Here is a 115,343-nt window from a genome sequence, read left to right as displayed (position 1 = left end):
GAGGACAGATTTTTTTTTGCCTCTTCCAGTACGACGCGTGCAGCGGCCGTCTTTCCTACCCCCGGCGGACCATAAATAATTACGTGCTGCGGATTCGCACTACAGAGCGCCGCCTTGAGCGCACGCAGTCCGTCCTTCTGACCGACGATATCCTGTAATGTCGCCGGCCGGGTGCGTTCAGCCAAAGGCTTGGTAAGTGAAATGGAACGCAGTTTGCGCAGCTTATCCAGCTCTTTCCGGGACTCCCGGTCCACCGCACTACGATTCGTTTTCTGGCCCCGCAGGAGATTCCAGAAATACAGACCGATGACAATCCCGAAAAACATTTGTACCAACAACAAAATCATAGTCAAGTCCATTGTATACCCTCCGTTTCTCATCTCAGCAATTTAGAAAAGTGCTGCTCTATGAAAGACAGTATTTCCTTTTCCGCGATAGCTAAACGGCGGTCTTTCAAAAGATCAGAGGGAAAATGCAAAAACACCGTGAAGAACCATTCTGTAGCAGAACGATTCTCCACGGCGATAAGATCATGGCTCTACACCTTTTCGGCTGTATGACGTTCCTCGCGCCCAGGGATTTTGCCTGTCTCTTCATAAGCTTTGACGATGGCATCAATTTCTTTTTTCAACTCATCAACCATATCAGCCTCGGGGACTTTACGGATCATTTGACCATAACGGAACAACAACCCTTCTCCGCGTGCTCCGGCAATGCCGATATCCGCTTCCTTCGCTTCACCCGGACCATTGACTGCGCAGCCCAGTACGGATACTTTAATCGGAACCTTGAGCTTTGCAATATAGTCCTCTACCTCGTTGGCAATAGAGAACAGATCAATGTCCAGACGGCCACAGGTCGGACAGGAAATTAATGTAGCCGCGTTGGTGATCAGTCCAAACGTTTTGAGCAGTTCGCGTGCAACCTTCACTTCTTCCACCGGATCGGCACTGAGTGAAATACGCATTGTGGAACCAATGCCTGCCGACAGCAAGGCCCCCATCCCCGCCGCACTTTTAACCGTTCCGGTGAAGAGCGTACCCGCTTCGGTGATGCCCAGATGGAGTGGATACTTGATAATCTCTGCTGCTTTCATATAAGCGGCAATCGCCATCGGAACGTCGGACGCTTTCAGAGACACGATAATATCGTGAAAATCAAGCTCCTCCAGAATACTGATATGGTACAGCGCACTTTCTACCATTGCTTCTGGCGTAGGATAACCGTACTTATCCAGCAAATGCTGCTCCAGTGATCCGGCATTGACACCGATCCGAATCGGTACCCCTTTTTCCTTACACGCTTTAACCACAGCTTCCACTTTTTCACGTCGTCCAATATTGCCTGGATTAATACGTACCTTGTCAATTCCATTTTCAATCGCCAGTAGCGCCAGCTTGTAATTAAAATGAATATCCGCTACAAGCGGAATATGAATCCGTTTTTTAATTTCCTTAATAGCCGCGGCCGCTTCCTCATTGTTGACAGTAACCCGCACGATTTGACATCCGGCTTCCTCCAAACGGAGAATTTCGGCTACAGTCGCTTCCACATCTGCTGTTTTGGTTGTACACATACTTTGGATGATGACTTCATTGCTGCCGCCAATTGTCAGATTCCCGACTTTAACGGGACGTGTGTCTTGTCGTAAGAACATGTACTTTTCTCTCCCATTAACACCAAACCTCCACCCCTTAAAACCTCATGCGGTTTAATGAAGTGGAGATTCGGGTTCTCATGTTGTAGAGATCGCGAAGTATCAATCCTTAGGCGCTCTCTTCTTGTTTTTTATCCTTATCTGTACCACCGAGTTCCGGTGCGATTTTGTCTTTTACTACCTGTTCGTTAATAACGCAAGTCGTCACATCCTCGCGGGAAGGAACTTCATACATGACGTCGAGCATAATCCCTTCGATGATCGCACGAAGACCACGGGCACCCGTGTTACGCTTGATCGCCTCACGAGCAATGGCTTCCAGAGCATCCTGCTTAAACTCCAGTTGCACATTATCCAGTTCCAGCAACTTCTGGTATTGCTTGGTTAACGCATTTTTCGGTTCAGACAAAATGCGAACCAATGTTTTCTCATCAAGCGGCTCCAGCGTAGAAATGACTGGCAAACGCCCAACAAATTCCGGAATCAACCCGAATTTCAAAAGATCCTCAGGCAATACCATGGAAGTATATTCGCCTGGCTTCAGGTCCTTTTGTTCACTCGTGGCATTAAAGCCGATGACCTTTTTACCGATACGACGTTTGATCATTTGCTCCAGACCATCAAAGGCGCCACCGCAAATAAACAGGATATTGGTAGTATCAATTTGAATAAACTCTTGATGCGGATGCTTGCGACCGCCTTGAGGAGGTACAGAAGCAACCGTGCCTTCCAAAATTTTAAGCAGCGCCTGTTGTACACCTTCACCTGATACATCACGTGTAATGGACGGGTTTTCGGATTTACGGGCTACTTTATCAATTTCGTCAATATATATGATGCCGCGCTCAGCTTTTTCCACATCATAATCGGCAGCTTGAATCAATTTCAGCAAAATGTTTTCAACGTCTTCACCCACATATCCGGCTTCCGTGAGGGAAGTGGCGTCTGCGATTGCAAAAGGAACGTTCAAAATTTTAGCCATGGTTTGCGCAAGCAACGTTTTACCTGAACCTGTAGGTCCAAGCATCAGAATGTTACTTTTTTGCAGCTCTACATCATCAATTTTATTTTGCGTATTAATACGTTTGTAATGGTTATAAACCGCTACGGACAACGACTTTTTCGCTTGATCCTGACCAATTACATATTGGTCCAAGATTTCGCGGATTTGCATCGGTTTTGGAATGTCTTTCAGGTCTATTTCTTCCTCATGACCCAATTCCTCTTCTACAATTTCCGTGCACAGCTCGATGCACTCGTCACATATATACACACCCGGTCCGGCAACAAGCTTGCGGACCTGATCTTGAGATTTGCCGCAGAAAGAACATTTCAATTGTCCTTTTTCATCATTAAATTTAAACATAGAGCCACCCCTTTACAGATTAATCGGTTTAGACAGCACCTGGTCAATGATACCGTATGCTTTTGCCTCTTCCGCTTCCATGAAGAAATCCCGGTCAGTATCACGTTCGATTTTCTCGAGGGGCTGACCTGTACGCTCTACATAGATTTGATTCAGCTTGGCACGTGTTTTAATAATCCAGTCGGCATGAATCAGCATATCAGAGGCTTGGCCCTGAATACCGCCGAGCGGCTGATGGATCATAACTTCACTATTGGTAAGCGCATATCTCTTGCCCGGTGCACCCGCTGTGAGCAGCAAAGAGCCCATACTTGCAGCCATGCCTACACAGATCGTTGATACGTCCGGCTTAATAAATTGCATTGTATCATATATACCCATGCCTGCAGTTACAGAACCACCAGGCGAGTTAATGTACAAATTAATATCCTTCTCCGGATCTTCCGCAGCAAGGAACAGTAACTGTGCAATGACGAGATTGGCGACATCGTCATCAATCGGGCCACTTAAGAAAATGATGCGATCCTTAAGCAAGCGCGAGTAAATATCGTAAGATCGTTCTCCTCGATTCGTTTGTTCCACAACCATAGGGACGAGACTCATCACGACCAACCTCTTTTCCTTAATTAAAATGAACACCTGTATTCATCCGCTTCCTTAATTCCTATTAAAAGGAAAGCAGCGAGCATGAAACGGGGAACACCTTACAAAATATTTTAACATGTTCAAAGTCTCGTGTCATATAAGCATCTGCTCATCTAGCCATGCAGCTGTTTGCAATAAACTCTGTCGAGACCTTCTCATATTTAACCATGTTTCGTATGTATGTGCAAATATACTGTACGGGCTTATGTAAAACAAGAAAACACCACTCACAGCGCCTTCCTGAAACGACCAGAAATTGGGTGGTCTTAGGTAAAAATAAGACACGTAACTTTCACTACGTGCCTTATCTATATCTAATTACTACGTTGTAGCCTGTTACAGCATACCCCGTATATTTTTCACCTAAATTACTCAGCAGCTGGCGCTTCAACTTCTTTGCTGTTTTCAACCAGCAAAGCAATCGTTTTGCGCAGCGAAATTTCTTCTTTCAGGTTTGCTAACGAGCCGTTGCTTTCCAGAATGCTGCGGATTTCTTCAACAGAACGTTTGTAAGCATCTGCCATGTTTTGCAGTTCTTCACTGATTTCCGCTTCAGAAACTTCGATATTTTCTGCTTTGGCCACTTGCTCCAGCACGAGGTTGTTACGTACGCGCTTCTCGGCATCAGCTTTCATTTGCCCTTCCAGGTCTTCCTTGCTTTGACCGGAGAAGCCGAGGAACATTTCAAGGTTCATGCCTTGGCTGCGCAGACGGTTGTCGAAATCGCGAACCATGTTTTGCACTTCGCTCTTGACCATAGCTTCAGGAATGTCGATTGTTGCGTTCTCAGCAACCTTCTCCACTACAGCACCCTCACGGGCTGCTTTAGCTTCATTTTCCTTCCGCTCCAGCAATTGCTTCTTCAAATCTTCCTTGAATTCAGCCAGTGTGTCAAATTCACTTACATCTTTAGCAAATTCATCGTCCAGTTCAGGAAGAACTTTGCGTTTCAGCTCATGAACCTTCACTTTAAATACAGCTTGTTTGCCAGCCAGGTCAGCAGAATGGTAGTTCTCAGGGAACGTTACTTCAACGTCCTTGGAATCGCCAGTGTGCAGACCAATCACTTGGTCTTCAAAGCCTGGAATGAACGTGTTGGAGCCCAGCTCCAGAGAATACTTCTCAGCTTGTCCGCCTTCGAACTGTACGCCGTCAACGGAACCATCGAAATCGATGATAGCGGTGTCGCCGGATTGAGCTGCATCTTCATCAACGACAACCAATTCAGCATGGCGTTGTTGCAGACGCTCCAGCTCTTGAGTCAATTCTTCGTCGCTTACTTCAATTTTGCTTGCAGGCACTTCTACGCCTTTGTACTCGCCCAAAGTTACTTCTGGTTTAACTGTAACTTTTGCTTTGAATTTAAAGGCTTCGCCTTTGGCAAATTGTTCAATTTCAACATCCGGGCTGTCAACCGGAAAGATGTCTGTTTGCTCTACGGCTTGGCCGTAAGCTTCTGGCAGCAAGAAGTCAATTGCATCCTGATACAGACTTTCAATACCGTAGCGTTTTTCAAAAATAGGGCGTGGTACTTTGCCTTTACGGAATCCTGGTACGCTTACTTGTTTTACTACTTTATTAAAAGCTTTGTCGAGTGCAGCGGCTACACGATCCGCGTCAACCTCAACTTCAAGAACCCCGAGGTTCTTCTCTATTTTCTCCCAAGTTGCTTTCATTTTATGCTTTCCCCTCCAACAAAATCTTCACTTAGTTTTCATTAAAATCAACGCACACAAAATAACCATTATAGTATATCTAACATTACTGTCTTTTTCAAGAGCAGCCCTTTGGATGCATTGCAGGTAAACGTTTCCGGCCACTAAGGAGTATTCATACCCGCAGCGACAAATAGTCGCATCGACCGATACGCCTGCTCAAAACGAAAGCGCAACGCATCTGTGATACCGTATATAGCACGTGTTTCTTCCTCATTATGGCTTCCTTTCAAACTTTCCGAAACCGTCTGATGAAGGGCTGCCGCCCATATATCCAGCATTCCGTCCTCTTCCGCCAGCATCGATCTGTAATCATTCGTACCGTACACAGCCATTACAAACTGCGACCACAGCTCCTGTGCAAAATAGAAAAGCGTAGGCTCATGCACCTCGGTCTGATCAGCTACCCGTTCCAAAATACGCGTAATCGGTTCAGGAAATTCACCCGGCTGAAGCGGAACGGTTTCAATATCGATCTCTGCTTTTTCGTCCCCCCGCCTGATTTGAATCGTCCCTTCCATTCCACGTCGCCGCAATGTCTGCAAAATACGGAACTGGAGGAGAGGATGGATTTCCCGTTCCTTTATCCAGCGAAGTAGAGCATCGTCGATTTCCGGCAGCTCCAGATAGGACAACTGCTCAAGCGCTAAAATTGTCTGTTCAGATAGCGGTCCTTCCATAGCCATCTGCAGCAACTTGCTCCCATAGCCGGCATCCTGCTCCTGCTTAAAGCGTGCATGGCGGCGAGCCAACTCAACTTCACCAACCTCGTCTTCTTCCACATCGCCCGTTACTGACCCGCTGTCAACATACTGTGGGAATGCAGCTTCCAGCCACTGTAATAGAGCATTCCATTCATCGTATTGTTTCTGCTCCTGTCCCTGACACCGAATTAAAAAGCGCAGCATCGCCATCGCATCTCCGTAACGTTCGTTCTCAAGCATCACAGTAAGTTGAATTTGATAATAGTCCAGTGTCTTCGGAAACAATACAATATTATTTTCTTTTGTTGTCACCTTGGAGTCCTTTATTAAAGGCACCCCCTCTCCTCCGTAAGCTAAAGTATTTGTAGATTATAAGAGAAACAGCAGCCGAAGTCCAACCACTCGTCTTCCACATATTCACCTGTATTCTAACATACCCTTTTATAAGGCAAAAAAAACTGCGTATACTTTGAACTTATACTGCATAAATTCAAAACAACCAAATAATTCAGGAAATAATACTTGAATCCTTCGAGCCCATGTGATATATTAATATTCGCCTTGATTTTATGTCCCAGTAGCTCAGCTGGATAGAGCAACGGCCTTCTAAGCCGTCGGTCGGGGGTTCGAATCCCTCCTGGGACGTCACAAGCTTCCTACCATTATGTGGGAAGCTTTTTTTCGTAGACAAAACTTCCTATTCTTAGGAAGTTTTTTTCATTCCTACACCTATTTTAATGTAGAAAAGCTATTTTCACACTGCTGGTTTAGCGCTTGCAGGAGGCAGTCTTTTATATGCGGAGACGCGGGTTTCCGGCAACTGCTCTTTAAAAAAAACACAGAGATTGCTATCATCTATCATGTTGCCTAAATAAACATTTCATTTAATAAGCTTACCTCAACAGAGAATATATTTATCATCCCCCTCGAACGTGATGAGTAATAAGGAGATCAACAATGAAATTAATATCTTGGAATGTTAATGGCTTGAGAGCCTGTGTGAACAAAGGATTTTATGCTTATATAAAAGAGACGGGTGCCGATATTTTTTGTGTTCAGGAAACCAAGTTGCAAGAGGGGCAAATTTCCATGGACAATATGGAGGAATACACTCAGTACTGGAATTATGCCGAGAAAAAAGGATATTCCGGCACGGCGATCTTCACCAGAATCAAGCCGCTTTCTGTGCATTATGGCCTTGAAGAGAACAAGGAGCCTGAAGGCAGAACGATTACGCTGGAATTCGAGACATTTTATCTGGTTAATGTATATACTCCGAATACCAAACGGGATTTGTCCCGATTGCCATACAGACTGGAATGGGAAGACCGTTTCCGTCACTATTTGCAACAACTGGATATAATAAAGCCTGTCATTGTTTGCGGGGACTTAAACGTGGCTCATCAGGAGATTGATTTAAAAAATGCAAAAGCCAACCATGGCAATGCCGGATTTACGCCTGAGGAACGGGAGCGAATGTCGCAGCTGCTCGCCGCCGGATTTACGGACACTTTCAGATACTTTTATCCTGACCGGACGGATGTTTATTCCTGGTGGTCCTACATGCCGAAGGTGAGAGAACGGAACATCGGCTGGCGGATCGACTACTTCCTCGTCTCGGACAGACTTCGCCCGCTATTAATAGATGCAGGCATAGATTGCGATATTATGGGCAGCGACCATTGCCCTGTTATACTGGAAATACAGAACATTTCAGCATAGCTCCCCCCCTGACACAAAGACTTATAAAGACTGAAAAAAGCCGTCATGCCCGGTTGTTACAGCATGACGGCATACATGATCATGATAAATAGGATTCCCCCTCCCTGTTTAAAACCCGTTATTCGCCATCACCTGCTTGAACCACAGCGCACTTTGTTTTGGGGTACGTTCCTGTGTTTTGTAGTTGACATGTACAATACCGAAACGTTTGCTATAGCCCCAGGCCCATTCAAAGTTATCAAGGAAAGACCAGACAAAATAGCCCTCAAGTCGTCCTCCCTCCCCGATAAAGCGGTGACATGCCTTTAAATGCTCCTCAATGTAACGCTGGCGCCCGGTGTCTTCAATCTCCCCATTCACCAGTTCGTCCTTCATCGCTGCTCCGTTTTCCGTAATCAGAATAGGTAAGCCCTTGGTAAAATCCTTCTCAATCCGGGTCAGCAGTTTATAAAAGGATTCGGGATGAATTTCCCACCCCATATCCGTTACCGGCTTCTCGATTCGAACCTGCTCCATCTGCAGCAGCGAATCATCTGTCGTGGCTCGAATGACACTGCGGGCATAATAGTTAATGCCCAAAAAATCCCCCGGCTGCTGAATCAGCTCCATATCTCCGGGTCGTACAAAATCCAGTCCGTTCAGGTATTCCCCATACCATTCAACCATATCCTCCGGATATTTTCCGTTAAATAGCGGCTCGGCAAACCAGCGATTAATAAAGCCATCCCGCCGGGCAGCAGCAACTACGTCCTCAGGCCGTTCAGAAGCTGCGTCCACATGCTCCATGTTCAGTGTAAGACCAATGTTACCCGTTAGTCCCTTTTCCTTGTGTAAATGAATAGCTGTACCATGACACAACAAAATGTGATGGGCAGCGATAAAGGCTTCCCTCCAGTTCTGATGACCAGGGGCATGCTCCCCTGTGCCATAACCCAAAATGGAAGCGCAATAAGGCTCATTTATTGTATTCCACCAGTTTATACGCTGTCCGAAGCGATCCATCAATACAGAGGCATATGTTTTAAAATGCTGAACAATATCACGCTGCGTCCAGCCGCCCTCATTCTCGATCCACTGCGGCAAATCCCAATGATACAGCGTCAGCATCGGAATTAGTCCGGCGGCCTCAATTTCATCCAGCAGACGTTCATAGAAGAGCAATCCTTGCTCGTTAATCACGCCCGGTGCGGGAATAACGCGCGGCCAGGCCACGGAAAAACGGTAATGTATAAAGCCAAGCTGCTTCATGAGCAGCACATCTTCCTTATAGCGGTGAAAATGGTCACAAGCTGCATCTCCGCAGTCACCGCCGTTCACCTTCCCTGGTTCTTGGCAGAACGTATCCCAAATGGATGGCGTTCTCCCTCCTTCTGCCACACCACCTTCTATTTGATAAGAAGAGGTTGAGGTTCCCCACATAAACCCAGCGGGAAATAAAAAGGCAGTATCACTCATATTCGGTATCTCCTTTCAGGAATCAAGACTTCACAGCTCCAGCCATCGCACCGCCCACAATAAAGCGCTGGAGGAAAATATACAAAATAACCAGTGGTAATGTAACAATCAGGATACCGCAAGCGAGCAGCGGCCAGTTGTTCATGTATTGTCCGTAGAAGGAGAACAATCCCTTGGTCACCGGCTGAAACGCGGGATCAGACAAATAAATGGTAGGACCTATAATGTCGTTCCACACCCCAATGGCTGTCAAAATGATACCTGTCGCCAGCACTGGCTTCATCAGCGGCACAAGAATCGTAAACAAATAGCGTGTATATCCACACCCGTCCATCGCCGCCGCTTCATCCAGTTCCCGTGAGACAGACTTGATATATCCCACAAACATCAGAAAAGCAATGCCGGTCCCTGTTGTTTTCAGCAAAATAAAACCAAGCTGCGTATTGTAAAGCCCCAGACTATTAATCAGAGCAAATTGCGGAATCAGCGGGTTCGGAAGATACATGGAGATGAGAAAGAACATATAAAAGAACGTGCTGAACCTAACGTATCCCCTTGCCAGCGGGAAAGCTGCAAATACGGATAGCAGCAATGTAAACAGTGTAGATGCTCCCGTATACAAAATGCTGTTCCACATGTACTGGGAGAAATTCCCTTTTTCCCAGGCGTCCATGAAATTCTCCAAGCGCAGGCCCTTGGCTATAGCCACAGGATCTATCAGATACTCACTCTGTGTCTTCATGGATACATTAAAGAGGTAGAAAAGCGGAAATAAATACAGGGAAAGCATGAGCAGTACGATGAAGTAGCTCAATATTCTGGTTCGCTTGGTACCGCCCATTACATTTCCACCTCTCTTCTTCGCAAGTAATAGAGGGCAATCATCGACACCATAAATACGAACAGGAACTGAATCATGGCTACTGCGGAAGCAAGACCATAATCCGACGTACCGGAGCCGAAAGCCGTTGCGTACACATCAAACGCAAGTGTCGTCGTGTTGAATTTGCCCCCTGTCAGCACATAAATAATGTCAAAGGTTTGCAATGCTCCGATAATGGACAGGAGCATATTGACTGTAAAGGACGGTGCTATCATCGGAAAGGTAATATTTTTGAACGCTTTCCATCCGGAAGCGCCGTCCATATAGCCCGCTTCATACAAATCACTAGGAATGGATTGGAGTCCGGCTAAAAAAATAGTCATTGAGTAGCCCATGTACATCCAAATTTGCACAAAAATAATCAATTCAAATGCGATATCATAGTCTCCAAAAAAATTGGAGCGGGTTCCAAAAAAACTCATCATGGTTTGCGCAGGGCCGCCAAGCGGGTTGGCAATCAGCTGCCAGATCAGACCGGATACCGTGACCCCAAGCACCACCGGCAAGAAAAATACAGCGCGGTAAAACACATCACCTTTGAGCTTTTTATTAATAATGACAGCCATGAACAACCCCACTGCATTTTGAATCAGAACTACGGCTACGGCAAAATATAAGGAACGACCAATAGAAGCGATACGGTCTCCGGAGTCGGATGAGGTAAAAAAGGTCGTATAATTCTCGAGTCCGACAAAATTCCATACCTGTCCCGGAACCCCTGTAGCATCCGTAAAGGAGAACAGTACGGTTATCATAGAAGGGCCAAAGCCAAAAAACAAATAGAGCAGAACTGGAATACTGAGCAAAAGATACGGCATTAACCGGGCCGCACCCTTTCCGAAAGGATACATGGGTCTCACACCCTTTACATTATTTATGGAAGCATTGATTTATTTAGGGGCCGCCGCATCCCAGTCTGCCTGGGATTTTTTCGCAAGCTCCAAAGGCGTTTTTAACGGTCCGGCAGGGGCCAGAAATTCCGCATGCACGCTTGCATCCTTAATGTACTGTCCTACATTCTTGCGATTGATAAACAGCTGATCCCAAGACAACTTGAAGTTTTCAAGTGAAGGCTGGATTTCAATGATAAAGTCACTCTTGATCTTCACATCAGGCTGTGTAGGCAAAAATCCGGCGGCATTCACAAAATCCGTGTAGTTCTCCTTCTCGGAGAGCATCTCGAGCCACTTGAGCGCATAAGCCTTGTTTGGCGACTTTTCCAATACCATCCATGTCATATCATACTTGCCTGCAAGGTCCTTATTTTTGGCCGGATCATTACTGCCCGGAATCGGAAAATAACCAAATTTCATCTGTGGATTGGCTGTCTGGATCGTAGTAGCATCCCACGTACCATCTGCAATCATGGCTACACGCCCCGTCGCAAACAAACTTGGCAAGGTTCCATAATCAATCCCCATAAATCCGCCGATGGCATTATTCATCAGGATTTGCGATTTTTCCAGCACTTCAAGCTGGACGGGATCTGTCAACTTTGTCTTGCCTGTCCACAGCCCTTTGATATATTCCAGCTGATCATCATGGATGGAGGCCTGAAGCCCTTGAACAGCAAGGTTAATAGGCCATACATCCTTGCCGCCAAAGCCGATTGGTTCTACGCCATTATCCTTGAGCACCTTCATCGCACGCACCAGTTCGTCCCATGTCGTGGGCACAGCAAGATTATATTTTTCGAAAATCTCCTTGTTGTAAAACAGACCTGTCAGTGCCACCTTCCCCATATTTACACCGTATACCTTGTCCTTATAGGTCATGGCATTTTTGACATCTGCAGGATTGTAGTTTTTTATAAAAGCCTGATCTGACAGATCGGCTATTAGTCCTCCATCAATCCATTGCTTCCACATCGGGTCAGCTGCTCCCTTGGACCATTCCTGCGGAGCGCCTACAAAGCTGAATTTTAGAGGAATAATGTCTGCATCCCCGGTTGTACCGGCATTCATGCGGGTTTGCATCAGTTGATCATAAGTGGAGTCTGCAGGAACAGTCGTATATTCTACCTGAACCTCCGGATATTTCTCTTCAAACTTTTTATTGAATTCCTTTATATAGTTATTAATATTTTCTTGCTGCCAATGAATAATCTTTAAAGTGACCTTTTTATTTCCGTCCTGTATAGCTCCGTCACCATTGCCGCAAGCAGCCAGCATCAAAATTAAAGCGGTTACAAAAAATAAAGAAAAACTCTTTTTCAGCATTGCAGAATCCCCCATCTCATCTTAGAATAAATACATTTGCCTCCTGCGAACACATAACACGAAAGCAGTTTCGTTATTTTCAAATACCATTATGTAACAAATGATCTGCATTTGTAAATAGAGATTTGTGAATTATCAAAAAAACGCGAAACATAGTTGAAATGAGGTTTTCATTCCATAATATATGGAAATTAATTTTTAAATCATCCAGTTGACTCTCCTCTATAAGTTAGCATAGAATACGAGTAATTATTACATTTTGTATGTACAGCTCATATATCTAAAGCGGTTTAGTTTGGAGGATTTCATGAATATCAAAACAATAGCTAGCATGGCAGGCGTATCGGTGGCAACCGTTTCGAAAATTATAAACAATTACACGGATATCAGCGAGGAAACCCGGCAGCGTGTGCTTAAAATTATGGAGGAAACAGGGTATAGACCCTCCTCTTCGGCTAAAACGCTTGCTACCAAAAAATCAAATCTGGTAGGTGTTATATTCGCCGGTAAGTTGAATGTCGATTTCGGCCATCCATTTTTTGTAGATATCATTAATGTCTTCAAAAAACAGATTGGCTTGCTCGGTTATGATCTGCTGTTTTTTTCGAATGAGAAATTCCTGGATACTGGTGAGGACTATTTGGCTCGCTCAAAATATTTCTCGGTGGACGGGTGCATTATTATTGCCGGAGATGAAGTGGAAAAAAGCGTTTTTGATCTCGATGCCAGTCCCATTCCCTGCATCGGTGTCGATATTGAACTAACAGGAGTCAATTCCTGCTATATTATGTCTGACAATCAGAAAATTTCCACGAAGGTTGTTGAGCATTTTTACATGAATGGCTACCGTGATATCGGTTTTATAGGCATTGAACGTCCATCCCTGGTTATTAAAGAGAGAGAAGAAGCCTTTATCACATCACTAAAACGGTTTAGCCTTGAGGTCAGACCTGAATGGTTTGTGTATGGCAAGGATTATGCAGCAGAAGATGGATACCAGATCGCCAAGGCGTGGATAGAGCAAGGAAATTTGCCGAAGGCTGTTTTTGCGGCTACCGATCTGCTCGCCTTTGGTGCGATGCGCGCTTTCAAGGAAAGCGGCTTGCAGGTTCCCGAGGATGTTGCTGTGGTGGGGTGCGATGATATAGAAGCCTGTCGTTATACCGACCCTCCTCTGACCACAGTAAAGCAGGACACACAAAAAATAGGCCGTCTAGCCGCAATGGTGCTGTTCGACCTGATGAAGAAACAGATGGAGACCAAATGTATTAAGATAGAACCGGAACTGGTCATCCGCAGTTCCTGCGGAGCCCGGCAAAATTGGAACCATATGCTGATCAAAGGTCAGCACACACCTTAAAGCCTCTCAGCGATTACAACTGATCGGCTATCCTTTGACCCGCCAGATGGACATTGCTTTCAAAGTGTCCATCTGGCGGATCAGGGCAACTGCCATCAGGCTATGATTTGTAGGCCATGGCCGCGTTCACAGCCCTTTTCCAGCCTTGATACAGGCTGTCTCGTGTTGCCGTATCCATAGCAGGGACAAATGTGCGTTCCGCCCTTACACGCTGGCGCAGCTCATCCATACTGTTCCAGTATCCCGTAGCCAACCCGGCCAGACATGCGGCCCCCAGTGCCGTCGTTTCATGGATAACAGGCCGTTCCACCGTAGCATCCAAAATATCGCTTTGGAATTGCATCAGGAAATTGTTCAGCACAGCTCCTCCATCTACCCGCAACATTTTCACTGTGATACCGGAATCAATCTCCATCGCTGTAAGCACATCCTTGGTCTGATAAGCGAGTGACTCCAATGTGGCACGGATAAAATGCTCCTTGGTGGTTCCCCGGGTCAGGCCGAACATCGCTCCACGCACTTCACTATCCCAGTAGGGACTTCCCAGGCCAACAAAAGCAGGCACAAGATACACACCTTCTGTAGAGGAGACACGGACTGCATAGGGCTCGCTATCCTTTGCTTCACGGAACATGCGCAGACCGTCGCGCAGCCATTGAATTGCAGAGCCTGCGACAAACACACTCCCCTCCAGTGCATATTGCACTTTGCCTTCCTTCAGCCCCCATGCGATGGTCGTAATGAGGCCATGCTTGGATTCCACAGGTTCATCCCCCGTATTCATCAGCATGAAGCAGCCTGTGCCGTAAGTGTTTTTAATCATCCCTTTTTCATAGCAGGCCTGCCCAAACAAAGCTGCCTGCTGATCACCCGCTGCACCAGCAATCGGTATATTTTGCCCAAAGAAATGATAATCCACCGTGTGCGCATATACCTCAGAGGAAGGTCTGACCTCAGGCAGCATGATTTTGGGCACACCGAGAATATCCAGCAGCTCTTCGTCCCACTTGAGTTCGTAAATGTTAAACATCAGCGTTCGGGCCGCATTGGAGTAGTCTGTCACATGTGCCTTTCCGCCGGACAGCTTCCAGATCAGCCACGAATCAATCGTGCCGAATAACAAGTCGCCACGTTCTGCCTTTTCTCTCGCCCCCTCCACATGATCCAGAATCCACTTCACTTTGGTGCCGGAAAAATACGGATCGATCAATAGCCCTGTTTTGCTGTGAAACAGTTCTTCATAGCCCTGCTCCTTCAATTCCTCACAGATATCCGAGGTTTGGCGCGACTGCCATACGAGCACATTGTACACAGGCAATCCCGTATTTTTATCCCAAACAGCTACCGATTCCCGCTGGTTGGTAATACCGATGGCGGCAACCTGGCTTGCCTTTACACCCGATTCGGACAGACAGGATGCGATGACGCCCAGAATGGAACTCCAGATTTCATTGGCATTCTGCTCCACCCAGCCGGGCTGGGGAAAATATTGCGGAAATTCCCGTTGAGCGGAATACACCACATCTCCTTCTTTATTGAACAGAATCGCTCTTGAGCTTGTCGTGCCTTGGTCCAGTGACAAAATATATTTTTCCATCGTTCATCTCTCCTCTGTAAATCAATCCATTTTATACGGTTAGTTTGTCGGTGATAGAGCTTTTGTAACTACGACTGAAACGGAAAGCAAGCAGTAGTACGATCACAATAATGCCGAGCAAAATCCAGAAAGCCGGGCTCACCTGCCCTTTAAACACAGCCTGGTAAAATAGCCCTCCGAAAGATCCTCCCAATAACGGACCTGCAATGGGTACCCAGGCATATTTCCACCCGGATGCTCCCTTGCCGGGAATCGGCAGTACATAATGGACAAGACGCGGGCCCAAATCCCTCGCCGGATTAATGGCATAGCCCGTCGTCCCGCCAAGGGATAAACCGATGCTGACGACCAGAAAACCGACAATTAACGGATGAAGGCCCTCTGTAAATGTATTGGCACCAAGCGACTGTAGGGCAAGAACAAAGATAAACGTGCCTATCATTTCACTAAGCACGTTGGCGAACGGATAATCAATAGCTGGACCCGTGGCAAATACACTGAGTTTGGTGGCTGCGTCCTCCGTCTTTTTCCAATGGGGCCAATAATGCAACACCACAATCACGGCACCTGCCATGGCACCAAGAAGCTGAGCCGCTATATAGCCGGGAACGTCTTGCCATGGAAAAACACCCTGAAATGCCAACGCCAGCGTCACCGCCGGATTCAAATGGGCTCCGCTGATTGGACCTGCCGCATACACTGCGACCGCAACCGCAAGCCCCCATCCCATTCCGATGACAATCCAGCCGGAAGCGTGGGCAAATGATTTTTTCAGGGATACCCCTGCACACACCCCGCTACCCAGAACAATCAGAATCATCGTCCCTATAAACTCGGCTGCGTATGGCGACATACAACCTACCTCCTCAATAGATCACCCGATTTTTAATCGCATTCATCGCGCGCAAAAAAAGAAAAGCCATTACAAACCGCTCCCGTGTTGTGGTATGGGATGTCTGCGTGGCTCTCCTGTCTCCGTCACGATTATTAACTTAAATTTGATATTATATAAGTATGTAAGCGTTGTCAACTACAAATTTAAAATGTTCCAGATATCGAAATAATCGTTGACTATGTCAGATTTCCCCCTTTATGATGTAAAAAAATGGGTAGTAAAATTCAGACATATGCGGATATGTTGTTCCCAAACCGATGATGAAGGGAAGAAGGTCATGCTGAAATTACTGCAAAAAATCGGAAAATCGTTAATGCTTCCGGTAGCGACACTACCCGCGGCGGGGATTTTGCAAGGGCTGGCTCTGATCAACTATGAGACGGATATTCCGCTTGGCCCTGCGGTAGGCGGTTTTTTGAATCATTATGTCACTCCTTTTTTGAACCAAGGCGCAGGCGCCATCTTCGGCAACCTGGCGTTAATCTTTGCCATCGGTGTTGCGATCGGCCTGGCAGGGGATGCGGTGGCCGCACTATCCGCAGTCATCGCCTATATGGTGCTGATCCGGATTTTGGCGGCAGTACCGGGCATTTTTGCATATATTCCCGATGACGTTAAGCTGGATATGGGGGTGCTGGGCGGCATTTTTATCGGCGGTTGGTCTGCTTATCTATTCAAAAAATATCACAATATCCAGCTTCCGGATTGGCTTGGCTTCTTTTCCGGCAAACGTTTTGTCCCTATGATTACTGCCTTCACCACCATAATTTGGGCCGTTCTGCTCGGTATGATCTGGAGTCCGGTACAGGATATGATTGCGGCCTTCGGCAACTGGATTGTCGGTTTTGGCGGCATTGGCTCGATGGTGTTCATGATTGCCAATCGGCTGCTGATCCCGCTCGGTCTGCATCATGTACTGAACTCTATCGCTTGGTTCCAGATTGGTGATTATACGAATGCAGCGGGCGAGGTTGTACATGGTGATCTGACCCGTTTCTTTGCAGGCGATAAATCGGCGGGTCTGTTCATGTCCGGCTTCTTTCCTATTATGATGTTCGCGCTTCCGGCAGCCGCCCTTGCATTCATCCATACAGCCCAACCTGAAAAACGCAAAGCGGTTGCTTCTATTTTCATCGGTTCTGCGCTTGCATCGTTTCTAACGGGAATTACCGAGCCGCTCGAATTTTCCTTTATGTTCATTGCACCGTTGCTTTATGGCATTCATGCACTGCTTACAGGTCTGAGCGGCCTGATCATGTATCTTCTGGATGTCAAACTTGGCTTTTCTTTTTCAGCCGGACTCATTGACTATTTGGTCAACATGAAGCTGTCCACCCACCCGCTGCGAATGATTGCCGCCGGTCTGGCTTTTGCCGTCATATATTATTTCCTGTTCCGGTTTATCATTGTCAAATTCAATCTCAAAACACCCGGACGCGAAGATGACGCAGAAAACAGCCTCCTCTCAGATACTAGCCAATCCATATCTATTGAAAAGCCAGCAGCGCTATCTGACAGTCAAGAGAACGATGCAGCAAAAATACTTGCCCATCTGGGCGGTTCGGACAATATCCAAAGCATCGATGCATGTATTACACGGCTGCGGCTGGTTGTCAAAGACGACAAAGCGGTTAACGATCAAGCTCTCAAGCAGCTCGGAGCTTCGGGGATTATCAGGCTTGGTAACGGTGTGCTGCAGGTGATATTTGGTACACGGTCTGAAATTCTGAAAGATGAAATGCAGCGGTTGATGTAAGTAAGTTCAGGTCCACAAAAAGGGTATCTCTTCAATCATCGAGATACCCTTTTGGATTGCCGTCCATCTGCTAACAACTTAGATACGCTTACATTATATTGTTATATATATGATGTTACTCACCCCTTTGGGGTTCAGGAATGCAGCTTCCCGCTGATTCGCTCCTGTCCGCGTACTCCGACGGGAATACAGCCATCCGCTGACGGTTCATCCCGGCGAACGGCCAAAAAGGGAGTGTCCTCGCAAGCCTGTGATGGCTCAGGGCACTCCCTTTTGGAATTTATAAATGAACCGTTTGTCCTTTTTCTTCTACCTGGATCGCCGCGCCTACATTGGCACCTGTAAAGATATCCTTGTTCTTGTTGGAATACAGAGAGTTCATATAGATTCGAGTTTCTGCAACGACAATGCCTGACAAACCAAGCAGCGCAATCAGGTTTGGAAAGGCCATCATCGCGTTAAAAATATCTGCGAGCAGCCAGATTGCATCCAGTTTAATGAACGCCCCGCCGGCAACCAGTGCGATGAACAAATAACGATATGGCTTAATCCACTTGACGCCAAGCAAATATTCAACACATCGTTCCCCGTAGTAGTTCCAGCCAAGCATGGTCGTGAACGCAAACATAATCAGAATGATCGTAAGCAATTCTGCGCCTAGCGGAAATGCGCTGGAAAATGCCTGCTGAGTCATTAGACCCGCATCGGTAGGTCCACTCCACACACCGCTCACCAGCAGCGTCAGCCCGGTCATCACACATATAACCATCGTATCAATGAACACGCCTGTCATGGAAATCAGCCCTTGCTCCGCAGGCCATTTGGTTTTGGCGGCTGCGGCAGCAATCGGTGCGCTACCCAGACCTGCCTCATTGGCAAAAATACCTCTGGCTACCCCGCTGCGCATCGCCAGCATAATCGTAGCCCCGGCAAAGCCGCCCGTCGCAGACGTAGTTGAAAACGCTGAATGCAGCACAAGTGCAATGGCGGCCGGAAGTTGATCCGCGAACCGGATCAGTACGATGATACAGATCAGTACGTATAAGCCTGTTTTGAAGGGAACGACCTTCGTTGATACCTTGGCAATGCTTTTGAGTCCTCCAATGGTGACCAGTGCTGTAAGGGTAGCAATAATCAACGCCGTTACAATCGGCGGAACACCAAAGCTGTTCTCGGTCGAGGACACAATGGCCTTGACCTGCGGAAACGTTCCGATTCCGAACAGCGCTACCAGCATCCCCGAAAAGGCAAACAGCATGGCCAGCGGCTTAAAGCGGCGCCCCAGACCATTTTCAATATAATACATCGGGCCACCGGAAAATTGTCCATTCCGGTCCTTCACGCGATATTTTACGGCAAGCACGCCTTCTGCATATTTTGTTGCCATCCCGAAAAAGGCGGCCACGACCATCCAGAACAAGGCGCCCGGTCCGCCCAGCTTAATGGCTGTCGCCACGCCGACAATGCTGCCTGTGCCGACTGTAGCTGCCAACGCCGTACTCAGGGCCGCAAAGCTGCTTACATCTCCGCTGCCTTCATTGGGGGCCTTGCCGATCAGCTTGATCGCCAAAGGCAGGTGCAATACCTGCAGCAATTTTAAACGTATGGTCAGCCACAATCCCGTTCCCATAACGAGAATGATCAGAGGCGCCCCCCACATCCAACTGCTAATCGTTTCCAATACATGAACCAAATTCATCTCAACCCGCTCCTCCAGCATATTCAAAAACAAAAAAGAGTCAAATCCGCTGATTCGACTCCTGGAGAGGTTAAAGGCACGAAAAAATAAAACCCTTTTGCGCAGGTTGCAGGCCGCTACATAGCTTAAAATAGCTTTAAAAAAATAGGGCATCCCCTGTCATAGGTTATTCGCGTCTCTGTCCTTTTGCCTGAGAGTTTAAGCAGATGTTCTCTGCGGTGCACCTTCGGCGCCCAATTAAGGGTCTCTCCAGAGTTCTGTCCGTTTACGGTCCTGCTTGTTGCTGTACCAGCCAAGCACCTGAGAGTTTTGCCCCTTCGGTCGGAACGTTCGTTCCATCTCCCGCAAACATCAACCAGACATATGAAATTGTTTTTTATTATACAGAAAAATTTCAGATTATTACAAGTGAAAAATTTGTGAAGCCCTCTGGGGTGCAATCACCGGCCTACAAATCAAAGCGGGCAGGGCAGAGCGCATCCTTACGGTGTTCTCTGTCCTGCCCGTCCAAGGCGATATCAAGTCAATCAACCATTACAGTTCTTCACCATTGGTTGCAATTACATTTTTGTACCAGTTAAAGGAGTCTTTTTTGGGAGCATTTGAGCGTGCCATTACCGTCATCATCCAGATCAACATAAATAAATCCGTAGCGCTTGGACATCTCGAAAGTCGACATGCTTACAAGGTCGATAGGCCCCCAGCTCGTGTAACCGATCAGGTCAACACCATCGGCAATGGCTTCCTTCATTTGGGCAATATGCTGGGGCAGGTAATCAATGCGATAGGTATCATGCACAGAACCGTCTTCTTCCACCTAATCATATGCCCCCAGGCCATTTTCCACGATGAATAGCAGCTTTTGATAGCGGTCATAAAACGTATTCTTGCCTTTGGCACAATCCTCTGATGTTGCTTTTGCGACATGATCCATTTTTTCTTACATAATGAGACAAGTGTTACAGCTAAAATTGGAAATATCATTTATACTAATCGTTATATTGTAAAAAAAGGAGGATTTCTGTGAAAAAAGCATATATCGCCGGATTAAGTGTCATTGTATTGCTTCTTATTGCCATTGCGATTTCTGCTGTATTCAAATTTCAGGGCCTGGAGCAAGTGATTCAACAGAAAGACAAAGAGATTCAAGCGAGCAAAAGCAATTATCCCGAAATCTATGATTATTTAAATGCGGTTACCATGGATGGTTTTAAGAAACTGATCCAACAGGATCAAAGTGTGTTCGTCTATGTCGGCAGACCTAGCTGTGGTGACTGCAACCGCTTTGAGCCGAAATTTAACAAGATGATCGAAGAATACAATCTGGGCTCGAAAATTACATTTTTGAATGTTCATAAAATTCATCAGGACAAGCTCCAATGGAATAAATTCAAAGCGGATTACAACGTTAAATACACCCCTACTATTGCGGAATTCAGACAGGGCAAGATGGTTGATAAAATAGAATGGACACCTGAAAAGGAACTCAGTACGGATGCTGTAAAAGAGTGGCTGATTTCCAAGAAGCTTATTCAATAAGCCTCGTACTTCGTATTCACATTATACGAACAGGCTGTTTATACGAAAAAAAGGTATTCACGCTTTTAACGCCTGAATACCTTTTCTTGATATATACAAATCAGCTGCTTAAAAAAATAGTTCTTCCCTCTTCCCAACTCCCTACTGTTGGTCTATTTATAAATATCTGGGTCCCGATTTGGAAGCTACATGCGCGTCGACCGGATTGGGGAACTCATATCGGCTGATATCTGTTTCCGATACGATATGTCCGATTTGCGACTCGATGAATTCCAAATCCCCTTCTACTGCCCCTATAGAATGCTTTGTACCAGGTTCTACCACGATGACCTCACCGGGGCTGACCTTCTGTGTCACGTCATTAATACAGACACTGCCGGTTCCTGAGACGATGGTCCAAACTTCTTTACGGAACTGGTGCTCATGATAGCTGATAAATCTGCCAGCCGAAATGACGACACGTTTGGTAACCGTCTGTAATCCATCTGCCGCTTGCTGGTGGGATAATACCGTTTGTTTCCCCCAGAAGCGCTCTTCAAAACGCGGGCCGATTTCAATTTCCGCTACCATTTCTTTAATGCCTGTCGAAGATTGTCGATCCGTTACGAGTACACCATCCGGTCCGGCAACGACGATAATGCCCGGAACATTCCAGATGCTGACCGGAATCTCCAGTTCATTGATAATATGCGAGTCGTGTGAAGCTTCTGAAATATAGCCGGGTCCGCTTAGCTCCGAGCTCATTTCCCGTACGAGCGAGTCCCAGGTTCCCAGATCCCTCCACTCTCCATGGTAAGGAAGCACAGAGAGCTTACGTGTATGCTCGACAACCGCAATATCGAAGCTCGTTTTAGACATGTCTGCATAATTTGTCGAAAGTGATTCATACTGCGGCGGGAAGCCTTTTTGCTCTAGTATGTCCAACAAAAAACCAAGTCTGAAAGCGAACACCCCGCAATTCCATAAAGCTCCTTCGCGAATTAGCGCTTCCGAACGGATGAGATCCGGCTTTTCAACAAATGAGCTCACCCTATAAAATGACTGATCAGGCGAAGGGGATGACGAAGGCACGATATATCCATATTTATCTGAAGGCTCAGTCGGAGCAACGCCCATCAGTGCGATATCGCTTCCTGATTGCTCTAAAATAGTAGGAAGTCTGCGCAGATGCTCAAAAAATTCATCTCCCGCATATCCGTCCACTGGCATGACTCCTACAATCTCGTCGCGTGAGGCACCTGCAACGTCATGCAAGTAAGCCGCAGCCAGAGAAATGGCTGGAAAGGTATCACGCTGGGCAGGCTCCTCTATGACCACCACATCCTCCCCAATTTGTCCTCGAATCAGCTCAGCCTGAGTTCCACTCGTAGAAAAATAGGCCTTATCAGCCAAATTTGCTTCTTCTAGTTGCCGCCAAATCCGTTGCAGCATGCTTTCGGGACGTTCATCATGACGCAATATAGAAAGAAACTGCTTGGGACGGTTCACATTGGATAAAGGCCATAACCGTTTACCCGAACCTCCGGACAATAAAATCATTCGCAAAGATGTAACCTTCTTCCTCTAAATTGTTAATTTTCTATTATACAAGACTATTTATTTTCCGTATTTTTGCCGAATACATAAGTATATAATATTTCGGCAAATGCATGTTTACGCAATGTAAATGCATGTTTACGTAATACAAATACAATTTTGTTCCCATAGGAGATGTCAGTTATGTCTATAAAAATACTCATCATCGAAGACCAAAAAAGTTTGGCAGATATGATCGCTCTTCATCTTAAGGAGGAAGGTTATCATACTGAACTTATCCATGATTCTAAACTAGCAATTTCTACACTTATGCGTTTCAAGCCGGATATCATTGTGACCGATCTGATGTTTTCCGGAAGAGCCGAATTTGCACTGATCAGCCAAATCCGTCAATTTTCTATGGTTCCTATGCTGATTATCTCTAATAACAATGTGCTGAATATCAGAATAAGGGCTCTGGATGACGGAGCGGACGACTTTTTATGTAAGCCCTTCAGCCTGAGAGAGTTGAATGCCCGTATCAAAGCCTTGCTGCGCCGCAGCGGCAGAAGCATCCCGACTGAGTCGCAAATCATCACCCAAAAGCGTAAAAAGGTAAGAGTTTGGGTGAATGATTACCGTCATAGCCTGCTGGTCGATGACCGGGAAATTGAAGTTACTCAAATCGAATTTTCCATTATAAAAGAGATGTCCTGTAATCCAGGGAAAGTCTTTACCCGAAGCGAGCTGATGGATCGGATCAAAGGTAGGGATGGTGCTTATCTGGATCGTACCATCGACGTACATATTTCCAGCCTTCGCAAAAAAATAGAACGTGACCCTAAAAATCCTCAACATATTCGTACCGTCTGGGGCAGAGGCTACAAATACGAGATTTAGCCATCTCATAGCTACAAGATTGCACGAGCAGCTTGCTTCTTATGAAAGGTTTCGCTTTTTCCAGCGCTGGTAGGGAAGAAAACAAGCTGCTCCGCCCAGTAACCCGATAATGAACAGGAGCCAGCCAAAACGGTAGGCGGAAGCCAGAATAACGACAACTTCCCCGTTTCCGTTGCCACTCGTAATAAATCCAGTAGTCACACCATTCACAGACAGACGAGCACGCTGATTCTCATCTCCCAGCCTAAACTCCCATAGCGGGTTTGGTGACTCTGTCTCACGAATCAGCACCTGTTGGCGTGTCGGGTTATATAGTGTAAAGCTGCGCTCCATGGAATTTCTACGAGTAGCCTGAATGTTCCCTGAAGCATATGGAGCTACAAAAAAGGTCTCCATATCCGTGCCCTCAAACAATGTAAATTGATCTACCGTAATCATCGCTTGATAAGGAATGATAGAGTAATTCTTCATTTGAAATAACCCCGATTGCTTCTTATCCGCATGTGCCAGAATCTGAAACTGCAAAAAGGTGGCTCCTGCCGGAGCCTTTACAATCTGATCATAATGATTCCATTGTTCCTTGTCTCTTTCCTCCACCTCGTCAATATAGGAAGTTTTGATAATTTGCGAGGCTTTATTCAAGAAAATGACCTTCATATGCCGGCTTCCAACTTGCTCTGACCGTGCATCCAGCTGCACAGCATACTCTTGCAGTGGCTCAGCCTTCATTTTCCGGGACGCATAAATGTTCCAGTCACAGGAATAGCTTGGGGCGTAACGGATAGACAGCTCCTTCCCTGTTAATGTCAGGTTCGTCTGACCGGGGCGGATATCTGCCACACAGCCTACATTGGTGCTTAATGATTCTCTCGCGTCTTCTACAGGCATAGCCGTCACTTCCTGCCCCGCCATTCGGTGAATATCTGCAAAATTACTCAAGGATGGCACCTGACTATCGAGTATAAGGGTTAAACGGTACTTTCCCTTGGACAAAAACAGATTTTTAAATTCGACTCGTCCATATTCGTTCAGCACACCGGGAACATAAATGATTTGCTTGGAGAAACCATCCGGATTCGGCGCCGTTTCAATGACCTGGTTTTCCGATGAAGAGGTGGCGGGCAAGCGCTTATACTGCTCATCTGTGCGAATCGTTCTGATCAGCACTTCTCCTGTCGCTTTATTCACCCACTTCATCGTTAGTGACCCATGATATCCTGAGGGTAAATTGGCCAGAATAGCTGTGGAGTAAGTGCCTGTTTTGACGACCTCCACATCTCTGCTTAATGTGCCCTTCTGATAGCTGATTCCCCGCCCCATACTAAGCCGCGGGAAGGCCCGTTCCGTCTGAACATTTCCTTGGAGTTTAAAATCGTTTTCTGCCTCCAGGGTAAAAAAGAGCTTGCCCCGCTTCAGCGCCTGCTCTACCGGAAAAGATAGCTCGTCTAGCTGATCTGCAGGTACAATGGCAAATTGATTGACTGCATTAAAGCCCTCCAAGTTATTAACCGTGACCGAAGAGTCTCCTTTGGGGAAGACATGCTCTCCCAGATCAACCCATTGGAATTGGTTCAAGCCTTCATCACGGGTCACAATATCAACTTTTCTATCCGGCAGTGTGACCTGCAATTTCCCGCCCGCCTTATTCATAAACACTCTGGCATACACACGCGAGGTTTGCGGCTGGTCCAATTTTTTATGCATGGTAAAGGCGTTGGGCTTGCTGTATTTTCCCAAATCGCGCATCTGGATATCATGAATCCACCAGTAGTTTTTTTGCTGTGGACGCTGCAGGGTTAACAAATCCATTCGCATCCAGTAGCTGCCGGGCGGCGACACATATTCTCCGTAAAATTTTACACTGTCAAAATTGTATTCCTCCGAAGGCGCTACGACATAGCTAACCCCCAGCTCACGCATTTGCTTGTCATAAAATCTCATTTTTACATGCATTTTGTTCGTCCCGCGACCAGATACCGTGATTTGGAACTGGTACGGATTATTCTCCTTGGCTTCCAGCAAACCGGATCTGGCGACCTGCCATATATTACTCGGATCTCCCTTCATAATCTCGCCGTGCAGCGTCGGCACATCATTCAATCCCTCACGCGGATTAGCCTGTACACTGAACAACTGTGGATTGTCGGGCTTAAAAAAGGTTTCGCTTCGCAGCATAGAGTCAAAATCCAGGACTGTTTTCCCTTCAATGCTGCTCATCTGATAAGGGGCCACATCCAGCTTCTTGCTGGCAAAGGTGACAGCAATCCCCGCATCCATTTCCATATCGAACGGAAAGTTCCGTATATTTTGGGAGGATAAATACCACAGCCATTCGCTAGTCGAAGCAAAGGTTTTGGACCATTTCAAAAACGCATTGCCATCCTCAATCGCGTCAAAAGGCTTCAGGTAATCCTCAGCCGGAAGCTGAGACAACAATAAATCATTAAAGGAGGCGGCTTCCACATAATCCCCTTTGTTGACTGTCTGAATGGTGTTTAGCTCCGGCTTTAACGCACTGAACAATACCCCGAAACGGGTAAAATCAAAGCCCGGCAGATGGCTGTAGCTCTCCAATCTACCAAACCCGTAGGGTGTCACGATTTTACTCGTAAGGATATTCATATAGGGTGGTGCCTGATCTAGATTAAATATGGAAAAAATCCCGTTTTTGTAGGCACGCTTCAATCCGCTCTGAGCTTCCAATTGCGATAGGTGAAAATCCTGACGCTTCTCCTGCCCTACGTATTCATCATGGTAGACCAGCTGGTTGATTCCGAAGGCAGAAAACAGCTTGTTCAATCGGGAGCTTAGTCCATTGTCCATGATATACTCCAGAAAGTTCATATAGTATGTAATCCCTGGATCATTCCCCTCATGGTGGAAAATGGTGTTTTTGGGAGAAGAGTATACCTGGAAATCTCCGGTTGCCTTCTCGTTTGCGGTTTTCCCTTTATTCCACTTCGGCGTGGCTACTCCGTTATAGCTTTGAATCATATTATCGGCAATCGGGAAGTACAATGCCTTGCTGTCATAACGATCCGGGTCAGTCAGCTTTTCAGCCATGAGGCTGTAATCTTTTGGGACTTGAACCGGCTTGTAATACCCTTCAATGAACTGGGTACGTAAGGGAGCAAAATACACACCGAGACACAAAACGACAATGACCACCGCCAGTCTTTTATACAGGCGCTGCAACGGCGATGATCCGAACCATTCTATAAACTGAATCACACCAAAGGTGAGCAGCACCCCAAAGTTAAGCGCAAGCAGACCAATAAATTTGTTGGGATCACGAAAAACCGAGCCAATCACTGGGGTCTTCGTCACCAGAATGACAAACCACTTGGCAATGGACGGAAACGTCGTTCCGGTAGCTGCGACTACAAACAGCAGCGTAAGCAGCGAAAAGATTAAAATAATCGGATTTTTATGTGAACGTGTCACCATCGCATAGCTGATCAATAACAGCAAAAATCCCCCGCCTGCATAAAACATGAAAGGCAAAGAGGAAAAGGAAAACATAGGCCACCAATAGCTTAATAAATAAACGACATTATGCAAGCTGCTGTTACGGCTGAACAGAGACAACGTATCCACGACGTTGATATTGTGCTGGGACGCCTCAGCGCCCATCAGCATGCTGCCGACATACAGAGATAGCCAATAAAAACTGAGTAGGCCAAAAAAAACGCCGAAAATAATGCCTTTGCGCACAACATTGACGTATATCGCCTGTACATAATCGCGGCCGGCTTTACGGTGTGTCCAGGTCAGCTTGATCAATAGCAGCATGGCGAACAAGCCCAAATAAATCAGGCCGAAGAAAAAATAGTGAATCGCGGCCGCGCTAACAGTGAACACCGCAGCCAGCAGGAACAGGTCGATCCAGTTCCGCTGATACAGCTTGTGAGGATTGTAGTCTTTAATTTGTTGAATTTGAAACTTGGGATCCACCGCACTGAAAAAGAATCGCAGCATTAACGGGAACAAACTGTATCCACAGAGCAAATAAATATGCTGGATGCGAAAAATAACCCACGGATTCAGCGCATAGAACAACGAGCCGGCCATAATGGCAAAAATCCGGGTTTTCGTAAAGCGCGGTGAATAATACACACTGACCAGCCGCTTGGCAAAGGCATACATTGAAAATGCCGAAGTAAATAACAGACCGGTGATAAAAGATTTCAGCAAAACCGGCCCGCTTTCGCCAAATAACAATGAAAGCCCATAAAACGGCAAAATATACAGAATGCGTGGTGCATTGAACAAGGTCGAGGTAGACCAACGTTCGTTCCATACACCCGTTATTTCCTCCAGATATCGATGAGAGGTGGCTCCAAAGGCAATATCGCTAAACACAATTTGTCCTGGCCCATAGATGGGTGCAAGATATGCAACGATCGCAATCAGCATCAACACTATTGCCGCCATATCATAGCGATAGCGAAATATCCATTTTTTCATGCTTGGCCCCCTCTCTTGAATTTCTCGTTGATCTCTGTCGGCCATGATCTTTGAAATTATCTTCTTAAGCTAACGATCGCCTGCAAGCCCTGATCCGTATTGCGCAGCTTTAGACGACCGCCGATCGTCTTCAGGTATTCATCCATATGGTACAGGCTGAACGTGTGCTCCTGCGAGCTTTGGGAATAATCTGGCTGGAAATAGCTCCAACGCTTTTTATCATCAATTCCACCGCCCGTATCCTCAATGATAATCAGAATTTCCCCCTCTTCCAGGCGTGAACTCACCTTGAGAACTTGGGACTGCCGCTTGGATCTTATACCTGTCCGGCTTCGCTCCTTATTTTCCACCTGGTCTTCGCCTTTGTTCATCGCCTGTACTGCATTTTCCAGCAGTCCCTGAATCGTTTTGTACAGCATCTGCGCTTGTGCTGCAATCGATGGAACAGGCTCTTGGCGCAAAATCACTTGAATGTTCTTCATGTTTAGCGAACGGTTCGCCCATTTTAGCGATTCGGACAATACTTCATTCATGTCTGTGAACCTAATTCCGCTATTATCATGCATCATCTCTTCCAGTATATCTCGCAAGGTACGCACGCCTGTCAGCAGCTCCCCCAGTGACGATTCCTGTCTGAGACGGCCCTGGATGAAATTTTCATTTAACTCCCGAAAATACTCCAGTTCCTTATGGGATGCCCCTTTGCCTTGGCTGGAGGAAGCCTCAAAGCAGTTTGCCAGATCATGATAGAAGCCCAGCAGCTTCAAATCATCTCCGCCTGTCAGACGAGCAGTCTGCTCTTGCAGCTCCTGCAGCCGTTGTTCAACCGTCTGCATTAACGGTAAATAATAGGTATCCTGCTGCTGCCGCAAATCCTCATCCCGCCGTCTGTCGCGAATCTGGTTATTTACGAGGGTATCCTTCACAATCCGTCTGCGGAACTGTACGAACATGACCCACAGCATGATTAATACCAGAGCCATAACCGTCCACAACTGTTTGCGAAAAGAACTGATCCGCTGAGCAATCTCCTGACTGACATCCTCAACTGATATATAAAGCGCCTCTTCCCCAATGCGGCTGAAGCCGATACCGTACCTCTCTCCATTATCCTCGATAACACCCGTATTGCCCTCCAGCATCTTGCGGGTGATGTTCGTGATATCCGTTCGATTGATATCGGATGTATTACGGGAAGCCACGACCTTAAATTGATTATTATAAAATAAAACCTCATGCTGGTTAACTGGTTTACTTTTAATGATTTCACTAAGCATATCAGCGTCAACCGTACGCACCATAAAGCCGCCCGTTTGTGCCCCTTGAATCCTGCATACGATAAACTGGGCCGGCTTATGATCCTCCGTCACAGACGGGCTAACGGCGCAGCCGTTTTGCAGCCATTTGATCTGCTGTACCGCGCTTTTCATCTGACGATTATTCCGTCCGGCAAGCACGCGATACTGTTCATCCAGCACATAAAAGGACCCGGTATCACGCTTAAACTCCTCGGGGAACTGGCGTTTCCCCTCGTTTAGCATATCTCTGCCCAGACTGGACGATAGCTCCTTCAGTTCAGCCTGCCATACGCCATAACGCTCGGTGATACTCGCAGATAGTTCCTGTACCTCATGCTGAAGCTGCTCGTTCTGAATTTCCGTCAACTGACTGCTGAATTGCCGCATGACAAACCACTGGAGTACGGCAGCCAAAAAAACAGTCACACACAGAACGACCAGGTACAGGATTACCTTTTGCCAACCCGGTTTCAACAAAGCCCATTGCTTCATGCTTCCCTGTCCTCTCCATTCTGTTCAAAACGGCTCAAAATAGCTTGCATCAGGCATTCCAACTCGTAGCTGATCAGCGGTAGCCGTGCACACAGCAGCCGGGGAGTCCGGCGCTGAAGTGCGGCAAACCTTGCAGCCGTTTCCGGTGTCCCGTCCGTCAGCAAAATCAATTCGCATGTTTTTGCAATATATAAGCGATCCAGTTCTTCTTCACTGAATTCACGCAGATCAACGATGTAAATATCATGACGATCATCCATGTGCTGAAGTGTCCGGGAGACGGTCAGGGTCACACTCGTATGCCGGGCAGCATGATACTGATGGAGCAGCCGCATGCCTTTTTCCCAGAGCGCATGTTCAACTGAATCGAATCGTTCACAAAAGATACGCAACGCCCGTTCTGTATTGACATCTTTCAAAAATGCCAAAACGCTGATATTATACATGTAGTTCCTCATTTCTTACTTCATGATTGGAGTTGCGCATTCCTTATGACACCCCAAAACATTCTATTTGTGGACGATAGTCCGATGGTTTTGTCCCTACTCGAGCGGACACTAGCGAAAGAAACATTCACCCTACATACCGCTCACACACCTAAGGAAGCCTTGCAGGTGCTGAAACAGCACCCGATAGATGTAGTGGTATCCGATCTGCTCATGCCAGGCCTGGATGGGCTTACGCTCCTTCGTATGATTAAGAAGGACTATCCGTATATCGTACGGATCATTTTGTCAGGCCATCTGCATACGCAATCCATTTTAGCGGCGATTAATCAAGTTGGCGTATTCCGCTTTTTGACGAAACCGCTGGAGCTGGATAACGACACGCTGAAAAAAACACTGTACGAGGCGCTGGATCAGGCTCAGCTCAATCGAAGCAGCCTGTATGCGGACCAGGACCTGGCTTCCAACTTGTCGGCCTTTATAGACAGCATTCTGAATGCTCCGTACCGACCTTATGTGCTGCTCAATGATCAGCATATCGTAACGGCTGTACATGCTGCGCTGGCTGAACTGTATCCTGTGGGCAGCTCACTTGGTGATCCTGACCATAAAGGCATTCAGTTAACCATGCATTCACTGTTTATACCGTATGACGAGTCGGAATCTTCCGATCCCGACTTGTACACAGTAGACACGCTGACTGTAGGACATTCATCTCTACGCCTTATCCGCCTTAGCGAGATCGCCTGAGTGACGGTTGCCGCCTTTTAACACGGCGGCAACACCAATCACAGTTAGACAGATATACATCCACAGCATGCCCGCCGTCAACAACGGGTGACGAATATACCTCTTTACATTCCCCCATGTATACAGCACCGGACGGAAGAAGTACCAGCGCTCCAGCGCCTTTCGCAATCCCCCCTCTTCCGATGACATCGTACGATCCATCACCGAAAAATAATAGGCTTTTTTACGCAATACATCCTGCAGATATACCTGTTTTTCGTCATGATATACCCGTGTAAATACCGCCCGGCGAATGACTCCGCCAGCCTCTATATAGCGCAAAGTCGGCTGTATTTCTTCGAAGGCAATTTGCTCTGCATTAAAGCCGCCTGTCGATTCGTAAGCGCCCATACGCCAGAAGCGTGCCGCTTCAATAGAGCGTTTTCCCAAGCTTTCACCTGCGTTATTAATCACATTTCGCTCGAAGACTTTCACTTTGGAAAAGAAATTGTCCGCTTCCGAGTACGCTTCCTCAGGAATAACCAGGGCTCCGATATCCTGATGATCGTCGAAAAAGTCGATGCTCTGTTGAATCAAATGCTCGGCCAGGATCATATCGGAATCCAATACAAGTATGTATTCGGCACCCAGCTGCTGCGCTTCCTCGACCGCCTTTACTCTCGCGACTCCCCGCTCCCCATGCGGAAGCTCCAATATCGTAACAGGTACTGAACTCCCTGCTGACAGTGTACGAATCACCTCCACCGTCCGGTCATCCGAACCATCATCAGCAATTACGATATGCAAATCCTTGTAATTCTGTCCCATACAGCTTCGCAAGCATGGCTCTATTGTCCGTTCATTGTTGTACGTGGAGAAGAGAATGACCACTTTGTCCACTCTGTTCCGCCTCCTCTATCCAATTTTCCAACAGCTTCTCAAATACGGCCGCCGTATGGTCAAAATGAAATCTCAACGCATACTGATACGCCCGCTCACGAATGGCCATGTAGTCTTCTCCGCCCTTCGCTGCTCTTTCCATTTGTTCAGATAAACCCCGGATATCGCCGTGAAAGCACAGATACCCGCTTTTCCCGAAATCCGTTGCATCTACCAACCCGGGTGAATTGCTGACAATGCTGGGAGTCCCGACAGCCGCCGCTTCCGTAATCGTCAGCCCCCAGCCTTCACGCAGGGATGGAAATACAAGCGCATGGGCCCGGCTCATCAGTTCCAGCTTGTGCTCTGCTGAGACGAACCCGAAAAAGGTAATATCCGCTTGCGATTGCCCTTGCTCATCCGGCTCTCCGTAAGTCAAGCCATACCGCTTCATAATCGGCACCAATTGTTCTGCCACATAAGTTTTATCGGTTTTTCCGACGATCCACAATACAGCCTGCGGAAATTTTTTCTTGAGCCGCCCAAAGGCTTCAACGACCAGATCAATCCCTTTATATTTTACAAAGCGCCCGGCGTACATAAAGGTCGGACTTGGCTCCTTCGGTAAAAATTGCTCACGCGGCCAGTGGTCAAACTCAATTCCCTCAGGTAAAAGATGCACGCAATCTGGGTGAAACCCCAGCTTAAGTAAATCATACCGGGTAGATGGGGAAACGGTAAGTGTACGATCCTTGCGGGCCAGCTTAAGCATCAGCGGCTCCATATGAAATCCGATCACATTTAGCGGGAATTTGGCATTTTCAAACCATATTTCCCTTGTCAGCTGATGTATAAAAAAGATACGCTTGGATGACTCTACCCAAAAACGGGTAAAGAACTGGTGCGTATTCGCCTGATTAATGACATAATCTATCTGGTTTCGATGACGGCGATAATAGCGCATGGCATAGTAAATGACGCTGAATATATTCCCTTTTCGGATATACGTAATGCCGTCTATCGTTTCCTGTTCCGGCAATCCCTCAAATTGGGGCGAAAAATGAATAAACTGAAAACGGCCTTGCTGTGAGCGCTTGAGCATTTCATGAGTGAAAACTTCTGCTCCTCCGCTTTTAGGTGAACAAATGTCACGCCAGGATAACAATAGAACTATGATTTTACCGTCCTGTTCACGTATTGTACTCATGGAGTGAATCCCCCTTTATCTTTATTTTAAATAAATAGATATAAGCATCTGCCACAAAGTAGAGAGACATGGCTCCGTACACCACAAGCTCGGACAGCAAAAAATCGGAAGGCTTATTGTGAACCATATGAAAGGCTGTCAGTAAAGTGGCCGCCCCTGCCAATAAGCTGATCATCGATTTGCGTCTGCCTACCAATACATGCATATGGACAAAGAACAGCACGATCGAGAACAGCCAGTACACCCATCCCCCCAATGGTATAAACACTTCAGCCGATTGATAGGAAGATCCGAATAATACGGGAATAGATGATGGGAACACAAAGGTCGTACCTACATATACACAGATAGCTGCCACGGCCATTAATCCGCCATAAATGGCGATCAGCTTGCCCAAGGCTTGACGGTCATGACCATTCGCACCGAGCTTTGGAATAAAAGCAGCAATCAAGCTGTACGAAACGTAATAGACCAATTGGCTGTACTTTAGCGCAATAGCATAGCTGCTGGCCTGTTCCGGGAAATAATGCTGCACATACAGCATGTCAATGGAGATACAAAACAAAATAAATAGATTCGTTATGAGGCTATTCGTAAAATCCTGCCCTAGTGATTTCCATAAACCAGAAGGTAAACGTTCTCCGCTGTTGCTGAATAAAGACAGGCCCCGGGCCGAAACGATCCAGCCGTGAAGCAGTGACAGCAGCATCCCCCCACAGCTCGCAAGCAGCAGCGCTTCCAGCTTTAGCCCCATTGCAGTCAGAGCAAAAAACAGGCCCAGCTTCCCTAAAACTTCAATATAGTAGTTCACATTGAGGGCCAGCATGCGCTCCCTGCCCTGCAAATCTCCACGGCAAGAGCTTACGAGAACATGCAGCCCTACCAAGCTGTACAGCATGAACAGAGGGCCCGATCCGACGCCTAATAATGAGCGCAGCAGTGGATGACAAACGGCCAGGATGGCTATGGAAAGCACGGTGAGCAGCAAAGGGGCTTTTAGCAAAAGAGAACCAAGCCGTAAACTGCGCAACGGCAGCTTGGGGTCTTCCTTGGAAATCAGCTTGGCGGTTAATAGCTGAATGGATAAGCCCACAACGGACAACAGTGCAAAGAGGGCCAGCAACGCATTGGCCTGACCATAGGCTTGTCCGGTAAGATACCAGCTCGCTGCGATGTGGAAGAAAAAATTAAATCCGTTCAGTAGCACATTAAATAAGGGAAACATCAACGGGCGCAATCGATTATTCATGTTGTTACCTCACCCGCCGATCCAACCGCCAAATATCAATGATGGAACGTAAAAAACGAAGCGAATCTTTCCATACATGGATGTGCGATCCATCCCGGTCAATACACTTGACGGGTAATTGCAGTACACGAAGCTGGAGCCGCTTGGCGATAAACATCATTTCCAGATCCAGTGCCAGTCCAAGCTGCTCCTTCAAATGCGGAAACATCCGCTTTACGGCCACAGAGCTCATAACTTTAAGCCCTGTCTGGGAATCCACCACGCCTGCTGGCAGAAACGGGCGGGAAATCATGCGTTTGCCAAAGCTGACTACAGAGCGTAATAAAGAACGATTTTCGGCTGTCATATCCTTGGTTCCGATCACGACATCGTAGTAACCCTGACGAACAACATTGATCATTCGGGCGATATCCTCAATAAAAAAGGAGTCGTCCGCATCCACAAAGACGTAGTAATCTGCTCCGATGGTTCGCATCCCTTCCAGATATGTTCCAGCCTTGCGGGTATTGCGGCCCAATTCCCGGGTTTGAAGCAACGGGCTAAGATTCTGACTAATCCGGTTAACGGATAAATCCGTTGCCGACTTCAGTGCTCGAATCAAATTATGGGTGCCATCGTGACTGCCATCATCAATGAGATAAATGGAGCCTTCTACGATATGGCTGCGAATGAAAGCTTGCAGGCGCTCGGCAAATGCTTTGACATGAACAAAACGCTGCTCCTCGTTGTATATAGACAGGATGAAGGCAACATGCTGCGCTTTGCTTGAATACTCGGGGTAAAGCAGGCTTTGGATCTCAGATAGCATTTCCTCATTGTTACTGGATTGCCAAAATAGCAGACGCAAACGGCCTATTCCGGTAATCTGCACCATATGCTGATCACTGAATGGAACCGTTACATCCGTCACCACCAACAGCGGCATTTGTGGAAATCGGCTGCGAATCTGGTTGGCGATCCGCACGGCCTCTTCCGGCTGCCTATAATCGATCAGACAACAGCATGCGTTCTCATAAATCGAAGCTGCCTCAGGGCTCCTGCACAGTACATATTCGTAAAAACAAATCACATGGGGATAATCAATAGCCCTGGTATTATCGCTAAAAATGGCTATAGGTCCCTGCACACAAAACCTCTCCTTTTTCTCCGTATAGTTCTATTTTGTTGAAAAGGAATTAAAAATGTTTGCTTGGAGGTGTGAAGTTCGCCTTCTAATACTTCATATTTTCTTAACAAAATAACTGAGATGACGTGATACATAAGAAAATAAGAAAAAAATAAGTAATTTTTATATTTGTCAAAAAAAGAGCATTTAGGCCTAATTCATTCGAACCAAAAAATTTAAAATTCTACATATTTCGCATATATAGGATTAGTTCTTAACAATTAAAAACGACAGGGAATATGGTCATTTTATCATAGATAATCAGACGAATAAAATAGATTTGCAGGTCCATACTATGGGCAACATGTCATATTCCGTGATGAATAAATCATCAATATGAGGAGAAAGAAGGTCATTTCTATGGAAGCATTTTATGTCAATCGCGATGGATCGATATCCACTCCACTACGGGGAAAGGATGTGTTAGCGAGCCCCCTCTTGAACAAGGGTGTCGCTTTTACAGAAGAGGAACGCAAGGAACTGGGGTTGGAAGGAATCTTGCCTCCAACCGTCCTTTCACTGGAAAAACAGAGCGTACGAGCGTATCAGCAATTTCTGGCACAACCCACCATGCTGCGCAAAAATGCTATGCTTAACGACCTTCACAATCGAAATGTCGTACTCTACTATCGCCTGCTGACCGACCATTTGAGTGAAATGCTGCCTGTAGTCTACACGCCTACGGTCGGAACCGCCATTCAGGAATATAGTCATGAATACAACCGCCCTGGAGGCGTATATTTGTCGATAAATAACCCGAACGGCATTGGACAAGCATTCCATAATTGCGGTTTGAGCGGTGAAGATGTGGATTTGATCGTGGTCACGGATTCCGAAAGTATTTTGGGCATCGGTGACTGGGGTGTTGGCGGCATTAACATTGCGATCGGCAAGCTTGCCGTCTATACGGCTGCGGCAGGTATTCATCCCGGACGGGTACTGCCGATTGTACTGGATGTGGGTACAGATAATGAAAAGCTGCTGGATGATCCGCTGTATATCGGAAACCGGCATAAGCGGGTTCGCGGTCAAGCCTATAACCAGTTTATAGATACGTTTATCAGCAAAACGCTAACACAATTTCCGAAGGCCCTATTGCATTGGGAAGATCTGGGCAGCGTGAACGCACGCCATATCATTGGGAAATATGGTCAAAGCATTCTTACCTTTAACGATGATATTCAAGGCACTGGAGCGGTAACACTGGCTGCCATTCTTTCGGCAGTAGGTATCACCAAGCTTCCGCTGCGTGAGCAAAAAATACTTATCTTTGGCCCGGGAACAGCGGGAATCGGCAACGCTGATCAAATCCGAAGCGCTATAATCGGGGATGGCCTTTCCGAGGAAGATTCATTCAAGCCATTTTGGGCCTTTGATTATCGCGGGCTATTAACGGACGATATGGAAGACGTACTTGATTATCAGAAGCCGTATGTACGTAAAAAAGAGGAAGTCAGCTCATGGGCCCGCTCTGATGACGGCAAAATACCGCTGCTTGAGGTCATCCGGCAGGTGAAGCCTACCATATTGATCGGAACTTCCGGTGTTGGGGGCGCCTTTTCCGAAGAGATTATCAGGGAAATGGCGAAGCATGTAGAACGTCCGGTCATTATGCCCATGTCCAATCCTACCAACCTTGCAGAAGCAATACCTGAGGATTTGATACGGTGGACCGATGGCCAAGCATTGATCGCTACCGGAAGCCCTTTTGAGCCCGTCAATTATAACGGTACAAAATTTGAAATTGGGCAGGCGAACAATGCCTTTGTTTTTCCAGGACTGGGACTTGGCTCCATTGTGGTCAAAGCCAAAAGGTTCACCCCTGCCATGTTTACAGCCGCGGCAGATGCCGTTGCCAATGGTGTAGATTCGAATGCGCCTGGCGGTGCGCTGCTCCCCCCTATCCGAAAGCTGCGTGATGTTTCGTACGCTGTTGCGGTTGCCGTAGCAAAGGCTGCAATTCAAGATCAAGTGGCTCAAGCACACCTTTCAAATGTTGAACAAGCCATTCGGGATGCGATGTGGCAGCCGGAATACACAAAGGTCAAAGCTGTGGAAAATGTAATCCATCACCCTCACTAATGCTTCATGTAGAGAAATTGGAAACTTGTTCAAACAGCAGAATACTGTCAGTTCAAGCAAGGAGGAGTGAGCTATGAGTGTCGGACATATCCTTTACATTCTGGTGCCGATTTTTTTCGTTATTATTTTAGGATGGCTAGCAGGACATTACAAAAGCTTCGATGCCTCTTCTTCGAAGGCTCTAAATGCGCTCGTTACCAAATTTGCGCTGCCTGCCCATCTGTTCATCGGCATTACGACAACGGACAGGAAAGCCCTTATCGAGCAGTGGCCGTTTTTGCTGGCTCTGTTCCTTGGCATTGCCGGCTTTTATGCGGTTCTCCTTCTGCTGTCCCGCTTTGCGGGGAAGCAGTCGCTGAAGGATGCCTCCATGTTTGCTTTGAACTCGGCACAGCCGACCTTTGCTTTTATGGGCATTCCTGTGCTCGGAGCCATCTACGGCTCCTCGGCTGTAGCTATTCCCATTGCACTTACCGGAATCGTAGTCAACGCCGTCCTTGATCCGGCGGCCACCATTATAGCCAGCGTAGCCAGCCGGAATTCAGGCAGGGAACGAAACGTGCACTTCGGAAGACTTATCTGGAATTCTATTTTACACGGTTTAAAGGAACCCTTGGCGCTAGTGCCGCTGATCGGTGTGGTTTTGACCTTGTCCGGCTTCCATTCACCGGATTTGCTGAACAAATCCCTGAATCAAATCGGTGACATTACATCCGGGGCCGCGCTATTCGCAGTCGGTGTGACCATTGGCGTACGCAGCATTAGCTTTAGTGTTAGCGCCTTTGCCATCTCACTGTTAAAAACGATCGTGCAGCCTTTATTAATGCTGCTGATCGCCTATTTGTGCGGCCTTTCGTCTGCCGATACTGTTAAGGCGATCCTGCTCGTCTCCTTCCCATGCTCAGCAGTTGCTGCGATGATCGCTACCCGTTTTGAAAGTCTGGAATCGGAAACAGCTTCCTCCTTTGTCATCAGTGCTGTCATCTCGCTCGTTACACTCCCTGTGCTGATTTCTATATTGATCTAGAGGTCTCTCTATTTAGATATGGATCTGCCGCAAAATTTTTGTATGCATATAGAAATAACGGTTTGACATAACGAATGAACGTATGTACAGTAATAGTCAAAAGAATAGAAAGTCCACTAGGGGAGCCGCTTATGGCTGAGACAAGAACGTATCTTGGACCCTTTGAACCTGATCTAGTTCGTACTAGCGTAGGAAAGTGGAGCCTTCGTATATAAGGCCATTCGCATTTTTTGCGCGCTCTTAGCCTATGATGAAGCCGCTCCGTTTTCGGGGCGGCTTTTTTAGCGTTGTTCCGGAACTGCATTCTTACGGGACTTTCTGCTCTTCAGATTGGAACTCTATTATATAAGGGAGGAATATCATTATGAGTACATGGGAAAAGGATTGTTCGGAGCTTCTGACAAAGGTACACAACAGCAACCCCCTCGTTCACAATATGACCAATGTGGTAGTCACCAACTTTACCGCCAACGGCCTGTATGCGCTGGGTGCTTCGCCAGTGATGGCTTATGCACCCGAGGAGGTCGCGGACATGGCCAAAGTAGCAGGTGCCGTCGTATTAAATATCGGTACCCTGAACCGTGAGCTGGTGGAGGCCATGATCATTGCCGGACAATCGGCGAATGCACATGGCGTACCCGTCCTGCTAGACCCGGTTGGTGCGGGAGCGACTCGCTTTAGAACCGAGTCGGCACTGCGCATTCTGAGCGAAGTCAACATCTCAATGGTGCGGGGCAATGCGGCCGAAATCGCTCACCTTATCGGAGAAACCCGTCAAATTAAAGGTGTAGATGGCGGTGATCGCAGCCATAGTTCTAAGAGCAGCAATGTTGATCTGGCAGTTCGGGCTGCGCGGACGCTGTATACCATCGTTGTTATTACTGGCAAAGAGGATGTCATCACCGATGGGTCCAACATCCGGACGGTTTGTGGCGGGGACGCATTGCTTACGAAGGTAACCGGGGCAGGCTGCCTACTGACTTCTGTGTTAGGCGCCTTTGCCGCCGTCGAGCCAAACCTGCTGCTTGCCGGGACAGCAGGCTTGGGATTTTACAGTGCAGCGGCTTCCAGGGCGGCTGCACGTACAGCAGCGCTAGGGCCTGGCAGCTTCCAGATAGCTTTCCTCGATGAGCTCGCCAAGCTGCATACTGGCTCACTGGAAGGACATGTATCTGTTCGTGAAGCCAGAGCAGGGGCAGCAGGCGGTGCACGATGACGTCGATTCGTATCCCCAGAGCGCTGACGATTGCCGGCTCGGACAGCGGGGGCGGGGCGGGAATCCAGGCTGACCTCAAAACCTTTCAGGAGCTTGGCGTATACGGTATGTCGGCAATTACAGCCATTACCGTTCAGAATACGCTGGGAGTGCATGGAGTATATCCACTGCCACAAGAAGCGACAGCGCAGCAGGTTGAGGCCGTAGGCTCGGACCTTGGCGTGGATGCCTTGAAAACCGGCATGCTGTTTCATGCAGGCATTATCCGGCTTGTGTCCGAACAAATCCGGAAGTTCGGCTGGGAGAAGGTAGTCGTTGATCCGGTGATGATCGCTAAGGGCGGTGCAGAGCTGTTGCAGCCGGACGCGGTACAGGCCCTGAAAGACGACCTGTTCCCCTTGGCCTTGATCGTGACACCGAATATCCCGGAAGCGGAAGCCCTAACAGGGATAAGTATTCGTACGATGGAGGATCGCCGCGAGGCTGCAAGGCATATTAACAGTCTGGGCCCGAAATTCGTTGTGATCAAGGGGGGGCACGATGAGGAGAGCGTGAGCAGCGGACAGATCATTGACCTGCTCTTTGACGGAGCCGCCTTTACAGATCTGGGCAGCAAGCGGGTGCAGACTATTCATACCCACGGAACAGGATGTACCTTCTCGGCAGCGATTACCGCGGAGTTAGCAAAAGGGATGTCTGTACCAGAGGCTATCTCGAATGGTAAAGCCTTTATCCAGGCGGCAATTGAGGAATCTTTGCAGTTGGGACAGGGACATGGCCCGACCAATCATTGGGCCTACCGCCGCCGTCAGGAGATGCTTCTATGAGCAGCAGCATGTTGCCTGACGTGGTGCGCCGTCATCTACAGATGTACCTGGTGCTTGGAAGCGCGAATTGCCTTGCGGAACCAGGCTGGGTCGTGCAGGAGGCTCTGGCTGGCGGCGCGACCATGATCCAGTTCCGGGAAAAGGGCCGTGACGCGTTAACAGGCGCGCCCAGGATTGAGCTGGCACGTCGTCTGCAAGACCAATGCCGCCGCGCTGGTGTTCCCTTCATCGTGAATGACGATGTGGAACTGGCTCTTGAGCTTGACGCCGATGGCGTTCACATCGGCCAGGATGACGAATCGGCCGCTTCTGTCCGCGCGCGGATCGGAAACCGGATGCTCGGCGTCTCGGCCCATACCATTGAGGAGGCCCGCTGCGCCATCCTGCAAGGTGCAGACTACCTCGGCGTAGGGCCCATCTATCCGACCATCTCCAAAGATGATGCCCATGCCGTGCAGGGTTCGGCGATATTGCATGAGATGCGCAAAGCGGGTATCCATGTGCCAATCGTTGGAATCGGCGGCATTACGAAGGACCGTGTAGAGGAAGTGATTCATGCGGGCGCAGATGGTATAGCGGTGATTTCAGCCGTGACACGGGCAGAGCGGATTCGAGCTGCGGTCGAGGAACTAAAGAAGAAGGTTATTTTAAGCATCTAACGTCCGGGAGTGTCGTAAAAACGATAAAATGGCTACTGGGAATGCCTCTTGTATCTGTGTTCAAACGAATCGTTGCTCCAGTCGCTGGTTGTCTCCAGATTCTATGTATTTTCCTTCGTGGTTTCATAAAATCAATATAAAAATAGGCTGTCGAAACTTCCTCGACAGCCTGAAAATCCAGCTGGGTGTAAAGCTGATTTTACTACTTGATTTTCTGCGGGCGTATCCAAAACATAATTGGAATCAAAAGAAGAGAAAGGAAACTGCCTGCATAGGCTAGCGTAGCATAACTGGAATTTGCAACTACCATGCCAGATAACGCTCCTCCAGATGCGCCTGCTAATGCAATCAATACATCCACAACTCCTTGCACTTTGGCCTGATTAGATGTTTTGGTTGAATCTACAATCAGAGCAGTTCCACTAATTAGTCCAAAATTCCAGCCCAGCCCCAAGAGAGAAAGAGCAACAATTAGCATAACCATCGATTCAGAGGGCGCAAGAGCAGCTATAACTCCTGCAACTAACAATGTTAAGCCAGAAGCCGCCGCCATTACAATCCGCCCTACTTTATCTACCAGAATACCTGTAATTAGAGATGGCAGATACATAAAACCAATATGAAAACCGATAACCACTCCAACTTCACTCAATCCATGTCCATGATGTGCCATATGTATGGGAGTCATCGTCATAATCGCTACCATGACAATTTGAGTCAATATCATAACTAAAGCACCGAGCGTAATTCCTCCACGTCCACCATTAGTTGCTGTATTGGCTAAAGAAGATTTTGCTTCTGTATCTACCTTATGTGCAATAGCATATGCAACCAGCAGAGGATCAGGATGAAGAAACAACAATAGAACAATTCCTGCAAAAAGATAAGCAACTGCTGATAAAAGAAAGGGTCCTGCTAAACTAGGAACTCCGATCGACAGGGCGAATCTGCCAGTTGCCTCTACTAAATTCGGCCCCGCTACTGCTCCAATTGTGGTAAAAACCATAGCCAGACTTGCAGCAGTGGCTCTCTGTTTAAAGTCCGCCAGGTCTGTACCTGCGTAACGAGCCTGTAGATTGGTAGCCGCTCCCGCTCCGTAGATAAGAAGTGAAATTAAAAGTAAGATAATGCTATTGGCAATAGCTGCCCCAACAACGCCGATCGCCCCTATTCCTCCTGCAATAAAGCCCAGTCCTAACCCCATTCTTCTACCCAATCTTTGGGAGAATCGACCAACAAGTAAAGCGGCTACTGCTGATCCTAGTGTAAATAAAGCTGTAGGAACGCCACTGAACTTATCGGTACCCAGCATATCCCGTGCTAATAATGCCCCGACTGTTACTCCAGCCGCAAGACCGGCACCACCGAAAATTTGCGAAATAATTACCGTAATGATTGTACGGTGATATAACTTTCTTTGCTTTTCAGGAGAATCCACGTATGTTTGTATAAGATCCTGCTGCTTTCTTGAAATATTAGTTATATTCATAAAATGAATTATCCTTTCAAGGTCCTCGGCCGGCTGATTTATAAGGCTCAATTGATGTGATAGCTTGTATAAACCTTTGTTACTACTAAAGTAGGAGGTATAACAAAATAACATGATGAATAACATGCGCCAAAGCGTGTGCCATCATCGCATATTGTAATCCCAGCTTCCGATACAGCCAACCAAAAACCATCCCAAAAATGCCGTTGAGCAGGAAGCAGCGAATTAGAATAAAGGTGTTCAGACCACCAAACGTCGCAATCGTTGCCGGAATATGCCCTGCTGCAAACAAAAGTGCTGATACAATGTTGGCAACTACAAATACCCATACTGGGATATTCTCTTTTTCTTTGCTGCGGGCAAACAGCTTCCAAAAGATAAAAGCAGCCAATGACATGAAAAATAATCTCATCATAATTTCTTCTATTACTCCACCGTAAATAACCGAGACGGCCAGATAGATTGGCGAATAGCTATCCTTCGTATAACTTGCCGCAACTTCGGGAATTACTTTGGCAAAAAAGAAATAATCCGATAATAAAAGCAGACCAACTATAATGCTAATAAATAAAGTAATCAGAGTACTTCTTTTTGTAAAAGTCAGCTTTTTCAGTAGGTTTACCTTATCGGCTAAAATATAACCTAAAAATCCCATAATACCAGTATATAAAATGCCCGTCTGAATACCTGAGACCATAATGTATACTTCTTTGGACATCTGGGATAGGATCTGGTTAATCATTTCTTCATCCAGCGTGGCGATGTTATGCATTCCTATCAGTACTCCACCAATAATACCAATTGGTAGCATACAAAGTGAAAATTTCAATGCACTTTTATAAATGTTTTTCATTTTCGTTCATCCCCAATTTGAATTTTAAGGTTCCAACGTTACTCTTATATCTCGGCAGTTTCGCCAAAGCAGCAAATGCAGGATTTTCTACAATACCTTGTACCATGCTTGCTTTGACAGTCTCTTCATTTCGAACGGTCTTTGATCCTAGCTTGAATTCCTTGAGCCAGTCGTCAATGACATCAAAATAAGAGTCACCATGCAAGTCATATAGAGAAAAATCTAAAGTACAAATAGACATACTAATCTGCATGACTTCATTGGCCTCTTTCACGTTTCCCATCATTAGATACGCCTGTGCTACCATATTTTTTATGATCCTACTGCACTCTGTAATCACTTCATCAAAGGGCTTTTCAGTAAAATCAGAGACAAGTCTGTGATACAACATTTTATATCTTCCTCTGTCATTTGAGGCGCATATCCTATTAATTCATCGTTGCTGATATTAAAATATGCCGCCAATTGAGGAAGAAAGGTAATATCCGGATAGCTCTGTCCTGTTTCCCATTTTGAAACAGACGCTTTTGTAACACCGATATATGCTGCCAGCTCATCCTGCGTAATCCCTTTTCTCTGCGCTTTACAATAAGTGTTTTAGCAATATTGATTTCTTTCATTTCATCACCTCCGTTATAATTATACGGATTATGGCCACACAAACTATGGATTTAAAGTTTATTTTTGTTGATAAAATCAACCACAGAGAAACTTAGAACAATAATTTTCTTATTCAGGATTTTGTGGAATTTGATCCCAATTGCTCCAAAGTGCAATATATAGACAAACTAGACCATTTCGATCTATATATTGTTTATTGGAAGTCGCTTATTGGATTTTTGCAAAATCCTCAATAATGGGTACAATTCAGCGTATTACTAACTATGATAAGAAGAAGTATCTTGTTACCCAAAAAAAATGACATAAGATAAGCCCTCAAATAAGGCCCTCCAATGTCATTGATCCAGAATCTTTTACTAAGCATGATCTGATACTTTTGCTACCTCTCAGCAGCATGAGCAATGCCTTGATAACGATGAGCAAGGGCTCTGTGACAATACTCTTGTTCGGCAAACTGAAAAAACAACACTGGATTGTTCGCATTAGCCATTTTCATCCGTTCAAAATGCTCCGCCTTTACAAAATTTTGACCAGCAAGTTGATTAGGATCATTAGACATGTACATATCACGGTAAAAAACGGTATTGTGCAAAATATACACTCCCTGTCTTGTTTTGATGTGTAGACAATAATACTTTATGATAAACACCCAGTTATGTTCACATGATGAGAGCCCAAAGTTGGCGGGCCCTATAGGAGTCGTCCGCAAGGTGCAGATTATCTCGGCGTGGGGCCCATCTATCCGACCATCTCCAAGGATGATGCCCATGTCGTGCAGGGTCCGGCGATATTGCATGAGAGTGAAATTCTCTGGCTCTCTCAGAGTACGAAAATACAGCGCAGCGAATCATGGTGCTGTTCTATGCAAAATACCGATGATGAGCAAAATAGAATGGGTAAGCGATGCGTAAGCGGGGAATGCAGCGACTTTGGTGTTTTTTGTCCTCACTGATCCGACTTCAAGACCACTCGTTCCGTGAGCCGTGACGATAGCGAGCGTCAGGAATATAGAGTGCCTTAGCCGGGGAGCTTTCCACCGCTCATCAAAAAGGGGTACTCCTGGATTCCTCCAGAAACACCCTTGATAAAAATGACCTTTCCCAAGGCGAATTACCTTGTTTTGCAAAGTATGTTTATTTTATGAAATTACCTCATCGATATTGTATAATAATTGTAAATACAGTGAGAGGAGAAAACAATGCTAAAGAATCCAATTTTTATTATTTTGATAATTTTCTTGGCTACCTTAACGGTTCGAATTGTATATAACAATCCGCCCCACTATATTTATGATTGGTTGATGGGTGTATACGCCATCCGTTTGATTGGTCGAACGATGTACGAAAAATACCAGAATAATCATAGGACAAGTATTATAACTGATACGATTGTAGAGCTGATTATGCTTATGATCTCATTCGGAATTATCCTATTTCTATTTATGTCACAAGAAACATGGTGGCATAAGTCATTGTTTCTAATAGCAGAATCCTATTTCCTCATTTACAGCGGCATAATTTTTAAAGAGATCAGAAAAAAAGGACGAAATTGATCCGCCCTTTTCTTTATGTTTACTGCTTAGGCTACATCATAGGAGACTGTCGTATAGTAAGTGTAGTATCCCATTGTCGGGCCTTCATGCCATTCCATCCAAATTGTCGATACTACTTTGAAGCGGGTGAAATGTCTAGGATTATTGACAAGATTTTTCAACAAGCCTACAAAATTCTGTTTCAGTATAGATTCTAATATCGTTAAGAAGGGTTACACCAGATACAATTGTAGTAACTGCCCCCCCACATTTATTTGATATCAGTCTTCAATTCGGAGCAGTACCAGCGAACGTGACACCACCCGCAAAGTAGTTCCCATAATTCCCCACATATTTGCATTTCATGACAGCTACGTGGTTCAAATGCGCCTTAGAAACCACGTTGAACCAGAATAACGAGTGCAAAGCAGAACTATGGTTCCGATACCAACAAAAACCTTAACTTTTCACTGGTTTACTTTACGGGCTGTGACAGCTTCGCTGGTACTACCCCATAAATGCTAATTTTTTGTATCGTTTGATAAAGATTCGTTCAAGCTGCGACGTGACCTTGAGATACAAAACAGAAAGCCTCGAATCGAAAAGATTGGATCATATGTTTATTGATGCATGAAAAATTTGTATTGGTGTAGTATAGTTGAACAAATGGAAAAAGAAGGTGATACCAATGAGTTTTGCTCTTGTATTATTTATTGCAGCTGTGATTCAATTTGTTCTGGATAAAATTTTCAGCAAAACAGATGAGAAGATATCAGACACGGATGGTTTTATCCCATACAGGTGGTTCATTGTGATTGGGGGTATTGTGGTAATTTTGTCAGTTCTTTTTGTTAAAGAACCTTATAAATATGTTTGGATTGGCGTATTACTTATTCTAGTGTTCGGTGTTCGATCTATCTTCCAATGGAAATATATTCGAAGTTCACAAAAACATATTATTTCACTATTAATGATGGCTATATCTGTAGTTGGTACAATTGTTTACGTTTTAATTTAACAAAAAAACCGCACAATTAGTGCGTTTTTTTTGTTGTACTACTATTATGATTAAGAAGCGTAAATCCAAGTTCCATCGAGCCGTTGCATGCGGTAAATAGAACCAGCTTGAGTGATGTAACGTGTTGTACCTCCAGCGTTGGAGTACTCTACAAAAGCAGCTTCAAATTCAATACGTTTGTATTTGTTGGTGTTCACATTAAACCAGCTAGCGTGTCGCGAAGTCCCGTTCAGGCCAGCGGTGATAGAGTTGAGGAAATAGTTAGTCGCTAGTGAGCCAGCTATAAGAGCACCCAATCCCAATGCTACACCAGCAGCAGTTCTTGTAGCAAAGGCAAGAGCAAATATGGTACTCAATTCACCAGCGATGTCACTGAGATTTTTTCTAATCCAGTTTTCGCTTTCTTTCCGTTTAACGGCATCCACGGTAACTTGTTGTGCTCGAACCATTAGGTTAAGTTCGTCCCCCTCATAGAGCAACAGCGCAGCAGCATGTCGACCCTGTGCAAATAATTGTTCTGCCGCGTCAAATAGCTTCGGGGAATACAGCAGGTTGTCCATAATATGTCCAACTATGCGCTGAATCGCTGCCAGCTTATCCAATTCCGCACAGCGGAACAATACCGGTTCAATTCTCCGCCAATCCGAGGAACTCTCGATGATGTAATGTTCTATGTATCGTTCGTAAAAATAACCCTCTGGTAATCCCATTGCCAGTGTGATTCGGTCCAACTGATGGACAGCAACAGGACGATGCTTGGCAAACCAATTATTTAACGTTCTCTGATGAACACCTGAATGCTCTGCAAATTGTGGCAGCGTTACATCATTTCGTTGCAAATAATCCTCCAGTTCCGCTAAAATCGTAGGTGTATGCCCCAAGTCATAACCACCTTTCATACAAAAAATCCGAAATTTGTAATCTTAGCTTAATTTTCCTCCAAATATTAACATGCGTCAATAGAAAAAAGCATAACCAGGATATTAAGTGGTCGCTCGCTCAACTAATTTGAATTCCAAAGGATGTAATGCTTCATGAAGACCCTCAAGGGCATTCCGAATCATGATGAACGCATTTTCCGCCTGCTTGTCAATCGGGTAATGAATGGTCGTTAAATCAAGCAAATGCGAAATTTCGGTGTTATCAAAACCCACCACTGCAACATCACTTGGTACCGAAACACCGAGCCTGCGTGCTTCGGTCAACAGCCCTGCAGCCAAATAATCGGTAGAACAAGCGAAGGCATCCGGCTTGTTGGGTTGTTCTCCCCACCAGTGAGCAATTTGTTCACCCGCTTCTATTGAATTTAAGTCATAAAAATGCGGAAAGGCTTCAGCGTCCAGATCATATTTTTTGCAAAAATCATGATAGGCCCGGATGCGCTCCTTCGTATTCAGTCCCCTCATACTCCCGTACACATTCACAATGCTGCGATATCCTCGCTCATACAGATGCTCCAGCGCAAGCATGTACCCCTGATACTGATCCATAAATACGGACGGTATGGTCTCGATGTTCACCCGCTGCCACGTCACAATCGGGCCATATTTGGTATAGTGCTCAATCACACTCCACTCATTGACACGAATCATGCAAACCAAAGCATCCAATTGCTTTCTTCGCAGCATTTCCAATGCCTCAAGCTCCCGTTCCTTCTCCCCATTCGTAATAAACAGCGCTATATTAAAGCCATGCTCCTGAGCATACATAGTGAATCCACGTACAAATACACTCAAAGAATCATTAAAAGAAATGGCAATAACTCCAATGAGCTTCGTCATGCCTGTTTTTAAAGAAATTGCATTTAAATTAGGCACGTAATCGAGCCGATCTATGACCTCTTGTACTCGCTGTCTTGTTGTTTCACTTACATATGGGTGCTTGTTAATGACACGGGACACCGTAGCCGAGGATACGCCCGCGAGCTTTGCAATCTCATGAATATTTGCCATATTTCTCACCTCGTTCTTTCTATTTTAACATGTTCGCGTTTAGCATGTTTGTGGTCCCGTCCTCTAATTGTCATCTTCCTCAAATAAGTTTTTTAAAAGCCCTTGACCTGTAATGCATTACAGGGATTACAGTGAAATTGAGCTTAAGAAAGCGGTTTAAAAAAAACATACTCAGGAGGCACTAACCATGAAAAAAGGCATAAAGATTGCAACCATTGGCGGAGGCTCCAGCTATACACCAGAATTAGTAGAAGGCTTTATCAAACGCTATGCAGAGCTTCCCATTCGGGAATTGTGGCTGGTAGACATTGAAGCAGGACGCGAAAAGCTGGAGATCGTAGGGGCTATGGCCAAACGGATGGTAAAGGCGGCAGGTATTGATTGTGAGGTTCATTTAACGCTGGATCGCCGGGAAGCCTTGAAGGATGCCGATTTTGTAACGACACAGTTTCGGGTAGGCTTGCTCGATGCGCGGATTAAAGATGAAAGTATTCCGTTAAAGCACGGTATGATCGGTCAGGAAACCAATGGAGCTGGAGGGATGTTCAAAGCCTTCCGCACGATCCCCGTTATTCTTAGTATCGTTGAGGATATGAAAGAACTGTGTCCGAATGCGTGGCTGATTAATTTCACCAATCCGGCAGGTATGGTCACTGAAGCAGTGCTGCGTTATGGCCAATGGGACAAAGTCATCGGTTTATGTAATGTTCCGATTGGCGCCATCAAAAGTGCAGCAGCTGTGCTGGACAAACCGGAAGAAGAGCTGTTCTTTAAATTTGCGGGAATTAACCACCTTCACTGGCATAAAGTATATGACAAAACCGGGGCTGAATTAACGGAGCAAGTCATTGAAGGATTGTACGCGCCCGGTGCAAAACCGGAGAAGGTCGTTGAAAATATCAAGAACATGCGCTTCCTGTATGACCAGGTTCGTCAATTGAAAATGCTGCCTTGTCCTTACCATCGGTATTATTACATGACCGATAACATGCTGAAGGAAGAATTAGAGGAAGCCAAAAACGAAGGAACTCGGGGCCAAGTCGTGAAACGTCTGGAAGAAAGTCTATTCGAGCTGTATAAAGATCCGAATCTGGACTACAAGCCGGAGGAATTGTCCAAACGCGGCGGTGCGCATTACAGCGATGCAGCCTGTGAAATTATTAATTCGATCTATAACAATAAAGGCACGCTGATGGTAGTGAGCACACAGAATAACGGAGCGATTGATGACGTCCCTTATGATAGTGCAATCGAAATGACCAGCGTGATTCGTGCGCATGGTGCGGAACCTGTAAACTTCGGTAAATTCCCGCCTGCGCAACGCGGCTTGCTACAAGTCATGAAGGCAATGGAAGAGCTGACGATTGAAGCTGCGGTAACCGGCGACTACGCAACTGCACTGCAGGCCTTTACCCTGAATCCGCTCGTTCCAAGCGGTGACATTGCCCAAACGGTGCTGGATGAATTGCTGGAAGCACATAAGGAGCATTTGCCGCAGTTCTTTGCCCATAAGGCGAAGGCGATGGTGTAAATTTATAAAACCATCTCCATGCTGGATGTATTCAAAACGGCCGTTTCCTCCGCTTTGGATGAATTTCGGCCGTTTTTTTGTAATCCAAGCTAAACTATATCTCTGTGAGGGATACTCTCCCTGCGGTTGAGACTGCGAAGTGTATGCTAACGATGCTTATGCTCCGACGTCCCCCCTAAGGGGATTCTCATCCCATTGGAACACAAAAAAGCTTCCTAAACAAATAGGAAGCTTTTTCTACACGTCCCAGGAGGGATTCGAACCCCCGACCGACGGCTTAGAAGGCCGTTGCTCTATCCAGCTGAGCTACTGGGACAAAATGCTGTTCAATTAAACCTTATGTAGTCAGTGCATTAATTATTATACCATATTTCGGTTAACTGTCAAAAGTATTTTTTCATCATATCAGGAAACATACTATGAAAGGAATCATTTGGACGTCAACGGGGTATTATGTACAAAAGAGCATGCTATACAAGGAGGGGTTGATTCGTGAAGGGGCTATTGTCGTCACTTTGTTATTTCAGCATTTTCTTTGCACCTTTTTTGCTGCCGATCATCGTGTTGATTGCAGTACGAGACGAATATGTACAGGGACATGCCAAAAAAGCCATTTTATCGCACCTTTTCCCCATTATTGCGGCGATTCCGCTGTTTTATTTTATTGCAACAGCTAATCATGCGGGTTCTGTTGTCGGGTTTGTACTTCTATTCGTAGTGGTCTATCTCGGGGTTTTTGTCTATAACATTTACAAAGGGATTATGACCCTGCGTGAAGCTGCATAACACAAAAAAGCCTTCCGCTTCCGCATGGGTATGCCGGAAGCGGAGGCTTCTTTGGGATTACGGAAACATGAACCTGATCCTTTGCGCTTATTTATTGCCAAAGCGTCTGGGATTTCTGCGCACTTCATGTCTTACATTTCGATCCAGTACTTCTTCTGCAAACTCATTGTTATGAATATAACTGCTGCCTTTATTTTTTTTGAACTTCGCTTTGTTGTCTATGATGTTCTCCTCCTTTCACGCTGATCCTGCGATGGTGCCGGAACCCAAATCAACAGAAGCCGGGGAATAGCGCACCAGATTCTCATACCCCGAACTCCTTGGCAAACTCGGTTTCGAGCTGCCCGTAGGAGAGCAATTCCTGTTTGAACTTTTCCCGCTCTTCACCAGCAGTAATGTGTGTAGAGTCGGTAAAAGCCTTGTCTGTCACTTCCTCAAATGCGGAATGCAGATTATTGTCGTACCAATCCAGCTCCAAATCGGCGTCATTGCGGATAATCCGTACCACCTCATAATCATTCGGACCGCCCTGTTGCTGGGTCGGTGTGATATAGACCAGCAATTCCGGGTCGTCGGCCGCGCCGGGCCGCACCTCCACCTCTGCGCAGCGGACGCCGTCAATCTCAGTAAAACGACGTATTTTGGCGTCCTTGATGTAGTACATTGGTCTCCCTCCTTCTTTGCGAGTAGACGGGTTACCCCAACTATAGTTTTCGGAGCGGACAGACATTTTATGCTTCTTTTCGGCATATATACTGTTGAACTGGAGAATTAGCTTTCAATTCATTCCAACACTGGATGAACACGACAAAGAGAGGATGAACAGACATGTGCGGAATTACAGGTTTCATACAGTGGAACGGAGACTTAATGCACCAATCGGGACTGCTGTTAAATATGATCCAGACGCTCTCCAATCGCGGGCCTGATGCTACAGGTACCTGGATATCCAACCCGTGTGCCTTCGGACACCGAAGATTGAGCGTAATGGACCCGGAAAATGGTGCCCAGCCTATGATTCGGCAGCTTGAGGATATCACCTATACGATTGTATATAACGGGGAAATATATAATGCGCCTGAGCTGAAAAAAGAACTTCAGCAGCGCGGACATTTTTTCCGTACACAATGCGATACCGAAGTACTGCTCGAATCCTATATTGAATGGGGTCCAGATTGTGTGGACCGGTTAAACGGCATCTTTGCGTTTGCCGTCTGGGATAGCGGACGGCAGCAGGTATTTCTGGCGCGGGATCGCCTCGGCGTAAAGCCGCTATTTTATAGCCATACCGAGGATGTATTCGTATTTGGCTCAGAGCCCAAAGCGCTGCTCCAGCACCCTGCTGTAGAGGCAGCCGTTGACGCCGAGGGATTGGCTGAAATTTTTATCATCGGTCCTGCACGTACCCCTGGACATGGCGTCTATTCGTCCATGAAGGAGCTGCGTCCCGGACATACGTTGACCTACAGCCGCGACGGCATGCGTATTCAGGCCTACTGGAAGCTGGAGAGTATTGCGCATGAGGATGACACGAAACAAACAGCACACAAGGTGCGCGAGCTGTTGATGGATACGGTGGAGCGACAGCTCATTTCGGACGTTCCGGTGTGCACCTTGCTGTCGGGCGGTCTCGATTCAAGCGCACTGTCCGCATTAGCTGTCGATTATTACAAGCGCACCGGGCAGGGACAAGTTCATACGTATTCGGTCGATTATGTAGATAACGACAAGCATTTTAAAGCCCATGCGTTCCAGCCCGGAGCCGATGCTCCCTGGATTCAACGAATGGTGGATGAATTAGGCACCAACCATCACTGGATCGAATTTGATACTCCCGAGGTTGTAGCTGCTCTAAATAACTCCACAATCACACGCGATCTGCCCGGAATGGCAGATGTGGATTCGTCACTGTATCTTTTTTGCCGGGAGATTAAAAAAGGGGCTACGGTTGCCATTTCCGGCGAGGCGGCCGACGAAGTTTTTGGCGGATATCCGTGGTTCCACCGTGAGGATATGCTGAACTCAGGCACATTCCCGTGGGCGGTCGCTCCCGATATGAGAGCAGGTCTGCTGTCTCCCGAAGTACGGGATTGGATCAAGCCGCTGGAGTATCTGAACGACCGCTATTCAGAAGCCATAGGAGAAGTGCCGAAGCTGTCCGGGGAAACAGGCAAAGCTGCGCAAATGCGTGTAATGTCCTATTTGAACATCACCCGTTTTATGCCTACACTGCTGGATCGCAAGGATCGGATGAGTATGGGGGCCGGACTCGAAGTACGGGTGCCGTATTGCGATCATCGGCTGGTGCAATATGTATGGAACATTCCGTGGAGCATCAAGACCACAGGCGGACGTGAAAAAGGCATTTTACGAAAAGCTCTGGAGGGTGTGCTGCCAGATGATGTGCTGTACCGTAAAAAGAGCCCTTATCCCAAAACGCATAACCCGTCCTATCTGGCCGCTGTGAAAAAACAGGCGCTAGAGCTGCTGAATGATTCCTCTTCCCCGCTGCTTAAGCTGATTGATGCACAAAAGGTGCGTGATATCGCGGCCTCTCCGGAAGCCTCCACAAATCTCCCCTGGTTTGGCCAACTCATGTCGGGCCCCCAATTGTTTGCGTACCTGACTCAGGTCGATAACTGGCTGCGTACTTACAAAGTAGCAATTCGCTAAAATAAATCAACAGCGAATGTAGATCATAAATTACAAATCGGATCACCAAATATCAGAACCGTTTGAAAAAATCAGCGCCCTCTCCCTAGTGAAATACCGGGGAGAGGGCGGCGTATATTCTAATGTTTTTTGACTGTCTACTTGATAGAGCTATAACCTATTACGGATAGCCATTATCGTTATTTAAGCAGGAATTATTCCTGCCTCGGAATCAAACCTGCGGATTTCCCAGCGTGGCCGCCAAATGACGCAGGGCCTTGCCCCGATGGCTGATTGTCTGCTTCTGCTCCAGCGTCAGCTCAGCCATCGTCTTCTCATACTCAGGCAAATAAAACAACGGGTCATAACCAAATCCGCCGCTGCCTGCGACTTCCGTTGTTATCCAGCCATCCACCGAACCCGTCGATTCCAGCGTCTCCCCAGTCTGCGGATTATACAGAATCAAGGTGCACACGAATTGAGCCGGGCTTAGCAAAGGCTGTTCCGTATCATCTCCCAGCTGCTTCGATTCCAGTACATCAAGCAGCTTGATATTGTTTTCGTGATCGCTAGCACCTTCTCCGGCATAACGGGCCGAGTATACTCCCGGCGCTCCGTCCAACAAGTCCACGCACAGGCCGGAATCATCGGCCAGTACAGGCAATCCCAGCGCATCTCCGACCGCTTTGGCCTTTTTCAGCGCATTCTCGGCAAAGGTATTGCCGTCCTCAAAGACATCAGGGATATCGGGGTAATCGTACATGCTTTTGACTTCCTTGCCCAGCGGAGCAAACGCATGCGCAAACTCCCGTACCTTTCCTTTATTTTTCGTAGCGACAATGACAACTGGACCGTCCAGCCGCATCAGACTTCCGCTCCCATTCGTCTGGCTCCGATCTTGTCAGCGATCGGCCCGAGCACTTCTTTTTGACGCTCGATCATTTGCAGAATTCCTTGTTCACCCAAGCCAAGGAGCTGATCCAGTTCCTTGCGGTCAAATGGGCTTTCTTCCCCCGTACCTTGAAGCTCGACATATTTGCCGCTGCCGGTCATCACGAGGTTCATGTCCACTTTCGCCTTGGAATCCTCTTCATAATTCAGATCCAGCAGCGCTTTATCACCAACCACGCCTACACTGACAGATGCCAAAAAATCCGTAATCGGAAAAACAGGCAGCTTGTGCTGAATGGCAATTTTATTAACCGCAATCGCCAACGCTACGAAAGAACCGGTAATTGAGGTTGTGCGTGTTCCACCGTCTGCCTGAATAACATCGCAGTCCAGCGTAATAGTCCGTTCACCAAGCGCCTGTAAATTGACAACCGAACGCAATGCTCTGCCAATCAGACGCTGAATCTCCATCGTACGGCCTGTCAACTTGCCACGCGCTGCTTCACGCTGATTACGGCTATGAGTCGCCCGCGGAAGCATGGAGTACTCTGCGGTCACCCAGCCCTTTCCTTGTCCTTTCATGAAGGGGGGAACACGTTCCTCCACTGTAGCCGTGCAGATAACTTTCGTCTCGCCAACCTCAATAAAAACAGAGCCCTCCGCATATTTGTTTACTCCTGCTGTCAATGTGATCGGGCGCAGCTCATCACCGTTTCGTCCGTTAGATCTACTCATGCTTTTTCCTCCTACGTCGTATGCAACCTGTTCTTATATGTTTATTTTACCAAAGTGTACAGTCAAAAGCACCCCAAGGACGTATTTTTGCCATTAAAGAGGAATCTCGTTAATATGCTGTGGCTTGGCTACAGGCTCTCCATAATTCTGGTTATTTTGTCCAATAACACTTTTTTCACCATTTAATTCAATCCGGATTTTGGCTTTGGCCGCATCCTCCGAATTATCTGCTGCTGTCAGTACGACCGATTCCAGAAATTCGGCAGGTATGGCTTCGCCCTTGGCGAACATATCATCCGAGAGTGATACCGTAATTACGTTATCTTTGGAGCGTTCAATCGATTTCAGCGCTGTCTCCCCAGTCATCACTTCCTGTAATCCATCCTTGGTTTGCGGCCCTTCAATCAATTGATGCAGCGCAGCCTGGACACGATCTTTTTCCGGATTGACCAGCCGGGTGACAGGCACATAATATTGAACTCCGGCAGGAGAAGACGATGAGAAATATACCGTGACCGGGCTGGAATTCAGCGGTGTCACGCCATGACCGATCTCCATATTAATGCCTACTGCGCGTGTCAACGGATGATCCAGCGGCGTGCCTCCCACAGGCATTTGGTTCAGCTTTTTGCCGTCAACCCAAATCTGTACGCTCTTGATTTCGGGACGGTCGGTCAGGGTCCAGGTCAGGCTTTCCATTAATTTGCGTTCATCCTCCGGTTTATAGCTGCCAAAGGATTGGTTGAATTCGACGACAGCCAGCTTGTTGTTCTTATCCACTGTCACATTCTTCACGTCCGTCCCTTGGGGCAATATGCCTTTGAAACCCTCTGGCAATAATCCGGAATACGACCCGCCCACAACCAGTGTTTCCAGCGCTGACTTGGCATCTGCCTGTACATCGCCTGTAGCAATCGGCAAAGATACCGGGGCTAGCAAACCGTTATGATCCTGTAAAAAAACAGCTCTCAGCTGTCCGGTAGTCACAGGCGCTTTCCCGCTTACAGCCTTGATCATGGACTGCTCGATCGTGGACGGCGGGGGATCAATCGATGCGGCCTCATTGCCGAAAAGACTGCATCCGCACAACAACAGGGGCAGCGACAGCAGTCCTGCTGCAGAGGTCATTCGCCATGGGTGCTTTAAATTCATAAGTGGAGTTCCTCCCTAACAATTTTGTACAGATTGTACTAATATGTATACGAGCCTCACGTAAAAAATAACTACTTTTTCAGCAGACTGGACACACTGGTCATTATCACAGCAAAAATCAGGATCAATACCAAGGAGGGGAACCACAACTTTATGGACAAGAAAAAAGCACCTTATAGCTTAAATAGTAAAAAGGTAGCTGATGCCACCCGTGAATGGCTGCACAAACGTGGTGTAAGCATGACTGAAATCGCAGAGCTGGTCATGTTATTACAGCAAAAGTATTATCCGAACCTAACGATGGAAGAATGCATTGAAAATGTGGATAAGGTGCTGATGAAGCGTGAGGTGCAAAATGCAGTGCTCACCGGTATCCAATTGGATATTCTCGCCGAACAGGGCGCTCTTCTTCCCCCATTGCAGGATATGATTGAACATGATGAGGGCCTATATGGAGTGGATGAAATTTTGGCCTTCTCCATTGTGAATGTGTACGGCAGCATCGGATTTACCAATTATGGTTATGTGGATAAACTCAAACCAGGTGTGCTGGAACGCTTGAATGATAAAAGCCTCGGACCGATCCACACATTTCTGGACGATATTGTGGGCGCTATCGCAGCTTCGGCCAGCAGCCGTATCGCCCATCGCAAGCAGGCAGAGCGAGAGCAGGAGCTTGGGGAAGAAAGCGCGCCGAATACGACACGCTAGAAAACAACAGAGATGTATGCAGCGGGAGGGCATAGACAAATGTCACCTGTTTGTGATGGAGCATAATGAAGGAGGACAGCGCTTCTGGTCGGCCAACGGCTGGGAAAAGCGGGATAGAATTTTACTATATTCCAGAGAGCTGGGGTGGCGGGCGCTTATTTGCGTAGGCAAAAATGCCAGGTTTGATGCCATTTGGCAGCGATCAGACCTGGCATTTGAAATGCGGCTAACGTATGACGATTACTTACAGTCGGGCAGTCCGATTACTTTTGCGGACGAAGCGTACGCTCTACAATTCCCAATGTGGCTTGGCGGGAAAAAAATCTGGAAACCTGGGCAACCCAATAGTTTTGGCGACCGGATATAAGGTGACTTCTTCCCTTTTCAAATGCTTTCAGCGCGTTCTGTACCACTTTTTGTGGGGTTTCTCTAGAGCCCACGGAAGCTTCACTGGAGCCCACAACATCAAAAAATGCGGTTTCAGTGGCCCCCGGGCAAAGGGAAAGCACTTTTAGCCCTCGTTTTCGATTTTCGGCCCAAAGCGCTTCGCTAAAGGAAAGCACGAATGCTTTGGTTGCTCCATATACGGCCATATACGGATCGGGCTGAAATGCGGCTGTGGAAGAGACGTTGATAATTCCCCCATCCCGGTTGCGCAATAAATCAGGCATAAAAGCATGTGTAATATCTACTAATGCCGTGACATTGAGCATAATTTCCTCATGCTGCCGTTCTCCTGAAACCTGTTCAAAGTACCCATAGGTAGCAAAACCTGCATTGTTGATTAAAAGATCTACCTTCAGCTGGTGGTTTTGAACCTCCTGATGCAATGCCTGTGGCGCTCCTGCGGCGGAAAGATCAAGTGCAATCACGGTTGTCCTTACGTTGTATTGGGCGGAAAGCTCTTTGGCCAGCGCCTTTAATTTCGGTTCATTGCGTGCCACCAAAATAAGGTTGCATTTCTTGGCCGCAAGCGAATAGGCGAATGCCTCGCCAATACCGGATGAAGCCCCTGTGATCAGGGCCGTTTTTTTTGCATACATAAACATGATGATGACCTCCATAGTATCATTGTTTTATTTTAGAAACATCGTTACCAATACTGTATAATGAACTGAAGCCATCCCCGAGACGACCTCAGTACATTTCCTATTTTGGACCATTACAATTCTCAGATCATTACAATAGAAATGCCTTATTTACACGCAGCTAGTGTCTGCTTCAGTGTAAATGCATAAGTCTCTTGGGCCATCGCTGCATCCGAAAAATGACCCGCAAATTGAAGATGTATCACTCCATGCAGCGCTGACCACAGCATACGGACGACCAGCAGCGGGTCCCGCTCCTTCAATTGGCCCTGCTCCATAGCGCGCATGACGGTGTGCTGTAATCGGGACAGGGCTGTTGTTGTACCTGCCAGGCTCTGTTCATCCGGCTTGAAATCAGATAATTCCCCGCCAAACATCATTTTGTAATAGGCCGAATGGACCTGTGCAAATTCCCAGTACGCCCAGCCCAGAGCTTCCAGGTCAGCAAGTATGTTTTCGGTGACAGGTACTTGCTGAAAGGTTTGCGCCAGCAGCCGGCATCCATCCAAATACATTTCATTGGCCAGACCATCCTTGCTGCCAAAAATACTGTAAATTATCTTGGTTGAACAGCTTAATTTCTGCGCAATCCGCCGCACAGTCACGGCCTCGGGTCCCTCCTCTGCAAGAAGGATGCATGCGGTGTCAATAACATTTTTACGAAGCAATTGCTGCTGCTGAAGCTTCACTTCCGAATAGGTTTTATAGGGCTGCGACGACTCGGACATGATTCCATACACTTCCTTTAACTTATTTGAAGATTACTGTTGCTATTTTTAAAGATTATTGCTGCTATATAGAGAGAGGATTTTCGGAAACAATGTTTTCGTCAAGAATCATAGTATTCGAACCCAGGTTATTTGTCAAATAAAAAAGAACGCAAATCAGCATGTCTACTTACCGGGTTCGACCTGAATACTTGAGCATAAAGCTGTATTTCGCTTCACGATCAATAGGCTATGCCTACCCGTACACCTATATATTCGCGGCTCTCCCATTGCCGATAGGTAAAATCAGCCGTATCAGCGGTGGTAATTTGTGAGCCGCCTTCGGGCAACACGTTTTTTTCCACACGATAGATGCCTGTCCGTTCGCCATCTGGCAGATAGGTTGGACAGACAATCGTCCAATCCAGCACCGAATCACGCAGCAATTCGTACACCCGCCGATGCTCCTCTGCCGCACGGGTACTGCGTCGCCGGGTCTCGGAGGACTCATACCGATACAAGCCCGGTTCGATGCGGCTCTGCAAAATCCCTGCTGTCCCCACCGTAATAAGCCGGGCAACGGACCGCTCTTGCATGAGGCGGATCAGCAGGGCCATATTCACGGATAAGGTCGTCGTCCCATCCGTATTCAGCGCGCTGATCACAGCCGCCACACCGCCTTCAAGCGCTCGCGTAACATCCTCGGGACGGGTAGCATCCCCTCGTACTATCTGGAGCTGTCGCCCATATTTTAATACGTATTCCTCCAGCTTGCCCGGTGAGCGGACAAGGACCGTAACGGTATGACCATCCGCCAATGCATACTCCAATATATAACGTCCTACGCGGCCAGTCGCTCCTAGCAGCAACAGATTCATAGAAGCCTCTTTCCCGGCATACATGCCACTCATTTTGCTTGATTCGATAATGATTCCCGGTGAAGAGAGCAAAAGCGCGTAACAGGGTCCGACTCGCTCATCCTGACCCGATCACGGCGCACCAGCTCCACCAGATGAGCCAGTGTCTCCGACATGGCGAATCGCAGTTGGTGAATACCCAGCTTGTTGCTGAACACGGCTGTGCACAGCTGATAGGCGGTGCTCCCCTCGGGCTGGATCAACTGTTGGAATTGATCCAGCCGTTCTTCATGATGCGCCAGCAACGCTTGCGTCCGTTCATGAAAATCTCCAAACGGATGGCGATGCCCCGGGTACGCCCAGGATACCTCCAGCTCTCCCAGGCGCTGCAAGCCGTCTATATAAGAATGCAAGGGCTGGGTATCACTTCCCGGCAGCAGGCTTATATTCGGTGAAATCTGCGGCAAAACTGCATCACCGCACAGGATAACGCCGCTATTCGGCTCGTATAAGGACACATGCCCGGCTGCATGTCCTCCTGTCTGAATAGGCAGCCAGCTATGTCCACCCAGTTCCAGACAGGCTTCCCCTCCAACAGGAATAACGGTAATTTCAGGCTGCGGGTTCACTTGCGAATAGGCCTGCCGCATATGTGCTTCCAAGTCGGGCACCTGCTCCCGAGGGAAACCATGCCGGACAAAAAAGCCGGGAAGCCTGTGCTCCATAGCACCCATTGACTCTTGAGCGCCCCACATCATCATCGCTTCCTGGTGACTGCGAGCTGACATATGTACGCATGCCTGACTTTGCTGCTGCATCCAGCCTACCAGCCCGTAATGATCCGGGTGGTGATGAGTCACCACAATGTCCGAGACATCTCCAAAGGACATTCTCAGCTGCTGAAAGACATGCGCCCATTCTGCCTCTGTGTCCTGGTTGCGCGGACCAGGGTCTACAATCGTAAAACCATCCTGTCCCTTGAGCACGTAGCTGTTCACCCAGCGCAGCGGAAAGGACATGGATATTTTGACCTGAAAGCCTCCGTCTATCCACTCACAGGGTGTTAATTCTGGCATCTTCATGGCTCCCCTCCGCCTTCTTCGTCTCAAGCTCGCACGCCAACAAAGATCATCCGGGGCGAAGCATCCTCGATATATTGATCTTCATTATAGCTTCCGTGCAGCTGTTCTACAGACAATCCGGCTTGCTCCAGCAAGGTGCGGAACTTTTCATACGGGTAGAGCTTTACACGCTCGTGATACACACGTGCCGATTCCTCTCCTGCGGCAGTCGTATCCGGACCAGCGGCGGCTCTGGCCGTAACTGCCGATGCGGATGAGCGAATCGCGATCTGTTTTTTCACGAATCCATCTTCAATAACCCGATGCTCTTCAATCCAATTCCCGTCATCCTCGCGTGACGAATGCGGCACCAGATGTGCGGCTACATAGGCAGGGTTCAAATAATCTATGATAAAACGCCCCCCCGGCTTCAACAGCCGATGAATCTCCTTTAATACGCTAAGCTGCTCTTCATCCTGCTCAAAATAGCCAAAGGAGGTAAACAGATTCACTACTGCATCAAAGCGTTCATCCAGCGGCACCGCTCGCATATCCCCTTGATGCCAGCTTACCCGTCCTTCGGAATCGGCAGCACGTGCCTCTCTCAACAGCACATCGGACAGATCCACTCCCGTCACCTTATAGCCCGCATCGGCGAGCGCAAGGGAATGCCGTCCCATACCGCAGCATAAATCCAATACGCTGGAGCCTTGCGGCAATTTGACCCAGGAGATCATTTTCTGCACTTCCTGATAAGCTCCCTGAAAGTCGCGATGCTTGTATACCAATAAATAATCTTCCCCAAAGCTTTGCTCATACCATTCTCCCATATCGTTTCTCCTCCATGAACTCATTTCGCACTATTAAGTATTATATTAGCTTTTTCAAACTGGAAACTCAAAAACATTACGAATAAGGAACATGTTACAATCATCGTAGGATCAGGCTTAAACATTCATAGGAACTTCATGCCGTCATCCCATTTTATCATTAAAATGAATCAAGGGAACGCCTTTTGAGCGTATTCAAATTAGGAAGGGAGCAGCTAAGCTATGATGCAAATTGGACTAACCGGTTGGGGCGATCACGATGACCTGTACCCGCTCGGCACCAAAGCTAATCAAAAATTAAGCGTCTATGGAAGCCATTTTCCGGTGGTGGAGATGGATAGTTCTTTTTATGCAGTGCAGCCCACGGATCGCATGGCACGCTGGGCGGCCGAAACGCCTGACTCCTTTTCGTTTCTCGTCAAGGCTTATCAAGGCATGACCGGACATACACGCGGCAAACAGCCTTATTTTAAAACGATCGACGCCATGTATGAAGCATTGCATGCGTCCATACAGCCTCTTCGCGAAGCGGGCAAGCTCAAAGCGGTGCTATTTCAGTACCCTCCCTGGTTCGATTGTACACGCGAGAATGTCGCCGTACTGCGAGGCACGAAAAAAAGGATGGGAGAGGTCCCATCCGTACTTGAATTCAGACATCAAAGCTGGTTTACGCCCCATTTCCGCAAACAAACACTGGCATTCATGCGCGAGGAAGGCTGGATACACAGCGTATGTGATGAACCGCAGGCAGGGCCGGGCTCTGTGCCCATTGTACCGCAGGCTACAGACAGCAGTCTGACGATCGTGCGTCTCCACGGGCGAAATGCATCCGGCTGGAATCAAAGCGCTGCGCCCAATTGGCGGGAGGTTCGTTATTTGTATCGGTACAACGAGCAGGAATTGACCGAATGGCGAAACCGCTTGCTGGAGTTGGAGCAGCAAAGCCGGGAGATTTGTGTTATTTTCAACAATAATTCGGGAGGAGATGCCGCCGCTAACGCCAAACAGCTGATGACGATGCTCGGCATGGACCCCAAGCCTTTTCCGCCCCGCCAACCGCCTGAGGAGAACGAAGGACCGGAACAGCTTGAATTATTTTAAAGGAGGAGCTGTGGAAGCCAGATCAGGGAAAGCCTCTCTCAGCTTGCGCTCGTTAGCCAGCAAATGCAGGCCGTCAGGCAAATAACGCAACGCGTCCGGTTATGCTCATACGAAGCAGCCAGCTTGTCCAGATGGGCATATCAATGACTAAGCGCACATGGGGCAGCCAGGTGTAGCATGGCAGCAGAACAGGCCTTACATCCCAATCATGCTGCTGTTGCTCCAGTGCTTTTAATATTGTCATGCTCGACAAAGCAATTGATGGATCAAAAACATATTTGTGAAAAATTACTTAAAAATAGACTTTGAGATTTTCTGCCATCCCTTTTACAATATTACAGAAAAACAATTAAGTTTATATACTCCAAGGAGGATATTGAAAATGGCGTATAACAAAAGGCTGAAGACATATCCACTTGCAAAAGCAAAGTACATAAAGGTTCATGGTCGACATGGTCAAAAATGTCCGTGTTGGTCAAGGATGTCCAGCCTATGAGTTAGCATTACCTCGGGCGAAGGAACGATTGGAGCAAAAGAGGAAACAGACTGGATTCCCATGTTTGTTCACGGCACTCCATAATTATACAGCCATCACAGCCACAGCACTGAATGCGGATTATCGGGTGTTGTCACAAAGTGGATGGGGTGTCCTGACGAGTTGGGGTAATAATCCGCATGGGAATATACCGGCATATTATGAGCAGGTAGGCGGAATGCTCACCGGAAAGAGAGATGAAGCATTAGGAGCACTCTCCGATCATGATTTTACCTCATGGCGGCCGGATGTGGTCGTGGTGAATCTGGGGACTAATGACGGGGGAGCCTTCTATTCTCCTGCATGGACGGACCCAACAAGCGGGAAAGTGTACAAGCAGCGCTTGGGATGCCGGCAATCTACCGGGCAGTAGACACCTACAAGAAAAGAACGAAGGATCGGCATGTGTCCGTGTTCCAACTGCCCAATACGACGGAAGAAACGATAGGTTAAGCATGTGTTTCATTAGTTCCTAAGCCCCCCAATACTCCTTTGGCGCGATAGACGATCTCTCCCAGACCGTAGTCGGCACCACGCACAATTTCAACTGCATATGTATCACCAGCTTCGCCAATCAGCCCAATTGAACCACTACTCCATCCCTCCAGATTGCAAGATACTTCATGTTATGCAAAAAATAGTTTATGACATTAGCAGATTAACAATCATCTATCCATTCAATTTTAAAAAAAAGATATTAAATACGTATGATTTAAATATTAGAAATAAATACGCTTGTAGAAAGCAGGGGGTTTGATGAAACAACTGAAACATCTGAAAAATTTGACATTACGCAAAAAACTGACAGCAGCGTTCCTGCTGGTCATGCTCGTACCTAGTGTTATTGTCAGTTTGTTTTCCTTCCAAGCAGCATATAACCAAACGGAGCGTCAATTACTAGACAGTGCGACTACTAGCGTTACCGCATCCGATCGTGCAATTACCCAAACCATTCAAGCCAAAATCGCGGATATTGAATATTATTCTACTACGATAACCGTTAGTGATAGCAGTACAGAAGCAGATGAAGACATTCTCAAAAGGTTACAAGTGTATTTGAAAATGCATGCGGAAGCTACCGACATGTTTGTAGGAACTCCTGAAGGAAAGCTCATCATTGGCAAAGCCAGCAGGTTTACAAACGATCCTCGTGAGCGCCCTTGGTACAAGCAAGCGATGGAAAAGCCTGGACAGACTGTAGTCAGTCCTGTCGAACTCAATTCGAGCAAGGTGCCCGTTGTCTATATTTCACGTACACTTCCCGCTAATAGCGGTGTTCTAGGCCTCTCCCTTAATTTGGGTAATTTAAGAGAAATTACTGATTTAAAAATTGGGGAAAATGGTTATATCATGTTACTTGATAGTACCAAACGTATCGTTACCCACCCGACAGAAATCAGCGGAAGTACGAAAATGGGTGAAATGCTGCCACATCTGTTTGCTTCCAAGGAAGGCAGCTTTGATTATGATCTGAATGGCGTAACCAAAAAACTGATTTTCAAAACCAATGCGTTGACAGGCTGGAAAATTGCCGGAACGATGGACCAAGCGGAAACGAGCGCCTCCGCCCAACCGATACTCATTAGGACAATCGTTGTGCTGGTGATTTCAGCGATCATCATTGGTATGCTGGCCTTGTGGATGATCAACAGTATACTCAAGCCGATTCAAAGATTGCGTAATTCCATGAATGCAATCAGCCAAGGGAATCTTTCCATCGATGTTGCGACTTCAAGCAAGGATGAAATCGGAGATCTATCAAGGTATTTTCAACAAATGGTGGATAACCTGCGCAACATGATCCGGGAAATTCAAGCGATGACAGGCAATCTGTCTGTCTCCTCGCAGGAGCTTGCCGCAGGTGCGGAACAAACGACCCGTGCCATTGAGCACGTGACTGTTGCAATTCAGGATGTGGCTGCAGGCAGTGAACGCCAAGTGGGCAGCGCTAAAGCTAATCAGGAACGAGTTGGCAGTATGTCCGCTGACATTACGGCTATGACTGCCACCATGGCTGAAATGTCCACTTATTCTGCACAGGCCATTGAGGCATCGGATACAGGCAGTGAGCATATCGGCAATAGTGTCGTTTCCATTGACGGCATTCGCACAACGGTGGAAGAGCTTGATACGATTATCAGTGCTTTGAGTGACCGTTCCGGGCGGATCGGAACGATTGTCACCGTCATTACGGAAATCGCCAGTCAGACCAATCTGCTTGCGCTGAACGCTTCCATTGAAGCCGCACGCGCAGGGGATCACGGCAAAGGATTTGCTGTCGTAGCGACCGAGGTGCGCAAGCTGGCTGAAAACTCAGCTTATTCTGCACAGCAAATTCGTGAACAAATTCAAGGAATCCAAAGCGGTGTATCTGAGGCTCTGATCGCTATGGAGTCCGCTAAAGAACGCGTCAATGAAGGTATCAATTCCATTGACCTGTCCGGCCGCTCCTTTGCTCGTATCCGTAGAGCCGTTGCTAAATCGGCGAAGCAGCTTGATAACGTTGCTGCTTCTACCGCCGGGGTCGCAGAAGGAACCAGCACCGTCGTTAGCAGCATGGAGGAGATTACACGCATCGCTGAGGAGGCGGCCTCCCATACGGAGACCGTGTCCGCTGCCGCAGAGGAACAGCTCGCCTCGATGGAAGAGATCGGTTCGTCCGCTGCAGATTTGACCCGTCTGGCCGAACAGCTTCAAGATTTGCTGCACCAATTCCAACTGGATGAAACAAAATAACCGTTTCTACCGATATATACTGAGAAAGAGTTTTTACCTAGAAGGAGGGTTGGAACATGGATTTCGCAGCATTATCGACAGGTATGAGTCAGGCCAGCTTGGCTCAAGCCGCGAGTATAAAGGTTGCTGCTCTGGCCAAGGATCAAGCCAATGAGCAAGGGCAAGCACTGATACAGATGATGGAAAAAAGCGTACAGCCTCATCTCGGTGGTCAACTGGACATTCGAGTGTAAATGCATCAACTTCTTGATTAAAGCGATTCTGCTCAAGTCTGGACAGACTTGGGCAGAATCGCTTTTTTGATCTGCCATTTTTCGTTCAATGCAAAACGTAGTAAACTGGACATATCGCCCACGACCTCGGTTCGAGGATACAGCAAAATTCGCACGATTACCAGTACAAAGGAGGATACAACTTTATGAGTTATTCCGCTTATTTTGAACAAGCCAGAGAGCAGCAACTGAATGAGCTGAAGGAATGGTTGTCCATTCCGAGTATTTCCGCATTATCGGAGCATAAAAAGGACATTCATCAGGCTGCCGAATGGCTGGCTGCCAAACTGACTGCTGCCGGTCTGGAAAACGTCGAAATAATCCCGACCAAAGGCCACCCGCTCGTGTACGCTGATCATTTGCATGAGCCTGGTAAACCAACCATCCTCGTATACGGCCATTACGATGTACAGCCCGTTGATCCGCTTCACCTGTGGGAGACTCCTCCGTTTGAACCTTCTATCCGTGATGGAAAATTGTATGCGCGTGGAGCGACAGACGACAAGGGTCAGGTGTTCCTGCACATGAAAGCGGTTGAGGCCATTTTGAAGCAAGAGGGCAAGCTGCCGCTGAACATCAAATTCTGCATTGAAGGCGAAGAAGAGGTGTCCAGCCCGAACCTGCTTGAGTTTTTGCAAACCGGGGCTGAGCGTCTGACTGCCGACGCTGTACTAGTATCCGATACCTCCCTGATCGAAAAAGGGAAGCCTGCCATTTGCACAGGCCTGCGCGGACTGTGCTCACTGGAGGTTGCTGTTCACACGGCCAATACAGACCTGCATTCCGGCTCTTTTGGCGGGGGCGTGCCAAATGCTCTGCATGCCATGGTGTCCTTGCTGGCAACCCTGCATGACGATAAAGGCCGCGTGAGCGTCCCAGGATTTTACGATGATGTTGTGCCGCTATCAGAAGAGATGAGAACAGAATTTCTTAAACAGGGCTTCAGTGAAAGCAAGCTGCAGCAGGAGCTTGCGCTTGATTCTCTGTATGGCGAGGAAGGTTACAGCTTCGTCGAGCGCGTCGGAGCGCGTCCGACACTGGAGCTGAACGGCGTGTACGGCGGATTCCAGGGTGAAGGCACGAAAACGGTCATTCCGAAGGAAGCTCATGCGAAAATTACATGCCGCCTGGTGGCGAATCAGAATCCACAGGACATTCTGAACAAGATCGAGCGCCATTTGCGCGCCCATGTTCAGCCAGGGGCTAGGCTGGAAATCCAGCAGGGCGAGAAAGCAAATGCCTTTAACATTGACCCGTCACACGCATTTTTGCAAGCGGCAGCGGATGCTTTTGAGAAAGTGTACGGTGTGCGTGCCCTGTTTACCAAAGATGGCGGCTCCATTCCAATCGTCGAAACCTTTTCTCGTGTCCTAGCTGCTCCGGTTGTCTTGATGGGCTTTGGCTTGCCGGATGAAAACCTGCATGCACCAAACGAGCATTTTAATTTGGAGAATTTCGACAAAGGCTTGTTAACCATTGTAGAGTTCTTGAAATCGGTATAAGCATACCCATTTTTATCCATATGCCACAATAGAGAGGGCGAAAACCCTTTCTATTTTTTTGAGGGAGTGCTGCACCATATGATTATCCAATTCATTCGTTTATGCGTATGGTGGAAAGTAAAGCCTCCTATGTAGTAATCAACATTGCTACGATCTATCCAGACACGGGTATGTTCATTTATCCCCCCGGGCCTACAAGACCAAATATGATAAACAATTGTTAACCTCCAGAAGAAAGATGTGCAATAGCGGATTTTTCGAGCCCTTAAATGAAGCCATTAGCAGCCATCTGATGGAATTTATGAAGCCCTTATCCGGCCGCAAAATACATTGTTATTTGCTGGATGCGGGTTGCGAGGAAGGCTCTCATCTGAGCCACATTCAGGAAATGCTAACCCGGAGAGGAGTCAGTGAGCTTACTGGCGTAGGGATGGATGTCTCTCTGGTACGTTGCCGATCTGGCTCATTGTCCTTTTGCAAGTCAACAATTTGACGGTATACTCAAAATTTTATCTCCCTCCAATTATGCTGAATTTACAAGGGTGCTCACAGAGGAGGGCTGCATCCTGAAGGTCATCCCAGAGCAATGTTTAATTCATATGACCCCCTTAACGTGGGGAGCTGCGGAAGCAGATTGGCTTCGAGTGAAGGTTCCCGATCCCTCGTGAAGCGGCTGTCCGGCTAAAGCAGCGTTTGCTCGCAGATCGGGTAACGGGTTTATTCTGCAACCAATCAGCTTTAGCACCTACAGCATTCGAATGATTTCCTTGAATGAAATCCACCTTCCTTAATAAAAAAACAACCGGCTTATACGCCAGTTGTTTCCCGTTCCACAAAATATTTATTCGTCATATAATGAGCCTTGCCTCTAGAAGTGTCAACCAATCCCTTTTTGTTATCGAGAAAGACAATCTCCCGACATTTTGTGCAGTACCACTTGGTCCGCTTAATCGGGGATTCTGTTACATACGATGTGCCACATTTGCAGTCTACTTTAATCAAGGTTTCTGTTGATTTGTAAGCCTGGGACAGCTCTCTTAAGCTTGTATCCGGCTGTTGAATCGGGATAATGACCTCCTGATAGCTTGAAGATTGATTATGGACTTTAAAATCGGCCACCAGTTCCGCGTGCAGTCCAAAGTACTCTTTGCCAATCTCGGTTACAAATTTTTTGCCAATTCTGTAACACTCAAGCCATTCCTGTATCTGTTGATTAGACAAAGGCACTGTGCCCTTGATACCGCTGTTTAATGTGTAGGTCATGATGTATAAAGTATCATCTTGTCTATGTCCGTACATGAGAAGCCTCCTTATAATACACTTGATAATGTACTACAAAGCGCAAAAAACATCAATTTTATTATTTGGCAAATGACTATAGCTGAATTTATAAAGTTCATGGATCGGGAAATACAGCACAAGGCAACTGACAATACTCAGCTGCTCTATCTTTCCACATAGTACTTGTTTGTCATATACCACGCTCTGCCTCTTTCCGTATCCACCTGCCCCTTCTTGCGATCCAGAAATACAATGTTATTACATTCCCTGCAGGACCACTTGGTTCTTTTGTGCGGTGACTCCTCTATATAGGAAGCTCCACATTTACACTCTACCTGAATTAACGTTTTGTATTGATTGTATGCATCTACCAGCGGGTCTACATCTACAGCCTTGCGTTCCATTGCAGGCTGTATTATGGAGATGTGCTCTCTCTGCTCCGAGTATTGATTATGTACCTTAAAATCTGCTACCAACTCAGGGTTTAAACCAAAATACTGTTTACCCACCACCGTTACAAACTTGCTGCCAATTTGATACGCTTTGATCCACTCCTGCACCTGCTTACTGGAAAGGTAGACCGTTCCCTTTATACCGCTGTTGAGCGTATAGGTCATCGAATGTTGGTTGGGTGTCATAGGCCTTCTTTTTACCTCCTGTATAGAATATGCACAGGTAGCTCCAGGGAAAAGCTTCTTCCTGCTACCTGAGCATGAGCTTTTCTATCTTATGTAATATTCAAAAACTAATCCGTCTTCTATGCTATCGATATCCTGGATACTGATTTTGCAGGGGCTATATTTGTAAGCTGCATTTATATTCCCAGCCTATCACCAGATGCATTTCTACTCTTGTATAAATTTGTGGTACAGCCTTCAGTAGTGATTATTCGCGTGTGAGCCGTCGCATGGCCTTGTGGTAGTTTCTTCCTTTCTTATATAGTACAACACCTACGCACAAATTCCTACATATTTAGACGGTTTAAGCGTATTATTTTTCTACGTCTCCTTGAAATGTAAATATCTTTATTCTAAATATCGGGGCGCTTGGTCAACACGAGCTGCAAATAATAATTTAAAGCCATAACCCGTTAATTCCTTGCCCCCTTCATCCGAGTCGTTTTGTCTTGGTGGAGGCGATAAAAAGCAAGCTCTAGCAACCAATTGCGCTTAATTGGAGGACATAGCGGTTATTCAGGAGTATGATAATCCGCAAGAAGCCTGGAACAGGTATAAGTATTTACACAGATTACATCCAATGCGTGAATTATACGTATTTCATACCAGCCGAACGAATGTAGAGGTTGTTGAAGAATTCTTTTCAGGAGTACGGCAGCGTACATGAAGATACATCTCCATCATGGGTTGCCTATCGTCTCTCTAACCTTAACACACAACGATCAAACGATTCTTTTTGCAGAACATCCTTTTGGATTCAGGATGTGCAGCAACGGTATTTGATACAGATTTACTTGCTCAAATTGGAACGATCAAGGATAGCTAACTGCCAGGAACAGCTCAGCTCCAGAGCCATGATGTTTAAACTACATATGATCAAAACAAAAAGCCTTCCCAACTATCCTTCACTGCTAAAGGATCATCGAGAAGACTTTGTACCCCGCAAGGAACAAGAGGTCAGATTTTTAATTCTCCAAGTCTAATTAATTCCACGACCGCCTGTGAACGACCTTTTACGTTCAATTTCTGCATTACATTTGAAATATGATTACGCACCGTCTTCTCACTAATAAATAGTTGTCCGGCGATGTCACGCGTCGTTTTGTCCTGCACAAGCAGTTCAAATACTTCACGCTCACGGTGAGTTAACAAAAACTTGTTTTTGTGGTCGTTACCCTTCGTCAATTTCACCCCTCCTTGCCCGGGTTTTGTGTGGTGTAACAAGGTTAAGGGATACAGTCAACACATTTTATGTCATGTGCTCAGGTATGGTTCAATATGGGGATAAAAATGGGCATAGGCTCCTTATTCGCAACCCTTAAGGACGGGTTGAATTTTGTGTCTAATTTATGTATTGACAGGCATATGGGCCAGCCTTAAAAAACTTAGACTGATAGTTATCAAAAAAAATATTTCGATATTAATATTGCTCAACAACAATGATATAGGGCCAGTTTGCCTAGCAAGGGTGTCATTCACGCTGAAACTATGTTATTGCCGTACCGGCCGGAGTGCTGGTCTCCTCTATTCTGTTCGCAGGCTGCGGACAAACCGGAACTATTGTCCCAGCAGCCCGCTGCTGCGACCAAAGATGCGGGGGCGAACACACAGGCAACGACTCCGGCAGCTACTGCTCCTAATTTTGATCAAGCGGCTGCTGCTTACCGCGCCTATGCAGTTGAGCAATGTGATACGTTTGTGGAGAAGACAGAAGAATTTACGAATACGGTCAAAGCTGGCGGTCTGTACAAGGCCAAGGCGCTGTACGCTCCTGCACGTATATACTATGAACGGATTGAACCGATTGCGGAAGCACTGGGCGAACTGAACCTGAATATCGTCGCTCGCGACGGTGATGTGGATGCGGCTGATTGGTTGCGGCTTCCACCGTATTGAAAAAACATTACGGGAAGCGAACACAACCAAAGGATTGGATGAGTTTTCCGATCGTCTGCTGAGTGATGCCCTGGTCGTCCTAGCATTTGCAATCATCAAATTCAGTGTGCGCTTGCCGATTCGCGCCTTTTTCCTGACTGCTACTGTGCTGATTTATTATCTTGTATTCCGATTTTTGGGTGAAAGCATTCATTCGCTTCAGGTCGTTGGCAAGCTTCCGGGACACACGGCCTCCACACTCCGATCCATTAGCTGGCTGGGAATGTATCTGATCTGTGAAACGTTTGTCCCCCAAGTCGCTGTACTGATCTTCAATCTTCATGGTGTGGCAGCTCGTGCGTCAGGAAATGCGCAGCGCCAAGCAGCGCTAAGTTCAATTCACTCAGCTTCCAACGTAAAAAAGCGCCAAAACACAGAGCTGATTGTATCGACTCCGACGGTTTTGGCGTTATTTCTGCTTATAGCACGCTTCCCGGCACAACATCCTCCGGCAGTGGAATCATACGCTGATGATGCAGCAAATCCGCGCGGTCACCGTGTTTACGAATCACATACACCTCTCCGCGAAAATCAAGCAGTTCCATCGGAGTCGCATGTCCCAGAAAATGCAACGGACTATAGCTTAATCCATAAGCTCCTGCGTTTGGAAAGACAATATAGTCGCCCTCCTGAATCGGGGGAAGCTGCGCTTTTTTTACCATACAATCCTCGGGTGTACAAAGTGGACCGACAATGCTTACCGTTTCCAGCTCCATCGCCGCGTCTGCCGGAAGCTCACTTATTTGGCTTGCAAACTCCCCTAACGGCTGTTCGGCGGTAATCCTCTCCTGAACAGAAGTGTTTTTCTGCTCCGTATGTCTGTTAGGGCCCATTTCCCGTTCATTCGCTTGTCTGCGCATAATTTGCACAGGGTAGTTGTCCCGAAGTCGGCGTCCCCGAAAGGTAGCCGAGACATAATGATTCATGCCGCCATCCGCTACCACAAACTTCTCTCCCTTGGACTCCTTGGTATACAAGGCCCGGCAAACATACTTGCCCGCTTGAGCGACCAGATATCTGCCGCTTTCGATAATTAGAGAGACCCCCGGCATATGGGATCGGGTTTGCTCCGCAAGCTCGTTCAGTCCGTCGATGACCTGCTCCATATCAAGCGGCTGCTCATGAGCAAAATATGGCACACCAAAACCGCCGCCCAAATTCACCGTACGCATCGCAACACCATATCGGGCTTGTACTCGTTCCGCCAGCTGCAGGGTGTTAGCAAATGAAGCCAGAATTTGATCCGCTTTTAGCATTTGCGTGCCTGTATATACCTGGATGCCTTGAAAATATACATGTGGACAATTTTCCAGCATTTCAAAAAAGGGATCGAGCTCCCCTTCATCGACACCAAAAGGACGAGGAACACCGCCCATTTTAATCGTCGCTCCCGACAGATCGTTATCGGGATTGATGCGAACTGCAGCCCTGACAAACAAGCCCGCTTGAGCGGCAATATCCTCCAGTAGCTGCAGCTCACGCACCGATTCGACATGAATGCAGCCGATTCCACAGGCGACCGCCTCGCTCAGTTCAGCTGCCGTTTTTCCGGGTCCGGCGTACAACACATCTTCCGCGGCATATCCAGCCTCCATGGCGACGAACAATTCCCCGGCTGACGCGATCTCGACGCCGCAGCCCAGCGAGCGCAGCAATCCCGCCAAGGCTACATTGCCATTAGCCTTAAGCGCATAATGCACACGCACAGCCGGGTGCAGCCGGGCCAGCAGCGAGCTGACATGAGCATGCATCGCGTCCCCGTCATAATAGTAAAATGGCGTCGGATGCCCACCAAAGCGCTCCAGCAAGGCCTCGTCCTTTTTAACCATTCGCTCCAATTCCCCTCTCTTCGCTTTTCTATCCTCAAGATGAATGCAAAGTACTCATACTGCATAGATGGTCTCGCCTGAACGTGCAGCTTCATGAATGGCTGCCAGCAGCCTGACGCGTTCAGCGGCCTCGCGGAACGGGATCGGCTCTGTTTCGCCCCGGATGATGCTGCAAAAGGCCTCCAACTGATTGACATAATAGTTCATAGGCTCGAAAACGGTTTTCATTGTGGATGAGTGGAGGGGAGTGGAGTACCGAACGAATCCGTCAGGCTGCCTCCACCAGGCTTACAGACGATGGCCTGGGCATAACACGCCCGATCCAGCATGCTATGATATTCCGTTCCAACCTGATACACGGTCTTTTCACCCGTTTTGACCTCTCCAAAAGGTGGAAACGTATGCTCACCGGCTTCTTTTCGCTGCCATGTTCTCCATTGCGGGTCCATCCGAAAATAGCGTATACTGTCCCGCTGCCCATACGGTTGATCCTGATCATACAACAGCAAATCCAGCTCCCAGCTGGCCTCTTTCAACTGTCCAATCTTGTCAGGGTATGTGCCCATGCCCTAACCGCCGCCATGTACGAACAAGCGGGATTGCCGTGCTTACCAAGGAACATGTTCTGCAACCGGAATAAGCGACCAGTTCCAAATAAAGACGGCCCTTTCCTCGCGGCCGTTCGGTTCTGTCAGTTTCTTTTTTAACACCGACGATCTGCTTGGAAGCGCCATCCCCTTCGGGTCCGCCCTCTTCGGGACTAATCCCGCTCACGCGAATCTGCTTAGCGGATACTCTGCCCCCGCGCCCGGTTGCATTTCTGCTCGGCTTGCCCGGATAGCCTGCAATCCTGTTTTCCCCATCCCGTCCACCGGTGTTCACATATAACGTATTGGCACCCAGCGGTGGCTGGTGCAATGTGATTCCCCAGGCGCGAGCGGCCTCTTCCACATGCGGCAAGCACGCGACATGACGGAAAACTGGACGAACTTCCAGTACAGCCTGATATAACGTACAACGTTTTGGAAAACATTTTTCATGTTAGCCTTCCACCGAGACAAAACGTTTGACCCTGGCTTGCTACACCCAGCGTGATACCACCGCCAAGACGGCAATCCACAGCCATTGCACGCCAATGCCTTTGGCAGCTTCCAGCATGGTTAGCTTGCCTGTTAACGCGTTCACCGGAAAAAATACAGTGTAGCTGAACAGCAGCACGATGAACAGGCGGGCCAAAGCATCTCCAAAAATCGTCAGCGGGAACACCGTACCGCTAGCTACGTAAATAACCAGCGACAGTGTGTAAAACAGTCCTGCTGATTCCGTCACTCAGAAGGCTATGCCGCTGAGCGCGTAATAGACTACAAAATGGAGCACAAGCGCTCCCGGCAACGCCAATATGTAAAGCAGGACATACGGCAGCCTCGTCCAGCGCCTCCTTATAGCGCCTTTCATCTATTTCGTAAATAAGCTTATTAGCTCAAACGACTCGCTGGCGGGCAAATCCCACCAGAGCTGGTTTTTCTGCCCCATGACGATGGAGAACTGACGTTTGAATTCCTTTTGCCGCTTCCACGGACTAAAGCCGAGCATCGATGCTTCCCCGTCACTGGGATGGAGAATGCCGGACGGCAATGAATTCCCCTCCTCTTTCCTCTGTCCGTGACATCTTGATGAGCATGCCTGATACGACTGGCCTGAACTACCCGGCTGCTTGCTCCGCTAAAATCATTAATTTCTCCAGCATATACCGCTGTCTTTCAATCAGATTCAGGGCACGCTCCATAATCTCAGGTATCCGGTGCCTGCGCAGCTGGAGGCCTGTTTTGTAAATATGCAAATTGAGCTTATGCCAATCCGCATACAGCGACTGTGCTAATTCGGCGACATGCTGTGCTTGCGGTCCCAGCGTAGCCTGATGCAGCAGGCAATAATCAGCCGCATAGTCCGCTAAATGAAGGGCACTCCCCAGACGCAGATTGTAATAGATTTCATGACAGTATATCCGGAAATCCTGGTCCTCCATGTCGGTCAGCAGGCGGAAGTCATCGACAAATGCCCGGTAGCCCGCATCCCCCCGCTTGACCTGCTTGCCTGTTGTCCCCTTTTCAGGCCGATTTCCTGGCTCATCAGACGAAGGTACGTCTCTCCAGATCGCTTCTTGTCCAGTCACATACTGACGAATATGGTGCGCACACGCAGTATGCAGCTCGCCGGGCGAAAGCCGGACAGGCTGCTCCACCAGCCAGGCATACTCAATAATCCCCTGCATCAAATCATCGAGACGGGCCGGTCCCACGTAGGTCATAGCTTTTCCCGAGGAATCCAGCAGAAAGCTGTCATTGACCTGTGCCGTCCGCGCCTGCAAGTCCAATCCGCAGAGCTCAATCACATGGCCCCTTGGGTAATTTTTCACATATACATCGTGATAAGTTAAAGTGGTGCTTGACGTATGCAGCATCGTGCCGTAGCCTGATGTGAACACCCGCAGCAGATCACCTTCATTGCTTACCCCGGCGGCCCACGGCTCCACCCGAATAACAGGCCCGCCACTGGCCGCCATTTCTTGAAGCTGTTCCGGGTATTTCTCCGGTCCGAAGCGCTTTAAATCTCCGCTATACTCCGCGCACATGCTTCCACACAGCATGAACAGCTCGGACTCTGCCATGCTCACCCCATAGCGCTGCAATGAAGTGCGCAGAGAAGAATAAACACAATGTTTCCCCGGAAGGGCGTTGGCTACGTTTGCGACAGCGTGGTTCACCATGGAACCATGGCAGTTACCCTTGCCGGATTCCTGCACGGCTCCGTTCTTTGCGGGGCCCTTATGCATATTTATCCAACAGACGTTCAATGCCTTGTAGTGTAGATAGATGCTCCAGCACCAAATCGTCGTCCTCCATCGTAATATCAAGCTCATTTTCCAGTTCCACAATCAATTCAACAGCAGATAGGGAATTCAATCCCAAGGTTCGCAAGTCCTGATCTGGGGCCAGCTGTCCAAGCTCACCCGGTGCCAGCTTCAACACCTTTTCCAGCAAGGGTACTATATGGTATACATCTGTTTTCATGATCAATTCCTCCTTAATTATGAGCATCCTAATCCGGCGATAACCCCTTCCAGCTTGTGCGCATAGGCTTCGGCCTCTTGCCAGCTGTTTGCCAGAATAAGTGTAAAAATCCGGTTCACATAACCCCGTTTTACAGGAACACCCGATAAGGTGCCCGCTGTATAAACAAATACCCCTTCAGGGCGTTCCGGTGTATAAAGCAAGCCCTGCTCCGCAAGTAAACCACACAGGCGGCTATAGGTAAGGGGCTTAGGAGTAACGTTGCGGTAGTAGCGGGACAACGTTTTACGCTGCTCGCCCAAGACAGAGGACAGGAACGAGATATAAGTGGACAGGGTAAATCTGCCGTTAATCTCGATCACCGGAACCAGCAATCCGCTATCATCCACAAAGCCGTCAATGGAGGCCATACCTGTATATCCGATGGAATACAGATAGGTTCCCAACTGACAGGCGCATCGTCTGACTTCTTCCTGTAGGTCAGCACCAATATCAGCCGGAAGCTGAGACCCGATATATACAGTGCCATCGACATTTTGCTTCTTTAATGAAAACATCGTCACACCGCCGCTCTCGTCGATACAGAGCTGGTAGTTCAGATCCATCTGTTTGCTGTGCCAGCGCTCCACCAGCCAGCCTCCAGAGGATGGTGACGAGCCGCCAAAGCGCCTCATTACACTCAGCAGTGTATCCAGCTTGGACAACTCGTCCAGCATATACATGCCTTGGCCCGAGGCACCATGCGGCTGCTTGATCACCAGCTTCACGGGTCCGTCCGATAAGTCGGCTAGTCTGGCGCATTCCCTGCGAATGGCCGCCTCGTCTTCGCATACTGCCCCTTCACTGACGGCAAAACCGAGCTTTTGTGCGGTCAGGCGGCTGAATATTTTATCATTCACCCGAGCACTGACCGGGGATGGAGCGCCGATCAGCTCCAAACCGCAGCGCTCTGCAATCGCTTCCTCCTGCGGCGTGACCGCATAAGGAACAAGCCAGGCCTTGGTTCCGCCGCTGCGGTAGCCCGCTTCCGCAACCGCTCGTAATCGTGCCAAAAGCGCATCGTCCGCCAGCACCAGCTCTGCAATCGGCGTTAGCGGATCCGAAGGCTCCGGCACTTCGATCCGCGGCAGGCTAAAGCCCAACCGTTGAAGCATGTTTAGAAAAGCCTCATCCGGCTTTTCACGCAGGATAATGATGTCCTGGCTTCGACACAGCAGGAGATTCATTTCCTCCATCCGGTTTACCACTTGCTGCTCATCTCCGTCCACCATCCCCGCTTTGCGGGGGGACGGATGCCATACCTGCTCTGCACCGATATTGAACAGCCAAATCAGGACTCCATGATCTCGTTCATTAGCAAGCGCTTCCACAAGGTGAATCGTTTTGGTCGTCACTTTCTGTCATCCCTCTCTTTCATCCGGTAATAATCCATATCCACAAGAAACTAGATATATCTCAAAGAGCCTGCTCCATGCAGATATAAGACGCTGCATTTGGAGCATACCGGTGTCAATCCTTCGTTGTTGATCTTTTGACGGGTTTTTCCATACGCATCCGAATTCCAAATCTCCTCCAGACTGTGCTTACGTAAGTTTCCAATCGTGAATTCACTGAAAAATTTGCAAGGCATAACCTTTCCATCCGGCAAAATATCGATTCTGGAGGTGAGTGTCATATTTTTTTCTTCAAGCGCCTTAGCCAAGAGAAGTTACGTGTAAAATATTCATCCATTTTGAGGGAGGTTTCTTTGGAAATGTACCAGGGGAACGTCAGCAGCACCAGTCCAGCCTTTTGTCCTCCAGCATTTGCAGAAATTCGTACATCCGTCCGATCATGTTATCGTTAATGACCGCATGGACGGTTACCCGTCCTTTATACAATCCCTGGTCACGCAGTTCAATCAGCCTATCCATTTGCCGCATCGTTTTTTGAAAGGTGCCTTTGCCGCGAATCAGATCATGTTCTCTTTCAAAACCTTCAATCGCTATTAACAGCTCCAAACGTTCAGATAAGTCCAACATCCGGTCGTACAAAACGTCATTTCGCGCCGATCTTCCGCCAGCACGTCCAGGATTTCATCAAAGCGCCGATGAAACATCGGTTCACCGCCCCACATATATAACCGGGACTTGACTTCCTTGGTCTCGCGCAAAATTTGCCGAAGCATGTCCGGGGCAAGATCCATAGTTTGCTCTTCTCTGTCCATCTGATGATGATAGCCTTCCTCATTCCATTCAAAACAGTGCGTACATCTCAGGTTGCAGAGTTGGTCAGCTTAATGCCGATTGTCTGGGGCATGTCCGTTTTGAAAGCAGGGTTCTGTGTTGCGTTACGATAAAACACGGAAGCATTTTTCAGGTTACGCTTGATGAGCTTGAACGCTTTCTCATCAATCAGCACATTGCTTTTGGGCTGCATGCTAACACCTCGTTTAGTGGATTTTCAGGCAGATCGTACCCAAGCCGAAGCCGTACCTTTGGACCGTTTCCATTCCCTCCGGGTGTGGCGCTTGTTCCGCCTCGCTAATCCCCTGTATGTAGCTGCAAAACGCATCCTCCACTTGCAGCATGAAATGGAGCAACTGCAACGAATCGGAGCCCTGCATCATGAATAATGTCCGAATGCCCATCCAGCTTTCCGACCAGCTCAAGATCTTCCTTGACCGCGCTGATCATTTCAATCACTCGGCTTTGTATAGCAAACTCCTCCTTGTGAATGAGATTCTACCTATCCTGGAACTTTATTCAATTATACTCCCCTATTAAAGAGGCAAGTCAATAGGTTGTTTTGTAAATCAAGCTCATATTATGTAAATTAATGTATGCTTGTTTCTACAAATTTTGCAGGCTCTCTTTCGTAAAATCCAGGGCACATTTTCCTCATGTCTCTTGCATGAATCCTAGCAATATTTTACAATATATATGAAAAAATTTTTCTCTATTTTATTCTTTTACACAATATTTTTTTTCACAAAATATTCTTCAGCTAAAGGAGAACAGCCTATGTCTCCCATTCTTCATTCATTAACCCATAGACTGGAGGAATTCCCCGTACAAGAACGCAGGCTGGCAGAATCCATTCTGCAATCCCCGGAGGATGTGCTGCATCTGGGAATTCGAGAGTTGTCAGCGCGTTGTGGTGTGAGTGCGGCGACCGTTACGCGGTTTTGCAAATCACTGCATTTTAAAGGCTATCCCGATTTCAAAATGAAACTGGCCGCAGAGTTGTCCCATTCAAACCATAATGGTGAAAAATCCTATCAGGACATTGTTGCCGGAAATTCACTTTCCCGTATCGTGCAGGCTATTCAGGCGAACCATACCGCATCTATTGCGGATACGACTCGACTGCTGGATTTCGATAAGCTGGAGCAGACCATTACGTGGCTGTCAGCCACAAACCGCATTGATTTGTACGGAATGGCGACCTCCTCGATTGTGGCGCAGGATTTTTACCAGAAGCTCATTCGTATTGGCAAAAACAGCACTGCTTTCGCCGATTCACACATGCAGATTACCTCTGCCTCCTCGCTTGGGCCGGGAGATGTCGCCTTTGCTGTCTCCTACTCGGGGGAAACCCAGGAGACGATTGCCGCTCTGCGCTGCGCGAAGGAGCAGGGAGCCAGGACACTATCCCTGACCTCCTTTGGCAACAACACGCTGGCGGGGATTTCGGATATTGCCCTGTTTTCCTCCTCGCTGGAGGAGGGGATGCGGCGTGGGGATATGGCGTCCCGCATTGCTCAGCTTCATATCATTGATATCCTGTTTACAGGTATGGTAAGTGCGAATTTTGACAAATATATTCCAAGATTGGAAGGTTCATATCAACAAGTGAGCAAGCTCAAAAAACAACCAGGGGGCCACTAAAGATGAACATACGCATTTTGAACAGCCGTGAAGACCTGAACGCTACTGCCGCCGCTGTGATCGCCGGCTTGCTGCTAACCAAACCGCAGGCCATGCTTGGTCTGGCTACCGGCAGCACGCCGATAGGCATCTACCGGCATCTTGCAGATATGTACCGCAAGGGACAGGTCAGCTTTGCACGAGCCTATGCGGTCAATCTTGATGAATATGTCGGACTTTCCCAAAACCATCCGCAGAGCTACCGCAATTTTATGAATGAACACTTGTTCCGGCATATTGATATTCCCATCCCCCATACCCACATACCCGACGGGAATGCAAACGATCTCGAGGCCGAATGTGCAGCACATGAGCAGGCTATTTTGGAGCATGGACCCGTGGATCTGCAATTGCTCGGCATTGGCCATAATGGTCATATCGGTTTTAACGAGCCTGGGCATAGCTTGACCGGTTATACACATGTTGTCGATTTGGATGAAAGAACGCGCACGGCGAATGCGCGATTTTTTGGACATATCGATGCCGTACCCAAGCAAGCAGTGACAATGGGAGTAGGCACGATTTTAAAGGCTAAGCAAATTATACTGGTCGCGTTTGGAGCGGATAAAGCCGACATTATAAAGCGGGCTTTAACTGGACCTGTTACGACAGCATGTCCGGCTTCTCTGCTGCAATGCCACCCCAACGTGCTTATCTTACTAGATCAGGAAGCAGGAGGATGGTTCCATTGAATGCAGAGGATCGATGTGACAGCATAACGCAGCTATTGTATGGACAGGTCGTCACCGGGAACAACGTGATTAAAAAAGGGGTAGTCGTCATTAAGGAGCAATCCATTATATATGCCGGTTCAGAGAAAGATTTGCCGGCGGAATGGGCATCAAAAGCCCAAGCAATCCAGGCAGATGATGCAATAGCTGCGACAAACGTTGTTCGTCTCGAGGATGGTTATCTGCTGCCAGGTTTTATTGATATCCATGTTCACGGCGGTAACGGGGAAGATTTTATGGACTCCAATGCAAAGGTGCTAGATACGATAACCTCCTTTCACGCCTCACAAGGAACGACCGCTATGCTGGCTACCACGATGACCGCACCCAAGGAACAGATTGACCGGGTGCTGGGCGAGGTTCACGCCTATATGGCACAGCCCATGCCCCATGCCCAGTTGGAGGGTGTTCATCTGGAGGGCCCGTTCATCAGCCCGAACTGGCCGGGGGCACAAAACCCGGACTACATTGTGCCGCCTAATCTGGCATGGGTGGAGGAATGGGAGCAGCGCTACCCGGGGCTCGTTCGCCAGCTGACGCTTGCGCCTGAACGGGAAGGCGCGCTGGAGCTGATCGCATGGCTGTGCGCCCATGGCATTACTGCGGCACTTGGTCATACGAATGCTACGTATGAAGAGGTGGAACAGGCGGCGGCGGCGGGGCTGAACCATGCAGTGCATGCGTTCAATGCTATGACTCCGCTGCATCATCGCAAGCCGGGAGCGGCTGGAGCGATGCTTACTGATTCGCGCATCAAAACAGAGGTGATCGCGGATGGCATTCACGTGCACCCTGCGGCTATTTCACTGCTCGCCAAGGTTAAGCAGGAGCACAATCTTATTTTGATCACCGACGCCATGTCTGCCACCGGACTGGAAGACGGACATTATACGCTGGGGGATCTGCCAGTGATCGTGCAGAATGGCGTAGCCCGGCTGATGGATGGAGTCACACTGGCAGGAAGCACCTTGACCATGATTGAGGGCTTTCGCTTTCTGGTTCAGCATGTGGGCTTGAGTATCTCGCAAGCCTCGCAAATGGCCAGCCTGAATCCGGCTCAATCCCTGAACATTCATGCTCGAACAGGCTCGCTTGAAGCAGGCAAACAAGCAGACATCCTGTTACTGGATGCCAATCTGCATCTACAAGGCGTATGGATTAAAGGAATACGCCAAGCATGTATATGATTCCCCTAAACCAAAGAGCTATCCGTCGGCGCATTCGCCGAAATGGATAGCTCTTTTTTGGCAGTACACATATATAATCGTGAATTAACGATAATTCAAAGGTGCAGGCGTATGATTTTGCGGGCGTGTTGGTGGTGTATTTAATAATGGACGGTTTGTCCCAGCCGCTGGTGCTGGGAAAATGCGTTGAATGATATCCACCAATTGAGCGCTTAAGCCTTTAACCGGATGACCACTTTGTACACTGCGTGCAAAGTCCGTGGAGTGCTTGACAAAATCCGGGTTCGCCGATACATACACCTGTTGAATCGAAGGCGCAAATTGCTTAACCTTGTTAGCGATACGGCTCTTGACAGCTTGGGTTAACCCAGCTGGTTCATAGGCCGTTCCTGCACCTTGTACTGTAGTGCCATCCGTATGGGTACCATACATGTGAGCACCATCCGTGCGGGTACCATCCGTGCGGGTACCATCAGTCAAACCACGAATCATACCATAAGAACCAGTCCCCATTGTGCCGTATAATCCGTCGCCTCGACGCACAGGTGTCCCGTATCCGGTAACTCCATTGTACGTAGCTCCCGGGGCTATACCATCGGTGGTGTAATTGCCTCTTGTCCCATTCACTCCATGTGTAGTTACGCCATCTGTAGTTACACCATGTGTAGTTACACCATGTGTAGTCATGCCGTGTGTAGTACCTTTGCCGCTTGGAGTAGCTACACCGGTTTTATTGGCCTGATCTTTTAAAGCTACCGCAACATAAGCATGACGATCACCAACCAGCACTGTGGCAGATTTTACATCCGGCAACTCGGATATGCGTTTGGACAAATTGCGGTCGACTTGCAAATTACGAACCGGGTGTCCGGTAACGTTGGTATTCGTGCTCAATGGCGCCACGTTCATACCGTTGGTTCTTGCCCCGAATCGGTTCACACCATCACGGTTTACACCATCCAAAGGACGTGTGTTTTGCACGTTATAGCGGGTTGTGTTCGTGCGGGCGTTACGATCCGCAGTCCCACATCCCGTCAAAGTAGCCATGCTCGCAAGTAAAGCAGCAGAAATCGTCAAACTGATGATCTTCTTCGTTCCTGGCATGAGCTCATCCTCCATACATATAAAATGTGTGACGAGATTAGCATGCGCCATGAATCTTAGGGATATCCTAACTAAAAAATGACTAAAAAAATAAATTTTAATGTAAATATGAAATAGAATTGACGATTTACCACTTGATGGTATGTATAATAGACTAGGAAAAATACTTTATTTTACAAAGAGGATTCCAAGCTTGAAAAAGATCACCGTTTTGATGCTTATTTTTTGGTTATCTGCGACGCTTGTACCTGTAAGCGCTTTTGCAGGTTCTACAGCAGCTGGGCCGGATGGCTGGCAGATATCGTCGGGTCACAAAATCCCGGTACCTCTACATTACAAACATCTTATATGAAGTATTTCCGCTCCAAGACCGATTCACTCAGCAACGCGACTACCATTCCATTTTTCACATTTGCCGGTGATAACTGGTCTGACGGTAGCGCTTCCTACATACTAGTCGGACTTTATCTCTCAACCTTTGACAAAAATGATGGTATGGTCACTTTCGACAATGCAAAGCTTCCCGGTGGACGTGTAGTTAAAGTCGGACCCTGGGATCATGCCAAAGTTCGTACCAGCTCTTACGTCTTTCCCCTGATTCAGCCCTACCTCCAAGCGAACACTCTAGCATTAAACCAGGAAACAGAGGCACTTCCAGCAGCATCTTCCCTGACTGCTTCTGTTTTACAATCCACTTATAGCGAGATCGACAATTTCCTACTTTATCCGCGGCGGCAAATTTAAAGGGACAAGCATCTGAAGCCCTCACGGTTGAAAATGGTGTCAAATTCCATTGAACTGGACTGGTATGGTTCTTTTTATTTACCTTCCTTATATACACAGCTAAAAAGGAGGGAATACATTTCAGATGGATGCAGCAGCGGTCCTTCTTCCAAATGCAGCAAGCCTGATGAAAAATGAACACAAAGAAGCTCCAGCCGACGATGCTTCGCCTCTGGAGCCTCTTTGATCATCCACATAAGTGGATTGCCAATTCATTTTTTAGTCTGAGCCTGGTCGTGCCCATTTTGTTCGATACGGTTCACATCAGATACAGACAGTCCATAGGCCCAGCTGCTTTGCGGAGGTACAACCCATACGGTATTCGGATCATCGCTAAGCGTCCAGCCCTGATAGACCAACTGGGAATCATCCTGATCCAGCGATACACTTAGCGTAAAGCGATGAACAGGCTTGCTCAGCTCGGAGGCTTTGCGCAGGGATTGGTTGCTAGCCAGGTTTTTGATTTGCTGCGACAAGGAGGTCGCCGTATCGCTGGCTATTGACTTGCCGTTCAGCGTCCAGGAGGTGGAAGCACTGTCCCCGGCTTCACTGTGACCTGAGGCTTTAAGCATCCATGAGGCGTTCCGGCCTTCCCACTCAATCCCGCTCAGCTTGTCATCGTCCCAATCGAACGGCGTCGTATCCGTAAAATCCGTAGTACCCAGCAGTAATCCCGAAAGGGTATCGATCGGCACGGAAGCGACCTCTTTTTTATCTGATAATACATAAACAGCATCTCCGGAAGGCAGCGCTTCACCAAAAGCATAGGTGTGTACATCACCCTGCTTGGTCTTGATCTCAATCCGGTCTTGGGTAGCGCTGATTCCGTACTTGGCTACGTCTTTGGGAGAAGACTCTACTCCTTCGCCCAGCTTCACATCCAGCATAGCGGTTAACCAATTGTCGATGGTATATCCGTTTAAAGGATAAGACTGCGGCTTACTCATACTCCATTTGCCATCACGCTGTACAAGCTCCACCGTTTTGCCGTCCTTCCCTGTTATAGCGAAAGACGTAATATCTCCCCGGGTAAGCTGAACCATCTGGCGGGCCGCCGGAGCTTGCTCGCGGAAAAAGTTTTGGCTCTTGGCGTAGATTATACCCGCTCCCAATACAACCAACAGCAGCACGGTGGGTATCCATTTTCTCATGCACTTCTTCGCCTCCACCATAATAAGATTCCGATAACCACGAACAGCAGCGGCAATCCGATAACAGATATGATCAATATCGTTTTTGCTTGCGCAGGAGTCAAATAGGCCATCTTGTAATCCTGCTCCTGACGTGGTCGAATGGTGAGCCCATCGGAGTGCTCCTGTATATAATTCAGACTGTTTAGCACAAAATCCCGATTTCCTGCCGTGCCGATTTCAGTGTCGCTTAGAAGCGCCGACGTTCCAAGAATCACAGCCTTGGGCTTGCCGTCTTTTCCGTCTACCGCATAACCCAGATCAAGCGGCCCCTGCAGGTCCTTGCTATCCTTCTGCGTTTCGTTGTTCAGCAGTCCCTGAATATTCGTTTCACCATAGCTGGCGGCAGAAGATTTTAGCAAAGGCGTAGTCTTCCAATTTTTTTGTTCCCCGGTTTGCAAAGCAATAGACAGCGAAAGAATCGGATACAGATTGGAAGCAGCCAGCTTATCGGTGATCGCATGACTGCCAAAGGTAGGAACTGTCCACAAAGGCCCGAGCGTATTGGTCTGCTCCTGATCTACCACAATTGCATGCGTATCCTTCACTCCATAATCAGCCGCCAGGACGTCCAGGTTTTTCCAACTAGTTTCCATGTTCGGATGAAAGCCTAACGCCATAAAAAGCTTTCCGCCACCGCTCAGGTACGCGCGAATACTCTTCAGCTCTGTCGCACTGATATCCCGCTGCGGTCCGACAATAGCCAGCACGGATGCATCTTTAGGCACACTGCCCGTCCGATTAAGCAATACCTCTTCTGTTTTTACATTGTCCTGTGCCAGTGAGCTGCTTAATTCAGTCATTTGAGACAAAGGAATCTCCTCATGTCCGGTCAGAAAAATCACTTTCCCTTGCCGGGTAGAGGACAGTCCCAGCAGTCCGCTGGTCAGCTTTTCTTCACCGGTAAACTGATATGCTCCTTCACTGCCTCCCGGTGCTTGTGTAAACAGACTGCCCATATCTATTACCCGTTTCTTTTCCCCTTGCACCAACACAATAGATGCTGCGGTAACACCATATTGCTTGGCCAGCACCGGTTCCTGGTTCAGATCGTATTGCTCAACCTTGATCTTGCTGTTACGCTTGGCGTATTCGCTCAGCATATCTGTAACATCCCGGTTCAGCTTCTGGTTTTGTGAAGTGGATACGGTAAAAGCAATGAATCGCACGTCCTCCTTCACTCCCTGAATAGCCGTTATCGTCTGGTCAGACAGCGTATACTGCTTGCCTGCCGTCAAATCCAGCTGAAATCCTCCCATTGAACGCAGGAATAGCGTCAACAAAATAAAAATACCTGCAGCAGCAACCGACAACACCACACTGTTTGTATGACCCAGCCATTTTTTCATCTGCTCACCTCCACCGTTTCCGTTCCACGACTTGGATGCTGAACAGCAAAAAGAGTGCCGCTATCGTCACGTAATACAACACATCGGCTCCGTTCAGCAATCCTTTGGTGAAGCTGTCAAACCGTGCGGTTAGTGAAAAAGGCTCCAGCCATTGCTGAACCGTCGCAGCTGTGCCCGTTTGTCCCCCAAACGAATCCAGCATCCAGAATACAAGCAAAATAATAAAGCTGACGACCGCCGCCATCATCTGATGCTGTGAAAGCGTCGAAGCGAACAAGCCGATCGCCATCATGGCTGCACCAAGCATGAACAAACCGATCACAGATGTAAATACCAGCATCCAGTCCAGCGACCCATAAAAAGACATCACGACCGGATACGCCAGACTGCACAGCACCAACATAAGCAACATCCCTAGCGATGCCAGAAATTTCCCTATAATTATTTCCGTCACACTCACAGGTGAGGTGAGCAACAGTTCATCCGTCCCCTGCCTGAATTCCTCCGCGACCAGCCGCATGGTAAGCAGTGGAACGACAAACACCAGCATGGACAGCGTATCACCAAGCACTAACCGATAATCCAGAATGCTGGGCTGATACATGACAAAGTTCACATAAAAGAGCAGTCCTGTCAGCAGCATATACACTGCCAGCGCAAAATACGTCGTTGGTGTCCACAAATAGGCCTGCAGCTCTTTTTGGCAAACCGCAATTAAACGCCTCATGACCGATGCCCTCCTGTATCCTTCTCTTCCTCAGCCTTGTCACCAAGGGCCACAGCTTCTTCATCATCTGCCGTAACATCCCTAGATGCTGCATTCTCTGCGGAAGGCAGATGCTGACCCGCTTGATCGCCAGCCTGGCCTGCACCCGGCTCGCGAGTCGTCAGCTGCTGGAAGATATTTTCCAGGCTAAGATTCTCTTTTTTCATCTCCAGAATCGGAAGCTTGGCCTCAGACAGTACATAAAATAACTCCTCGCGGAAATCCTCACTGGAAGCCCCGGTTAGTAATAGCCCAGTCCAATTCCGCTCTATTTCAGCCTGCTTCTCATCGTCTTGAGACAAGGAAGGTGTTAAAGGTTCGGCCTCGACTTTTCCCCAAGCACGCAGGACATCCAGCACCTGTTCACGCTGACCTTTGATTTCCACCTTTACCTTAAATCCATCCTCCATCGAACCACCGAGTGCATCAGGCCGCCCATCCAGCACCAACTCCCCCTCATGGATGATAAGAACCCGATTGCACAAAGCATCGACCTCAGGCAAAATATGCGTGCTAAGCAATACCGTATGATTTTCGCCAATCTCCTGAATAAGCTGACGAATCTCCAAAATCTGATTGGGGTCCAATCCTGAAGTTGGTTCATCCAGTACCAGCAAATCCGGGTTATGGATCATTGCTCCGGCCAGTCCCAAACGTTGTTTATACCCTTTGGACAAGCTTCGTACCCACTGTTTTTCGCGTCCGTTCAGCCCCAGCCGGGAAATCATTTCAGAAATACGCAGCTTTTGCTCTCTCGCAGGCACATCCCGAATGCTGGACACAAACTTCAAATAGGATTGTACGGTCATATCTCCATACAAAGGCGGAGTCTCTGGCAAATAGCCGATTTTGGAACGAGCCTGTCTGCCCTTATCCTGAATCGGAATGCCATCAATCGTGATGACTCCCTCGCTTGGCTGGAGATACCCCGTAATCATGCGCATCGTCGTCGTTTTGCCCGCACCGTTTGGCCCCAAAAAACCGACAATTTCACCGCGCTGCATTTCAAAATCCAGCTTATGTACGCCCCGGTTGCCTTCATACCACTTGCTCACCTGTTGCACCTTGAGCACACGTTTCACCCTTTCTATGATCAGTAGCAGCAGATTGGAAGCCCAATCCCTTGCGAAGCGGTCTCCCCGGTCTAATGCTACACTTTTAAAATCTAATGATAAGCCCACATATATAACTCTAGCTTAACGTCACTTAAATAAAAGCTTAAAACAATGTGTCTAAAATGTGAACATTGATTTCCATTGATGCCCCCCGTCTCTTCGGGTTGGATAACTTGGTATAGGGGAATGCATATCCCCATTCTCTATTATCAACAGGGTACAGAAATAAAAAACCTCCACCTGTTTCGAATTTCTTCTAAAGAAAAATTTTAAAAACTGGTAGAGGTTCATCGCTACGATGCAGTGATCGTCTTCGTATCTTGTGAATCTATTTAATTCTCAACAAACGTTCTCCGGCATGAATATCCGTCCCATTTTCCACTATGATATCCGTGTAAACGGCTGAATTGGTTACTATAACAGAGGTCGTGATATCAACCCATACTGCTGATATATGTTTCCTTTAAGCCAGCGGAGATGCCGTACAGCGGTTCCCAGTGAAGCCAATGCCTGGCGACTGCGTTGCTAAGGCAGCTATGGTGAATGTCTCCCGGACGCGCGGATGAATATACGGGACGAACGGATGAACCGTGCAGCTTTAGCAAATCATAGGCCAATCGATTAATGGATGTCGTTCGTCCCGTACTTACATGTACCGTGCGTTGATCCGCTGCGCGTATCGCCGCTATATTCGCTCTGACTACGTCCTTGACGTACACAAAGTCGCGGGTCTGCGTTCCGTCGCCGTGAATGAGCAAGGGGCTTCCTTTTTTCAGCCGCTCCATAAACAGAGCGACTACGCCGCCCTCTCCCTTCGCCGCCTGGCCGGGACCATACACATTTCCGTAACGCAAAATCGTGTAGTTCATGCCGTATAACCGATGAAAAAGCCGAATATACGACTCTGCGGTCAGCTTGGACAGCCCATAGGCCGAGATCGGCTCCGCGGGATCGTCTTCCTGAATGCATTGCTTCTCCAGCTCTCCGTATACGCCGGATGTAGACGCAAATATAAATTTGGGTACACCGGCCTCATGGCAAGCCTGCAACAAATGAATCGTCCCCATCACATTCACATCCGCGTCCTCATCCGGTTGATGAATGGATTGCTGCTCATCAGCCTGTGCCGCCAAGTGAAACACAATATCCGGGCTTTCCCGAATCAGCAGCGTCCGGGTTTCAGAACTGCGAATATCCGCCATATGCAAGACCGCGCGCGGGTCCACATTTGCGGCATTCCCAGTCGTCAGATTATCCAGTACATGCACTCTGATGCCCGAATCAGCAAGCGCACGCACCAGATGGGAACCGATGAATCCGGCCCCTCCGGTGACCAAAGCCTTCACGAGCGCACCCTCCTTTTATACCTGAACGGGTCGGCGCTTGAACCTTACCAGCAATTTCGGATACAGATGCACTCCGCACATTGTCTATGCCAGTATGACAGGCCCATATGCTGCTATCCCCTCTCACACATTTTATGCATTGCCGCACAGCTTGGCGCAGGCGGAAGCACAAGCTGTACAATGAATCATACATAGGTGAATGGTTGTGTCGACAGATAGACATTGCTCATATAGTAAACTACCTATCCAAAGGAGGTGACAATCATACCCGAGAAGTGTCCCAGGGTATGAAGCCCGTGAGCGGAAAATCCAAGGTAATGTTATTCTCACATATTTGCCATCCGGCTCGAATGTCGGGTGCCGAGAAATGGCTGCTTTTTTTAGCCAAAACCCTAGCCGGGAAATATGAGGTTGTGTTAGTTGTTCCCGGTTCCGGCATACTGTCCAAAGATGCAGAAAATGCAGGTATAAGAAGTTGAAAACCTGAATCCAGATGGCACTTTCATTTCGAGCTCTATTGTACTACGTATCAGTAATACAACAGCAGCTCCACTTGTACCCATCATTGTGAATGCGTACAGTGCGCCCGGAAGTCCACCGACAGGTACGGTGTCAACCTTGTATTTCACAACCACATTTACCCTGGGTGCGCCAAATTCAGTTGTTACACTTACGATTCCTACTGTAGTGCCAGCATATGAAATTAGAGTTTCATCTCCAGTCGCAGCCGGATTCATAAGTGGCATCTCCATTGAAGCTCAAGGAAAAGATGCTGCTGGCAATAACGTACCAGAGCATACATTCCCGTTCGGTGACTGGGGATCGGTATCTATTGTGTAAGGTTTGCATCATGACAAAGTATTATTTTTCTAACTAAGATGACTCTCCCTACCATCACTAGTGATTGTAATTTGGCCTGTGAATCTGTGTGCTCTATACTGGCACCGAAGATCATAGGCTTTCTTCCTTAACCGCATGGTCTGCGCATCTACACTCATATTTCAATAGGCTTACTGGCAAAAAAAGAGGCTGAAACCGCTCAGCCTCTTCTTTCACGGCCATATATGACACGCCTCTGATTCGCGCTATATGGAAATAAATCAATTCAGCAGTTCAGTGAAGCTGATTCTGTGACGCGCCTGGGTAATTAAGTACTCCTGTTCAACGGCGTGCCGATGCTTTTGGGTTCCCATTCCATCGTGCCAACGATAGTTTACGAGCACCTCGTTTAAATAAGGAAAAGCGTATCCTGCCAGCATCACCCTGTACCACATATCCAAATCGTGGGTATATGCCAGCAGTTCATTGAATAACCCTATCTGCGCAAACAGTTCTTTTTTGAACATCACCGTGCATCCGTTTACCGGGTTGCCTTCCAGAAAACAACGGTAAAATTCCTGTACCGTCGAAAATACCGCTCCCGCCCGCTGGCTTGTGATTTGGCTGTATTGATTGATCAAGTTGAAGTTGGTGTGGGAAATATACGCACTTTGCTCTATCATAAAGGAAATCTGGTTGTTGATTTTATCCTTGTGGAAGGTATCATCCGAGCTGAGCCATGCAATGTATTCGCCGCTGGCATGCCGGATACCTTGATTTAACGCACTGGCTGTTCCGCCGTTTGCTTTGCCCAAATAATAGATATATGGAAGATAGGGCTGAAGCAGTTCGCGATGTATCGTGGACCCATCATCGACGACGATAATCTCAAGCGGATCGTAGCTTTGCTCCAGTGCGCTTTGCAAAGCCTGATTCACGTAGCCACAGTTATAAAAGGGAATGACAATCGTTACTCTTGGTCTCATAATGTTCCTTCCTTTCCGGCTCGTCGGTATTGAATCATATCCTCCAGGGATTGCCCCAGCTGTATGGTCGGCTTCCAGCCCATCTCCTCCAGCTCCTTTGCACGGTATGGCTCCATCGTTGCTGATTCCGCCGCATCCCCCCACTGGATGGGAATCGATGTATTCGCGAGCGCAACCATACGCTCCACAATATGACCCAGCTCTACGATGCGGCCTGTGCAGACCGGGTAAATACGCCCTGGTACACCTTGTTCCAGCAGCACACCGTATGCACGAACCGCGTCCCGAACGTCCAGAAAATCACGCTGCGCATGACGGGAAGACACCCGGAACGGGGCAGTATCCGTTACCGGCTGCCCTTTCATACGCTCCGTCCGAACGACATACCCTGCCAGTAATGCGCAAAAGCCGGTGGAGGGGCCCGGACCGATCAAGTTGCAAGGTTCCGCCAGCATGACGGATTGATCGAACAGCTCGCCCCACGATAGCGCGACGGCCTCTTGAATGCTTTTGCTGAGACTGTACGGGTGTGTGGGATGATACGGAGCCTGCAAGGCCGTCTTTAGCCGGGAACCCGCCACAACAATACGGGCCTTGGGGAAAGAGCGCAGTACATCCAGCAGGTACAATGTGGACAGTACATTGGATTCCATGTACAGCAGTGGACTCTGCCATGATTCAGGCACTGAATTTTTACCACCCAGATGAAGTACATAATCCGGAACAATCTGGCGAATCACTTCGCTCAGACGTTTCTTGTCCAGCAAGTTGCACACATAAGGCGTAATACAGCAATGATCGCCAACAGCCGAGCTGGTGTTCTCATCATCGACCGCCAGTGAGGTCAGTTCTGATACGGAGGCGGCCGTGCGAGTCAGTGCCGCCACTTCCCAGCCGAGCTTTGCGAAATAGCGGCAGGCGTGCATCCCGGTATAGCCTGCCGCACCGGTAATCACTATAACTGGCCGACGTTGTTCCGCTGTACTTCGGTCCATTCCAGCAGCTCCTTCAGCATGGTACTGTAGTGAGGAACACCGTAGAGCAGATCGGTCCGGGTACAACAAAGCGTCCGATCCAGCACCGGCTCATCCTTCGGCACGATCCGAATATCCTCCCTTTTCCAGACTTCTTTGAACAGCAGCAGCAAGTCATACTTGCTGATCGGTTCGAGGTAAACCAGATGAATGAGTCCATCTACCGGCTCATTCATAAGTACCCGTATCGCCTTGGCCAATTCCAAGGTTGTAACCCCGTTCCACAAGACACGGCGATAACCGTCAACCTCTCCGCGCTGCTGCAAGAACCAGTGCAGCAGCCCAATGCCTTCAGGCCGAATTTCCGGGCCGATAATGGAGGTGCGAATGGTCAGATGCCCTGCTGCCGTTACTTCTCCAAGTATTTTCGTCAAGGCATAGGCGCTTGTCCCGTCAGGCGGATCCGTTTCCCTGTACAAACCGGGTACCCGCTTTCCCTCGAATACGCAGTCGGTACTAATATGAATCAGACGGGCACCGATACTGTCCGCCGTCCGCGAGAGAAGATGCGGCAGCAGCCCATTAATCTGGTATGCAGAAATTCGATCCGCTGCGGCATACTGGTTCAGCACGCCCACCGCGTTTATAATGACGTCAGGCCGCACGCTCCGCACCAGTTGCTCTACCATAGAGCTGTCCCTTACGTCCAGCAGCAGACCGCCTTTATTCTCAGGATCACGGGTAGTGTAGAACACGTGATACCCGCCCTGATTTTGAAAATAGTCGACCAGCATATGGCCAGACATACCGTTACCACCCAAAATAAGCAGCTTCATTTAATGAACCCCCCGCGCTGGAGGATGCTTCGAATTTCCTCTTTTGACATCAGATTGAACTCCGAACTAAAGCTGCTGAATGACACCGGAGGGCACTGACTATAGCGATCTTTTAATTGAGGTATATCTAGCATCGGAAGAATAATCAAATATTGCTCGTCATATACAACCGTCGTCTGGCTTTCAAAGTCACTCATCAAAATTTCATGAATTTTCTCACCCGGACGAATGCCTTTTTCTATTATTTCTACGTTCTCCACACCCGAATCCTCAATGAGCACCTCGGCCAAATCCACAATATTGCAGGTAGGCATAGTCATGATAAAAATTTCTCCGCCGACGCTTTCCACCGAGGCTTTGAACAGAAGACTTATCGCATCGCGCAAGGTCAAGAAAAAACGGGTCATTTTCATGTCTGTGATAAAAACCTTGCCCTTTTGGCGAATCTGGCTTTGAAACAGATGTACTACACTTCCGTTTGTACCCAAGACATTACCGCCGCGCACTGTCACGAACCGTGTGTCGCTATGGAGCAGATTGGCATAGACAATCAGCTTTTCTCCAATCGCCTTCGTCATGCCGTAAAAATTGGACGGATTTGCAGCTTTATCCGTTGATATATAAATGACTTTCTTTACCTGATTGGCAACAGCGGCCTCAATGACGTTCTGGGTGCCTACTACATTGGTTTTAAGTGCTTCATAGGGCTGATCCTCGCACACAGGCACATGCTTGAGAGCCGCCAAATGAAATATATAGTCCACACCCTGGCAAGCGGTAACCATCGCGTCCTTATCCCGAATATCTCCAATACAGAAGCTGAGACGTTCGTCCTCAAACTGCCTGTTCATGGCTACCTGACTCGATTCTCCACGTGAATAGATGATGATCTCTTTGGGATTACGCGGCAGTAACTGGGCAACCAGCTCATGCCCCCAGGAGCCGGTACCGCCGGTAACCAAGATACGTTGGTTTTCAAACATGCCGTTTCCCTCCAAGCAGAAATTTAACCACTTTATCCGACACATCTTCCGTCAGATAGCCTGCGGGACACTGCCACTTATGGGGTATCCCGGTCATTAAAGCTACCGCGTTCGCGATCGCCTCGCCATCGAGCCCGGATACGATATTGCTGCCGCAATCTACCGTCTCCGGTCGTTCTGTCGTCCGGCGCATCGTGACCGTCGGCACGCCCATGACGCAGCATTCCTCCTGTACGGTACCGCTGTCCGTCAACGCACAGCGGGCATGCCGTTCCAGCTGCACGAAGTCAAAAAAACCGAACGGCTCGTGGAATTCCACCAGCGGATCAAGCTGGATTGGCGGATGGCTTGCAATCCGGGCGGCTGTGCGGGGATGAATGCTGCAAATGATGCGCTGCCCGGATTGCCGGGCTACCCGGTTGAGACCCTCCAGAATAGCCAGCAAATGCGGCGGATGATCGACATTTTCAGCTCTGTGGGTAGTCACCAGGAAATACCCCCCCGATGATAATCCGAGCTTATTTAAAATGTCGCTGCCGGACACTTCTTTCTCATAATGCTGCATCACTTCGTAGATGGGATTCCCGATCAGTATAATTCGTTGACTCGGGAAGCCTTCCCGTATTAGATGCTGCTTGCTTTGCTCTGTGTATGGCATATTAATCGTAGAAATGGCATCTATGACGTGGCGGTTCTTCTCTTCCGGCACATCCAGATCATAGCAGCGGTTCCCTGCTTCCATATGCACGACCGGGTAGCCCATACGTTCTGCAAGCAAGGCGCATAAAGCGCTGTTCGTATCACCAAGCAATAGCACATGATCCGGGCGTTCCTTGTTCAAAATGTCCTCCATCTGCGAAAACATCGCAGATAGCTGCTTGCCCAGCGTTCCCGCCTTCTCCTGAAGCACATAATCCGGGGCACGCAGGCCCAGCTCGCGGAAGAATTGCCCGCTCAGGCTATCTGTGTAATTTTGCCCCGTATGCACAAGCACATGTTCATCTGCATAGCGGTCCAGCTTCGGAATGATCAGGCTGAGCCGTATAATTTCCGGTCTTGTGCCGAGCACGGTCAATATTTTCATGGTTTTGGAACCCACCTTTGCTGTCGTTGTTTCATGAAACTGTGGAGTTCTTGAATGAGATCCATACAGCAGCCTGGCTCCGTTCCAGCTTAAAGTTCAATTCAACGGTCCGGATACGTTCACCCGGACCGTTGTCGTGTATGCCTTCCAGCCTTAAGCGTGACCCGGCTCCATTTCCGTCGCCGGGACCTAAGCTTGAATTTGCGCTTGAGCTTCTGTCTGGACCTGGATTTTGGATGCTGCCCCCGCGACATTCGTAATCCGTAATTGCTCTTGCGGCGGCTCCTGCCGCTGTCACGGCTGACCTTATAGCGCCTGCGATTGCGTGGTCTGGGATGCCTGCGACCCTCTGGGCGTCTTGCGCGAATACGGCGCTCGCCGTGACGAGACTCTGGCTGTGACTCAGGTAAAGGAGGAACTGGTTGCGGCAGACCTTGAATAGCCGCATATTCGATGGGCGGCAGTCCCAGCACAGGCAGCTGACAAACCACTGATGCGGGAAATTCCCGAATGATGCTGGTATACGCTTTGGGGACAGCGATGACTTGACGAAGCCCTTCCTTTTCCCTCGTCCATACCGGTCCACCCGGCTGCTGAATCAGCGGGAACCAATGCGGATGATGACATACCCATTGGCTGACCATGACATGCAGGTTGCTTCGATAGGAATCGGGTCCGTATACACGCATAGCCGCGCTGTTATTACGTACACCAATTCGCTCCACTTCTTCGGGATGATCGAGCAGATAACTCACCTTTTGTGCAAGCATGTCGCTGTTCCCTGGTTCCACCAAAAAATCCGTATTGCCGGTCGACTCCATCAATTCAACCAATCCACCCTGCGCGAAGGCTACAACAGGCCTGCCGTAGATAAGTCCCTCCAGTGCAGTCAAACCAAAGCCTTCCTCCACCATACTGGGAATCACAACGATATCCATTGCGCCATAAGCGATCGACACGGACTCCTCGAATGAGTTGAACTGGAAGCGGCGGCTATAACCGGATTGGCGGATTAAGGAAACGCATTTTACGTAATATTCCGAGTCAACCGAGCTGCCAATAATCCAGAAACGACAGCGCGAATTGGTTTCACACAGCTTTAGCGCCATCTGGACAAAAGGCAGCAGCCCTTTGGCTTCATTGATAAAGGAAGAAATATAACCAATGCATATATGAAAATTTCGCAGTCCCAGCTTTTCACGTTTTCTTTTTCGTTCCAGTGCATACTGCCTGGGTGACGGCATATCCATATCCCGGCAAGGTGGCAGCACCGTATGTGGACGTGTCAGTCCTCCGCCAAGCAGAGGACGCATAACAGCATGTGAGATGCCGATGACCCATTGGGTGTAGCGCTCTATGATGGAGACAGAGACTGGCGTATGCTCATTCTGGTTAATGACCTCGGTTATTTTCCAGATCACCGGAATATTGAGCTCCCGGGCAGCCATCGCTGGCATAACGTTCACACAGGTATTCACAAGCACCACATCAGGGCGAGCTTGCTGCAGCATCTGGAGCAGCGGTGCATACACTACATGGTTCCGCAAATTCTCTGCATCCTGCGCCAAGCCCTCATACGGGGTATACATGCCATGCAGCATGAACAAGTTCTGAATCTGAACAGTGATTCCGCGCTTGCGGGCAATCGTGGTCAGCCGTCCTTCATCAGGCGTTACCAGAATGCAGTCGAAATAGGTGCGCATATCCAAACAAAAGTGCAGCAGCAGCTTCTCCGCTCCCGTAATACTGCGGACATTGCTGACATGGCTGAACAACATTAATTTTGGCTTGATCGGAGTTCACCTCCTTTAAAATAGCAACCAGCAGATGTGCGAATAGGATTGGTATTATGGAGATGCAATCGACAGAAGCTGGTTTACCCGGTGACCATACGTGTGCTCTCGCAAGGTTCGTTCCAGAGCACGCAAAGCAATCTCACGGCGCTCCTTTTCATGCGTCAAATAAAACTCGATCTTCTCCAGCAATTCCTGCTGGGAGTTGTACGTTTCAATCTCTTCGCCCGGCTTGTAAAAACGAGCCAGATCATCTCTTGTATCCGTCAGCTGCAAGGTACCGCAGGCACAAATTTCGAATGTACGCGGATTCGGGGAAGCCGCTGGAAGCTTCAACGCGTTGTTGTTCACGGAATCATCCTGATGGGAGCGGTGAAGATTAATCATGATTTTGCTGCCGTTATACAAATCGTTGGTCTCGTTCGGAGACATCCAGCGTCCCAGCTCAATTTTGTCACCATACGACTGATAATCAGGCAGACGGTCCCACCAGATTCCGTTGATTTTAATGTTACGTGCTGTGAGCTGGGGCATAATCGGATTAAAGAAATAGATGCGATTCCAATAAGCCGAACCGGTAAAGCTGATTTCATGTTTTGCCGGAACGGGTGAGCTCAGCGGGAAATAGTGAGTTGGGAAAGCCCCGAACGGCAAATAGTGTACAGACGAGCAACCCAGTTGACGGTACAGCTCTATGCAATTCATTTCCAGCGTGAATACATGATCATAATGCGTAACAATCTTGGTCGTCATATCGGTGTAATAAGGATCATCCGTAAGCCAGACTGCGGTTGTGATGCCCAACTGGCGTACCGCTGCAACCTGCTCCAGTGGAAGATCCATCCCGTCCAGTGCCAGCATCAGATTCGGACGGAGCTGAGCGGCAATATCCGCTACCGGCTGACGCGGATCCGTTACAGTAACCTGAGCCGTCATGCTTTGCAGCGTGGTAATGACCGCCTCATCCAGCGGAGAATACGGAAGACCTTTACCTGAGACGACATACAGCACATGGATGGATCGAAAAGGAAATGTTGCTTTCGTCCGGGCAACAATGGCGTTGGCACGTCCGCGCAAATACCCTTCATCGTAGCCATCATGGATTCCCGCAGCTCTCCCCTTTTCCCAAGAGGCTGCCGCTGTTGGATATACAGACCGGTCATACGGTCCTGCGGTAGTTATCGTCATCATTTTCACTCCTTACTGTATTTGGTGTTTACTTTAGGCCATCGCCTTGTCCAGCAATTCCTCCATACGATTCGGGTACATATGCTTTTGCATAGTCGTATACAGCGCGCGCCAGGCCATGCGCTCACGCTCCCAGTCATGCTTGAGATAGTAGTCCAGCTTGATCTGCAGCTCTTCTGCACCGGAGTAGGTTTCGATGTCATAGCCCGGCCGGTAATAACGCCCTAGGTCTTTTCGAACATCCGTCATTTGAAGCGTGCCGCAAGCCGCAATTTCATATGTGCGGGGATTGATAGACTCCGCTGATAGCTGATGTGTGTTCCGGTTATCCTGTCCGGGGTCTGTCGGGCGGTGCATATTAATGACAATTTTGGAGCCGTTATAGTATTGAGCGGTCTCCTCCGGCGCCATAAAACCAGGTCGGATAAAGGGTCCCAGTACATCCAGGCGAGTCAGCCGATCCCATTCTCCACCTACGATCAGCACTCTTTTGTCCGCCAGAAAGGGGGCTAGGTGATCAAACAGCTTGACACGGTTCCAGAAGGCATTGCCGATGAAGCAAATATCATGCTGATGCTCCCGCTTCACTCGCCGGGGATAATAGATACGGGCAGACGCAGCAAGCGGCAAATAGTGCACTTTTGCTGCTCCCAGATCGTGATAAAACCGCACGCAGGACATTTCGTGCGTAAATACGACATCGTAAGCTTGACAAATCAACGCTGTATTCTCTGTAAAATAGGGATCGTCCACAAACCATATGGCCGTCCGGATGCCCAAGGCTCGTATTTGCCGCACCTGCTCCAGATGATCTTCCGGAAAAACATGCAGCCCGTTCATAACCAGCATGAAGTCAGGACGGTGGGCCTCGGCGTCAGCCAGCATTGTGGCGGGTGCACCGATGACGCATGCGCTGCACACTTGGTTTAGCGCATCTTGTACACCTGTGTCTATGGCCGTGAAGCCTTGCGGGATGTACAGCACTTTTAAATGGCGAACAACAGGCTGTATGACCACGACCTGTGATAGAGCAGCTGTGCAACCGCCCATTCTGCGTCCTTCCCGGAAGCCGCATCGGTATGCTTCGCGTTCATTTCCACTTCGTTGATCGTTCACATCCTTCACCCTGTCCTGTTGTAGGATAAACTTCTGTCACTCCTAAACTATATGCGGAGGGGCGAAACGCATCATGGACGACTGCCACTACCCGGACAAAATTGGCGTTTGCCCGTCCAATGCTCAGGGCGCGCAAATAACCCCGAAGCTGTTAGCCTCGGGGGGATTAGTCATAAGAAATGATCTTCACGATTTACTGTGCCTTGTAAGCAATCTGGTGGCCATCTTCATAGCCTTTGGCAAAGCCGGAATTAAAGCCCTCGTTGTATGCTGCATCATAGCCCTGCTGAAATGCCTGCGGGTCATGCTCCAACGTAACAGGCTCGGACGGCGGGCTTTCCACAGCTGGGGCTACTGCCAGATTCTGAGGTTTGTTTTGCCGTTGCATAAGAGCACGACTTCTGCGTGCAGAATGGAGCCTTCTTTTACGACGTCTTAGAGCAAGTCGGCGTCTCAGAGCAAGCAGATGTCTTCTCCTCTGTTTTAATCTGCGCATACTGGCACGCCGGGCAGCTCTGCGTCTTTTGCGGGCTCTGCTCCGAAAGAAGCGTTCCCATCTGATACTCATTGTCATTCCTCCTTCGCTTTCTCGTGATCGCTACCTGTTTTGGAACAGGGATATGGAGCCATGGCTGCGCCGGTTTCCCGAATACCTGTCGCCTTATCGGAATACCTGCCAGCATTTGAGTGATTCGTCCCTGATAGTTGCTGAGTATACGAATGGTTTCTTCCAGACGGGCAGCCGACACATCCGCATGGGGCGTTAAGTCCGCAAGACTGCTCAGCATCCGGGCGACGGCATGCTGGCTGGCAGCAATAGACTCCATCATATCCAGCTTAATCTCACGTTCACGCCTCATGCTCATTAGCTCATATCCCCCGAGCCCATGCCTCCCATCATCCCTTCCATTCCACCGCCCTGCTGCTCATCCTGATCCAGCAGCGCCTTGAGATTGCTGCAAAGTCCAGTCTGAAGCCGGGTTAGTCCCTCCAGCATTTCCACCATCTGCTCGTGCACTTCCAAAGGCCGCCCTAACTGCTCTTCATCGGTGTCAAATGCGTGGGGTGTCAGATGGTTGAGCGCCCAATTGCGCATCTTTTCCGCTTCGACCGCCTTGGCCTCCAGGATCATGGACACGTTTCGCTGCATTTTGGAGGCTGCTTCCAGCATATGAATCATTGCTTGTTCCCTACTCATGTGTTCACTCCCTACCCTCGGTTGATCGTTACTCCTCTTCCGGGTATGCCGTCTCTTTTACGACACGAACGAGCATTTCAGCCATCGCTTCCTGAAGATCGGCAATGCCGTTCAAGTAGGCAACAATGCTTTTGTTTACTTGGCCCGAACCCTCCAGAATACCCGGAATCCCGTCAAAACGCGGCTCCTCATCCGGCAGCTCATGTATGATCTGCGCCATACGCACGACCACCTGCCGTTCCGCATCCAACAGTCTGGACATCTGCTGCTGCGAGTGCGAAATATGAGTTAATAAATCATCTACCTCATTATGCATAAGCCCCTCCTTTATGTGCTCCGCCTTGCGGAACGCACGAATACCTACAGGCTTTCCGCTACTACAGCGTATGCGGCAACGAGGAGTCGGTTCCCCCTAAAGGCGCCTATTCCGCTCATTACAGATGCCTGTGCAGTACAGGTGGGGCAATAATGGGCTGCTCCTGCACCAGTACGGACAAATCTTCGGGGGACAACAACCGGATTTGGTAATCAGCTGCCCGCCAGCTCATGGCTGCATAGGAGGTGAGGAACGGTCTTTTCCAGCCGCTCCCGATTTGATACAGTTGTCTGCCTTCGGCATACAGTGTCTTAATCCACTGCATGCGCCCAGCAGGAGTATGAAGTACGGGGATATTCTCCGGTACAAGAGCCGCCAGCACAGGCAAGGGTTCCTCTGCCGGTACAGCTGCGGGTACTTCCGCATCACCGGAAACGGTCGCCTCCGGCTTGGATATCGCGGGAAGTGCCAGCAGATCAAGCTGAGAAATTCTGACGGGAGCCACGTATGCATCTCCCGCAGCACGCATGCTATGCAAAAAGCGTCTTTTTCCCCGCTCTAACCGAAATATTGCGCCAGATGGTCCCTGAACGAGCGCTCCGATGGGATAAAAGCTTGCAGCTGACGCATGTCTTTCCCTGATTGATGCCCCCTGTCCGTCGGAATCTGCTTCATTGGATTCCCGGTGATTAAACAGCTTATCTGTGTCTCCCCATTTTTGGACAAAAAAGGATCGGTTCTGGCTGCTTTCCTCCAATGGACCACTTTTTCCGGTCGTCTGAAGAAAACGATGGGTCGTATCCCGATCACTTCCCGTGTAATGAATAAAAGCATCTCCGGCAATTGCTATACGCATCCCGAGCAAGCGTGCACGCAGCAGCCAATCTGCTGCAGCTTCCTGACCACTGTGGCAGCCTTCGTCCCAGTACCCTGTCTTCTTCAGTGCTTCTCTGCGCAGCAGCAAGCAAAATCCGTTCAGGCTCTCGGTTTCTCGCCATGCAGCCGGGTTGGAAATATTATAGGTTCTGGCAAATGAACATGCTTCGTTTTTGTTGATGTAAGGAACCTCAATCTGTTGTTCTCCGAATGGACCATTCGTTACAGGCCCGACGACACCCATCTGCGGATCGCTGTATAAACACTCAAGCAACCGATCCAGCCAACCGGGTGTCACCATAGCCTGCGGGTCCAGTATTGCAATGGTCGTGCCTTTTGCCATCATCAGTCCCTGATTCAGACTGCCTGTGATATGAACATCCTTTTTTAGCAGCGCGTAACGCACAGCGATACTTTTACGGAGCAAATAGATACGTGTCCCGTCCGTCGACCCGTAGTCCACCACAATAATTTCATGAGGATGGCTCGTGTACTCCTCTATCCGGTGAATACATGCTCGAAGCTGGTGAAGCTGATTGCAGGACGGAATGATGATGCTTACGCCTTCAAAAACTTTGCCGAACGAGGCCTGGCCTAACTTGTTGCCCTGCTCCCGGCCCCTTTTATATCCTGCCCAATAGCCTTTTTTACCGAGCCGTCTGCTGTGTTTCCTTTGTATACTCAGGCGTTTCATGCCGTTCACTCCTCCGGGTGGCATTATGCCTATACTATATGCCTGGCCCGGCCGGATGGTGTTTCCTGAGGTCAGGGCAGAAAGCCCTTCATCTTGACCCAGGCTTCCTGAAGGGAATCAAAGGTTCCTGCATCGCTCCAATAACGACGTAAAATATCATATTCCAGCTTGCCCTCAGCAGCATAGCAGTTGTTGACATCCGTGATCTCAAGCTCGCCGCGTGCCGACGGCTCAATGTTCCAAATTTTATCAAATACGGAGGTATCATACATATAGATACCCGTAACGCAATATTTGGATTGGGGCTGCTGCGGCTTTTCTTCAATTTTGGTGATGATCTCCGGGCGCTCGGGATCGAACACCGGGACTCCATAACGCCGGGCATCTGCTACCTTTTTCAACAACACTCTGGCGCTCCCCGGAGGCTGCTGATTGAAGCGTTCGATGACGGGTCCCAGGTCTTCCTTGAACAAATTATCACCTAACAAAACAACGAATTTTTCCTCCGTCTGTATAAAACTTCTCGCCAGTTCGAGTGCTTCCGCAATCCCGCCTGCCTTTTCCTGAATCCGATACGTCAGCTGAACACCATAATCGCTGCCGCTGCCCAAAAAATCGGTATACAGCCCGGCCGATTGTTTACTAATAACGATGAGTATATCGGTGATCCCCGCCTGACGCAGTCTTTCGATACCATATACAATCATGGGATATTTGCCGACCGGAAGCAGATGCTTGTTGAGTAATGAAGTCAACGGATGAAGGCGCGATCCGGTTCCTCCTGCGAGAATAACCCCTTTCATATCTTCCTTCCTCCTTCGACGGCATGTTCAGTGCATGAAATCCCAATGTTGCCAGATTCGATGAACATTCTGGGATCAATGCTCCATTTCTCTATAAACAAACGATAGTTCCGTTCAATCAACTCTTTGATCCGCGAAGTGTCCACACGTGAGAAACTGGCATTTCCCTGATGATAAACAAAACAGTCACTGCACATCAGCAGCTTGTAGCCGTGCAAGTGTGCCCGCAGGCAATAATCGTCATCCTCATAGTGTCCGGGACTGAACCGTTCATCGAGCAATCCGATTCGTTCCATCAGCTCACGCCGGAGCAGCACACAAAATCCGACCAACCGTTTAACCTCCTGCCATCTGGACGGATTACTTGCATTATTTTGCTCCGCAAACCTCAGACAACTCGACAAATCCCCTCCTAATCCATGAATCTGCTGAATGCCGCTGACGTAGTTGGTCACCGGTCCTACCAGTCCCACCGTGCTGTCGCTCCACAATGCAGCCAGCATATTGGACAGCCACCCAGGTGTAACCGTCACATCATTGTTCAAGATAACGAACTGGTCACCCGAAGCCAGGCGGAGTCCTATATTACAGGCTGCCGGAAATCCGCGGTTTTCGGGAAGACGAACGTTGATCAGCCGCTCCGCTTCGCAAAAAGTATCTGTCCCGTCATTGGAGGCGTTATCTACTACAATGATTTCATAAGGCACATCCACTGTATGTGTCCGAATCGCCTCAATGCACGGCTTTAGCAGATGCAGGCCGTTATAAGTCGGGATAATAATGCTCGTCAGACTCATCGTGCATTCCTCCCTTTGGCGACGTCTACCCGTGTGGGAACAGGGCCGGACAGAGAAACGCCAGCGACCTGAAACACCGCTGTCAGCGCCTCCGCATGATCGCCGACAATCAATTGCTCCATCCCATTTCCTTTGCCGGTGTTGAAGGTCCGCTTGCGGTTCGTTTTAATGACGTCGACAGTGTGCACGGCTGCCACCTTCATGCCGTACAGCACCGCCATCGCGTGCGCCTTGGGCGGAACAGCGAGCATGGCCGGACCAAGCTGATCCAGCAAGCGTCGTGACAAGGCATGCGGTACAGCGGTCAATGAGCTTGCTCCAAGATCTGGCCTGCGCAGTATGCGGTTCAGGAATGCTTTGCACCGTGTCACGCTGTCCTGCTGGGCAAATGGCGGCAAATGTCTGCCCAGATCATTAAGCGCCACATCTGTTCCCTGATCCACCGCTTGGAGAAAAGGCAGCAACTCAAACGCCGGAATCGGCAAATCTCCGTCCACAAACAGCACGATATCAGCCCGTGTCATACGCGCGCCTACGGCACGCCCGACATCATGCCCAAGGCGGTCCGGCAGGTTGACGAGAGTCGCACCAGGATGATGCTGTGCCACGATGGAGTGCGTACCGTCCGTACAGCCGTTCAAAACGACAATGATGTCCTTCAATGGGAGCTTTTCCAGCTCGCCTAGTACCTGGTCCATGGTAGATTCCTCATTACAGGCACTGACTACGGCTGCCGCTGTTCCTTGTAACACAATATCCCCAGGCATTTTGCGTACCTCGGGCTCGGTCCGATTCGCTTCGGGCATTCTTTCTTCCCGGGGTGCAGGTTTCCTCATCCTGCGGCTGTGCATTGAATGCATTGATCCTTGTCTTCGTTGTGCTGCCCGTCTACTCCCCCAGCTTGGGTCGCCAGGCTTCCCTCTGCGATACTCTCTGCTCACGGTTTCACCTCGTCTCTGATCCGTTTACGGTTCAAATCCGTATATCCCGCACGTGCTCCCAAGTGTGTTGTAAGCCAGGAAATGGCGTCCAGATGATCCTGTACGACCACATCCACCAGCGGGTCTTTACCGTTCTGTTTTTTGCGTGCTGCATTCATCTTACCGACAGCTATTCCATATACAGCCATCACTCGCAACCCGGAGACGATGGACATCACTTGAAATAAAGGAGGCTTCTCCAGGGACTTTAGACCTATTTTTTTCAAGGCCCTTTGACTTATGGCATGTGGAATACCAGTCATGGATGCTCCCCCTAAGTCGGCACGATTCGACAAAATATTCAATACATGCTTTGCCTCAACTACGGGATGTACAGGCGTACAATTCACGGGACCATGGTAATCATTCAGTACAACATCCGCTCCTGCGCATATGGCCTGTATGAACGGCCGAAGTCTGACGTAAGGAATGACGATATCGCCATCGAGAAAAAGCAATATTTGACCGGAAGCCGCCTCCGCTCCAATACGACGGCCCACATCATGTCCCAGCGGTTCCGGGAAAGATAGTACACGCGCGCCCGCCGCCACTGCCGCCTTCGCCGTCTTGTCTTTTGATCCGTTTTCGACCACGATAACCTCAGTATGCGGGTGGACACGACGTGCCTCACGAATAACAGCTCCGATCGTTTTTTGCTCATTCATAGCCGGAATAATGACGGAGACAAGGAATTTTCCGGCAGGTGACAGTTTAGATGACCGATCCTCGCCTGGCTGTGTCCCTTTTTCCGCGTCAGGCTTCTCCCCGTTGGCATGGCTGTTCCGGTTCATATCCAGCTTGGGCAATCGTACTGGCAGCCACATTCTGGAGTAAGAACCGGCACCGGAACGCCGCCTGCGATGAAGCTTGAAGCGAGTTCTTCCCTGCTTCCTCATGCTCCCGTCTCACCTCCCTTATTGCTGTATAGATGGACGCATGATTAGGACAGTTCAACATAACCTATGCGGTCCAAATACCGTGTGTAACGGCAAGCGTGGAGTGGTTTTCGACAAAGCAGTTTTTCGACTTCAATTTACAAATACGTATTAATCATATTAAATAAATAGGTTATTAGGGTCTAAAGAATCATTTTGGATAAATTTGTGACATAGATCTTCTCGTCCGTCAATCTCTGTGCTAATATCAGAGCCAGATGGTGGAAGTTCAAAAAACTAACATTTGTTTTTTTTGCATAGAACTTTTTCCATTCCCCCCAATATTCCACCTTCTTATATCCGACAGGAAAGGAGGAGTTTGTCACCTTTTTAGGCTAAATGCTTAGCTGTATGCTTCACCTGCGTTCCCTCATTTCACTCACTCTTCATGAAAAACTCACGAAAAACACACTTCGGTATTTCTCTTCACATTCCATTTCCTTCATGTTCCAGACGGCAACACGACTTACCTAATTGGCGCAATGTCTAGTCCACACAGGATGATTCATCCTGACATTAATCGGGGAGAGTGACTTTTTAATGAAAAAAGTATGGGTTTCGCTTCTTGGAGGAGCAATGTTATTAGGGTCGGTAGCGTCTGGTGCATCAGCAGCGGAGGGTCCTGTTTCGGCGCCAGCCCAGCTTACGCCAACTTTCCACGCCGAGCAATGGAAAGCACCCTCATCGTTATCGGGTGACGACATTGTATGGAGCTATTTAAATCGGCAAAAGAAAACGTTGTTGGGTACGGACAGCACCAGTGTCCGTGATCAATTCCGTATCATGGATCGCACAAACGACAAATCCGGTGTGAACCACTATCGGCTCAAGCAGTATGTAAACGGGATTCCCGTATATGGAGCTGAACAGACCATCCATGTGGGTAAATCTGGTGAGATCACTTCTTATTTGGGAGCAGTGATTACTGAGGACCAGCAAGAGGAAGCTACACAAGGTACAACTCCGAAAATCAGCGCTTCTGAAGCAATCTACATTGCATATCAGGAGGCAGCTGCGCGGATCCAAGCCCTCCCTGACTCTGATGATACGATCTCTAAAGAGGCGGAGGAGCCAGGTAGTGTAAGCAAAGATACTTACACAAAGGCAGCTAACAACGATGTAACGATCCCGATTAAAAAGGACAAGCTTAGTCTTGAGAAAGCGGCTGACCTGAAGGATAGCAAAATTGAAGCGGTACAGACAGAACCCAAATCCATTGCGAAAATCGCTAACCTGCAGCCAGAGGCAGATCCCAAAGCTGAGCTGTACTTCTATCCTAATGATGATACATTGCAGTTGATTTATGTGACAGAAGTTAATATTTTAGAGCCTGTGCCGCTGCGCACACGCTACATCATCGATGCCAATAATGGCAAAATCGTATTCCAGTATGACATCATTAATGAAGCGACAGGCACAGGTAAAGGCGTGCTTGGCGATACCAAAACATTCACCACTACCGCTTCCGGCAGCAGCTATCAGTTAAGAGATACGACCCGCGGCAACGGAATCGTGACTTACACAGCCTCCAACCGTCAGAGCATCCCAGGTACCATCCTGACCGATGCCGATAATGTATGGAATGATCCAGCCGGTGTAGATGCCCACGCTTATGCGGCCAAAACATATGATTACTATAAAGAAAAATTCAATCGCAACAGCATTGACGGACGCGGCCTGCAGCTCCGTTCGACAGTCCATTACGGCAACCGCTACAATAATGCCTTCTGGAACGGCTCCCAAATGACTTATGGAGATGGAGACGGCACCACATTTATCGCTTTTAGCGGTGATCCTGATGTAGTTGGTCATGAGCTCACGCACGGTGTTACAGAGTATACTTCGAATTTGGAGTATTACGGAGAATCCGGTGCGTTGAATGAGGCCTTCTCGGACATCATCGGCAATGACATTCAGCGTAAAAACTGGCTGGTAGGCGATGATATTTATACGCCAAGAATTGCGGGTGATGCACTTCGTTCAATGTCCAATCCTACGCTGTACGATCAACCGGACCACTATTCGGACTTGTATAGAGGCAGCTCCGATAACGGCGGCGTTCACACGAACAGCGGTATTATTAATAAAGCCTATTATCTGTTGGCACAAGGCGGTACTTTCCATGGTGTAACTGTAAATGGGATTGGCCGCGATGCAGCGGTTCAAATTTACTACAGCGCCTTTACGAACTATCTGACTTCTTCTTCTGACTTCTCCAACGCACGGGATGCTGTTGTACAAGCAGCAAAAGATCTTTATGGTGCAAGTTCGGCACAAGCCACCGCAGCAGCCAAATCTTTTGACGCTGTAGGCGTTAACTAAATCATATACGCGATCCCCTCACGCATCCTCGTCCATCTACCCTTATCGTTGTGCAGCTATCCTCTGCTCCTGCGCAGCCAATGGACAAAAAATGGGGGTGCAGTGTACTAACCTGCGCCCTCTTCAAAGGGATGCCTTTTTTCTCGTCTACATTATCTTTCGATCAATTTCGACTAAATAAGACAAAAGCAAATCATCTTGGGACTTTAGACTCATTTTGGGGTAATTTGGAATAAAACATCTTCTCGTTCGACATTCTCTGTGCTAATATCAGAACCAAGATGATACAGCACAAAAAAATAAAAAATATTTTTTTGCATAAGTTCGTTTTTTATGATGACCTCGTTTGGTTTGGAGTATTATGGCGAATCAGCCGCACTGATGAAGCCTTCTCGGATATTATCGGCAACGATATTGACGGCACCAATTGGCTCCTTGGTGATGGCATTTATACGCCGGGCATTCCAGGCGACGCTCTGCGTTCCCTGCCCGATCCTACACGCTTTGGCCAGCCGGATCACTATTCCAACTTCTACCCGGGCCGTAACAATGATGATGAAGGCTGGGCTCATACGAATAGCAGTATTATCAACAAAGCCTACTATCTGTTGGCACAGGGCGGACATCCCATCGTGTAACCGTAACTGGTATCAGACGCGAGGCGGCTGTATTCATTTACTATAACGCCTTCACCAACTATTTGACCTCCACCTCCAACTTTTCTAACGCGCGTGCTGCTGTTATTCAGGCAGCCAAGGACTTCTCTGGTGCTGATTCGATATCCGTAACCAGCGCTATTCAATCCTTTGATGCGGTAGGAATTAACAATAAAGATATCCCCGCATTTGGTCCTCGCTTACAGACAAATATAGTGTAATCAGCTCTTATTTCTGCCTTTAAAGCCTGCATTAGGGGTACAGTGCAAGTCTGTGCCCCTTCCCCCCCCCTAGTCTAGGCATCCCGCTTCAAGGGATGCCCTTTTTTTAAACGAAGTTCCCTCCCCAAATTGTAAAAGGATGCCGTGGGGCTGTTTGATATTAGCAAGTTTCCCCCTTTTCTTCTTATATATACAGCCTCCTTACAGCGAGATGCCTTTTTTTGATATCAAGTTGAATTACTGCCAACATTTCTACCCTTTAGTAACCCACCGCAATCCACATTATTTCCCCTTTACATACCGAACCCGGGCATACGCGTTCTACAGTAAGTGTTGCCGAATATTCCTGACGTTTTGTGACAGATACTGTTATACCGGGCACAGTGGCACTAGCTGCAACTATATATTGAGTGTTCTTAAAAGGCCTTTCTAACATAATGCTCATTTCGTCCCTGTTCGTTGTGCCTGAAAGACGAAAAGGAAGGCTGCCAAATTGGGATAAAGCCAGCTCTGGGACAGACGCCTCGCCACGGGCCGATAATCCGTCCTGAACTGCAGCTACCTTTGATTCGCTATCAACGTGGATACCAGGTTTGGCAACTTCCCCGGGCAGGACCATTCGCTGCCTGAAACGCTGTCTTCCTTCTGCAATGTGGATGCTGGTAATGGAACAATCCGATAACGCATCTTGCTCTGCCTGATCTTCCATGGTGCTAGATGACATGTCGTTATCTGTCTTGCATTCGGCATCCGATTCAGGTACAGACAGCAATAGCACCGATTTCCGATTCATCCGCATCGCTTCCTCCAGCGTCTTGGGCAGCTTATGCTTTTTCCTTGCTGCTTCCTCAACGGCTTGAACCGAGGTATCTGTCTCCACCGATGCGGCTCCAACTGACCCTCCGCGCTGTACCGATCTATGAATACCGGAAGTCGAAGGTGTTTTATCCTTGCTTGCACGGGAGGAAGGGACTGTATCGGAAAGGTTGCTCCGTGCTGCTCTTTTATCTTTATGACCATAGCTCATACGATGATTCATGATGACCGCTCCTTTGGCACAGGAGTGAACCTGCGGTTGCTCCGCTTCATTCACCTGGCTGGGAATCAAGGCTAATGCCTATAAGATAGCCTATGCGTATAACGGCGGCCACGTCACTCCGAGGCGCATGCCAGCATCATTTGCCCCCAGCGATGTGCTGCATGCTGCCATAAGAACTGTCTCCGCACCTCGCCAAGTCCGGCTTCTCCCATCCGCCGCCGCAGGTCAGGCTGTCGGAGCAATCGGATCATGGCCGCAGCCATTTCCCGCTCACCGGGGGATGGATCCACAAGCCAGCCCGTCTCTCCGTGCCGTACAACCTCCGGGATGCCGCCGATACGGGAAGCGACCACAGGCACTCCTGCTGCCATAGCCTCCAGATTGACGAGTCCGAAGGCTTCGTCCTCAACCGAAGGAACGGCCGTCACGTCGGCCAGCTGGTATAGCGAGGCTAACGCCGGATGAGGAACATAGTCAAGAAATCGGACATGTTTTTCCAATCTTAGCTTACGCATCTGCCGCCGCAACGAAGCTGCGTACGGCGTAAGGCGGTCGTGACCGTAATAAGCGCTGCCTGCAATGAGCAGCAGCACATCCGGGCAGGCCCGGACGACGCGGCGCAAGGCCTGGAGCAGCCTGTGAACGCCCTTCCCGGGTACTAATCTGCCCACATATAGCACGATTCGCCGGCCTGACCAGCCGAAATCGTCCAAGCGCGCCGCCCTGGCTGATTCAGCCACAGGCGTCCAGCGCGGCAGAAAATCACCGGGATGAATGCCCAGCTTGTTGACACTGATGCGTTCCCTTACGGCCTTCGGACTATCGGCAGCTACAATTGATCCCAAAAAGTCGCTGTTCACGATAATCCGGTCCATCGGCAGCAGCAGTCTGGCCACGTCCTCGCGATTGAGATGAGGCCCGCGGATGAAAGTGGTCGAATGCAAGGTCAGCACAACCCGGCTATCCGGCAAAGCCTCGCGAATGGCATACGCAGCAGCCGGGCGGTTGTGTACATCAACTACCGCAGGTGACCACCTTTTCAAATTGGCAATCACCTCAGGAATATAACCTTTCCCGCGTGTATAGCGCTTGCACAGTACTCCGTCCAGGTCTCCATGATCCGGTGCCTCTGCCCCCCTTATCCCATAAATCTGCGTTTGAAGCTCATGGCTTGCCAGTGGAACCATGCAGGCAATTACCCGCTCCACAGAGCTGCTGCGGGGCGAAGGTATAACAAAAGAACCCGGTGTAACGACTGCTACCTTGGGCCTCTGCATCCATCCTTCACCTACTTTCTTCTCTTATTCCAACACCCCACAACACTTATCTTGTATCATATCGCCCCTCTCCCCCAAATGTGCTCTGACTTCCCACTTTGGGCGTATCGCAAGGCTAGCGTCCATGCCCGACCGATCTTTAATTCATATGATGGACTAGAATTACACTATGGTCAGTTGGATTGACTTATAAGGAGGCGGACATACTCATGTTGCATGTCGGCGTCATGCTCAACCCGGTAACCTATCGGGGCATTCCCGCCATGAGGACACGATATGAATCCATCGCCAATTACGAGGATGCCGGGTTAAACTATGGGCTCATCCCCTGCTTTCTTCGCCTGGAGGATATTCATATTGCGACTGGTACATGCCGGGCTTTTGTTAAACACGGCAAAGAGTATCGTCAGAGGACTCTTCCGTTGCCGCCGGTCATCCACAATCGGACTCTCTATCGGCATAATGAAAATGCCAGAGATATCAATAAGCTGGTACAAAAGGGAATCTATATTTTTAATGAACAAAACCGTTTCCGCAAGGACCATATACACGCCATTTTGCAGGAAGACCCTTTGCTGGGCCCCTACCTGCCCAGAACATTGCAAGCAAACTTGTCCTCCATTCATACCCTGATGGAGCAAACGAGGGATGTTGTAATTAAACCCAGCAGCGGCAGTGTTGGCAGAGGAATAATGCGACTGCGGCATTCGCACGAAAACTGGACCCTGCAATGCGCACATCCCGCTATGCCTGAGCGTTGGTCCACGCTGCGCCTGCCTGCCGGAAAACTGCCTTCATTTCTATACAAACGGCTGCTGCATGTGCCTCACATCGTACAGGAAACGATACCGCTTGCCTTGTATAACAACCGTCCATTTGATATCCGTGTGACGGTTCAACGTGGATATGGCGGCATCTGGGGAGTCACAGGCATGTTTGCCAAAATCGCTCCTTCCCACACCTTTGTGTCCAATGTGGCCCAGGGCGGTACAGCCCGCTCCCTACTCGAGGTGCTGCCGCAAGCACATATGCTTCAAGCTTCAAATACAGCCCGTCTGATCAATGAGCTGGAGAGACTGTCGTTACAAATCGTTCACCGGCTGGCACAGAGCCTTCCCCGGCTGGCCGACGTCGGTTTGGATCTGGGGATTACCCATGAGGGCAACATTTTTTTTATCGAATGCAATGGCCGAGATCAGCGCTATGGGTTCAGCCAGGCGGGCATGAACAATGTCTGGAAAGAAACATACACTCAGCCGATAGCATACGCCCGCTGGCTTCTTGAGCAGATGCCTTCAGCAGACACCTAACGTTCACTCCACCGTCCACTATATTGATTTACGTCACATTCTGTGTCAATATAGTTCAGAGCGGCCGGAAAGGTCCGGTCAAGACGGCTTGGAAATAAACAAGGGGGATCTGAAATGGCAAAACAGTGGCTGCGGCTCATGACAGAGCTATCATCGCGTAAGTGGGTGTGCCGGATTGTGGGCTCCTTCGCGCAAAGTGGAGCAAGCCGACTTTTTATCCCCACCTTTATACGTACGTACCAGATCCAGACGCATGAGGCGGAGCAGGAATGGCAAGAATATCGTTCTCTGAACGCCTATTTTACACGCAAATTGAAAGCGGGCATGCGCCCGATTGATACGAACGCCGAGGTGATGATCAGTCCGGTTGATGCACGGATTACGTTTACTGGACCAATTACGGCCGGCACTCTTTTGAATGTCAAAGGACAGGATTATACGCTGGATGAGCTGCTTAACCGCTCGCCGCGGCTTGAGAAGTACACGCACGGCTATGCTTTTGTGCTCTATCTCAGCCCTACCGATTATCACCGCATTCATGCGCCGGTATCCGGCACACTGGTGGAGAAGGAGCATCTGCGCGGCAAGGTATATCCAGTAAATGACTTCGGTTTGCAGCATATGAGAGGGGTCCTTAGCCGCAATGAACGACAAATTACGTACATTGCCCACGAATATGGCGAGGTAGCCCTCGTCAAGGTTGGCGCGATGAACGTTAGCAGCATCAAGTATACGGATGATAAAGCCGTTTCATGGGAAAAAGGCGACGATCTCGCGTATTTTGAATTTGGATCAACCGTCGTTCTGCTGACCGAAAACGGTACATTTGAGCCAGACCCGGCGTTGAAGCTGGGTGATGTGGTAAAAATGGGACAACGGCTCGGTTGCTTCCGCCATGATTCCAAAGCGTAAAACAGATGGATTGTCCGCATTGCTGCTGCGCATTCGCACATATGAAAAAAGGACCCTGCATGCTGCTTGGGTCCTTTTTTGTGGATTTTATCGGATCTCAGACGGGCTTTTTCCCGTATACTGCTTGAATTGACGACTGAAAAAAAAGATATCCCGGTATCCCAAGGCCCCTGCCACCTCGGTCACATTCATTCCGGCATGCTGCAAAAGATGCTGCGCGCGCTCAATCCGCATACTGATAATATGAGATTGCACGGAAACGCCCAGCAGCTCCTTGAATTTAATTGAAAAATAACGCGGCGACAGCCCTGCTCGTGCCGCCAAATCCTCGGCACGATGAGGAAGTCCCGGATGCTGGCGCACATAGTTGGCTGTTTCCCGAATAACCTCGGTAAGCTGGTTGCTGGCCTGCTGCTCCCGTGGCTCCTTACGGTCCGCGCGCAGCAGATGAATCATCAGCTGCTTCAGAATCAGCCTGCCCTCCTCCTCAGCTCCAAAAGCATGCTCCAAGCGCAAGCGTACATATCTGGCAAGCATATGCTCAACCTCGAATGTTTCCTCCAGCATGCGGTAGCTTGCAGGAATGAGCTTCGGCTGCTCGGATAAATCAAAATGAATATAAGTAAGGATAAGCGGCTTTTGCGGGTTATGTGTAGCACGGGTATCATCCCCTGGTTTGAACAGAAAACAACTGCCCTTGCTGACCGGGAAAGCTTCCCCGTTCAATACAACCGTTCCTTCACCGCTCCATACATAAAATAAATCATAGTTTGGCATCGGTTTTTCACGTACCTGCCATTTCCAGCCCGGCTCGCACACAATTTTGGCAAAGGCGGGCAGCAGGATAAATGATGTCGCAGACATATCCAGCAAAATCTGCACCTCCTTTTGCTATTCTTTGCTTGTTCTCTATTCTGTTAAATTATAATATAAGCGCTGCGCAGCCAATACGCAAAAAATAGTGTACCCAATTTC

Annotated in this window: 102 protein-coding genes, 2 tRNA genes, 12 pseudogenes and 2 riboswitches (1 of these 118 cut by a window edge); of the genes and pseudogenes, 37 read left to right on the top strand and 79 right to left on the bottom strand. The window is 48.4% G+C overall.

The genetic code is table 11. The annotated features are described in order from the left end of the window. The 6 genes from lonB to JO375_RS04075 all read right to left on the bottom strand — a co-directional run. A protein-coding gene (gene lonB / locus JO375_RS04100) for an ATP-dependent protease LonB (protein WP_229523254.1) crosses the window boundary here: on the bottom strand, positions 1 to 359 show its beginning. 1,369 nt of this gene lie to the left of the window's left edge; the window shows 359 of its 1,728 coding nt (coding positions 1-359); its start codon is at positions 357 to 359; the stop codon falls past the left edge of the window. Between the two features lie 179 nt (positions 360 to 538). Next, on the bottom strand, positions 539 to 1,657 hold the full coding sequence (gene ispG / locus JO375_RS04095) for a flavodoxin-dependent (E)-4-hydroxy-3-methylbut-2-enyl-diphosphate synthase (RefSeq protein WP_229523253.1): 1,119 nt from the start codon (positions 1,655 to 1,657) through the stop codon (positions 539 to 541). Between the two features lie 109 nt (positions 1,658 to 1,766). Continuing rightward, positions 1,767 to 3,023 carry an ATP-dependent protease ATP-binding subunit ClpX gene (gene clpX / locus JO375_RS04090; protein ID WP_229523252.1) on the bottom strand — a complete coding sequence of 419 codons (1,257 nt, stop codon included), beginning with the start codon at positions 3,021 to 3,023 and terminating at the stop codon, positions 1,767 to 1,769. Between the two features lie 12 nt (positions 3,024 to 3,035). Then, positions 3,036 to 3,626, bottom strand: coding sequence for an ATP-dependent Clp endopeptidase proteolytic subunit ClpP (gene clpP / locus JO375_RS04085; protein ID WP_007431724.1), 591 nt, complete (start codon positions 3,624 to 3,626; stop codon positions 3,036 to 3,038). Between the two features lie 410 nt (positions 3,627 to 4,036). Next, positions 4,037 to 5,344: a trigger factor gene (gene tig / locus JO375_RS04080; RefSeq protein WP_229523251.1), complete on the bottom strand. Its 1,308-nt coding sequence runs from the start codon at positions 5,342 to 5,344 to the stop codon at positions 4,037 to 4,039. Positions 5,345 to 5,487: 143 nt separating this feature from the next. Continuing rightward, the gene (locus JO375_RS04075) at positions 5,488 to 6,423 is read right to left on the bottom strand and encodes a hypothetical protein (protein WP_229523250.1); all 936 of its coding nucleotides are present in this window, start codon (positions 6,421 to 6,423) and stop codon (positions 5,488 to 5,490) included. Positions 6,424 to 6,658: 235 nt separating this feature from the next. Here JO375_RS04075 and JO375_RS04070 point away from each other — a divergent pair. After that, a tRNA-Arg gene (locus JO375_RS04070) sits at positions 6,659 to 6,732 on the top strand. 312 nt (positions 6,733 to 7,044) lie between these two features. Then, a complete protein-coding gene (locus JO375_RS04065; protein ID WP_229523249.1) occupies positions 7,045 to 7,809 on the top strand; it encodes an exodeoxyribonuclease III in 765 nt (254 codons plus the stop codon). A gap of 108 nt (positions 7,810 to 7,917) precedes the next feature. On the opposite strand, the gene JO375_RS04060 is transcribed toward JO375_RS04065, so the two are convergent. From JO375_RS04060 to JO375_RS04045, 4 genes are read right to left on the bottom strand one after another with little or no spacing between them, the layout of a single operon-like run. After that, the gene (locus JO375_RS04060) at positions 7,918 to 9,264 is read right to left on the bottom strand and encodes a GH1 family beta-glucosidase (protein ID WP_229523248.1); all 1,347 of its coding nucleotides are present in this window, start codon (positions 9,262 to 9,264) and stop codon (positions 7,918 to 7,920) included. A 22-nt stretch (positions 9,265 to 9,286) separates the two neighbouring features. Beyond that, complete coding sequence (locus JO375_RS04055) at positions 9,287 to 10,105, bottom strand: carbohydrate ABC transporter permease (protein WP_229523247.1); 819 nt, start codon at positions 10,103 to 10,105, stop codon at positions 9,287 to 9,289. Further along, positions 10,105 to 10,998 carry a carbohydrate ABC transporter permease gene (locus tag JO375_RS04050; RefSeq protein ID WP_229523246.1) on the bottom strand — a complete coding sequence of 298 codons (894 nt, stop codon included), beginning with the start codon at positions 10,996 to 10,998 and terminating at the stop codon, positions 10,105 to 10,107. Before JO375_RS04050 ends, JO375_RS04055 begins: the two co-directional genes overlap by 1 nt. Before the next feature lie 39 nt (positions 10,999 to 11,037). Then, a complete protein-coding gene (locus JO375_RS04045) occupies positions 11,038 to 12,366 on the bottom strand; it encodes an ABC transporter substrate-binding protein (protein ID WP_229523245.1) in 1,329 nt (442 codons plus the stop codon). 307 nt (positions 12,367 to 12,673) lie between these two features. Here JO375_RS04045 and JO375_RS04040 point away from each other — a divergent pair, with 307 nt between their 5' ends. Beyond that, a complete protein-coding gene (locus tag JO375_RS04040; protein ID WP_229523244.1) occupies positions 12,674 to 13,726 on the top strand; it encodes a LacI family DNA-binding transcriptional regulator in 1,053 nt (350 codons plus the stop codon). A 100-nt stretch (positions 13,727 to 13,826) separates the two neighbouring features. On the opposite strand, the gene glpK is transcribed toward JO375_RS04040, so the two are convergent. After that, entirely contained in the window at positions 13,827 to 15,323 is a 1,497-nt protein-coding gene (glpK, locus tag JO375_RS04035) for a glycerol kinase GlpK (RefSeq protein WP_229523243.1), read from the bottom strand. 31 nt (positions 15,324 to 15,354) lie between these two features. Then, the gene (locus JO375_RS04030; RefSeq protein ID WP_229523242.1) at positions 15,355 to 16,176 is read right to left on the bottom strand and encodes an MIP/aquaporin family protein; all 822 of its coding nucleotides are present in this window, start codon (positions 16,174 to 16,176) and stop codon (positions 15,355 to 15,357) included. A gap of 319 nt (positions 16,177 to 16,495) precedes the next feature. Here JO375_RS04030 and JO375_RS04025 point away from each other — a divergent pair, with 319 nt between their 5' ends. Further along, positions 16,496 to 17,974 (top strand): PTS transporter subunit EIIC, encoded by a 1,479-nt coding sequence (locus JO375_RS04025; protein ID WP_229523241.1) that lies wholly within the window; start codon positions 16,496 to 16,498, stop codon positions 17,972 to 17,974. A 280-nt stretch (positions 17,975 to 18,254) separates the two neighbouring features. Here the strand turns inward: JO375_RS04025 and JO375_RS04020 are convergent, their stop codons facing one another. Together JO375_RS04020 and JO375_RS04015 are read right to left on the bottom strand one after the other, a co-directional pair. Beyond that, positions 18,255 to 19,673, bottom strand: coding sequence for an alanine/glycine:cation symporter family protein (locus JO375_RS04020; RefSeq protein ID WP_229523300.1), 1,419 nt, complete (start codon positions 19,671 to 19,673; stop codon positions 18,255 to 18,257). 168 nt (positions 19,674 to 19,841) lie between these two features. Further along, positions 19,842 to 19,936: riboswitch (glycine riboswitch) on the bottom strand. Positions 19,937 to 20,207: 271 nt separating this feature from the next. Next, positions 20,208 to 20,559, bottom strand: a pseudogene (locus tag JO375_RS04015) (family 1 glycosylhydrolase); the annotation flags it as partial. 137 nt (positions 20,560 to 20,696) lie between these two features. On the opposite strand from JO375_RS04015, the gene JO375_RS04010 reads away from it, so the two are divergent. Further along, a complete protein-coding gene (locus JO375_RS04010; RefSeq protein WP_229523240.1) occupies positions 20,697 to 21,212 on the top strand; it encodes a thioredoxin family protein in 516 nt (171 codons plus the stop codon). A 156-nt stretch (positions 21,213 to 21,368) separates the two neighbouring features. On the opposite strand, the gene JO375_RS04005 is transcribed toward JO375_RS04010, so the two are convergent. Next, positions 21,369 to 22,751: a sugar phosphate nucleotidyltransferase gene (locus JO375_RS04005; protein WP_229523299.1), complete on the bottom strand. Its 1,383-nt coding sequence runs from the start codon at positions 22,749 to 22,751 to the stop codon at positions 21,369 to 21,371. 180 nt (positions 22,752 to 22,931) lie between these two features. Here JO375_RS04005 and JO375_RS04000 point away from each other — a divergent pair, with 180 nt between their 5' ends. Beyond that, positions 22,932 to 23,627 carry a response regulator transcription factor gene (locus JO375_RS04000; protein WP_229523239.1) on the top strand — a complete coding sequence of 232 codons (696 nt, stop codon included), beginning with the start codon at positions 22,932 to 22,934 and terminating at the stop codon, positions 23,625 to 23,627. 39 nt (positions 23,628 to 23,666) lie between these two features. On the opposite strand, the gene JO375_RS03995 is transcribed toward JO375_RS04000, so the two are convergent. From JO375_RS03995 to JO375_RS03985, 3 genes are read right to left on the bottom strand one after another with little or no spacing between them, the layout of a single operon-like run. Next, positions 23,667 to 28,094 carry a hypothetical protein gene (locus JO375_RS03995; RefSeq protein WP_229523238.1) on the bottom strand — a complete coding sequence of 1,476 codons (4,428 nt, stop codon included), beginning with the start codon at positions 28,092 to 28,094 and terminating at the stop codon, positions 23,667 to 23,669. A 56-nt stretch (positions 28,095 to 28,150) separates the two neighbouring features. Further along, positions 28,151 to 29,884, bottom strand: coding sequence for an ATP-binding protein (locus tag JO375_RS03990; protein WP_229523237.1), 1,734 nt, complete (start codon positions 29,882 to 29,884; stop codon positions 28,151 to 28,153). Then, entirely contained in the window at positions 29,881 to 30,330 is a 450-nt protein-coding gene (locus tag JO375_RS03985) for a hypothetical protein (RefSeq protein WP_229523236.1), read from the bottom strand. The genes JO375_RS03990 and JO375_RS03985 overlap by 4 nt, the downstream gene beginning before the upstream one ends. Positions 30,331 to 30,375: 45 nt before the next feature. Between JO375_RS03985 and JO375_RS03980 the strand changes: the two genes are divergently transcribed. Continuing rightward, positions 30,376 to 31,080 (top strand): response regulator, encoded by a 705-nt coding sequence (locus JO375_RS03980; protein WP_229523235.1) that lies wholly within the window; start codon positions 30,376 to 30,378, stop codon positions 31,078 to 31,080. Here the strand turns inward: JO375_RS03980 and JO375_RS03975 are convergent. The 4 genes from JO375_RS03975 to JO375_RS03960 are packed head-to-tail and all read right to left on the bottom strand — an operon-like array spanning position 31,048 to position 35,520. Continuing rightward, positions 31,048 to 31,959: a glycosyltransferase family A protein gene (locus JO375_RS03975; RefSeq protein WP_229523234.1), complete on the bottom strand. Its 912-nt coding sequence runs from the start codon at positions 31,957 to 31,959 to the stop codon at positions 31,048 to 31,050. The genes JO375_RS03980 and JO375_RS03975 overlap by 33 nt on opposite strands. Continuing rightward, on the bottom strand, positions 31,919 to 33,145 hold the full coding sequence (locus JO375_RS03970; protein ID WP_229523233.1) for a glycosyltransferase family 4 protein: 1,227 nt from the start codon (positions 33,143 to 33,145) through the stop codon (positions 31,919 to 31,921). The genes JO375_RS03975 and JO375_RS03970 overlap by 41 nt, the downstream gene beginning before the upstream one ends. Beyond that, positions 33,129 to 34,394 (bottom strand): MATE family efflux transporter, encoded by a 1,266-nt coding sequence (locus JO375_RS03965; protein WP_229523232.1) that lies wholly within the window; start codon positions 34,392 to 34,394, stop codon positions 33,129 to 33,131. Before JO375_RS03965 ends, JO375_RS03970 begins: the two co-directional genes overlap by 17 nt. Positions 34,395 to 34,398: 4 nt before the next feature. Beyond that, complete coding sequence (locus JO375_RS03960; protein ID WP_229523231.1) at positions 34,399 to 35,520, bottom strand: glycosyltransferase; 1,122 nt, start codon at positions 35,518 to 35,520, stop codon at positions 34,399 to 34,401. 399 nt (positions 35,521 to 35,919) lie between these two features. Between JO375_RS03960 and JO375_RS03955 the strand changes: the two genes are divergently transcribed. The 5 genes from JO375_RS03955 (at position 35,920) to thiE (JO375_RS03935) (ending at position 41,370) form a co-directional block, all read left to right on the top strand. Then, positions 35,920 to 37,641, top strand: coding sequence for an NAD-dependent malic enzyme (locus JO375_RS03955; RefSeq protein WP_229523230.1), 1,722 nt, complete (start codon positions 35,920 to 35,922; stop codon positions 37,639 to 37,641). Positions 37,642 to 37,714: 73 nt separating this feature from the next. Then, on the top strand, positions 37,715 to 38,668 hold the full coding sequence (locus JO375_RS03950; RefSeq protein ID WP_229523229.1) for an AEC family transporter: 954 nt from the start codon (positions 37,715 to 37,717) through the stop codon (positions 38,666 to 38,668). Positions 38,669 to 38,776: 108 nt separating this feature from the next. Beyond that, a riboswitch (TPP riboswitch) is annotated at positions 38,777 to 38,880 on the top strand. Between the two features lie 152 nt (positions 38,881 to 39,032). Further along, positions 39,033 to 39,884, top strand: a complete 852-nt coding sequence (gene thiM, locus JO375_RS03945; protein ID WP_229523228.1) for a hydroxyethylthiazole kinase — start codon at positions 39,033 to 39,035, stop codon at positions 39,882 to 39,884. After that, complete coding sequence (gene thiD, locus JO375_RS03940; RefSeq protein ID WP_229523227.1) at positions 39,881 to 40,711, top strand: bifunctional hydroxymethylpyrimidine kinase/phosphomethylpyrimidine kinase; 831 nt, start codon at positions 39,881 to 39,883, stop codon at positions 40,709 to 40,711. The genes thiM and thiD overlap by 4 nt, the downstream gene beginning before the upstream one ends. Next, the gene (gene thiE / locus JO375_RS03935; protein ID WP_229523226.1) at positions 40,708 to 41,370 is read left to right on the top strand and encodes a thiamine phosphate synthase; all 663 of its coding nucleotides are present in this window, start codon (positions 40,708 to 40,710) and stop codon (positions 41,368 to 41,370) included. Before thiD ends, thiE (JO375_RS03935) begins: the two co-directional genes overlap by 4 nt. Before the next feature lie 202 nt (positions 41,371 to 41,572). On the opposite strand, the gene JO375_RS03930 is transcribed toward thiE (JO375_RS03935), so the two are convergent. The 4 genes and pseudogenes from JO375_RS03930 to JO375_RS03915 form a co-directional block, all read right to left on the bottom strand. Next, the gene (locus JO375_RS03930; RefSeq protein WP_229523225.1) at positions 41,573 to 42,859 is read right to left on the bottom strand and encodes an MFS transporter; all 1,287 of its coding nucleotides are present in this window, start codon (positions 42,857 to 42,859) and stop codon (positions 41,573 to 41,575) included. An 85-nt stretch (positions 42,860 to 42,944) separates the two neighbouring features. Beyond that, a complete protein-coding gene (locus JO375_RS03925; RefSeq protein WP_229523224.1) occupies positions 42,945 to 43,712 on the bottom strand; it encodes a CPBP family intramembrane glutamic endopeptidase in 768 nt (255 codons plus the stop codon). After that, positions 43,696 to 44,332: pseudogene (locus tag JO375_RS03920) on the bottom strand (helix-turn-helix domain-containing protein). Before JO375_RS03920 ends, JO375_RS03925 begins: the two are co-directional and overlap by 17 nt. 380 nt (positions 44,333 to 44,712) lie before the next feature. Continuing rightward, on the bottom strand, positions 44,713 to 44,934 hold the full coding sequence (locus JO375_RS03915; RefSeq protein WP_229523298.1) for a hypothetical protein: 222 nt from the start codon (positions 44,932 to 44,934) through the stop codon (positions 44,713 to 44,715). Positions 44,935 to 45,039: 105 nt separating this feature from the next. On the opposite strand from JO375_RS03915, the pseudogene thiE (JO375_RS03910) reads away from it, so the two are divergent. Both thiE (JO375_RS03910) and JO375_RS03905 read left to right on the top strand, forming a co-directional pair. Further along, positions 45,040 to 45,132: pseudogene (gene thiE / locus JO375_RS03910) on the top strand (thiamine phosphate synthase); the annotation flags it as partial. Between the two features lie 1,390 nt (positions 45,133 to 46,522). Beyond that, positions 46,523 to 46,882 (top strand): DUF4181 domain-containing protein, encoded by a 360-nt coding sequence (locus JO375_RS03905; protein WP_229523223.1) that lies wholly within the window; start codon positions 46,523 to 46,525, stop codon positions 46,880 to 46,882. 467 nt (positions 46,883 to 47,349) lie between these two features. Here JO375_RS03905 and JO375_RS03900 read toward each other — a convergent pair. Next, a pseudogene (locus tag JO375_RS03900) lies at positions 47,350 to 47,763 on the bottom strand (helix-turn-helix domain-containing protein); the annotation flags it as partial. 102 nt (positions 47,764 to 47,865) lie between these two features. After that, positions 47,866 to 48,834: a LacI family DNA-binding transcriptional regulator gene (locus tag JO375_RS03895; RefSeq protein ID WP_229523222.1), complete on the bottom strand. Its 969-nt coding sequence runs from the start codon at positions 48,832 to 48,834 to the stop codon at positions 47,866 to 47,868. A gap of 187 nt (positions 48,835 to 49,021) precedes the next feature. Here JO375_RS03895 and JO375_RS03890 point away from each other — a divergent pair, with 187 nt between their 5' ends. After that, positions 49,022 to 50,365: a 6-phospho-beta-glucosidase gene (locus JO375_RS03890; RefSeq protein ID WP_229523221.1), complete on the top strand. Its 1,344-nt coding sequence runs from the start codon at positions 49,022 to 49,024 to the stop codon at positions 50,363 to 50,365. A gap of 242 nt (positions 50,366 to 50,607) precedes the next feature. Here the strand turns inward: JO375_RS03890 and JO375_RS03885 are convergent. Then, positions 50,608 to 50,681, bottom strand: a tRNA-Arg gene (locus JO375_RS03885). 176 nt (positions 50,682 to 50,857) lie between these two features. Between JO375_RS03885 and JO375_RS03880 the strand changes: the two genes are divergently transcribed. Both JO375_RS03880 and JO375_RS03875 read left to right on the top strand, forming a co-directional pair. Beyond that, complete coding sequence (locus tag JO375_RS03880; RefSeq protein ID WP_229523220.1) at positions 50,858 to 51,151, top strand: DUF4870 domain-containing protein; 294 nt, start codon at positions 50,858 to 50,860, stop codon at positions 51,149 to 51,151. Positions 51,152 to 51,175: 24 nt separating this feature from the next. Further along, positions 51,176 to 51,397, top strand: a complete 222-nt coding sequence (locus tag JO375_RS03875; RefSeq protein WP_229523219.1) for a hypothetical protein — start codon at positions 51,176 to 51,178, stop codon at positions 51,395 to 51,397. A 58-nt stretch (positions 51,398 to 51,455) separates the two neighbouring features. On the opposite strand, the gene JO375_RS03870 is transcribed toward JO375_RS03875, so the two are convergent. Beyond that, on the bottom strand, positions 51,456 to 51,815 hold the full coding sequence (locus tag JO375_RS03870) for a hypothetical protein (RefSeq protein ID WP_229523297.1): 360 nt from the start codon (positions 51,813 to 51,815) through the stop codon (positions 51,456 to 51,458). A gap of 164 nt (positions 51,816 to 51,979) precedes the next feature. Here JO375_RS03870 and asnB point away from each other — a divergent pair, with 164 nt between their 5' ends. Then, on the top strand, positions 51,980 to 53,824 hold the full coding sequence (asnB, locus tag JO375_RS03865) for an asparagine synthase (glutamine-hydrolyzing) (protein ID WP_229523218.1): 1,845 nt from the start codon (positions 51,980 to 51,982) through the stop codon (positions 53,822 to 53,824). 211 nt (positions 53,825 to 54,035) lie between these two features. On the opposite strand, the gene JO375_RS03860 is transcribed toward asnB, so the two are convergent. The 3 genes from JO375_RS03860 to JO375_RS03850 form a co-directional block, all read right to left on the bottom strand. Further along, positions 54,036 to 54,668 (bottom strand): XTP/dITP diphosphatase, encoded by a 633-nt coding sequence (locus tag JO375_RS03860; RefSeq protein WP_229523217.1) that lies wholly within the window; start codon positions 54,666 to 54,668, stop codon positions 54,036 to 54,038. Next, positions 54,668 to 55,429 (bottom strand): ribonuclease PH, encoded by a 762-nt coding sequence (gene rph, locus JO375_RS03855; RefSeq protein ID WP_229523216.1) that lies wholly within the window; start codon positions 55,427 to 55,429, stop codon positions 54,668 to 54,670. The genes JO375_RS03860 and rph overlap by 1 nt, the downstream gene beginning before the upstream one ends. Before the next feature lie 93 nt (positions 55,430 to 55,522). Continuing rightward, complete coding sequence (locus JO375_RS03850; RefSeq protein ID WP_229523215.1) at positions 55,523 to 56,581, bottom strand: GerMN domain-containing protein; 1,059 nt, start codon at positions 56,579 to 56,581, stop codon at positions 55,523 to 55,525. 153 nt (positions 56,582 to 56,734) lie between these two features. Here JO375_RS03850 and JO375_RS03845 point away from each other — a divergent pair, with 153 nt between their 5' ends. After that, positions 56,735 to 57,292: a phosphatidylglycerophosphatase A family protein gene (locus tag JO375_RS03845; protein WP_229523214.1), complete on the top strand. Its 558-nt coding sequence runs from the start codon at positions 56,735 to 56,737 to the stop codon at positions 57,290 to 57,292. A gap of 22 nt (positions 57,293 to 57,314) precedes the next feature. Then, a pseudogene (locus JO375_RS24705) lies at positions 57,315 to 57,437 on the top strand (GNAT family N-acetyltransferase); the annotation flags it as partial. Positions 57,438 to 57,555: 118 nt separating this feature from the next. On the opposite strand, the gene JO375_RS03840 reads toward JO375_RS24705, so the two are convergent. The 5 genes from JO375_RS03840 to JO375_RS03820 all read right to left on the bottom strand — a co-directional run bounded on the left by JO375_RS03840 (position 57,556) and on the right by JO375_RS03820 (position 61,835). Beyond that, positions 57,556 to 58,341: an SDR family NAD(P)-dependent oxidoreductase gene (locus JO375_RS03840; RefSeq protein WP_229523213.1), complete on the bottom strand. Its 786-nt coding sequence runs from the start codon at positions 58,339 to 58,341 to the stop codon at positions 57,556 to 57,558. Between the two features lie 146 nt (positions 58,342 to 58,487). Beyond that, positions 58,488 to 59,108: a TetR/AcrR family transcriptional regulator gene (locus JO375_RS03835; protein ID WP_229523212.1), complete on the bottom strand. Its 621-nt coding sequence runs from the start codon at positions 59,106 to 59,108 to the stop codon at positions 58,488 to 58,490. 221 nt (positions 59,109 to 59,329) lie between these two features. Next, positions 59,330 to 59,965 carry an NAD(P)-dependent oxidoreductase gene (locus JO375_RS03830; RefSeq protein WP_229523296.1) on the bottom strand — a complete coding sequence of 212 codons (636 nt, stop codon included), beginning with the start codon at positions 59,963 to 59,965 and terminating at the stop codon, positions 59,330 to 59,332. A gap of 29 nt (positions 59,966 to 59,994) precedes the next feature. Further along, a complete protein-coding gene (locus JO375_RS03825) occupies positions 59,995 to 61,026 on the bottom strand; it encodes an MBL fold metallo-hydrolase (protein WP_229523211.1) in 1,032 nt (343 codons plus the stop codon). A gap of 23 nt (positions 61,027 to 61,049) precedes the next feature. Further along, a complete protein-coding gene (locus JO375_RS03820; RefSeq protein ID WP_229523210.1) occupies positions 61,050 to 61,835 on the bottom strand; it encodes a class I SAM-dependent methyltransferase in 786 nt (261 codons plus the stop codon). 222 nt (positions 61,836 to 62,057) lie between these two features. Between JO375_RS03820 and JO375_RS03815 the strand changes: the two genes are divergently transcribed. The 7 genes and pseudogenes from JO375_RS03815 to JO375_RS03790 all read left to right on the top strand — a co-directional run bounded on the left by JO375_RS03815 (position 62,058) and on the right by JO375_RS03790 (position 68,474). After that, positions 62,058 to 62,936 (top strand): DUF72 domain-containing protein, encoded by an 879-nt coding sequence (locus JO375_RS03815; protein WP_229523209.1) that lies wholly within the window; start codon positions 62,058 to 62,060, stop codon positions 62,934 to 62,936. A 177-nt stretch (positions 62,937 to 63,113) separates the two neighbouring features. After that, entirely contained in the window at positions 63,114 to 63,245 is a 132-nt protein-coding gene (locus JO375_RS24470) for a hypothetical protein (RefSeq protein ID WP_267497661.1), read from the top strand. A gap of 190 nt (positions 63,246 to 63,435) precedes the next feature. Continuing rightward, positions 63,436 to 63,921, top strand: a pseudogene (locus JO375_RS03810) (SGNH/GDSL hydrolase family protein); the annotation flags it as partial. Between the two features lie 306 nt (positions 63,922 to 64,227). Next, entirely contained in the window at positions 64,228 to 66,207 is a 1,980-nt protein-coding gene (locus JO375_RS03805) for a methyl-accepting chemotaxis protein (RefSeq protein ID WP_229523207.1), read from the top strand. Between the two features lie 56 nt (positions 66,208 to 66,263). Beyond that, positions 66,264 to 66,440 carry a YjfB family protein gene (locus tag JO375_RS03800; RefSeq protein ID WP_229523206.1) on the top strand — a complete coding sequence of 59 codons (177 nt, stop codon included), beginning with the start codon at positions 66,264 to 66,266 and terminating at the stop codon, positions 66,438 to 66,440. Positions 66,441 to 66,625: 185 nt separating this feature from the next. Beyond that, complete coding sequence (locus tag JO375_RS03795; protein WP_229523205.1) at positions 66,626 to 67,981, top strand: dipeptidase; 1,356 nt, start codon at positions 66,626 to 66,628, stop codon at positions 67,979 to 67,981. Between the two features lie 238 nt (positions 67,982 to 68,219). Further along, positions 68,220 to 68,474: a class I SAM-dependent methyltransferase gene (locus JO375_RS03790; RefSeq protein ID WP_229523204.1), complete on the top strand. Its 255-nt coding sequence runs from the start codon at positions 68,220 to 68,222 to the stop codon at positions 68,472 to 68,474. A 314-nt stretch (positions 68,475 to 68,788) separates the two neighbouring features. On the opposite strand, the gene JO375_RS03785 is transcribed toward JO375_RS03790, so the two are convergent. The 3 genes from JO375_RS03785 to JO375_RS03775 all read right to left on the bottom strand — a co-directional run bounded on the left by JO375_RS03785 (position 68,789) and on the right by JO375_RS03775 (position 71,124). Further along, positions 68,789 to 69,280, bottom strand: a complete 492-nt coding sequence (locus JO375_RS03785) for a hypothetical protein (RefSeq protein ID WP_229523203.1) — start codon at positions 69,278 to 69,280, stop codon at positions 68,789 to 68,791. A gap of 146 nt (positions 69,281 to 69,426) precedes the next feature. Then, positions 69,427 to 69,900 (bottom strand): hypothetical protein, encoded by a 474-nt coding sequence (locus tag JO375_RS03780; RefSeq protein WP_229523202.1) that lies wholly within the window; start codon positions 69,898 to 69,900, stop codon positions 69,427 to 69,429. Between the two features lie 996 nt (positions 69,901 to 70,896). Further along, positions 70,897 to 71,124, bottom strand: coding sequence for a helix-turn-helix domain-containing protein (locus tag JO375_RS03775; protein ID WP_007431813.1), 228 nt, complete (start codon positions 71,122 to 71,124; stop codon positions 70,897 to 70,899). Between the two features lie 303 nt (positions 71,125 to 71,427). On the opposite strand from JO375_RS03775, the gene JO375_RS03770 reads away from it, so the two are divergent. Together JO375_RS03770 and JO375_RS03765 are read left to right on the top strand one after the other, a co-directional pair. After that, complete coding sequence (locus tag JO375_RS03770) at positions 71,428 to 71,835, top strand: imelysin family protein (protein ID WP_229523201.1); 408 nt, start codon at positions 71,428 to 71,430, stop codon at positions 71,833 to 71,835. A gap of 70 nt (positions 71,836 to 71,905) precedes the next feature. Next, positions 71,906 to 72,206, top strand: a pseudogene (locus JO375_RS03765) (iron permease); the annotation flags it as partial. 87 nt (positions 72,207 to 72,293) lie between these two features. Here JO375_RS03765 and JO375_RS03760 read toward each other — a convergent pair. From JO375_RS03760 to JO375_RS03695, 11 genes and pseudogenes are all read right to left on the bottom strand, one after another. Beyond that, positions 72,294 to 73,703, bottom strand: a complete 1,410-nt coding sequence (locus tag JO375_RS03760) for a type III PLP-dependent enzyme domain-containing protein (RefSeq protein ID WP_229523200.1) — start codon at positions 73,701 to 73,703, stop codon at positions 72,294 to 72,296. 54 nt (positions 73,704 to 73,757) lie between these two features. Beyond that, positions 73,758 to 73,940: pseudogene (locus tag JO375_RS03755) on the bottom strand (gfo/Idh/MocA family oxidoreductase); the annotation flags it as partial. Beyond that, positions 73,928 to 74,269 carry a hypothetical protein gene (locus JO375_RS03750; RefSeq protein WP_229523198.1) on the bottom strand — a complete coding sequence of 114 codons (342 nt, stop codon included), beginning with the start codon at positions 74,267 to 74,269 and terminating at the stop codon, positions 73,928 to 73,930. The gene JO375_RS03750 and the pseudogene JO375_RS03755, both read right to left, overlap by 13 nt. Further along, positions 74,253 to 74,621, bottom strand: a complete 369-nt coding sequence (locus JO375_RS03745; RefSeq protein WP_229523197.1) for a hypothetical protein — start codon at positions 74,619 to 74,621, stop codon at positions 74,253 to 74,255. The genes JO375_RS03750 and JO375_RS03745 overlap by 17 nt, the downstream gene beginning before the upstream one ends. A 162-nt stretch (positions 74,622 to 74,783) precedes the next feature. After that, the gene (locus tag JO375_RS03740; protein WP_229523303.1) at positions 74,784 to 75,032 is read right to left on the bottom strand and encodes a hypothetical protein; all 249 of its coding nucleotides are present in this window, start codon (positions 75,030 to 75,032) and stop codon (positions 74,784 to 74,786) included. 94 nt (positions 75,033 to 75,126) lie between these two features. Next, positions 75,127 to 75,335: pseudogene (locus JO375_RS03735) on the bottom strand (multidrug ABC transporter ATP-binding protein); the annotation flags it as partial. Between the two features lie 70 nt (positions 75,336 to 75,405). After that, positions 75,406 to 76,536 carry a hypothetical protein gene (locus tag JO375_RS03730; protein WP_229523196.1) on the bottom strand — a complete coding sequence of 377 codons (1,131 nt, stop codon included), beginning with the start codon at positions 76,534 to 76,536 and terminating at the stop codon, positions 75,406 to 75,408. After that, positions 76,529 to 76,774 carry an acyl carrier protein gene (locus JO375_RS03725; RefSeq protein WP_229523195.1) on the bottom strand — a complete coding sequence of 82 codons (246 nt, stop codon included), beginning with the start codon at positions 76,772 to 76,774 and terminating at the stop codon, positions 76,529 to 76,531. Before JO375_RS03725 ends, JO375_RS03730 begins: the two co-directional genes overlap by 8 nt. 17 nt (positions 76,775 to 76,791) lie before the next feature. Beyond that, complete coding sequence (locus JO375_RS03720) at positions 76,792 to 78,168, bottom strand: peptide ligase PGM1-related protein (protein WP_229523194.1); 1,377 nt, start codon at positions 78,166 to 78,168, stop codon at positions 76,792 to 76,794. 50 nt (positions 78,169 to 78,218) lie between these two features. Beyond that, positions 78,219 to 79,192 (bottom strand): annotated as a pseudogene (locus JO375_RS24700) (SPASM domain-containing protein). A 13-nt stretch (positions 79,193 to 79,205) separates the two neighbouring features. Next, positions 79,206 to 79,424, bottom strand: a complete 219-nt coding sequence (locus tag JO375_RS03695; RefSeq protein WP_229523189.1) for a hypothetical protein — start codon at positions 79,422 to 79,424, stop codon at positions 79,206 to 79,208. 352 nt (positions 79,425 to 79,776) lie between these two features. Between JO375_RS03695 and JO375_RS03690 the strand changes: the two genes are divergently transcribed. The 3 genes from JO375_RS03690 to nagA are packed head-to-tail and all read left to right on the top strand — an operon-like array spanning position 79,777 to position 82,600. Beyond that, complete coding sequence (locus tag JO375_RS03690) at positions 79,777 to 80,643, top strand: MurR/RpiR family transcriptional regulator (RefSeq protein ID WP_229523188.1); 867 nt, start codon at positions 79,777 to 79,779, stop codon at positions 80,641 to 80,643. Positions 80,644 to 80,645: 2 nt separating this feature from the next. After that, complete coding sequence (nagB, locus tag JO375_RS03685; protein ID WP_229523187.1) at positions 80,646 to 81,374, top strand: glucosamine-6-phosphate deaminase; 729 nt, start codon at positions 80,646 to 80,648, stop codon at positions 81,372 to 81,374. Then, positions 81,371 to 82,600, top strand: coding sequence for an N-acetylglucosamine-6-phosphate deacetylase (nagA, locus tag JO375_RS03680; protein WP_229523186.1), 1,230 nt, complete (start codon positions 81,371 to 81,373; stop codon positions 82,598 to 82,600). Before nagB ends, nagA begins: the two co-directional genes overlap by 4 nt. 84 nt (positions 82,601 to 82,684) lie before the next feature. Here the strand turns inward: nagA and JO375_RS03675 are convergent, their stop codons facing one another. Then, a complete protein-coding gene (locus JO375_RS03675) occupies positions 82,685 to 83,704 on the bottom strand; it encodes a YhcN/YlaJ family sporulation lipoprotein (protein WP_229523185.1) in 1,020 nt (339 codons plus the stop codon). A 270-nt stretch (positions 83,705 to 83,974) separates the two neighbouring features. On the opposite strand from JO375_RS03675, the pseudogene JO375_RS03670 reads away from it, so the two are divergent. Then, a pseudogene (locus tag JO375_RS03670) lies at positions 83,975 to 84,511 on the top strand (alpha/beta hydrolase); the annotation flags it as partial. A 188-nt stretch (positions 84,512 to 84,699) separates the two neighbouring features. On the opposite strand, the gene JO375_RS03665 reads toward JO375_RS03670, so the two are convergent. From JO375_RS03665 to JO375_RS03555, 23 genes are all read right to left on the bottom strand, one after another. Beyond that, on the bottom strand, positions 84,700 to 85,638 hold the full coding sequence (locus tag JO375_RS03665) for a DUF4340 domain-containing protein (RefSeq protein ID WP_229523183.1): 939 nt from the start codon (positions 85,636 to 85,638) through the stop codon (positions 84,700 to 84,702). Beyond that, positions 85,635 to 87,026, bottom strand: coding sequence for a GldG family protein (locus JO375_RS03660; RefSeq protein ID WP_229523182.1), 1,392 nt, complete (start codon positions 87,024 to 87,026; stop codon positions 85,635 to 85,637). The genes JO375_RS03665 and JO375_RS03660 overlap by 4 nt, the downstream gene beginning before the upstream one ends. A 4-nt stretch (positions 87,027 to 87,030) precedes the next feature. After that, positions 87,031 to 87,753, bottom strand: coding sequence for an ABC transporter permease (locus JO375_RS03655; protein WP_229523181.1), 723 nt, complete (start codon positions 87,751 to 87,753; stop codon positions 87,031 to 87,033). Then, positions 87,750 to 88,865: an ABC transporter ATP-binding protein gene (locus tag JO375_RS03650; protein WP_229523295.1), complete on the bottom strand. Its 1,116-nt coding sequence runs from the start codon at positions 88,863 to 88,865 to the stop codon at positions 87,750 to 87,752. The genes JO375_RS03655 and JO375_RS03650 overlap by 4 nt, the downstream gene beginning before the upstream one ends. 476 nt (positions 88,866 to 89,341) lie before the next feature. Continuing rightward, positions 89,342 to 90,253 carry an NAD-dependent epimerase/dehydratase family protein gene (locus tag JO375_RS03645; protein ID WP_229523180.1) on the bottom strand — a complete coding sequence of 304 codons (912 nt, stop codon included), beginning with the start codon at positions 90,251 to 90,253 and terminating at the stop codon, positions 89,342 to 89,344. A 416-nt stretch (positions 90,254 to 90,669) separates the two neighbouring features. Next, on the bottom strand, positions 90,670 to 90,990 hold the full coding sequence (locus JO375_RS03640; RefSeq protein WP_229523179.1) for a hypothetical protein: 321 nt from the start codon (positions 90,988 to 90,990) through the stop codon (positions 90,670 to 90,672). A gap of 363 nt (positions 90,991 to 91,353) precedes the next feature. After that, positions 91,354 to 92,058, bottom strand: coding sequence for a glycosyltransferase (locus JO375_RS03635; protein ID WP_229523178.1), 705 nt, complete (start codon positions 92,056 to 92,058; stop codon positions 91,354 to 91,356). Continuing rightward, positions 92,055 to 93,053: an NAD-dependent epimerase/dehydratase family protein gene (locus JO375_RS03630; RefSeq protein WP_229523177.1), complete on the bottom strand. Its 999-nt coding sequence runs from the start codon at positions 93,051 to 93,053 to the stop codon at positions 92,055 to 92,057. Before JO375_RS03630 ends, JO375_RS03635 begins: the two co-directional genes overlap by 4 nt. Then, complete coding sequence (locus JO375_RS03625) at positions 93,014 to 93,868, bottom strand: dTDP-4-dehydrorhamnose reductase family protein (RefSeq protein WP_229523176.1); 855 nt, start codon at positions 93,866 to 93,868, stop codon at positions 93,014 to 93,016. The genes JO375_RS03630 and JO375_RS03625 overlap by 40 nt, the downstream gene beginning before the upstream one ends. Beyond that, positions 93,865 to 94,851: a polysaccharide biosynthesis protein gene (locus JO375_RS03620; protein WP_229523175.1), complete on the bottom strand. Its 987-nt coding sequence runs from the start codon at positions 94,849 to 94,851 to the stop codon at positions 93,865 to 93,867. The genes JO375_RS03625 and JO375_RS03620 overlap by 4 nt, the downstream gene beginning before the upstream one ends. After that, on the bottom strand, positions 94,844 to 95,935 hold the full coding sequence (gene wecB / locus JO375_RS03615; RefSeq protein WP_229523174.1) for a non-hydrolyzing UDP-N-acetylglucosamine 2-epimerase: 1,092 nt from the start codon (positions 95,933 to 95,935) through the stop codon (positions 94,844 to 94,846). Before wecB ends, JO375_RS03620 begins: the two co-directional genes overlap by 8 nt. A gap of 119 nt (positions 95,936 to 96,054) precedes the next feature. After that, positions 96,055 to 97,713: a glycosyltransferase family 4 protein gene (locus JO375_RS03610; protein WP_229523173.1), complete on the bottom strand. Its 1,659-nt coding sequence runs from the start codon at positions 97,711 to 97,713 to the stop codon at positions 96,055 to 96,057. Between the two features lie 69 nt (positions 97,714 to 97,782). Next, positions 97,783 to 98,916 carry a CgeB family protein gene (locus JO375_RS03605; protein ID WP_229523172.1) on the bottom strand — a complete coding sequence of 378 codons (1,134 nt, stop codon included), beginning with the start codon at positions 98,914 to 98,916 and terminating at the stop codon, positions 97,783 to 97,785. 33 nt (positions 98,917 to 98,949) lie between these two features. Continuing rightward, positions 98,950 to 100,041 carry a CgeB family protein gene (locus JO375_RS03600; RefSeq protein WP_229523171.1) on the bottom strand — a complete coding sequence of 364 codons (1,092 nt, stop codon included), beginning with the start codon at positions 100,039 to 100,041 and terminating at the stop codon, positions 98,950 to 98,952. Between the two features lie 184 nt (positions 100,042 to 100,225). Continuing rightward, positions 100,226 to 100,420 (bottom strand): FliH/SctL family protein, encoded by a 195-nt coding sequence (locus JO375_RS03595; protein WP_229523170.1) that lies wholly within the window; start codon positions 100,418 to 100,420, stop codon positions 100,226 to 100,228. 37 nt (positions 100,421 to 100,457) lie between these two features. Continuing rightward, positions 100,458 to 100,898 carry a hypothetical protein gene (locus JO375_RS03590; RefSeq protein ID WP_229523169.1) on the bottom strand — a complete coding sequence of 147 codons (441 nt, stop codon included), beginning with the start codon at positions 100,896 to 100,898 and terminating at the stop codon, positions 100,458 to 100,460. Continuing rightward, a complete protein-coding gene (locus JO375_RS03585) occupies positions 100,898 to 101,230 on the bottom strand; it encodes a restriction endonuclease subunit S (RefSeq protein WP_229523168.1) in 333 nt (110 codons plus the stop codon). Before JO375_RS03585 ends, JO375_RS03590 begins: the two co-directional genes overlap by 1 nt. A gap of 28 nt (positions 101,231 to 101,258) precedes the next feature. Continuing rightward, the gene (locus tag JO375_RS03580) at positions 101,259 to 101,546 is read right to left on the bottom strand and encodes a nucleoside-diphosphate sugar epimerase (RefSeq protein ID WP_229523167.1); all 288 of its coding nucleotides are present in this window, start codon (positions 101,544 to 101,546) and stop codon (positions 101,259 to 101,261) included. Positions 101,547 to 101,664: 118 nt separating this feature from the next. Further along, entirely contained in the window at positions 101,665 to 103,116 is a 1,452-nt protein-coding gene (locus JO375_RS03575; RefSeq protein ID WP_229523166.1) for a glycosyltransferase family 2 protein, read from the bottom strand. Positions 103,117 to 103,187: 71 nt separating this feature from the next. Beyond that, a complete protein-coding gene (locus JO375_RS03570; RefSeq protein WP_229523165.1) occupies positions 103,188 to 103,919 on the bottom strand; it encodes a sugar phosphate nucleotidyltransferase in 732 nt (243 codons plus the stop codon). Continuing rightward, positions 103,916 to 104,716 carry a glycosyltransferase family 2 protein gene (locus tag JO375_RS03565; protein ID WP_229523164.1) on the bottom strand — a complete coding sequence of 267 codons (801 nt, stop codon included), beginning with the start codon at positions 104,714 to 104,716 and terminating at the stop codon, positions 103,916 to 103,918. Before JO375_RS03565 ends, JO375_RS03570 begins: the two co-directional genes overlap by 4 nt. Beyond that, positions 104,713 to 105,657 carry a glycosyltransferase family 2 protein gene (locus JO375_RS03560; protein WP_322098690.1) on the bottom strand — a complete coding sequence of 315 codons (945 nt, stop codon included), beginning with the start codon at positions 105,655 to 105,657 and terminating at the stop codon, positions 104,713 to 104,715. Before JO375_RS03560 ends, JO375_RS03565 begins: the two co-directional genes overlap by 4 nt. After that, complete coding sequence (locus JO375_RS03555; protein WP_229523162.1) at positions 105,654 to 106,592, bottom strand: glycosyltransferase family 2 protein; 939 nt, start codon at positions 106,590 to 106,592, stop codon at positions 105,654 to 105,656. Before JO375_RS03555 ends, JO375_RS03560 begins: the two co-directional genes overlap by 4 nt. A 579-nt stretch (positions 106,593 to 107,171) precedes the next feature. Between JO375_RS03555 and JO375_RS03550 the strand changes: the two genes are divergently transcribed. Beyond that, positions 107,172 to 108,953 carry a M4 family metallopeptidase gene (locus JO375_RS03550; RefSeq protein WP_229523161.1) on the top strand — a complete coding sequence of 594 codons (1,782 nt, stop codon included), beginning with the start codon at positions 107,172 to 107,174 and terminating at the stop codon, positions 108,951 to 108,953. Between the two features lie 351 nt (positions 108,954 to 109,304). Beyond that, positions 109,305 to 109,830: pseudogene (locus JO375_RS03545) on the top strand (peptidase M4 family protein); the annotation flags it as partial. 259 nt (positions 109,831 to 110,089) lie between these two features. Here JO375_RS03545 and JO375_RS03540 read toward each other — a convergent pair. Together JO375_RS03540 and JO375_RS03535 are read right to left on the bottom strand one after the other, a co-directional pair. Next, complete coding sequence (locus tag JO375_RS03540) at positions 110,090 to 110,869, bottom strand: WIAG-tail domain (RefSeq protein WP_229523160.1); 780 nt, start codon at positions 110,867 to 110,869, stop codon at positions 110,090 to 110,092. 113 nt (positions 110,870 to 110,982) lie between these two features. Beyond that, entirely contained in the window at positions 110,983 to 112,146 is a 1,164-nt protein-coding gene (locus JO375_RS03535) for a glycosyltransferase family 4 protein (protein ID WP_229523159.1), read from the bottom strand. Between the two features lie 209 nt (positions 112,147 to 112,355). Between JO375_RS03535 and JO375_RS03530 the strand changes: the two genes are divergently transcribed. Beyond that, positions 112,356 to 113,456: a YheC/YheD family endospore coat-associated protein gene (locus tag JO375_RS03530; RefSeq protein ID WP_229523158.1), complete on the top strand. Its 1,101-nt coding sequence runs from the start codon at positions 112,356 to 112,358 to the stop codon at positions 113,454 to 113,456. Positions 113,457 to 113,570: 114 nt separating this feature from the next. Beyond that, positions 113,571 to 114,368 (top strand): archaetidylserine decarboxylase, encoded by a 798-nt coding sequence (asd, locus tag JO375_RS03525; RefSeq protein WP_229523157.1) that lies wholly within the window; start codon positions 113,571 to 113,573, stop codon positions 114,366 to 114,368. Positions 114,369 to 114,455: 87 nt separating this feature from the next. Here the strand turns inward: asd and JO375_RS03520 are convergent, their stop codons facing one another. Next, complete coding sequence (locus JO375_RS03520) at positions 114,456 to 115,241, bottom strand: helix-turn-helix domain-containing protein (RefSeq protein ID WP_229523156.1); 786 nt, start codon at positions 115,239 to 115,241, stop codon at positions 114,456 to 114,458. Positions 115,242 to 115,343 lie beyond the last annotated feature (102 nt).

The organism is Paenibacillus farraposensis (assembly GCF_020736845.1).
Classification (GTDB): Bacteria; Bacillota; Bacilli; order Paenibacillales; family Paenibacillaceae; genus Paenibacillus; species Paenibacillus farraposensis.
The sequence above is the reverse complement of the archived record's forward strand: the minus strand, read 5'-3'. Positions and strand labels throughout refer to the sequence as shown.

What these genes read in the sequence shown, in the direction of transcription:
- JO375_RS03830 (WP_229523296.1), bottom strand. Translation starts at nt 59,965, where the DNA reads ATGAATCTGTTGCTGCTAGGAGCGACTGGCCGCGTAGGACGTTATATA.
- tig (WP_229523251.1), bottom strand. Translation starts at nt 5,344, where the DNA reads ATGAAAGCAACTTGGGAGAAAATAGAGAAGAACCTCGGGGTTCTTGAA.
- clpX (WP_229523252.1), bottom strand. Translation starts at nt 3,023, where the DNA reads ATGTTTAAATTTAATGATGAAAAAGGACAATTGAAATGTTCTTTCTGC.
- JO375_RS03970 (WP_229523233.1), bottom strand. Translation starts at nt 33,145, where the DNA reads ATGAGTACAATACGTGAACAGGACGGTAAAATCATAGTTCTATTGTTA.
- asd (WP_229523157.1), top strand. Translation starts at nt 113,571, where the DNA reads ATGGCAAAACAGTGGCTGCGGCTCATGACAGAGCTATCATCGCGTAAG.
- JO375_RS03965 (WP_229523232.1), bottom strand. Translation starts at nt 34,394, where the DNA reads ATGAATAATCGATTGCGCCCGTTGATGTTTCCCTTATTTAATGTGCTA.
- JO375_RS03930 (WP_229523225.1), bottom strand. Translation starts at nt 42,859, where the DNA reads ATGAATATAACTAATATTTCAAGAAAGCAGCAGGATCTTATACAAACA.
- JO375_RS03655 (WP_229523181.1), bottom strand. Translation starts at nt 87,753, where the DNA reads ATGAGGCGTTTAATTGCGGTTTGCCAAAAAGAGCTGCAGGCCTATTTG.
- JO375_RS03640 (WP_229523179.1), bottom strand. Translation starts at nt 90,990, where the DNA reads ATGAATCCGGCTGCGACTGGAGATGAAACTCTAATTTCATATGCTGGC.
- JO375_RS04025 (WP_229523241.1), top strand. Translation starts at nt 16,496, where the DNA reads ATGCTGAAATTACTGCAAAAAATCGGAAAATCGTTAATGCTTCCGGTA.
- JO375_RS03550 (WP_229523161.1), top strand. Translation starts at nt 107,172, where the DNA reads ATGAAAAAAGTATGGGTTTCGCTTCTTGGAGGAGCAATGTTATTAGGG.
- JO375_RS03990 (WP_229523237.1), bottom strand. Translation starts at nt 29,884, where the DNA reads ATGAAGCAATGGGCTTTGTTGAAACCGGGTTGGCAAAAGGTAATCCTG.
- JO375_RS03635 (WP_229523178.1), bottom strand. Translation starts at nt 92,058, where the DNA reads ATGAGACCAAGAGTAACGATTGTCATTCCCTTTTATAACTGTGGCTAC.
- JO375_RS03555 (WP_229523162.1), bottom strand. Translation starts at nt 106,592, where the DNA reads ATGAGGAAGCAGGGAAGAACTCGCTTCAAGCTTCATCGCAGGCGGCGT.
- JO375_RS03540 (WP_229523160.1), bottom strand. Translation starts at nt 110,869, where the DNA reads ATGAATCATCGTATGAGCTATGGTCATAAAGATAAAAGAGCAGCACGG.
- JO375_RS03805 (WP_229523207.1), top strand. Translation starts at nt 64,228, where the DNA reads ATGAAACAACTGAAACATCTGAAAAATTTGACATTACGCAAAAAACTG.
- JO375_RS03835 (WP_229523212.1), bottom strand. Translation starts at nt 59,108, where the DNA reads ATGTCCGAGTCGTCGCAGCCCTATAAAACCTATTCGGAAGTGAAGCTT.
- JO375_RS03580 (WP_229523167.1), bottom strand. Translation starts at nt 101,546, where the DNA reads ATGCATAATGAGGTAGATGATTTATTAACTCATATTTCGCACTCGCAG.
- JO375_RS03690 (WP_229523188.1), top strand. Translation starts at nt 79,777, where the DNA reads ATGTCTCCCATTCTTCATTCATTAACCCATAGACTGGAGGAATTCCCC.
- glpK (WP_229523243.1), bottom strand. Translation starts at nt 15,323, where the DNA reads ATGGAAAAATATATTTTGTCACTGGACCAAGGCACGACAAGCTCAAGA.
- JO375_RS04065 (WP_229523249.1), top strand. Translation starts at nt 7,045, where the DNA reads ATGAAATTAATATCTTGGAATGTTAATGGCTTGAGAGCCTGTGTGAAC.
- JO375_RS03800 (WP_229523206.1), top strand. Translation starts at nt 66,264, where the DNA reads ATGGATTTCGCAGCATTATCGACAGGTATGAGTCAGGCCAGCTTGGCT.
- JO375_RS03950 (WP_229523229.1), top strand. Translation starts at nt 37,715, where the DNA reads ATGAGTGTCGGACATATCCTTTACATTCTGGTGCCGATTTTTTTCGTT.
- JO375_RS03750 (WP_229523198.1), bottom strand. Translation starts at nt 74,269, where the DNA reads ATGGGCACATACCCTGACAAGATTGGACAGTTGAAAGAGGCCAGCTGG.
- thiD (WP_229523227.1), top strand. Translation starts at nt 39,881, where the DNA reads ATGACGTCGATTCGTATCCCCAGAGCGCTGACGATTGCCGGCTCGGAC.
- JO375_RS03780 (WP_229523202.1), bottom strand. Translation starts at nt 69,900, where the DNA reads ATGACACCCAACCAACATTCGATGACCTATACGCTCAACAGCGGTATA.
- JO375_RS03535 (WP_229523159.1), bottom strand. Translation starts at nt 112,146, where the DNA reads ATGCAGAGGCCCAAGGTAGCAGTCGTTACACCGGGTTCTTTTGTTATA.
- JO375_RS04050 (WP_229523246.1), bottom strand. Translation starts at nt 10,998, where the DNA reads ATGTATCCTTTCGGAAAGGGTGCGGCCCGGTTAATGCCGTATCTTTTG.
- JO375_RS04000 (WP_229523239.1), top strand. Translation starts at nt 22,932, where the DNA reads ATGTCTATAAAAATACTCATCATCGAAGACCAAAAAAGTTTGGCAGAT.
- JO375_RS03840 (WP_229523213.1), bottom strand. Translation starts at nt 58,341, where the DNA reads ATGTTTATGTATGCAAAAAAAACGGCCCTGATCACAGGGGCTTCATCC.
- JO375_RS03875 (WP_229523219.1), top strand. Translation starts at nt 51,176, where the DNA reads ATGGGTATGCCGGAAGCGGAGGCTTCTTTGGGATTACGGAAACATGAA.
- JO375_RS03675 (WP_229523185.1), bottom strand. Translation starts at nt 83,704, where the DNA reads ATGCCAGGAACGAAGAAGATCATCAGTTTGACGATTTCTGCTGCTTTA.
- JO375_RS03595 (WP_229523170.1), bottom strand. Translation starts at nt 100,420, where the DNA reads ATGCAACGGCAAAACAAACCTCAGAATCTGGCAGTAGCCCCAGCTGTG.
- JO375_RS04020 (WP_229523300.1), bottom strand. Translation starts at nt 19,673, where the DNA reads ATGAATTTGGTTCATGTATTGGAAACGATTAGCAGTTGGATGTGGGGG.
- JO375_RS03985 (WP_229523236.1), bottom strand. Translation starts at nt 30,330, where the DNA reads ATGTATAATATCAGCGTTTTGGCATTTTTGAAAGATGTCAATACAGAA.
- JO375_RS03870 (WP_229523297.1), bottom strand. Translation starts at nt 51,815, where the DNA reads ATGTACTACATCAAGGACGCCAAAATACGTCGTTTTACTGAGATTGAC.
- JO375_RS03955 (WP_229523230.1), top strand. Translation starts at nt 35,920, where the DNA reads ATGGAAGCATTTTATGTCAATCGCGATGGATCGATATCCACTCCACTA.
- JO375_RS03760 (WP_229523200.1), bottom strand. Translation starts at nt 73,703, where the DNA reads ATGGTTAAAAAGGACGAGGCCTTGCTGGAGCGCTTTGGTGGGCATCCG.
- JO375_RS03660 (WP_229523182.1), bottom strand. Translation starts at nt 87,026, where the DNA reads ATGAAAAAATGGCTGGGTCATACAAACAGTGTGGTGTTGTCGGTTGCT.
- JO375_RS03845 (WP_229523214.1), top strand. Translation starts at nt 56,735, where the DNA reads ATGGACAAGAAAAAAGCACCTTATAGCTTAAATAGTAAAAAGGTAGCT.
- JO375_RS03815 (WP_229523209.1), top strand. Translation starts at nt 62,058, where the DNA reads ATGATGCAAATTGGACTAACCGGTTGGGGCGATCACGATGACCTGTAC.
- JO375_RS03825 (WP_229523211.1), bottom strand. Translation starts at nt 61,026, where the DNA reads ATGAAGATGCCAGAATTAACACCCTGTGAGTGGATAGACGGAGGCTTT.
- JO375_RS03925 (WP_229523224.1), bottom strand. Translation starts at nt 43,712, where the DNA reads ATGAAAAACATTTATAAAAGTGCATTGAAATTTTCACTTTGTATGCTA.
- nagB (WP_229523187.1), top strand. Translation starts at nt 80,646, where the DNA reads ATGAACATACGCATTTTGAACAGCCGTGAAGACCTGAACGCTACTGCC.
- JO375_RS03565 (WP_229523164.1), bottom strand. Translation starts at nt 104,716, where the DNA reads ATGAGTCTGACGAGCATTATTATCCCGACTTATAACGGCCTGCATCTG.
- JO375_RS04030 (WP_229523242.1), bottom strand. Translation starts at nt 16,176, where the DNA reads ATGTCGCCATACGCAGCCGAGTTTATAGGGACGATGATTCTGATTGTT.
- JO375_RS03605 (WP_229523172.1), bottom strand. Translation starts at nt 98,916, where the DNA reads ATGACGATAACTACCGCAGGACCGTATGACCGGTCTGTATATCCAACA.
- asnB (WP_229523218.1), top strand. Translation starts at nt 51,980, where the DNA reads ATGTGCGGAATTACAGGTTTCATACAGTGGAACGGAGACTTAATGCAC.
- JO375_RS03820 (WP_229523210.1), bottom strand. Translation starts at nt 61,835, where the DNA reads ATGGGAGAATGGTATGAGCAAAGCTTTGGGGAAGATTATTTATTGGTA.
- thiM (WP_229523228.1), top strand. Translation starts at nt 39,033, where the DNA reads ATGAGTACATGGGAAAAGGATTGTTCGGAGCTTCTGACAAAGGTACAC.
- JO375_RS03585 (WP_229523168.1), bottom strand. Translation starts at nt 101,230, where the DNA reads ATGAGTAGGGAACAAGCAATGATTCATATGCTGGAAGCAGCCTCCAAA.
- JO375_RS03895 (WP_229523222.1), bottom strand. Translation starts at nt 48,834, where the DNA reads ATGGCAAATATTCATGAGATTGCAAAGCTCGCGGGCGTATCCTCGGCT.
- JO375_RS04005 (WP_229523299.1), bottom strand. Translation starts at nt 22,751, where the DNA reads ATGATTTTATTGTCCGGAGGTTCGGGTAAACGGTTATGGCCTTTATCC.
- ispG (WP_229523253.1), bottom strand. Translation starts at nt 1,657, where the DNA reads ATGTTCTTACGACAAGACACACGTCCCGTTAAAGTCGGGAATCTGACA.
- JO375_RS03620 (WP_229523175.1), bottom strand. Translation starts at nt 94,851, where the DNA reads ATGTTTGAAAACCAACGTATCTTGGTTACCGGCGGTACCGGCTCCTGG.
- rph (WP_229523216.1), bottom strand. Translation starts at nt 55,429, where the DNA reads ATGAGTAGATCTAACGGACGAAACGGTGATGAGCTGCGCCCGATCACA.
- JO375_RS03625 (WP_229523176.1), bottom strand. Translation starts at nt 93,868, where the DNA reads ATGAAGCTGCTTATTTTGGGTGGTAACGGTATGTCTGGCCATATGCTG.
- JO375_RS03575 (WP_229523166.1), bottom strand. Translation starts at nt 103,116, where the DNA reads ATGAAACGCCTGAGTATACAAAGGAAACACAGCAGACGGCTCGGTAAA.
- JO375_RS03785 (WP_229523203.1), bottom strand. Translation starts at nt 69,280, where the DNA reads ATGTACGGACATAGACAAGATGATACTTTATACATCATGACCTACACA.
- JO375_RS04060 (WP_229523248.1), bottom strand. Translation starts at nt 9,264, where the DNA reads ATGAGTGATACTGCCTTTTTATTTCCCGCTGGGTTTATGTGGGGAACC.
- JO375_RS03590 (WP_229523169.1), bottom strand. Translation starts at nt 100,898, where the DNA reads ATGAGCATGAGGCGTGAACGTGAGATTAAGCTGGATATGATGGAGTCT.
- JO375_RS03995 (WP_229523238.1), bottom strand. Translation starts at nt 28,094, where the DNA reads ATGAAAAAATGGATATTTCGCTATCGCTATGATATGGCGGCAATAGTG.
- JO375_RS03725 (WP_229523195.1), bottom strand. Translation starts at nt 76,774, where the DNA reads ATGAAAACAGATGTATACCATATAGTACCCTTGCTGGAAAAGGTGTTG.
- JO375_RS03980 (WP_229523235.1), top strand. Translation starts at nt 30,376, where the DNA reads ATGACACCCCAAAACATTCTATTTGTGGACGATAGTCCGATGGTTTTG.
- JO375_RS03570 (WP_229523165.1), bottom strand. Translation starts at nt 103,919, where the DNA reads ATGAAAGGGGTTATTCTCGCAGGAGGAACCGGATCGCGCCTTCATCCG.
- JO375_RS03610 (WP_229523173.1), bottom strand. Translation starts at nt 97,713, where the DNA reads ATGTTGTTCAGCCATGTCAGCAATGTCCGCAGTATTACGGGAGCGGAG.
- JO375_RS03890 (WP_229523221.1), top strand. Translation starts at nt 49,022, where the DNA reads ATGAAAAAAGGCATAAAGATTGCAACCATTGGCGGAGGCTCCAGCTAT.
- JO375_RS03795 (WP_229523205.1), top strand. Translation starts at nt 66,626, where the DNA reads ATGAGTTATTCCGCTTATTTTGAACAAGCCAGAGAGCAGCAACTGAAT.
- JO375_RS03730 (WP_229523196.1), bottom strand. Translation starts at nt 76,536, where the DNA reads ATGCATAAGGGCCCCGCAAAGAACGGAGCCGTGCAGGAATCCGGCAAG.
- JO375_RS03790 (WP_229523204.1), top strand. Translation starts at nt 68,220, where the DNA reads ATGTGCAATAGCGGATTTTTCGAGCCCTTAAATGAAGCCATTAGCAGC.
- JO375_RS04055 (WP_229523247.1), bottom strand. Translation starts at nt 10,105, where the DNA reads ATGGGCGGTACCAAGCGAACCAGAATATTGAGCTACTTCATCGTACTG.
- JO375_RS03860 (WP_229523217.1), bottom strand. Translation starts at nt 54,668, where the DNA reads ATGCGGCTGGACGGTCCAGTTGTCATTGTCGCTACGAAAAATAAAGGA.
- JO375_RS03850 (WP_229523215.1), bottom strand. Translation starts at nt 56,581, where the DNA reads ATGAATTTAAAGCACCCATGGCGAATGACCTCTGCAGCAGGACTGCTG.
- JO375_RS24470 (WP_267497661.1), top strand. Translation starts at nt 63,114, where the DNA reads ATGGCAGCAGAACAGGCCTTACATCCCAATCATGCTGCTGTTGCTCCA.
- JO375_RS03630 (WP_229523177.1), bottom strand. Translation starts at nt 93,053, where the DNA reads ATGGACCGAAGTACAGCGGAACAACGTCGGCCAGTTATAGTGATTACC.
- wecB (WP_229523174.1), bottom strand. Translation starts at nt 95,935, where the DNA reads ATGAAAATATTGACCGTGCTCGGCACAAGACCGGAAATTATACGGCTC.
- JO375_RS03770 (WP_229523201.1), top strand. Translation starts at nt 71,428, where the DNA reads ATGTTATTGCCGTACCGGCCGGAGTGCTGGTCTCCTCTATTCTGTTCG.
- JO375_RS03530 (WP_229523158.1), top strand. Translation starts at nt 112,356, where the DNA reads ATGTTGCATGTCGGCGTCATGCTCAACCCGGTAACCTATCGGGGCATT.
- JO375_RS04040 (WP_229523244.1), top strand. Translation starts at nt 12,674, where the DNA reads ATGAATATCAAAACAATAGCTAGCATGGCAGGCGTATCGGTGGCAACC.
- JO375_RS04045 (WP_229523245.1), bottom strand. Translation starts at nt 12,366, where the DNA reads ATGCTGAAAAAGAGTTTTTCTTTATTTTTTGTAACCGCTTTAATTTTG.
- JO375_RS03665 (WP_229523183.1), bottom strand. Translation starts at nt 85,638, where the DNA reads ATGAGAAAATGGATACCCACCGTGCTGCTGTTGGTTGTATTGGGAGCG.
- clpP (WP_007431724.1), bottom strand. Translation starts at nt 3,626, where the DNA reads ATGAGTCTCGTCCCTATGGTTGTGGAACAAACGAATCGAGGAGAACGA.
- thiE (WP_229523226.1), top strand. Translation starts at nt 40,708, where the DNA reads ATGAGCAGCAGCATGTTGCCTGACGTGGTGCGCCGTCATCTACAGATG.